At 74.1% G+C, this 112,269-nt stretch carries 100 protein-coding genes, 3 pseudogenes and 1 riboswitch (2 of these 104 only partly in view); of the genes and pseudogenes, 43 read left to right on the plus strand and 60 right to left on the minus strand.

The genetic code is table 11. The annotated features are described in order from the left end of the window. On the plus strand, nucleotides 1-177 hold the end of the coding sequence (locus CP968_RS34600; RefSeq protein WP_229885821.1) for a GNAT family N-acetyltransferase. It extends 1,689 nt beyond the left edge of the window; the window shows 177 of its 1,866 coding nt (coding positions 1,690-1,866); the start codon falls outside the window, past its left edge; its stop codon occupies nucleotides 175-177. A gap of 123 nt (nucleotides 178-300) precedes the next feature. On the opposite strand, the gene CP968_RS02940 is transcribed toward CP968_RS34600, so the two are convergent. The 5 genes from CP968_RS02940 to CP968_RS02960 form a co-directional block, all read right to left on the minus strand. After that, entirely contained in the window at nucleotides 301-900 is a 600-nt protein-coding gene (locus tag CP968_RS02940; protein WP_150516485.1) for an HAAS signaling domain-containing protein, read from the minus strand. After that, complete coding sequence (locus CP968_RS02945) at nucleotides 897-1,271, minus strand: PadR family transcriptional regulator (protein WP_150516486.1); 375 nt, start codon at nucleotides 1,269-1,271, stop codon at nucleotides 897-899. The genes CP968_RS02940 and CP968_RS02945 overlap by 4 nt, the downstream gene beginning before the upstream one ends. 92 nt (nucleotides 1,272-1,363) lie before the next feature. After that, nucleotides 1,364-1,786, minus strand: a complete 423-nt coding sequence (locus CP968_RS35530) for a type III PLP-dependent enzyme domain-containing protein (protein ID WP_150516487.1) — start codon at nucleotides 1,784-1,786, stop codon at nucleotides 1,364-1,366. After that, nucleotides 1,783-2,343, minus strand: coding sequence for a helix-turn-helix transcriptional regulator (locus CP968_RS02955; RefSeq protein WP_150516488.1), 561 nt, complete (start codon nucleotides 2,341-2,343; stop codon nucleotides 1,783-1,785). The genes CP968_RS35530 and CP968_RS02955 overlap by 4 nt, the downstream gene beginning before the upstream one ends. Before the next feature lie 103 nt (nucleotides 2,344-2,446). Beyond that, nucleotides 2,447-4,546 carry an AMP-binding protein gene (locus tag CP968_RS02960; protein ID WP_150516489.1) on the minus strand — a complete coding sequence of 700 codons (2,100 nt, stop codon included), beginning with the start codon at nucleotides 4,544-4,546 and terminating at the stop codon, nucleotides 2,447-2,449. Between the two features lie 159 nt (nucleotides 4,547-4,705). Here CP968_RS02960 and CP968_RS02965 point away from each other — a divergent pair, with 159 nt between their 5' ends. The 3 genes from CP968_RS02965 to CP968_RS02975 all read left to right on the plus strand — a co-directional run bounded on the left by CP968_RS02965 (nucleotide 4,706) and on the right by CP968_RS02975 (nucleotide 7,465). After that, the gene (locus CP968_RS02965) at nucleotides 4,706-6,646 is read left to right on the plus strand and encodes an ABC transporter ATP-binding protein (RefSeq protein ID WP_229885823.1); all 1,941 of its coding nucleotides are present in this window, start codon (nucleotides 4,706-4,708) and stop codon (nucleotides 6,644-6,646) included. 62 nt (nucleotides 6,647-6,708) lie between these two features. Next, nucleotides 6,709-7,086: a VOC family protein gene (locus tag CP968_RS02970; protein WP_150516490.1), complete on the plus strand. Its 378-nt coding sequence runs from the start codon at nucleotides 6,709-6,711 to the stop codon at nucleotides 7,084-7,086. A 64-nt stretch (nucleotides 7,087-7,150) separates the two neighbouring features. Further along, on the plus strand, nucleotides 7,151-7,465 hold the full coding sequence (locus CP968_RS02975; protein WP_150516491.1) for an ArsR/SmtB family transcription factor: 315 nt from the start codon (nucleotides 7,151-7,153) through the stop codon (nucleotides 7,463-7,465). Between the two features lie 74 nt (nucleotides 7,466-7,539). On the opposite strand, the gene CP968_RS02980 is transcribed toward CP968_RS02975, so the two are convergent. From CP968_RS02980 to CP968_RS02990, 3 genes are all read right to left on the minus strand, one after another. Then, the gene (locus CP968_RS02980) at nucleotides 7,540-7,893 is read right to left on the minus strand and encodes a hypothetical protein (protein ID WP_150516492.1); all 354 of its coding nucleotides are present in this window, start codon (nucleotides 7,891-7,893) and stop codon (nucleotides 7,540-7,542) included. 307 nt (nucleotides 7,894-8,200) lie between these two features. Further along, a complete protein-coding gene (locus tag CP968_RS02985) occupies nucleotides 8,201-10,288 on the minus strand; it encodes an ATP-binding protein (protein WP_150516493.1) in 2,088 nt (695 codons plus the stop codon). Nucleotides 10,289-10,365: 77 nt separating this feature from the next. Beyond that, on the minus strand, nucleotides 10,366-11,076 hold the full coding sequence (locus CP968_RS02990) for a FadR/GntR family transcriptional regulator (RefSeq protein WP_150516494.1): 711 nt from the start codon (nucleotides 11,074-11,076) through the stop codon (nucleotides 10,366-10,368). A 109-nt stretch (nucleotides 11,077-11,185) separates the two neighbouring features. Here CP968_RS02990 and CP968_RS02995 point away from each other — a divergent pair, with 109 nt between their 5' ends. Continuing rightward, nucleotides 11,186-11,749 carry a gluconokinase gene (locus CP968_RS02995; RefSeq protein WP_373303973.1) on the plus strand — a complete coding sequence of 188 codons (564 nt, stop codon included), beginning with the start codon at nucleotides 11,186-11,188 and terminating at the stop codon, nucleotides 11,747-11,749. An 11-nt stretch (nucleotides 11,750-11,760) separates the two neighbouring features. Further along, nucleotides 11,761-13,158 carry a GntT/GntP/DsdX family permease gene (locus CP968_RS03000; RefSeq protein WP_150516496.1) on the plus strand — a complete coding sequence of 466 codons (1,398 nt, stop codon included), beginning with the start codon at nucleotides 11,761-11,763 and terminating at the stop codon, nucleotides 13,156-13,158. A 196-nt stretch (nucleotides 13,159-13,354) separates the two neighbouring features. Here CP968_RS03000 and CP968_RS03005 read toward each other — a convergent pair whose 3' ends face one another. The 3 genes from CP968_RS03005 to CP968_RS03015 all read right to left on the minus strand — a co-directional run bounded on the left by CP968_RS03005 (nucleotide 13,355) and on the right by CP968_RS03015 (nucleotide 16,639). Beyond that, nucleotides 13,355-14,362, minus strand: a complete 1,008-nt coding sequence (locus tag CP968_RS03005) for a hypothetical protein (protein WP_150516497.1) — start codon at nucleotides 14,360-14,362, stop codon at nucleotides 13,355-13,357. Nucleotides 14,363-14,444: 82 nt separating this feature from the next. Beyond that, the gene (locus CP968_RS03010; protein WP_150516498.1) at nucleotides 14,445-15,728 is read right to left on the minus strand and encodes a cytochrome P450; all 1,284 of its coding nucleotides are present in this window, start codon (nucleotides 15,726-15,728) and stop codon (nucleotides 14,445-14,447) included. A gap of 101 nt (nucleotides 15,729-15,829) precedes the next feature. Continuing rightward, on the minus strand, nucleotides 15,830-16,639 hold the full coding sequence (locus CP968_RS03015) for a serine hydrolase domain-containing protein (RefSeq protein WP_150516499.1): 810 nt from the start codon (nucleotides 16,637-16,639) through the stop codon (nucleotides 15,830-15,832). Nucleotides 16,640-17,122: 483 nt separating this feature from the next. On the opposite strand from CP968_RS03015, the gene CP968_RS03020 reads away from it, so the two are divergent. Further along, nucleotides 17,123-18,583 carry an MFS transporter gene (locus CP968_RS03020; protein WP_229885825.1) on the plus strand — a complete coding sequence of 487 codons (1,461 nt, stop codon included), beginning with the start codon at nucleotides 17,123-17,125 and terminating at the stop codon, nucleotides 18,581-18,583. A 6-nt stretch (nucleotides 18,584-18,589) separates the two neighbouring features. On the opposite strand, the gene CP968_RS03025 is transcribed toward CP968_RS03020, so the two are convergent. Continuing rightward, entirely contained in the window at nucleotides 18,590-20,575 is a 1,986-nt protein-coding gene (locus CP968_RS03025; RefSeq protein WP_150516500.1) for a glycosyl hydrolase family 28-related protein, read from the minus strand. A gap of 159 nt (nucleotides 20,576-20,734) precedes the next feature. Here CP968_RS03025 and CP968_RS03030 point away from each other — a divergent pair, with 159 nt between their 5' ends. Together CP968_RS03030 and CP968_RS03035 are read left to right on the plus strand one after the other, a co-directional pair. Beyond that, complete coding sequence (locus tag CP968_RS03030; RefSeq protein ID WP_150516501.1) at nucleotides 20,735-21,370, plus strand: DUF6629 family protein; 636 nt, start codon at nucleotides 20,735-20,737, stop codon at nucleotides 21,368-21,370. Nucleotides 21,371-21,460: 90 nt separating this feature from the next. After that, nucleotides 21,461-23,107 carry a GMC oxidoreductase gene (locus tag CP968_RS03035; RefSeq protein WP_150516502.1) on the plus strand — a complete coding sequence of 549 codons (1,647 nt, stop codon included), beginning with the start codon at nucleotides 21,461-21,463 and terminating at the stop codon, nucleotides 23,105-23,107. Between the two features lie 61 nt (nucleotides 23,108-23,168). Here CP968_RS03035 and CP968_RS03040 read toward each other — a convergent pair whose 3' ends face one another. The 5 genes from CP968_RS03040 to CP968_RS03060 all read right to left on the minus strand — a co-directional run bounded on the left by CP968_RS03040 (nucleotide 23,169) and on the right by CP968_RS03060 (nucleotide 27,355). Further along, nucleotides 23,169-23,648 carry a carboxymuconolactone decarboxylase family protein gene (locus CP968_RS03040; protein ID WP_150516503.1) on the minus strand — a complete coding sequence of 160 codons (480 nt, stop codon included), beginning with the start codon at nucleotides 23,646-23,648 and terminating at the stop codon, nucleotides 23,169-23,171. After that, the gene (locus CP968_RS03045; RefSeq protein ID WP_150516504.1) at nucleotides 23,645-24,727 is read right to left on the minus strand and encodes an NAD(P)H-dependent amine dehydrogenase family protein; all 1,083 of its coding nucleotides are present in this window, start codon (nucleotides 24,725-24,727) and stop codon (nucleotides 23,645-23,647) included. The genes CP968_RS03040 and CP968_RS03045 overlap by 4 nt, the downstream gene beginning before the upstream one ends. Before the next feature lie 94 nt (nucleotides 24,728-24,821). After that, the gene (locus CP968_RS35660) at nucleotides 24,822-25,055 is read right to left on the minus strand and encodes a DUF6126 family protein (protein WP_373303976.1); all 234 of its coding nucleotides are present in this window, start codon (nucleotides 25,053-25,055) and stop codon (nucleotides 24,822-24,824) included. Between the two features lie 16 nt (nucleotides 25,056-25,071). Beyond that, nucleotides 25,072-25,716, minus strand: a complete 645-nt coding sequence (locus CP968_RS03055) for a helix-turn-helix domain-containing protein (RefSeq protein WP_150516505.1) — start codon at nucleotides 25,714-25,716, stop codon at nucleotides 25,072-25,074. A 103-nt stretch (nucleotides 25,717-25,819) separates the two neighbouring features. Next, nucleotides 25,820-27,355, minus strand: coding sequence for an ATP-dependent DNA ligase (locus tag CP968_RS03060; protein ID WP_150516506.1), 1,536 nt, complete (start codon nucleotides 27,353-27,355; stop codon nucleotides 25,820-25,822). A 162-nt stretch (nucleotides 27,356-27,517) separates the two neighbouring features. On the opposite strand from CP968_RS03060, the gene CP968_RS03065 reads away from it, so the two are divergent. Together CP968_RS03065 and CP968_RS03070 are read left to right on the plus strand one after the other, a co-directional pair. Further along, a complete protein-coding gene (locus tag CP968_RS03065) occupies nucleotides 27,518-30,217 on the plus strand; it encodes an alpha/beta fold hydrolase (RefSeq protein WP_150516507.1) in 2,700 nt (899 codons plus the stop codon). Beyond that, nucleotides 30,214-31,080 carry an ABC transporter permease gene (locus tag CP968_RS03070; RefSeq protein WP_150516508.1) on the plus strand — a complete coding sequence of 289 codons (867 nt, stop codon included), beginning with the start codon at nucleotides 30,214-30,216 and terminating at the stop codon, nucleotides 31,078-31,080. Before CP968_RS03065 ends, CP968_RS03070 begins: the two co-directional genes overlap by 4 nt. Nucleotides 31,081-31,216: 136 nt before the next feature. Here CP968_RS03070 and CP968_RS03075 read toward each other — a convergent pair whose 3' ends face one another. The 4 genes from CP968_RS03075 to CP968_RS03090 form a co-directional block, all read right to left on the minus strand. Further along, nucleotides 31,217-33,694, minus strand: a complete 2,478-nt coding sequence (locus tag CP968_RS03075) for a SpoIIE family protein phosphatase (RefSeq protein ID WP_150516509.1) — start codon at nucleotides 33,692-33,694, stop codon at nucleotides 31,217-31,219. Nucleotides 33,695-33,736: 42 nt separating this feature from the next. Beyond that, nucleotides 33,737-38,278: a HAMP domain-containing protein gene (locus CP968_RS03080; RefSeq protein WP_208835972.1), complete on the minus strand. Its 4,542-nt coding sequence runs from the start codon at nucleotides 38,276-38,278 to the stop codon at nucleotides 33,737-33,739. Nucleotides 38,279-38,571: 293 nt separating this feature from the next. Then, nucleotides 38,572-39,018 carry an ATP-binding protein gene (locus CP968_RS03085; protein WP_229885827.1) on the minus strand — a complete coding sequence of 149 codons (447 nt, stop codon included), beginning with the start codon at nucleotides 39,016-39,018 and terminating at the stop codon, nucleotides 38,572-38,574. A gap of 173 nt (nucleotides 39,019-39,191) precedes the next feature. Next, entirely contained in the window at nucleotides 39,192-39,500 is a 309-nt protein-coding gene (locus CP968_RS03090; protein WP_150516511.1) for an STAS domain-containing protein, read from the minus strand. 358 nt (nucleotides 39,501-39,858) lie between these two features. Here CP968_RS03090 and CP968_RS33995 point away from each other — a divergent pair, with 358 nt between their 5' ends. Continuing rightward, entirely contained in the window at nucleotides 39,859-40,014 is a 156-nt protein-coding gene (locus tag CP968_RS33995; protein ID WP_167536752.1) for a hypothetical protein, read from the plus strand. A gap of 121 nt (nucleotides 40,015-40,135) precedes the next feature. Here CP968_RS33995 and CP968_RS03095 read toward each other — a convergent pair whose 3' ends face one another. After that, nucleotides 40,136-40,378 carry a DUF6479 family protein gene (locus CP968_RS03095; RefSeq protein ID WP_150516512.1) on the minus strand — a complete coding sequence of 81 codons (243 nt, stop codon included), beginning with the start codon at nucleotides 40,376-40,378 and terminating at the stop codon, nucleotides 40,136-40,138. A gap of 180 nt (nucleotides 40,379-40,558) precedes the next feature. Between CP968_RS03095 and CP968_RS03100 the strand changes: the two genes are divergently transcribed. The 6 genes from CP968_RS03100 (at nucleotide 40,559) to CP968_RS03125 (ending at nucleotide 43,976) form a co-directional block, all read left to right on the plus strand. Then, on the plus strand, nucleotides 40,559-40,852 hold the full coding sequence (locus CP968_RS03100) for a WhiB family transcriptional regulator (RefSeq protein WP_150521682.1): 294 nt from the start codon (nucleotides 40,559-40,561) through the stop codon (nucleotides 40,850-40,852). Between the two features lie 112 nt (nucleotides 40,853-40,964). Beyond that, the gene (locus CP968_RS03105) at nucleotides 40,965-41,315 is read left to right on the plus strand and encodes an STAS domain-containing protein (protein WP_150516513.1); all 351 of its coding nucleotides are present in this window, start codon (nucleotides 40,965-40,967) and stop codon (nucleotides 41,313-41,315) included. Nucleotides 41,316-41,528: 213 nt separating this feature from the next. Further along, entirely contained in the window at nucleotides 41,529-42,578 is a 1,050-nt protein-coding gene (locus tag CP968_RS03110) for a YihY/virulence factor BrkB family protein (protein WP_150516514.1), read from the plus strand. Nucleotides 42,579-42,829: 251 nt separating this feature from the next. Beyond that, on the plus strand, nucleotides 42,830-43,255 hold the full coding sequence (locus CP968_RS03115) for a phage holin family protein (RefSeq protein WP_150516515.1): 426 nt from the start codon (nucleotides 42,830-42,832) through the stop codon (nucleotides 43,253-43,255). Then, complete coding sequence (locus tag CP968_RS03120) at nucleotides 43,252-43,713, plus strand: DUF3618 domain-containing protein (RefSeq protein WP_150516516.1); 462 nt, start codon at nucleotides 43,252-43,254, stop codon at nucleotides 43,711-43,713. Before CP968_RS03115 ends, CP968_RS03120 begins: the two co-directional genes overlap by 4 nt. Beyond that, nucleotides 43,710-43,976, plus strand: coding sequence for a DUF4235 domain-containing protein (locus CP968_RS03125; protein ID WP_150516517.1), 267 nt, complete (start codon nucleotides 43,710-43,712; stop codon nucleotides 43,974-43,976). The genes CP968_RS03120 and CP968_RS03125 overlap by 4 nt, the downstream gene beginning before the upstream one ends. A 34-nt stretch (nucleotides 43,977-44,010) precedes the next feature. Here CP968_RS03125 and CP968_RS03130 read toward each other — a convergent pair whose 3' ends face one another. After that, nucleotides 44,011-44,478 (minus strand): hypothetical protein, encoded by a 468-nt coding sequence (locus CP968_RS03130; RefSeq protein ID WP_150516518.1) that lies wholly within the window; start codon nucleotides 44,476-44,478, stop codon nucleotides 44,011-44,013. Nucleotides 44,479-44,745: 267 nt separating this feature from the next. On the opposite strand from CP968_RS03130, the gene CP968_RS03135 reads away from it, so the two are divergent. Further along, entirely contained in the window at nucleotides 44,746-45,021 is a 276-nt protein-coding gene (locus tag CP968_RS03135) for an isoamylase early set domain-containing protein (protein ID WP_150516519.1), read from the plus strand. Nucleotides 45,022-45,069: 48 nt separating this feature from the next. Here the strand turns inward: CP968_RS03135 and CP968_RS03140 are convergent, their stop codons facing one another. From CP968_RS03140 to CP968_RS03155, 4 genes are all read right to left on the minus strand, one after another. Then, a complete protein-coding gene (locus CP968_RS03140) occupies nucleotides 45,070-45,420 on the minus strand; it encodes an STAS domain-containing protein (protein WP_150516520.1) in 351 nt (116 codons plus the stop codon). A gap of 111 nt (nucleotides 45,421-45,531) precedes the next feature. Next, on the minus strand, nucleotides 45,532-46,626 hold the full coding sequence (locus CP968_RS03145) for a carboxylate-amine ligase (RefSeq protein WP_150516521.1): 1,095 nt from the start codon (nucleotides 46,624-46,626) through the stop codon (nucleotides 45,532-45,534). Nucleotides 46,627-46,667: 41 nt separating this feature from the next. Then, entirely contained in the window at nucleotides 46,668-49,643 is a 2,976-nt protein-coding gene (locus tag CP968_RS03150) for an FAD-binding and (Fe-S)-binding domain-containing protein (RefSeq protein WP_150516522.1), read from the minus strand. 106 nt (nucleotides 49,644-49,749) lie between these two features. Beyond that, nucleotides 49,750-50,916 (minus strand): pyridoxal-phosphate-dependent aminotransferase family protein, encoded by a 1,167-nt coding sequence (locus CP968_RS03155; protein WP_150516523.1) that lies wholly within the window; start codon nucleotides 50,914-50,916, stop codon nucleotides 49,750-49,752. 98 nt (nucleotides 50,917-51,014) lie between these two features. Between CP968_RS03155 and CP968_RS03160 the strand changes: the two genes are divergently transcribed. Next, nucleotides 51,015-51,767, plus strand: a complete 753-nt coding sequence (locus CP968_RS03160) for an IclR family transcriptional regulator (protein WP_150516524.1) — start codon at nucleotides 51,015-51,017, stop codon at nucleotides 51,765-51,767. 259 nt (nucleotides 51,768-52,026) lie between these two features. After that, nucleotides 52,027-53,457, plus strand: coding sequence for an SLC13 family permease (locus tag CP968_RS03165; RefSeq protein ID WP_150516525.1), 1,431 nt, complete (start codon nucleotides 52,027-52,029; stop codon nucleotides 53,455-53,457). A gap of 84 nt (nucleotides 53,458-53,541) precedes the next feature. Here the strand turns inward: CP968_RS03165 and CP968_RS03170 are convergent, their stop codons facing one another. From CP968_RS03170 to CP968_RS03185, 4 genes and pseudogenes are all read right to left on the minus strand, one after another. Next, entirely contained in the window at nucleotides 53,542-54,684 is a 1,143-nt protein-coding gene (locus tag CP968_RS03170; RefSeq protein WP_150516526.1) for an FAD-dependent oxidoreductase, read from the minus strand. 61 nt (nucleotides 54,685-54,745) lie between these two features. Continuing rightward, nucleotides 54,746-55,438, minus strand: coding sequence for a TetR/AcrR family transcriptional regulator (locus CP968_RS03175; RefSeq protein ID WP_150516527.1), 693 nt, complete (start codon nucleotides 55,436-55,438; stop codon nucleotides 54,746-54,748). Between the two features lie 25 nt (nucleotides 55,439-55,463). Then, a pseudogene (locus tag CP968_RS34370) lies at nucleotides 55,464-55,895 on the minus strand (DUF5954 family protein); the annotation flags it as partial. Nucleotides 55,896-56,135: 240 nt separating this feature from the next. After that, entirely contained in the window at nucleotides 56,136-56,549 is a 414-nt protein-coding gene (locus CP968_RS03185) for an SsgA family sporulation/cell division regulator (RefSeq protein ID WP_150516528.1), read from the minus strand. A 201-nt stretch (nucleotides 56,550-56,750) separates the two neighbouring features. Here CP968_RS03185 and CP968_RS03190 point away from each other — a divergent pair, with 201 nt between their 5' ends. Next, nucleotides 56,751-57,155, plus strand: coding sequence for a DUF3662 domain-containing protein (locus CP968_RS03190; protein WP_150516529.1), 405 nt, complete (start codon nucleotides 56,751-56,753; stop codon nucleotides 57,153-57,155). A 73-nt stretch (nucleotides 57,156-57,228) separates the two neighbouring features. On the opposite strand, the gene CP968_RS03195 is transcribed toward CP968_RS03190, so the two are convergent. The 5 genes from CP968_RS03195 to CP968_RS03215 form a co-directional block, all read right to left on the minus strand. Beyond that, nucleotides 57,229-58,200 carry a D-2-hydroxyacid dehydrogenase family protein gene (locus tag CP968_RS03195; RefSeq protein ID WP_229885829.1) on the minus strand — a complete coding sequence of 324 codons (972 nt, stop codon included), beginning with the start codon at nucleotides 58,198-58,200 and terminating at the stop codon, nucleotides 57,229-57,231. Continuing rightward, nucleotides 58,197-59,147 carry an aldo/keto reductase gene (locus CP968_RS03200; RefSeq protein WP_150516530.1) on the minus strand — a complete coding sequence of 317 codons (951 nt, stop codon included), beginning with the start codon at nucleotides 59,145-59,147 and terminating at the stop codon, nucleotides 58,197-58,199. Before CP968_RS03200 ends, CP968_RS03195 begins: the two co-directional genes overlap by 4 nt. Nucleotides 59,148-59,436: 289 nt before the next feature. Then, entirely contained in the window at nucleotides 59,437-60,600 is a 1,164-nt protein-coding gene (gene galK, locus CP968_RS03205) for a galactokinase (RefSeq protein ID WP_150516531.1), read from the minus strand. Beyond that, nucleotides 60,597-61,640 (minus strand): galactose-1-phosphate uridylyltransferase, encoded by a 1,044-nt coding sequence (gene galT / locus CP968_RS03210; protein WP_150516532.1) that lies wholly within the window; start codon nucleotides 61,638-61,640, stop codon nucleotides 60,597-60,599. The genes galK and galT overlap by 4 nt, the downstream gene beginning before the upstream one ends. 14 nt (nucleotides 61,641-61,654) lie before the next feature. Continuing rightward, nucleotides 61,655-63,520 (minus strand): glycoside hydrolase family 35 protein, encoded by a 1,866-nt coding sequence (locus tag CP968_RS03215; RefSeq protein WP_150516533.1) that lies wholly within the window; start codon nucleotides 63,518-63,520, stop codon nucleotides 61,655-61,657. A gap of 321 nt (nucleotides 63,521-63,841) precedes the next feature. On the opposite strand from CP968_RS03215, the gene CP968_RS03220 reads away from it, so the two are divergent. Both CP968_RS03220 and CP968_RS03225 read left to right on the plus strand, forming a co-directional pair. Beyond that, nucleotides 63,842-64,978 (plus strand): substrate-binding domain-containing protein, encoded by a 1,137-nt coding sequence (locus CP968_RS03220; RefSeq protein ID WP_150516534.1) that lies wholly within the window; start codon nucleotides 63,842-63,844, stop codon nucleotides 64,976-64,978. 116 nt (nucleotides 64,979-65,094) lie between these two features. Continuing rightward, a complete protein-coding gene (locus CP968_RS03225; protein WP_150516535.1) occupies nucleotides 65,095-65,478 on the plus strand; it encodes a VOC family protein in 384 nt (127 codons plus the stop codon). 504 nt (nucleotides 65,479-65,982) lie between these two features. Here CP968_RS03225 and CP968_RS03230 read toward each other — a convergent pair. Continuing rightward, nucleotides 65,983-66,801, minus strand: a complete 819-nt coding sequence (locus tag CP968_RS03230) for a sugar phosphate isomerase/epimerase family protein (RefSeq protein ID WP_150516536.1) — start codon at nucleotides 66,799-66,801, stop codon at nucleotides 65,983-65,985. Next, nucleotides 66,798-67,874, minus strand: coding sequence for a LacI family DNA-binding transcriptional regulator (locus CP968_RS03235; protein ID WP_150516537.1), 1,077 nt, complete (start codon nucleotides 67,872-67,874; stop codon nucleotides 66,798-66,800). Before CP968_RS03235 ends, CP968_RS03230 begins: the two co-directional genes overlap by 4 nt. 201 nt (nucleotides 67,875-68,075) lie before the next feature. Here CP968_RS03235 and CP968_RS03240 point away from each other — a divergent pair. The 3 genes and pseudogenes from CP968_RS03240 (at nucleotide 68,076) to CP968_RS03250 (ending at nucleotide 71,224) form a co-directional block, all read left to right on the plus strand. Further along, a pseudogene (locus CP968_RS03240) lies at nucleotides 68,076-69,227 on the plus strand (Gfo/Idh/MocA family protein). Continuing rightward, nucleotides 69,224-70,382 (plus strand): annotated as a pseudogene (locus CP968_RS03245) (dihydrodipicolinate synthase family protein). The pseudogenes CP968_RS03240 and CP968_RS03245 overlap by 4 nt, the downstream one beginning before the upstream one ends. Beyond that, the gene (locus CP968_RS03250) at nucleotides 70,379-71,224 is read left to right on the plus strand and encodes a sugar phosphate isomerase/epimerase family protein (protein WP_150516538.1); all 846 of its coding nucleotides are present in this window, start codon (nucleotides 70,379-70,381) and stop codon (nucleotides 71,222-71,224) included. The pseudogene CP968_RS03245 and the gene CP968_RS03250 overlap by 4 nt, the downstream one beginning before the upstream one ends. A gap of 53 nt (nucleotides 71,225-71,277) precedes the next feature. On the opposite strand, the gene CP968_RS03255 is transcribed toward CP968_RS03250, so the two are convergent. The 5 genes from CP968_RS03255 to CP968_RS03275 all read right to left on the minus strand — a co-directional run bounded on the left by CP968_RS03255 (nucleotide 71,278) and on the right by CP968_RS03275 (nucleotide 75,813). Next, complete coding sequence (locus tag CP968_RS03255; protein ID WP_150516539.1) at nucleotides 71,278-72,444, minus strand: cytochrome P450; 1,167 nt, start codon at nucleotides 72,442-72,444, stop codon at nucleotides 71,278-71,280. A gap of 125 nt (nucleotides 72,445-72,569) precedes the next feature. Then, nucleotides 72,570-73,685, minus strand: a complete 1,116-nt coding sequence (locus CP968_RS03260; protein ID WP_150516540.1) for an NAD(P)-dependent alcohol dehydrogenase — start codon at nucleotides 73,683-73,685, stop codon at nucleotides 72,570-72,572. Continuing rightward, nucleotides 73,682-74,290 carry an EF-hand domain-containing protein gene (locus tag CP968_RS03265; RefSeq protein WP_150516541.1) on the minus strand — a complete coding sequence of 203 codons (609 nt, stop codon included), beginning with the start codon at nucleotides 74,288-74,290 and terminating at the stop codon, nucleotides 73,682-73,684. The genes CP968_RS03260 and CP968_RS03265 overlap by 4 nt, the downstream gene beginning before the upstream one ends. Further along, a complete protein-coding gene (locus tag CP968_RS03270; RefSeq protein WP_150516542.1) occupies nucleotides 74,274-75,083 on the minus strand; it encodes an HAD family hydrolase in 810 nt (269 codons plus the stop codon). The genes CP968_RS03265 and CP968_RS03270 overlap by 17 nt, the downstream gene beginning before the upstream one ends. 160 nt (nucleotides 75,084-75,243) lie before the next feature. Beyond that, nucleotides 75,244-75,813 carry an EF-hand domain-containing protein gene (locus CP968_RS03275; RefSeq protein ID WP_150516543.1) on the minus strand — a complete coding sequence of 190 codons (570 nt, stop codon included), beginning with the start codon at nucleotides 75,811-75,813 and terminating at the stop codon, nucleotides 75,244-75,246. Between the two features lie 684 nt (nucleotides 75,814-76,497). Here CP968_RS03275 and CP968_RS03280 point away from each other — a divergent pair. Both CP968_RS03280 and CP968_RS03285 read left to right on the plus strand, forming a co-directional pair. Further along, nucleotides 76,498-76,896: a VOC family protein gene (locus CP968_RS03280; protein ID WP_150516544.1), complete on the plus strand. Its 399-nt coding sequence runs from the start codon at nucleotides 76,498-76,500 to the stop codon at nucleotides 76,894-76,896. 53 nt (nucleotides 76,897-76,949) lie between these two features. Beyond that, nucleotides 76,950-77,832, plus strand: a protein-coding gene (locus CP968_RS03285) for an IS5 family transposase (protein ID WP_150516545.1) whose coding sequence is annotated in 2 segments (ribosomal slippage) — nucleotides 76,950-77,548 and nucleotides 77,547-77,832 — 885 coding nt in all. Because the reading frame shifts where the segments join, the coding sequence is not laid out codon by codon here. 9 nt (nucleotides 77,833-77,841) lie between these two features. On the opposite strand, the gene CP968_RS03290 is transcribed toward CP968_RS03285, so the two are convergent. The 4 genes from CP968_RS03290 to CP968_RS03305 all read right to left on the minus strand — a co-directional run bounded on the left by CP968_RS03290 (nucleotide 77,842) and on the right by CP968_RS03305 (nucleotide 81,244). Further along, complete coding sequence (locus CP968_RS03290; RefSeq protein ID WP_229885831.1) at nucleotides 77,842-78,162, minus strand: hypothetical protein; 321 nt, start codon at nucleotides 78,160-78,162, stop codon at nucleotides 77,842-77,844. Between the two features lie 171 nt (nucleotides 78,163-78,333). Beyond that, nucleotides 78,334-79,230 (minus strand): ABC transporter ATP-binding protein, encoded by an 897-nt coding sequence (locus CP968_RS03295; RefSeq protein ID WP_150516547.1) that lies wholly within the window; start codon nucleotides 79,228-79,230, stop codon nucleotides 78,334-78,336. Then, nucleotides 79,227-80,255 (minus strand): FecCD family ABC transporter permease, encoded by a 1,029-nt coding sequence (locus CP968_RS03300; RefSeq protein ID WP_150516548.1) that lies wholly within the window; start codon nucleotides 80,253-80,255, stop codon nucleotides 79,227-79,229. Before CP968_RS03300 ends, CP968_RS03295 begins: the two co-directional genes overlap by 4 nt. Then, on the minus strand, nucleotides 80,252-81,244 hold the full coding sequence (locus CP968_RS03305; RefSeq protein WP_150516549.1) for an ABC transporter substrate-binding protein: 993 nt from the start codon (nucleotides 81,242-81,244) through the stop codon (nucleotides 80,252-80,254). Before CP968_RS03305 ends, CP968_RS03300 begins: the two co-directional genes overlap by 4 nt. Nucleotides 81,245-81,310: 66 nt before the next feature. Beyond that, a riboswitch (cobalamin riboswitch) is annotated at nucleotides 81,311-81,391 on the minus strand. Nucleotides 81,392-81,527: 136 nt separating this feature from the next. Here CP968_RS03305 and CP968_RS03310 point away from each other — a divergent pair. The 4 genes from CP968_RS03310 to CP968_RS03330 all read left to right on the plus strand — a co-directional run bounded on the left by CP968_RS03310 (nucleotide 81,528) and on the right by CP968_RS03330 (nucleotide 88,341). Beyond that, entirely contained in the window at nucleotides 81,528-81,818 is a 291-nt protein-coding gene (locus CP968_RS03310) for a hypothetical protein (RefSeq protein WP_150516550.1), read from the plus strand. A 424-nt stretch (nucleotides 81,819-82,242) separates the two neighbouring features. Next, a complete protein-coding gene (locus CP968_RS03320; RefSeq protein WP_229885832.1) occupies nucleotides 82,243-83,220 on the plus strand; it encodes a hypothetical protein in 978 nt (325 codons plus the stop codon). A 231-nt stretch (nucleotides 83,221-83,451) separates the two neighbouring features. Further along, nucleotides 83,452-85,314 carry an HSP90 family protein gene (locus CP968_RS03325; RefSeq protein WP_150516551.1) on the plus strand — a complete coding sequence of 621 codons (1,863 nt, stop codon included), beginning with the start codon at nucleotides 83,452-83,454 and terminating at the stop codon, nucleotides 85,312-85,314. Next, on the plus strand, nucleotides 85,315-88,341 hold the full coding sequence (locus tag CP968_RS03330) for a soluble NSF attachment family protein (protein ID WP_150516552.1): 3,027 nt from the start codon (nucleotides 85,315-85,317) through the stop codon (nucleotides 88,339-88,341). Between the two features lie 92 nt (nucleotides 88,342-88,433). Here the strand turns inward: CP968_RS03330 and CP968_RS03335 are convergent, their stop codons facing one another. Beyond that, on the minus strand, nucleotides 88,434-88,934 hold the full coding sequence (locus CP968_RS03335; protein WP_150516553.1) for a DUF4232 domain-containing protein: 501 nt from the start codon (nucleotides 88,932-88,934) through the stop codon (nucleotides 88,434-88,436). 154 nt (nucleotides 88,935-89,088) lie between these two features. Beyond that, nucleotides 89,089-90,099 carry a polysaccharide deacetylase family protein gene (locus CP968_RS03340; protein ID WP_150516554.1) on the minus strand — a complete coding sequence of 337 codons (1,011 nt, stop codon included), beginning with the start codon at nucleotides 90,097-90,099 and terminating at the stop codon, nucleotides 89,089-89,091. A 203-nt stretch (nucleotides 90,100-90,302) separates the two neighbouring features. Between CP968_RS03340 and CP968_RS03345 the strand changes: the two genes are divergently transcribed. Then, complete coding sequence (locus CP968_RS03345; RefSeq protein WP_150516555.1) at nucleotides 90,303-91,928, plus strand: putative glycoside hydrolase; 1,626 nt, start codon at nucleotides 90,303-90,305, stop codon at nucleotides 91,926-91,928. A gap of 118 nt (nucleotides 91,929-92,046) precedes the next feature. Here the strand turns inward: CP968_RS03345 and CP968_RS03350 are convergent, their stop codons facing one another. The 6 genes from CP968_RS03350 to CP968_RS03375 form a co-directional block, all read right to left on the minus strand. Continuing rightward, a complete protein-coding gene (locus CP968_RS03350) occupies nucleotides 92,047-93,204 on the minus strand; it encodes a histidine decarboxylase (protein WP_150516556.1) in 1,158 nt (385 codons plus the stop codon). 60 nt (nucleotides 93,205-93,264) lie between these two features. Continuing rightward, a complete protein-coding gene (locus CP968_RS03355) occupies nucleotides 93,265-94,473 on the minus strand; it encodes a metal-dependent hydrolase family protein (protein ID WP_150516557.1) in 1,209 nt (402 codons plus the stop codon). A 653-nt stretch (nucleotides 94,474-95,126) separates the two neighbouring features. Further along, the gene (locus CP968_RS03360; RefSeq protein WP_150516558.1) at nucleotides 95,127-95,459 is read right to left on the minus strand and encodes a hypothetical protein; all 333 of its coding nucleotides are present in this window, start codon (nucleotides 95,457-95,459) and stop codon (nucleotides 95,127-95,129) included. Beyond that, nucleotides 95,456-95,692, minus strand: a complete 237-nt coding sequence (locus tag CP968_RS03365) for a hypothetical protein (protein ID WP_150516559.1) — start codon at nucleotides 95,690-95,692, stop codon at nucleotides 95,456-95,458. Before CP968_RS03365 ends, CP968_RS03360 begins: the two co-directional genes overlap by 4 nt. 108 nt (nucleotides 95,693-95,800) lie before the next feature. Then, nucleotides 95,801-96,109, minus strand: coding sequence for a hypothetical protein (locus CP968_RS03370; protein WP_229885834.1), 309 nt, complete (start codon nucleotides 96,107-96,109; stop codon nucleotides 95,801-95,803). A 186-nt stretch (nucleotides 96,110-96,295) separates the two neighbouring features. Next, entirely contained in the window at nucleotides 96,296-96,928 is a 633-nt protein-coding gene (locus tag CP968_RS03375) for a TetR/AcrR family transcriptional regulator (RefSeq protein ID WP_150516560.1), read from the minus strand. A gap of 137 nt (nucleotides 96,929-97,065) precedes the next feature. Here CP968_RS03375 and CP968_RS03380 point away from each other — a divergent pair, with 137 nt between their 5' ends. From CP968_RS03380 to CP968_RS03400, 5 genes are all read left to right on the plus strand, one after another. Then, nucleotides 97,066-98,511 carry a purine-cytosine permease family protein gene (locus CP968_RS03380; protein ID WP_150516561.1) on the plus strand — a complete coding sequence of 482 codons (1,446 nt, stop codon included), beginning with the start codon at nucleotides 97,066-97,068 and terminating at the stop codon, nucleotides 98,509-98,511. A gap of 10 nt (nucleotides 98,512-98,521) precedes the next feature. Next, on the plus strand, nucleotides 98,522-100,180 hold the full coding sequence (locus CP968_RS03385; protein WP_150516562.1) for an amidohydrolase: 1,659 nt from the start codon (nucleotides 98,522-98,524) through the stop codon (nucleotides 100,178-100,180). Next, the gene (locus CP968_RS03390; protein ID WP_150516563.1) at nucleotides 100,177-101,277 is read left to right on the plus strand and encodes a C45 family autoproteolytic acyltransferase/hydrolase; all 1,101 of its coding nucleotides are present in this window, start codon (nucleotides 100,177-100,179) and stop codon (nucleotides 101,275-101,277) included. Before CP968_RS03385 ends, CP968_RS03390 begins: the two co-directional genes overlap by 4 nt. Before the next feature lie 86 nt (nucleotides 101,278-101,363). Next, nucleotides 101,364-102,032 carry a class I SAM-dependent methyltransferase gene (locus CP968_RS03395; protein ID WP_150516564.1) on the plus strand — a complete coding sequence of 223 codons (669 nt, stop codon included), beginning with the start codon at nucleotides 101,364-101,366 and terminating at the stop codon, nucleotides 102,030-102,032. Nucleotides 102,033-102,311: 279 nt separating this feature from the next. Then, nucleotides 102,312-103,238, plus strand: coding sequence for a CDP-diacylglycerol diphosphatase (locus CP968_RS03400; protein WP_229885837.1), 927 nt, complete (start codon nucleotides 102,312-102,314; stop codon nucleotides 103,236-103,238). On the opposite strand, the gene CP968_RS03405 is transcribed toward CP968_RS03400, so the two are convergent. From CP968_RS03405 to CP968_RS03415, 3 genes are all read right to left on the minus strand, one after another. Next, entirely contained in the window at nucleotides 103,207-104,106 is a 900-nt protein-coding gene (locus CP968_RS03405) for an MBL fold metallo-hydrolase (RefSeq protein ID WP_150516565.1), read from the minus strand. The genes CP968_RS03400 and CP968_RS03405 overlap by 32 nt on opposite strands. A gap of 100 nt (nucleotides 104,107-104,206) precedes the next feature. Continuing rightward, nucleotides 104,207-104,767, minus strand: coding sequence for an ester cyclase (locus tag CP968_RS03410; RefSeq protein WP_150516566.1), 561 nt, complete (start codon nucleotides 104,765-104,767; stop codon nucleotides 104,207-104,209). 11 nt (nucleotides 104,768-104,778) lie between these two features. Next, nucleotides 104,779-105,912 carry an MBL fold metallo-hydrolase gene (locus CP968_RS03415; protein ID WP_229885839.1) on the minus strand — a complete coding sequence of 378 codons (1,134 nt, stop codon included), beginning with the start codon at nucleotides 105,910-105,912 and terminating at the stop codon, nucleotides 104,779-104,781. Between the two features lie 92 nt (nucleotides 105,913-106,004). On the opposite strand from CP968_RS03415, the gene CP968_RS03420 reads away from it, so the two are divergent. From CP968_RS03420 to CP968_RS03435, 4 genes are all read left to right on the plus strand, one after another. Continuing rightward, nucleotides 106,005-106,685 (plus strand): TetR/AcrR family transcriptional regulator, encoded by a 681-nt coding sequence (locus CP968_RS03420; RefSeq protein ID WP_150516567.1) that lies wholly within the window; start codon nucleotides 106,005-106,007, stop codon nucleotides 106,683-106,685. Nucleotides 106,686-106,872: 187 nt separating this feature from the next. Beyond that, a complete protein-coding gene (locus CP968_RS03425) occupies nucleotides 106,873-108,084 on the plus strand; it encodes a lycopene cyclase family protein (RefSeq protein ID WP_150516568.1) in 1,212 nt (403 codons plus the stop codon). 10 nt (nucleotides 108,085-108,094) lie between these two features. Next, the gene (locus CP968_RS03430) at nucleotides 108,095-108,805 is read left to right on the plus strand and encodes a methyltransferase domain-containing protein (protein ID WP_150516569.1); all 711 of its coding nucleotides are present in this window, start codon (nucleotides 108,095-108,097) and stop codon (nucleotides 108,803-108,805) included. Next, complete coding sequence (locus tag CP968_RS03435; protein WP_189828803.1) at nucleotides 108,802-110,355, plus strand: FAD-dependent oxidoreductase; 1,554 nt, start codon at nucleotides 108,802-108,804, stop codon at nucleotides 110,353-110,355. Before CP968_RS03430 ends, CP968_RS03435 begins: the two co-directional genes overlap by 4 nt. 64 nt (nucleotides 110,356-110,419) lie before the next feature. Here the strand turns inward: CP968_RS03435 and CP968_RS03440 are convergent, their stop codons facing one another. Both CP968_RS03440 and CP968_RS03445 read right to left on the minus strand, forming a co-directional pair. Then, on the minus strand, nucleotides 110,420-111,409 hold the full coding sequence (locus CP968_RS03440) for a Rieske (2Fe-2S) protein (RefSeq protein ID WP_150516571.1): 990 nt from the start codon (nucleotides 111,407-111,409) through the stop codon (nucleotides 110,420-110,422). Beyond that, nucleotides 111,406-112,269, minus strand: the 3' portion of a protein-coding gene (locus tag CP968_RS03445) for a phytoene/squalene synthase family protein (RefSeq protein WP_150516572.1). The gene runs 105 nt beyond the window's last position; 864 of the gene's 969 nt are visible here — the last part of the coding sequence; its start codon lies beyond the right edge, outside the window; it ends in the stop codon at nucleotides 111,406-111,408. Before CP968_RS03445 ends, CP968_RS03440 begins: the two co-directional genes overlap by 4 nt.

Consider the following 112,269-nt stretch of genomic DNA (forward strand, 5'->3'; position numbering starts at 1 on the left):
ATCCCGACCGCGGCCTTCGAACCGGCGCCCTGGATGGGCGTCCTGGTCGCCGCGCACGCCCCGGCGGTGCTGGACGCGGCCGAGGCGCTGGTGCGCGACCGTGCGCGGGCGGCCGGCGCGGCGTTCGACCCACCGCCGCCGGACCGGCCGGAGCCGTCCGACCGGGGCGACCCCTGAGCCCGCCCCGATCGGCCCGGGGCCGTCGGCCCGCCCCGATCGGTCGGCGCGGATCGGTCGACACCGACCGGTCCGCGCCGCGGCGGCGCTCCCGCGCGTCACCCGCGGGCCCGGGACGACGCCTCAGGCGCGGCGGGTCCGCCAGAGCCATGCCGTCGTGGCGGTCAGCAGGAAGAGCATCGCGAGGTTGGCCAGGAGGGCCGGGACGTCACCGGAGGGGGCGGCGCCGGAGACGACCCAGATGCTGATGGCGACGGTCGGCAGGACGGCGGTGAGGAGGACGCCCGTGGTCTTCTGGACGGAGGTCCAGTGCACCGAGGTGCAGAGCAGCACCGCGCCGATGACGCGGAACAAGCTGCTGCAGAACCCCGCGGCGGGGACGTGGGGCAGGGCCGTCGAGACGAGGTACGGGACGGTGAGCATCAGGAGCGGGACCAGCGGGTGCACCTTGCCGCGCCGTGCGGGGGCACCTGCCGCGCCCCGGGCCGGGGCGCCGAGTGCGCCGCTGCCCGCTTCGGCCAGCGCCGTCGCCGCGATCGTACGGGGGTCCCCCAGCTCCGCCAGGACGTCGCCGATCGCGGCCCCGGGGCGCTCGGCGCGCGTCACCTCGATGTGTTCGGCGAGGTCGGCGAGGAGTTCCTGGCGACGGTCGGCGGGGACCGCGGAGGCCTCGCGCTCGACGGTGGAGAGGTAGTCGCGTACCAGGTCGGCAGAGGTCTTCATGCGAGGTCTCCGGTGGAGGGGTGCGGGGTGGTCAGGAAGCCGTCGACGGCGGTGCGGAAGCCGGGCCAGACGCGGGTGAACTCGTCGAGCGCGGCCCGGCCGCCGTCGGTGAGCGCGTAGTAGCGACGGGGCGGGCCGGAGGCGGACTCCTGCCAGGTGGTGGTGACCAGGTCGTCGCGGCGGAGCCGGGAGAGCAGCGGGTAGACCGTCCCCTGACTGGTGGCCAGCGCGCCGGAGTCCGCGAGGGCGTGCAGGAGTTCGACACCGTAGCGGGGGCGGTCGCGCATCAGGGCGAGCACGCAGTACTCCAGAACTCCCTTGCGCAGCTGGGCGGCTGCCCGGGCGTGCTTGATCGACTCACCAGGTTCCATGCGATGCAAGATACCTGGTGCGGCAAGCCGCCCGGAACGGGGGGCACCGGTCGTCGGGTGGAGCGGGTGAGGAGGTCCGCGCCGCCCCGCCGTCACCAGCCGCGGACACGCGGCCACCGGGAGCGGATGGTCCGGGACCGCGGGGCGGTCACGAGGTGGGCCTCGTGCTGCGCGGCGGTCGCACGCGCGTGGACGGGCAGGATGCGCAGGCGGGTGCCTACCGGGACGTCGGGCAGTGCGGCGGCGCTTCCCGGACGGACCGAGAGGATGCCGTGCTCCTGGCCGGCGCCGGTCATCACCAGGTCCTCGTGGGGGACGCCGTCGAGGTCGGCGACGAGATCGTACCCCTTGGCCGTCTTGACGTGCGGGCGCAGCTGCGCGCCCAGGCCGTCCAAGTGCCCGCGCAGCCGGGCGGTGTCGGCGTCGGCCTTCCCCCGGTCCAGTGCCGGGAAGGGGGTTCCGGGCTCGTCCAGCGTGCCCGCGGCCGGGGCGCCCCCGGTGGGATCAGGACTCATGGTTCCTCGCTCTCCGGTTCCTCGGTCACGGCCCCGCGGCACTGCGCGAGGTCGGTGTAGACGGCGGACCGGGACACGCCCAGCCGCGCGGCGACCCGCGGGACCGCGTTCCGCACGGCGAACACCGCGCGTTCGTCGAGGGTGAACGTCGTGGTCGGGAGGTGCGCGGGCGCGGCTCCGGCCGGCGCCGACAGGAGGTCGCCGGCCTGCCGCAGCGCGGTCACGTCGAGGTTGGCGCAGAGCGCACCGAACACACGGCCCTCGTCGTCGCGCAGCGGCATCGTGGACGACTTGACGACGCGGCCGCCCGGGGTGTGCGTGACGTAGTCGAGGTCGTTCACCGCGTCGTCGCCCGGGGCCGGCACGGAGAGGCCGATCTCGCTCGGCGCCCCGGCGACCTGCCTCCCGGTCACCTGCCCGGCCGCCGCGACGACGGACCGGTCGCCCCGGTGGTAGTCGTGCAGGACGACCTCGCACGCGGGACCGAACGTCGCCGCCAGCCCCTCGATGACGGGCGTCAGGGCGGCCAGGACCGCGTCCCCCGCGCGATCGGACATCAGCGCACCTCCACGTCTCCCGCGCGCGCCCTCCTCTCAGGATGGAGCAAAAGTCCAGGGCCTGGACGTTCCGTCCAGATCTTCGGCGGGGCCGGCGGCCGGCTCAGTCCTCGACGTCGAAGGCCGGGGCGGGCTTGCGGGTGACGTAGACGGCGAGGACGGCGGCCGCGATCATCAGGGGGACGTTGAAGGTGTAGACGAGGGCGGCCTGGCGCGGCCAGTCCTGCTTGGCCGCGAGCCGGTAGAGGTTGTCCTGCGGCCACCAGGAGGCCAGCAGGTAGACGATCGCGAGGTGGGCGGCCGTGGTGAGGGCCCGGCCGCGGCCGTGGGCGCGCATCCGGGGGCGGCCGCCGAACAGGAACACCACCCCGGCGCCGAAGGCCAGGCACTCGGCGAGGTACAGGACGCGGAAGAGGCCGGACCACGGGCCCGGTACGCCGGTCAGGTCCGTCGAGCCCGGCCACAGGGAGTCGGTGAGCGCCAGGGCCAGGAAGCCCAGCACCACCGGTACGCAGCCGACGACCGCGAGGGTGCCCCCGAGGTCGCTGCCGCCGGACGCCGCGGCGTACTTGGCGCCGCCCCGGGCCGCCCGGCCCCCGGTGGCCCCGCGGACCTGCTGCGCCGGCCGGGGCAGGGCCGCGCGGTCCTCGTGGCCGGCGCCGTCGCGGGGCAGGGCCCGCAGCCGCACCACCGCGCGCGGCCACTGCGCGCGGGGCAGCCGCCCGTTGAGGTGGTCGCGCAGTTCGTCCACGTCGGGCAGGCCGGCGCCGTCGGCGGGCGTCCCCGGCGCGGAGGGGGGCGGGGCGGTGTAGGCGACGAGCCGCCGCGCTCCCTGGAACCCGGGTACGGCGGCCACGATCACCGAGCCGATGCCCGCGTGGCCGCGGATCACCGATTCGAGCCGGAAGGGGTCGAAGACGGCCCCGTCGAGGGTGATGCGGTCCCGGATCCGGCCGCCGAACTCCAGCAGGCCGTCCGCGCGGCGCACGCCGAGGTCTCCGGTGGCGATCGGGTCGCCGCCGTCGGGCGGGGTGAGGTGGATCTCCCCGTCGCGCAGCTCCACCCGGCAGCCGGGAAAGGGGGTGCCCAGCAGGGAGGGGTGGTCGGTGTCGTCCACGGGGCCTGGGAGCTGGGGCAGTTCGAACCAGGTGCCGACCCCTGCGGTCTCGGTCGGGCCGTAGACGTTGAGCAGGCGCACGCCGGTCCGCAGCCGGCGCTGGAGGGCGACCTGCTCGTCGAGGTAGAGCCGGTCACCGGTGACCGCGACCAGCCGCAGGGCCGCGGGCCCCGCCGGCTCATCGGCCCGGGCGGCCGGGACGGAGGGCGCGTCGGCGCGGACCGGCAGCGCCGGAGCCGGGGCGGTGGACAGGAGCCCGTGCACGCCGCCGGGATCGGTGTGCACGACGGTGGCCCGCCCGGCCCCGACCGTACGGCGGACCGCCTCGGGCTGCCAGGGGCCCTGTTCGGGCAGGACGAGCGCGCCGCCCGAGCACAGGGCCCGCGTCCAGCCCGCCGCGAAGGCGGTGGCGGCGGACCCGGCGGTGATCAGGTGGTGGTCCCGCGGCCCCGGCCGGGCGACCTCGGCCCAGCCGCGGTGGGCGGCGAGCAGTCGGCGGTGGCCGATGCGTACCGCGCGCGGCGCCGGGCCGCCGGTGAAGAGGACGACTGCGGTCCGGTCGGGATCGGGGCGGGAGGCCGGAGGTCCGGCGGGCCGGTCCGCGATGCGGTCCGCCTCGGCGCCGAGGCGGATCACCCGCAGACCGCTGCCGTCGTCGAGGGCGGCCTGCTGCGCGGCGTGCGCGAGCAGGGCGAACGGCCGGACGGCGGCGAGCTGTCGGCGCCCGGTGCGCGGGGTGTCGGCGTCGATCACGGTGTAGCAGGCGCCCGCCTTGAGCACGGCGAGGACGGCGACGACGACCTCGGTCTGCCGGGCGGTGGCCACGGCCACCAGGGCGCCGGCCGGGAGTCCGGCGTCGAGGAGGTGGTGCGCCAGCCGGTTGGCGCGGGCGTCGAGCCGGCCGTAGTCGAGGCCGTCGGAGCCGGCGACCACGGCCGGGGCCCCGGGCGCCTCCCGCACCCGGGCCTCGAAGAGGCCGAGGACGGTGGCGGTGGCGGTGGTGTCGACCGTGGTGTCGGAGGCGGTGTCGGAGGCGGTGTCGGAGGCGGACCGGTCTGAGCGGCTGGACTCGGATCCCTGCGTCATCCCCCGATGATGCCATCGGCCACCGACAGCGGACACGGCCCGGAAGCAGCCGCAAGGATGCGCGAATCACCGTGCCCCGCAAGCCGGTTGGGCACCGGGCGCGCGGTCGCGGACCGATCCCTTGACCTCCAGCTCGGTCGAGGTCCTAGCGTGCCGGTCATGGACATGGAAGTCACCGCGTGGACCTCGCTCCACAGTGCGATCACCGCCCAGCAGGACCGGCGCCCGTTCTCCCGGGCGACCCTGCGCCGGATCGCCGTCTTCGCCCGCCCGCACCGGCGCGGGCTCACCCTCTTCCTGCTGCTCAGCGTGGTGGGCGCACTGCTCGCCGTGGCCACTCCGGTGCTCGCCAGCCGCGTGGTCGACGTCATCGCCGGAGGCGGGGGCGGGGGCGGAGGCGGAGGCACGGTCACCCGGCTCGCCCTGCTCATCGCGCTGATCGCGGTGGCCGAAGCGGGCCTGGGGCTGCTGACGCGCCGGCTCTCCGCCACCCTCGGCGAGGGCCTGATCCTCGACCTGCGCACGGCCGTCTTCGACCACGTGCAGCGCATGCCGGTGGCCTTCTTCACGCGGACCAGGACCGGAGCCCTGGTCAGCCGGCTGAACAACGATGTCATCGGCGCCCAACGGGCGTTCAGCAACACCCTGTCGGGGATGGTCGCCAACACCGTCACGCTGCTGCTGACGCTCGTGGTGATGCTGAGCATCTCGTGGCAGATCACCCTGCTGGCGCTGGTGCTGCTGCCGGTGTTCGTGCTGCCGGCCCGCCGGATGGGGGCGCGGATGGCGGCGCTGCAGCGCGAGGCATCGACGTTGAACGCGGCCATGGGCACGCAGATGACCGAGCGGTTTTCGGCTCCCGGCGCCACCCTGGTCAAACTGTTCGGCCGGCCGGCCGACGAGTCGGCCGAGTTCACGGCGCGGGCGCGGCGGGTGCGGGACATCGGCATCCGTACGGCGATGTCACAGTCGGCCTTCATCACGGCCCTCACCCTCGTCTCCGCCCTGGCCCTGGCCCTCGTCTACGGCGTCGGCGGCGCCTTCGCCCTGCGCGGGACCCTGGACGCCGGTTCGGTGGTCGCCCTCGCCCTCCTGCTGACACGGCTGTACGCCCCGCTCACCTCGCTCGCCGGGGCCCGGGTGGAGGTGATGAGCGCGATGGTGAGCTTCGAGCGGGTCTTCGAGATCCTCGACCTGAAGCCCCTCATCGCGGAGCGGCCGGACGCCCGACCCGTGCCGGAGGGGCCGGTGGCGGTCGAGTTCGACGGGGTCACCTTCGGCTACCCGTCCGCCGACAAGGTCTCGCTGGCCTCGCTGGAGGAGGTCGCCGCCCTGGATTCCCGGGGCGGCACCGAGGTGCTGCACGAGGTGTCCTTCCGGGCCGAGCCGGGCCGGATGGTGGCCCTCGTCGGCTCGTCCGGCGCGGGCAAGTCGACCATCGCGCAACTGCTCCCCCGCCTGTACGACGCCGACGCGGGCACCGTCCGCCTGGGCGGGGTGGACGTACGGGACCTGACGGCCGCGTCGATCCGCGACACCGTCGGCATGGTCACCCAGGACGGGCACCTCTTCCACGAGTCGGTACGGGCCAACCTGCTGCTGGCCCGGCCGGAGGCGACCGAGGCCGAGGTGTGGGACGCGCTGCGCCGCTCGCGGCTGGACGGGCTGGTCGTCTCGCTGCCGGACGGGCTGGACACGGTCGTCGGGGAGCGCGGGTACCGGCTGTCGGGCGGCGAGCGCCAGCGGCTGACGATCGCCCGGCTCCTGCTGGCCCGCCAGCGGGTGGTCATCCTGGACGAGGCCACCGCCCACCTGGACTCCACCTCGGAGGCCGCGGTGCAGGAGGCCCTCGCCGAGGCCCTGGCCGGCCGGACCGCGGTGGTGATCGCGCACCGGCTGTCGACGGTGAAGGCGGCGGACCTGATCCTGGTGGTCGAGGACGGCCGGATCGTGGAACGGGGCACGCACACCGGACTGCTGGCGGCGGGCGGCCGGTACGAGGAGCTGTACCGCACCCAGTTCGCGACGGGCGGCCCGGGCCGTGACGCGGCGGCGCAGCCGGCGGCTTCCGGCGGCACGGGGGCGACGTCGGGAGCATGATGACCGACGGGCCACCGCGGCCCCCGCGGCCCTTCCGGGCCCCTGTGATCTTGGAGCGTCCGATGGACATCAAACTGGAACTGGTCGCCGTCCCCGTCACCGACGTCGACCGGGCCAAGGCCTTCTACGAGCGGATCGGCTTCAACGCCGACCACGACATCACGGTGAGCGAGGACGTCCGCTTCGTGCAGCTCACCCCGCCCGGATCGGCCTGCTCGATCGCCGTGGGCAAGGGCCTCACCAGAATGACGCCCGGGTCGCTGGACAACATGCAGGTCGTGGTGAGCGACATCGAGGAGGCCTACGCGGACCTGCGGGACCGGGGCATCGAGGTCACGGAGATCCAGGACATGCCGTGGGGGTCGTTCGTCTACTTCTCCGACCCGGACGGGAACGGGTGGGCGGTCCAGCAGACCACTCCGCGCACGGCGGCGGAGTAGGGGGGAACGACAGCCGCGGCCGAGCGGACGGGGCGGGTACGGCATGCGACGTACCATCGACCCCATGGCCACGTACCACCCCGTCCGCGAACAGCTCCTCGTCGAGGACGTGCTCGCCGCCCTCGGCAACCCCGTCCGCCTCGGCATCGTCCGCGAGCTCGCCACCTCCCCCGACGGCCGCACCTGCGGCAGCCTTCCCCTGGAGGTCACCAAGGCCACCGCCACCCACCACTGGCGGGTGCTGCGCGAATCCGGGGTGACCCAGGAGCACCGGACCGGCCGCTACAAGGCGGTCTCGCTGCGCCGTGCCGATCTGGAACACCGCTTCCCCGGCCTCCTGGACGCCGTACTGGCCGCCAGCGCGCCGACCGCGAACTGACGGGGCCGTACCGCAGGGCGACGACGGCGATCACCTCGGGCGGCCCCGAGGCCCCGGTCCGGGCCCCGCCGGTGTCAGCCCTGGGCGGCGGCGGGCGCGGGAGCCGCGTCGAGCTCCCAGGCGTGGCGCTTGAACTCCCTCCGGAAGTCGGCGTGGTCCTCCCACTGGCGGGCGATCCCCCGCAGCACGTCCCAGTGGTGCTCGACGGACTGGTCGATGACCCTGCGCGTGGCCGCGTCCTGCGACTCCCGCTTCCCGATCAGGCCCTTGACCGCCGAAGCCTCCAGCACCGCGTTGCGCAGGGCCCGCAGCGCGCGGGAGGTGTCGTCCATGCCGAAGCCGTACTCGCTGCCGGTCTCCGCGTCGAACAGCGGGGTGAGCCGCGCTTCGATGAACGCGGTGATCCGCTCGAAGTGCTGCACGTCCATCAGGGCTCCGTCTCCTGCCGGTCCCCCTGGGGTCCCCGGCGTCTGCGTCATGGGTGGTACGGGCCCATTATCGGTCACGCCCGGAGCCGCGGCGGGAGGCCCGGGCGTCCCGGGTGCACCGCTCCTGTGCACCGCATGGACGAGCTCGACGGAGTGGAGATCATCGCCTTCCCGGACGCCGCGGCGTTCGAGGAGCGGCTGGCCGGGCACCCCACGCGCGGCCAGGGGGTGCGCCGGTCCCGGAGCCCGTGGTCGCAGGTCGACGTGGGCGGCAACGGGCCCGCGCCCGGCGGCCGGCCCCGCTCCGTCAGCCGGGACCGTGGTCGCCGCCCCGGGTGCGTTGGGCGTGGCCGTGCCGGACTCCCGCGCGGAAGGCCTCCTCGTACGCGAGGTCACCGAGCACGTCACGGGCGCCGCGCTCGAACCGCTCGCGGACCGGGGCCAGTTCCGGGGTGCCGCGCTGGGGGTGGCCGACGGACTGCCAGTAGGCGTGGGCGGTGCCGTACGCCCGGACCGCGGCCTCCTCCTCGCCGGCCGCGCCGCGGGCGGCCGCCAGCAGGTCGAGGCCGAGGGCCGTCCCGAAGCTGTCGCCCAGTTCGCGCTTGCTCTCCAGCATGGCGCCGGCGTGCCCGGCGGCCTCGGCGGCGCGGCCCTCCAGCAGGCTGATCAGGGCCAGTTGGTAGTCCGCGTAGGCGCGGGTCCAGTACTCCCCGCGCTCCGCGCACCCCTCCCGCAGCGCGGTGGCCTCGGCGCGGGCCTCGTCGAACAGGCCCATCCCGGTTTGGGCGAAGACCCGTACCAGGTGGCAGCGCAGGCGCGGTCCGGACGCGAACGGCGGGGCGGGGCGGGCCTCCAGGGCGTTGTCGGCCACGATCCGCGCGGCCAGCGGCCGCCCGGCCAGCAGGTGGCTCAGGCCGAGGAGGTAGGCGGCGTCCAGCGCGGGCCGCAGCTCGCGCTCACCGCCCCCGGCCGGTCCGCCCTCCCCGGCCAGGGCCTCGCAGCCGACGGCGATCTGGTGGCCGAGCTCCTTCTCGCCCTGGAGCAGCAGGGTCACGCCGAGGGCCCACAGGGCGCGGCCCCGGCCCGCCCGGTCCACCTCCTCGGGGCGGGTGCCGGCCAGGGCCCGCTCCAGGTAGTGGCGGGCGGCGTGCAGGTGGCCGCAGCAGGCCCAGAAGAAGCCGACCCGGCCGGCCAGGTCGAGGGCGCGGGCGGGCGCGGTGGCCTGGTAGTGGTCGAGGGCGGCGCACACGTCGCCGTGGGCGGTCTCCACGCGCCGGTACGCGTCCCGCTGCGCGGGTCCGAGCCATTCGTCCTCGGCGATCCGCACCAGGCCCCGGAAGTAGGCGGCGTGCCGGGAGCGCAGGGCGTCGCCCTCGCAGATCTCGGCGAGCCACATGGCCCCGTACTCGCGGATCGTGTCGAGCATCCGGTAGGTGCCGTCGGGCGCGCGGCGCACGACGGACTTGGCGGTGAGGGCCGCGAGCAGCCCCGGCACGTCGTTCGTGGTGAGGGGCGGCGCCGAGCAGACGGCGCGGGCGGCGTCCTCGTCGAAGGGGCCGCCGAAGACGGACAGCCGCAGCCACAGCAGCCGTTCGTGCGGTTCGCACCATTCGTGGCTCCAGCCGATCGCGGTGCGCAGGGCCCGGTGGCGGGGCGGCTGGAGGGGGTGGGGGGTGGACAGCGATCCGATCCGGCGGGCGAGCCGGTCGGCGAGTTCCTCGACGCTGTGGTCCGTGAGTTGCGCGGCGGCGAGTTCCAGCGCGAGGGGGACGCCTTCGAGCCGTTCGCAGACGGCGCGGGCGGCCGTGAGCTGCTCTCCCGACCACGGCGGCCGCCGTCCGGGCGCGGCGGCGGCGGCCCGGTCGGTGAACAGCGCCAGCGCCTCGCCTCCTCCGGCGGGGTGCGGCAACGGCCCGATCTCCAGGACCCGTTCGGTCTCGGTGCCGAGGGGCTGCCGGCTCGTCAGGAGGAGCACGAGGTGCGGGGCGGCGGCGAGGAGGTCGCGGACGAGGGTCCGCACGGCGGGCATCAGGTGCTCGCAGCAGTCCAGTACGAGGAGCAGCCGGCGCCGCCCGATCCATTCGCGGACGGCCTCGGCCAGGGTGCGGGAGGTGTGGTCGGCGAGGTCGAGCGCGTCGGCGACGGTGGCGACGAACAGCCGGTCGTCGGGTAGCGGGGAGAGCTCGGCCCAGTGGGTGCCTTCGGGGAACGGGCCGTCGGTTCCGGCGGCCCGTTCCAGGGCCCGCCGCACCAGGCTGGTCTTGCCGACGCCGCCCGGCCCGGTGACGGTGATCAGCCGATCCTCCGCCAGGGCCTTTTCCAGTAAGGCCAGTTCCGGGCCGCGCCCCACGAAGGAGCCGGTTCCGTCGTCGTCCACTCCGCCATGTCCCAGCACGTGTCCAGTGTGGCGTACGGGGAGCGGCGCGGGGGGTCGTACGGCCGGGTCGGGGGTGGGCGGGGGCGGTGCCGGGGCTACGGGGCCAGTACGTCCAGCTCGTCCAGGGCGCCGGCCGCGATCTGCCGCGTGAGTGCCTCGGCGCGCGCCGCGTCGCCCTCCCGGACGGCCTCGGCCACCTGGACGTGCAGGGTGACGGCGGCCGGGTCGGGGTCGTGGAACATGACGTCGTGGCGGGTGCGCCCGGTCAGTACGGCCGCGACGACGTCGCCGAGCCGGGCGAACATCTCGTTGCCGGAGGCGGTCAGGACGATGCGGTGGAAGGCGATGTCGTGGCGCAGGTAGCCGTCGAGCTGGTGGCCGCGCGAGGTGCGGACCATGCCGAGGGCGGCCTCGGTGAGCGCGGCGCACTGGTCGGGGGTGGCGAGGGTCGCGGCGAGTCCGGCGGCGACGGGTTCGATCGCGGAGCGCAGCACGGTGAGGGAGCGCAGTTGGCGGGGGCGGTCGGCGCCGGCCAGCCGCCAGCGGATGACGCGCGGATCGTAGACGTTCCACTCGTCGGTGGGGCGGACGGTGACGCCCACGCGGCGTCGGGACTCGACCAGGCGCATGGACTCCAGCACGCGCACCACCTCGCGGACCACGGTGCGTGAGGCGTCGAAGCGCTCGGCGATCTCGTCGGTGCGCAGCACGCTGCCCGGCCGGTACTCCCCCGCCGTGATCGCGCGGCCGAGGGTGCCCAGCACACGGGAGTGGAGACCCTGCCCGGGACCGTCTTCGCTGCTCATGAACGTAAGCGTACGGTGACGACTTCATGAACCAAAGATGTGATGTATCCCGCCTGACTCTTGAATAAGTACTACTTAATGCGCTTCAGTGGTGCCCACACGGGGACCGATGTCGACGAGGACAGCGAGGTACGGCGTGAGCTCCCAGCGCGTCATTGTGGTGATGGGCGTGGCCGGTACGGGCAAGACGACCGTGGGTCGGCTGCTCGCCGAGGCGCTCGGCCTTCCGTACGCGGAGGGCGACGCGTTCCACCCGGCGGCCAACGTCGCCAAGATGTCGGCCGGCACCCCGTTGCAGGACGCGGACCGGTGGCCGTGGCTGGACGCCATCGGCGACTGGATCCGGGGCCGGAACGGGCTCGGCGGGGTCGTCGCGGCGTCCTCGCTCAAGCGCGCCTACCGCGACCGGCTGCGCGCGGCGGGGCCCCGGACGGTGTTCGTGCACCTCGCCGGCGAACGCCCGCTGATCGAGGAGCGGATGGCGGCCCGCACGGGCCACTTCATGCCCCCCGCCCTGCTGGACTCGCAGTTCGCCACCCTGGAGCCGCTCCAGGAGGACGAACGGGGCGTCGTCGTCGACGTCTCAGGATCACCCGAAGACATCACGGCCCGGGCGCTGGACGCCCTGGGCCGGCTCGGCCCGGCCGAGCTCCCCCGTACTCCCGAGAACTAAGGAACACCACCGTGACCGGTCTCAGCGTCGAGACTCTGGCAGCGGCGGGCACCGCACCGATCACCTCGGCCGGGAACACCCAGCTCGGTATCGCCGTCCTCGCGGGCATCGCCGTCATCGTCCTGCTCATCACCCGCCTCAAACTGCACGCCTTCCTGGCCCTGACCCTGGGCTCGCTGGCCCTCGGGGTCTTCGCGGGCGCCCCGCTCGCCAAGACGATCGCCAGTTTCACCGCGGGCCTCGGCTCCACGGTCGCGGGAGTGGGCGTGCTGATCGCGCTCGGCGCGATCCTGGGCAAGCTGCTGGCCGACTCGGGAGGCGCCGACGAGATCGTCGACACCATCCTGGCCCGGGCCAAGGGCCGCGCCATGCCGTGGGCCATGGTCCTGATCGCCTCGGTCATCGGGCTGCCGCTCTTCTTCGAGGTCGGCATCGTCCTGCTGATCCCGGTGGTGCTGCTCGTCGCCAAGCGCGGCAACTACTCGCTCATGCGGATCGGCATCCCGGCCCTGGCCGGCCTCTCCGTCATGCACGGGCTGATCCCGCCCCACCCCGGGCCGCTCGTCGCGATCGACGCGCTCGACGCGAACCTCGGCGTCACCCTCGCGCTCGGCGTGGTCGTCGCCATCCCGACCGTGATCATCGCCGGGCCGCTGTTCTCCAAGTACGCCGCCCGCTGGGTGGACATACCGGCGCCCGAGCACATGGTCCCGCAGCGCCCGTCGCAGGACCTGGAGCACCGGCCCCGCTTCGGCGCGACCGTCTTCACCGTCATGCTGCCGGTGGTCCTGATGCTGGCCAAGGCACTGGTCGACATCGTCGTCAACGACCCCGACAACGCCGTGCAGCGCGTCACGGACGTCGCCGGCTCACCCCTGATCGCCCTCCTCGCGGCGGTACTGGTCGGCATGTTCACCCTCGGCCGCGCGGCCGGCTTCACCCGGGACAGGATCTCGACCACGGTCGAGAAGTCCCTGGCCCCCATCGCCGGCATCCTGCTCATCGTGGGTGCGGGCGGCGGTTTCAAGCAGACCCTGATCGACGCGGGCGTCGGCCAGATGATCCTGGACCTGTCGAAGAACTGGGCGATCCCGACGCTGCTGCTGGCCTGGCTGATCGCCGTGGTCATCCGGCTCGCGACGGGTTCGGCGACCGTGGCCACCATCTCGGCCGCCGGCCTGGTGACCCCCCTGGCCGCCGGGATGTCCACCACCGAGACCGCGCTGCTGGTCCTGGCCATCGGAGCCGGCTCGCTGTTCTTCAGCCACGTCAACGACGCGGGCTTCTGGCTGGTCAAGGAGTACTTCGGGATGACCGTCGGCCAGACCCTGAAGACCTGGTCGGTCATGGAGACCATCATCTCGGTCGTCGGGCTCGGCTTCGTCCTGCTCCTGTCACTCGTCCTGTGACGCGTCCGGCCGTCGTCACGGGACCGCCGCGGGCCCCGTGACGACGGCCGGCCACACCTCCGCACCGGCACGCCCGGGCACCGCAGGCACGCGACCGCGCGCCACGGGTGCCCGGGCGTCCGCGCGCGTACGGACGTGCGGCCGTACCCGTGCGGAGCGGCCCGGGTCGGACGCGGCCCGGCCCTGCGCCCGCCGCTCAGCGCTCCGTACGGGCCGCGTCCAGTTGGGCGGCCGCCAGGGCGAAGCCGTTCGCCGCGGTGTCGCAGCGGCCGGCGAGGGCGGTGACCTCCGCGCGCAGCACCTCGGCCCGCGGTCCCGGCCACACCGCGGCGGCCGGGACGACCGCCGCGTGCAGCCGCCGGGCGTGTGCGCGCAACGCTCCGGCGTGGCCGCGCAGCCCTGCGGAGACCTGCTCCGGCCCGCGGGCGCGCCGGATCCGCGCTCCGCTGTCCGCCGGGCGCGGCGCCGGGCGCTGGGGCCGGCCGGCGCCCCGGCTGCGTGCGGCGGCGCTCTGCGAGGCGGGTCGGTCCGCTGCACCCCCGGGGGCCGGGCCCCGGTCCCGGTCGCACAGGGCCAGGAAGGCGGCGCCGAGTCCGAGGATCGGCTCCGCGGGTGCGGCCCGGCAGGTGGCCACCTGCCAGCCGGCGTGGTCGTTGAACGGGTTCGTGTCGGTCAGGGCGTCCCAGGCGAGGATGTCGGCGAAGGACGGGGCCAGCAGGACGAAGGCCCGGCCGGCGCCCCGGTCGCGCACCAGGGCCCGGAAGAGCCGCGCGGCCTCGGCCGGCCGGCCCTCACCGGCGGCCGTGAGCACGGCCGCCGCACCCGGGTCCGCGGGCCCGCCGTGGACGCCCGCCTGCGCGGCCCCGATCCGCGCCCGCAGACCGCACACGGCCACGCTGACCGCGAGGCTCTCGCGGCGGGCCAGCAGACCGGCGAGCCGGCCGGCTCCGGCGGCCCCCCGGCCCCGCGGGGCCCAGCCCAGGCCCGCCGGGTCGGTGAGGGTGCGCAGCAGGGTGCGCCAGGCCAGCCGGCAGCGGCCGCCTCGGGCGAGCGCGGTGACGGGCAGCCGGGCGCCGAGGGCCAGTCCGGAGGCGTAGCGGGCGGCCTCGCCGACCGTGTCGGCGGCTTCGGCGAGGGCGCTGCTCAGGGCGTCGAGCAGGACGACGTCCGGGGCGCGGGACGCGGAGGTCGCGGCGTCGGGCATGGGGTCCTCCGGTGGTGCGGCAGGGGCGGATGGGCGGTGGGGGCGAGCACGCCGGCCTCCGGCGGCGGACGGCGGGCGGCCGTCAGCGGCGGGTGAGAGAGAGCCGGATCGCGCGCGGGTCGAGCAGCGCGGGCAGCGGTTCCACGGGGTCCAGGGCCGGTCGGACGGCCTCGATCCGGTGGCCGCGCAGCACCTCGGCGCAGAGCGCGGCGGTGAGCAGCAGGCCGAGCTGGTCGCCGGGGCAGCGGCCGGCCCCGTGGCCGAACGGCGCCATCCGGACGTCCCGGTCGGCGCCCGGGCCCTTCCAGCGGTCCGGCACGAACGCGTGCGCGGCCGGCACCTGCTCCGGGTCGCGCTGGTGGAAGCCGGCGGGCAGCAGCACGGTGGTGCCGGCGGGGTGGCTCACCCCCTGCCAGCGGGTCTCGGTGCGGGCGACGCGGACCAGTTCGGGGACGGCCGGGTACAGGCGCAGCGCCTCCCTGACGCAGGCCCGCAGCCGGGGCAGTTCTCCCGGGCCGGGGTCGCCGGCCGCCTCGGTGGCGGCGCGGCGCAGCTCGCACGGGTGGGCGCCGAGCAGCAGCAGGGTGCGCAGCAGCGTCCCGGGGATAGTGTCAAGCGCCGACAGCCACGGGTGGACCCGGCCGAGGGCGTCGCCGTGCGGCGCGGCCCGGCCGACCAGGGTGTCGCGGCCGGCCCGTGCGGCGTAGGCGCGGATGCGGGCGTCGGCCTTGCCGTGCGGTGAGCGGGCGGCGGTGCGGGTCGGGCTCGGCGGGCCGTTCGGTGGCGGCTGCGGAACGCGGGCGTCGTCGGCGTCGGCGCGCAGGTGCCGGAGCCAGCCGGTGAGCTGCTCGTCGTCGGCGGCCGCGTCGCCGAGCACGATCCGGCGCGCGGCCCGGTCCACGGCCCTGCGCACCCGGCCGAGTTCGAGGGTGCCGGCGGCGGTGAGGTGCCGGGCCTCCTCGGCCAGGACGGCGCGGAACCGCGGGTACGACGGGTGGACGGGCAGGCCCGGGGTCAGCGCCTCGGTGTCGACGCGGCGCCGCTCCGGCCGCGGCCCTCCGTACGCCGGGCCGGTCCCCAGGGGTTCGCCGGGGTCCGGTGCCCGGCACTTGCGCGGCGGGTCCGCCACCAGGACGGTCGGGGGTTCGGCGTAGAACCGGCGCAGGTCCCGCGGATCGAGGAGGACCAGTACGGTCTTGCCGGACCGGGTCCGCAGCAGGCGGGGTGCGCAGCCGTGGCGGGCGCGCAGGGAGTGCAGGGCCTCGGCGGAGGCGGTCACCGCGTCCGCGGGGCGGGGCCGGGTGCCGACCAGGCCGCGAACGAGGGCGCCGAAGCCGCCCAGGGCGGCCCCTTGGACCGTGCGCATGCCTGTACCTCCACGGCCGGGGAGTCGAGGGTCGGTGACATCGGGATCACCGTACGTCGCCACCCCGGGCTCCGCGCCCCGAGTGCCGCGGGGACGGCCGTTCAGGGGGCGGGCGGCGGGGCGAAGACGGCTTCGCGGAAGGCGGAGCGCAGCGGTCCGTGCCCGGCGGCCGGCAGCAGCAGGGCCCAGCGCATGCTGCGCGGGGCGAGCCAGAGGGCGGCGGCGCCGGGCAGCGCCGCGTGGTGGGCCCAGACGCCGTGGGGTGCGGGATGCCAGAGGAGGCCGCGGGCGGGGGTGAGTTCGCCGGTGCGGATGCGCAGGGACTCGGCGGTCCAGGCCGGGGTGATGCCGGTGCCGGGCGGGGCGGTGTGCGCGGCGGTCGGGGCGAGGAGGTGGCGCGCGAAGCGGGCGAGGTCGGCGAGCGGGGCCCGGAGGGTGCCGCCGTCGAAGCGGGTGCGGGTCATGCCCAGGGGGTGCCAGACGCGGGTGGCGGCGAGTTCCGCGAGGGAGAGCCCCGAGAGCCGCTCGGCGAGGTGGGCGAGCGCGCCGGTCCCGTCGGGGTGGGTGAGGAGGTGGTGCGCGGTGATGCCGGGGGCGGCGTCCTCTCCGTAGCCGGTCAGCGGGGTGTGCAGGTGGAGGGCGCCCTCGTCGACGAGGCTCCCGATGGCGGGCCACAGGGCCAGCACGGCGGCGAGTCCGCCGACGTCGAGCTCGGCGGACTCGCCGGGGCCCGAGGGGTGGGGGGCCGCGGGGCCCGAGGGGTGGGGTGCGTCGGGGGCCGCGGCGTCGGGGTGCGGTTCGTGGGAGGCGGCGTGGACGTCCTCGGGGCCGCCGACGGCCCAGACCGCCCCGGGGTCGGCGGCTTCCACGAGGGCGCGGATGTCTTCGGCCTGGTCGCGCGTGGGCGTCATGGTCGTCCACGCTAGCGAGCCGCGCCCGGCCGGTCGGCGCGTCGCGCGACGAGGCGCCGACCCGCCACCCGAATGCCCGTGCGGCGTACCGGCACCGTAAGGGGGCGGGGCGCCGCGTGGCGCGTACCGCCCCCCGGCAGCGGGTGGTCAGCCGCGGTCGGGGCGGTCCGTCACCCGCAGGATGTTCAGCAGCGGTTCGCCGGATCCGCCGTGCGTGACGAAGCGGACGTTCAGCGCCCCGTCGGTCACGGTGACCGTGTACAAGAGCGCCTCATGAGCCGTTCCGGGGCCGTGCCGACCGGACGGGGGCGGGCCCGGGTGCGCCGGGTGGCCTTCGGCCGCCGCGCGGGCCAGCCTGAGGGCATGACCCCGCCCGAACCACCCGCCGAACCACCCGTCGGACCGTCCGGAGACCCCTCCGCCGGAGTTCCCGGACGTCCCGGGCCTCCCGGGCCCCCCGCGCCCGCCGCGCCGCCCGGGGCCGTGCCCGACGTCCGGCTGGCCTCGGCCCGCGGCCGGTGGATCCTGCTGACGACCGTGCTCGGCTCGGCCATGGCGCTGCTGGACTCCACGGTGGTCAACGTGGCCCTGCCGCGCATCGGGCAGGACCTCGACGCCGACCTGGCCGTGCTCCAGTGGACGGTCAACGCCTACCTGCTGACCCTCGCGGGACTGATCCTGGTCGGGGGCGCGCTCGGCGACCGCTTCGGCCGCCGGCGGATCTTCGTCCTCGGGGTGGTCTGGTTCGCGGTGGGCTCGCTGCTGTGCGGGATCGCGCCGAACGCCGGGGTGCTGATCGGCGCCCGCGCCCTTCAGGGCATCGGCGGGGCCCTGCTCACACCGGGCTCCCTCGCGCTGATCCAGGCGTCGATCCGCGCCGCGGACCGGGGCCGGGCGGTGGGCCTGTGGTCGGGGCTGGGCGGTGTGGGCGCGGCCGTGGGCCCCTTCCTCGGCGGCTGGCTGGTGGACGGGCCCGGCTGGCGCTGGGTCTTCCTGATCAATGTGCCGGTGGCCGCGCTGTGCGTCCCGGTGGCGCTGCGGCACGTACCGGAATCGCGCGACCCGCACGCGCACGGCCGGTTCGACGTGGCGGGCGCGGTGCTCGCCGCGGCCTCCCTGGCGCTGCTCACGTACGCGCTGATCGAGGCCCGGACCGCGTCGGCGCCGGTGATCGCCGCCGCGGTCGGCGGCCTGCTGCTCGCGGGCGTCTTCGTCCAGGTGGAGCGCAAGCGCGCCGACCCGATGCTGCCGCCGGAGATCTTCGCCTCGCGACAGTTCACCGCGGTCAATCTGGTGACCCTGTGCGTGTACGCCGCCTTCGGCGGGTTCTTCTTCCTGGTCGTCCTCCAGTTGCAGGTCGTGGCCGGCTACTCGGCGCTGGCCGCCGGGGCCGCGCTGCTGCCGACCACCGTGCTGATGCTGCTGCTCTCGGCACGCTCCGGTGAGCTGGGCGACCGGATCGGCCCGCGCATCCCGCTCACCGTGGGGCCGCTGCTGTGCGCGGCCGGGATGCTGCTCATGCTGCGGGTGGGGCCCGGGGCCGACTACGTGCGGGACGTGCTGCCCGCGCTGGTGGTCATGGGCATGGGCATGGTGACGCTGGTGGCGCCGCTCACGTCGACCGTGCTGGCCTCCGTGGACCCGGGCCGTGCGGGCCTGGCCAGCGGCATCAACAACGCCGCGGCCCGGGCGGCCGGGCTGCTCGCGGTGGCCGGACTGCCGCTGCTGGCCGGGATGGGGCCGGAGGCGTACCGCTCGGCGGACCAGTTCGACGCCGCCTTCGGGCGGGCGATGCCGTGGTGCGCGGGCATCCTGGTGGTCGGGGCCGTACTGGCCTGGGCGACCGTGCGCACGCCCGCGGCCGGGGCGCCGCAGCCGCAGTGCCGTACGCAGTGCGCGGTCACCGCTCCGCCGCTCGAACCCCCGGCGGCGGCGGAGCGGTGAGCACCGCTACCAGCGGGCGGGCGGCGGCGGGGGGACGACCGGCGGCCGGTCGTCGCAGGTGAGGGTGTTCGGCAGTTCCCAGGCCGCGAGCCACGGCCCGGTGGTGCCGCCACCGTCGTTGCCGCCGTGGTCGACGAGGCCGAACTCCGATCCGGTGGCCGGGAAGTTGAAGGAGCCGCAGTTGTTGACGCCCACGGCGCCCACGTTGCGCGCGTCGACGTTCTCGAAGCTGGCCGAGCCGGCCGTGCGGGCGCTGACGACCGAGGTGCCGGTGCCGTCCACGCGGGTGTCCTCGAAGTGGACGTTCTCGATGCGGTGGGTGTCCTTCACCGGCCAGTCGGTGACGAGCATGATCGCGTTGTAGGTGCTGTCGAGGAAGGCGTTCCCGGTGGCCCGCACGTCGGCGGCGTCGATGCTGCGGTCCAGGGCGTAGAACCAGATCGCACCGAGCCCGATGTTCCAGTTCAGCTCGTACGTGCCGGCGCGGACGGTGGTGTTGTCCGCGATGCGCAGGCTCCCGGTGAAGGGCTCGGCGCCGAACCGGGCACCCACGTGCAGGGCGCTGCCCTCGCGGACCGGATCGGCGACCAGGTTGCCGGAGACGGTGGTGTCGGCGCCGCCGTAGACGGCGATGCCGTTGGCGAGGGTCGGGGTCTGGACGGTGTTGCGGTCGAAGGTGTTGCGGGCGTCGGCCGTCTTCTCCGACCACATCGCGAGGCCGTCGTCGCCGGTGCCGCGCACGAAATTGTCCCGGACCAGGGAGTCGGTGACCCCGGTGTGGAGGTTGAGGCCGTCGGCTATCTGGTCGGTGATGACGTTGTCGGTGACCCTGACGCCCCGCATCGGGCCGTCGAACCAGAGGCCGACCTTGGTGTGGTGCAGGTACATCCGGTCGATCGTGGAGTCGTTCATGGCGCCGCCGATGGCGTTGACCTGGTCGGTGTCGACCCGCTCGCGGACGTCGCCCTCCACGGCGAAGCGGGACAGGTGCACGCCGCGGCTGCCGCCGGCCGAGGCCTCCTTGCCGTAGAAGCCGACGCCCTTGCCCTTGACCGTCGTGTACCAGCTGCCGGCGCCGGTGACGGTGACCTGGTCCACGATGACGTGGCGGTTCACCTGGTAGGTCCCGGGCGGCAGGTAGACCGGGAGCCGGTGGCGCCGGGCGAAGGCGATCGCCCGGTCGAGGGCGTCGGCGGAGTCGCGGCGGCCCGTCGGGTCGGCGCCGAAGAGGAGCACGTTGGCGGCGGCCGTCTCGACGTGCGGGGCGCCGACGAGCTGGGAGTCCAGCAGGTCGATGACGGTCCAGTCCGCCCGGGACCCGGCCGGGACCGTCAGCCGCACCTTCGCGCCCGCCGGGTGGGTCCGGCCGAGCAGCAGCCGCTGCTCGTCGTACATGTGGTGGGGCCGGAAGGGCTTGGTGATGACGGGGGCCGGGGTGGTCGCGGCCGGGACGCAGCCGCATTCGGTGATCCACCAGTCCGGGTGCAGCAGCCCGGCCCGCGGGTCGTTGGTGAAGGGGTACTGGTTGTACAGCCAGGAGTACTGGGAGGTGAGCGTCATCGTGCGGCGGTTCTTGCCGCCGACGGTGAGGTCCAGCGGGGCCGTGATCCCGCCGCCGCCCGGTGCGTCGGGGAGGCTGTAGCGGACGGTCACGGCGTCGGCCGCGGCGGGCAGGGTGAACTCCACGTACTCGCCCGGGGCCAGTCTGACCGCCTTGCGGCCCGACGCCTCGGCGGGCAGGGAGTACGCGGTGCGGTCGGGACCGATGACGGTCCCGTCGGTGGCGGCGTTCTCCGCCTCCTGTTCGAGGAAGTCCACGCGGGCGCCGCGTCCTTCGACGAGCGCCGGATCGAGCGCGGCCCGGGTGACGACGGGGGCGGACGCGCGGTCGGGAGCGGTGCGGGCCGTGGCCGGGCCGCCGCCCAGCGCTGCGAGACCCAGCGCGGACACGGTGATCGCCGCCAGCACGGCGGCCGTTCTTTTGGGGGGCATGGCCGGGACAGTAGGGCGGCTCGCCGGAGCACAGCAAGATGCGTGCACGAAATATTCGACGGTCCGTTCATTTCTTGCGTCGAATTGTGGCGTGGCGGACCGTGTGGCGCGCCCGTACGGTGAGCAGGGGGCCGACCGACCCGGAGGGGTTGCGACGACATGTGCTGGAGCGCGACCGCCGACCTGACGGCGGGCACGGTGGTCACCGCGGTCGGAATCGTCTGCGTGGCCCGCGCCCGGCGGGCCCGCGACCTGCCCGTGGCGGCGCTTCCCCTGCTGCTCGGGATCCACCAGCTGGTGGAGGCGGCCGTCTGGCGATCGGGCGGCGGCTGCTCCCCGGCCGCCACGGCCTGGGCGGTGATCGCGCTGCCGCTGCTGCCGGTGTGGGTGCCGCTCGCCGTCGCCTTCGCGGCCGCGCCCGACGTCCCGCGCCGCCTGTGGGCGCCGGCGGCCGCGGGGCTCGCGGCGGGAGCGTTCCTCGCGTACGGGCTCGCGACCCGGTCGGTGACCGCGGAGATCCGCGGCCACACCGTCGGCTACGGGGTGGACGTCCCGTACGCGCCCCTGGTCGTGGGCTGCTACCTGTTCGCCACGCTCGGCTCGCTGCTGCTCTCCGGTGACCGCGGGCTGCGGGTCCTCGGCGCGGTGATGGCCGCAGGCGCCGTGGTCTGCACTGCCGTGTGGCGGCTCGAATTCGCCTCCACCTGGTGCGCCTTCGCCGCCGTGGCGTCCCTGCTGGTCCTGGGCTGGGTGCGCCGCCGGGAGCCCGGCACCCCTGTGACGCGATCAACCTGAAGTGACGAAGTTACCGAGAGGTATGTAGTGACTTCACGCGCCCACAGCAGTAGAACTCGTTCTCATTCAGCCGAGAGTGAGGAACGTCACATGACCGACCACGGCGTGCCCGGCAACGGTTCCAACGGGTTTTCCCGGCGCGGTTTTCTTGCGAGAACAGGTTCCATTCTGGGGGCCGTGGCCCTCTCCGCCCAGGTCGTCCCCGCCCACGCGGCACAGGCCTCCCCCGCGGCCGCCGCGATCGGTGACGGAGCCCGCGTGCCGGTCCTGGTGATCGGGACCGGGTACGGCGGCTCCGTCGCGGCCCTGCGCCTGGCCCAGGCCGGTGTCGACGTCCACATGATCGAGATGGGCATGGCCTGGGACACCCCCGGCAGCGACGGCAAGATCTTCGCCCACACCACCAACCCCGACTACCGCTCCTACTGGCTGCGCACGAAGACGAAGGCTCCGCTCAGCAACTTCCTCGGGTTCCCGATCGACAAGAACGTCCCCAGGTACACGGGGATCCTGGACGCCGAGGAGATGGGCGGCATCATCGTCTACCAGGGCCGCGGCGTCGGCGGCGGCTCCCTGGTCAACGGCGGCATGGCCGTGACGCCCAAACGGCAGAACTTCGGCGCCGTGCTGCCCTCCGTGGACGCGGCCGAGATGTACGACACCTACTACCCGCGCGCCAACGCCGGGCTCGGGGTCGGCCTGATCGACCCCGCCTGGTTCGACAGCGTCGACTGCTACCAGTACGCGCGGGTCGGCCGCAAGCACGCCCAGCGCTCCGGCTTCCCCTTCGTCTTCGTCCCGGACGTCTACGACTGGGACTACATGAAGCAGGAGGCGGCCGGCACCGTCCCGAAGTCCGCGGTGGGCGGCGAGATCCTGTACGGCAACAACTACGGCAAGAAGTCCCTCCAGCTGACGTACCTCGCGCAGGCCAAGGCCACCGGCCGGGTGAACATCTCGGCGCTGCACCAGGTCACCTCGGTCGCGCCCGCCGCCGGCGGCGGCTACACGGTCGCCATGAACCAGCTGAACACCGACGGCAGCGTGGCGGCCGTCAAGAGCGTCACCGCCGACCGGGTGTTCTTCGCGGCCGGCAGCGTCGGCACGAGCAAGCTGCTCGTCCGGCTGAAGGCCACCGGTGTCCTTCCCGCCCTGAACGACGAGGTCGGCAAGGGATGGGGCGACAACGGCAACGTCATGTGCGGCCGGGCCAACCACCTCTGGGACCCGACCGGCAAGGTGCAGGCGTCCATCCCCTGCGGCGGCATCGACAACTGGGAGGCGGGCGGCGCCTTCGCCGAGGTCGCGCCCCTGCCGACCGGGATCGAGACGTACGCGTCCTTCTACCTGTCGATCACCAGGAACCCGCACCGCGCCGAGTTCTCCTGGAACGCGGCGGCCGGCAAGGTCGACCTCAACTGGCAGACGGCGTGGAAGCAGCCGTCCATCGACATGGCCAAGTCCATCTTCGACAAGATCAACAAGAAGGAGGGGACGATCTACCGCAGCGACCTCTTCGGCCTGAACAAGATCTGGGGCGACCACCTCACCTACCACCCGCTCGGCGGCGCGGTCCTGAACAAGGCCACCGACAACTACGGGCGCCTGCACGGCTACAGCGGCCTGTACGTGATCGACGGCGCGCTCATCCCGGGCAACACCAGCGTCAACCCGTTCGTCACGATCACGGCGCTCGCCGAACGGAACATCGAGAAGATCATCGCCACCGACCTGTAGCCGGGTCCCTACGCGCACGAGCCGGGGCCGGTCGGATCCTCCGACCGGCCCCGCACCCGTGTCAGTGGCCCGGCAGCATGCAGACGCTGTCGAGGCCGAGCACGTGGTTGAGCCGCCCGAAGGCAAGCCAGGAGCCGATGCTCATGGTCAGCTCCACGATTTCGAGCTGGCTGTAGTGCGCGGTCATCCGGTCCCAGAACGCGTCGTCCAGGCCGTGGTGGTCGAGGGTGTAGCGCTCGGCGTACTCGGCCGCCAGCCGGGTCCGCTCGTCGAAGCGGTCGGTGGTGCGCCAGTCGGTGACCGCGTCGGAGAACTCCTCCTCGACCTTCTCCCCCTCGCGCTCGGTGCGCCAGTCCAGGCAGAACACGCACCCGTTGATCTGCGCCACGCGCAGCCGGGCGGCCTCGAACTCGCGCAGGCCCAGGGTGGTGTGGGCGTAGACGGAGAGGGAGAAGTTGGCGGCGGCCATGCCGATACCGGGGACCAGGTCGCCCCAGACGTACTCGATCGGGTGCTGGCCTTCGGGGATGTCGATCTTCACGGCTGTTTCCTTCCGAGTCTGCCGACGGCGGGGCGCAGCGGGACGTCGAGGGCGTCGTAGAGGCCCGGTTCGGCCTCGACGAGCCAGTCGATGGCGCCGACGAGGCGGCCGACGGCGGTGGCGTTGCCCCCGGCGCTGCGGTTGTCCCCCTCGTCGGTGGCCTCGACGGTCACCTCGATGCGGGGGCGGCCCTCGATGACGACGCGGTGGGCGCCGTCGCCCCCGTCCGGCGGCGACGGCCAGTCCGGGGCGCAGGAGGCGTGGATGCGGGTGACGTGCTCGATGACGAGGCGGGGCTCGCCCTCGACGATGCCCTGGACCTCGAAGCGGACCGCGCCCTGGGTGCCCGCCTCGAACGCGCCCATGGTGCGGGTGGTGACGGTGGTGTCGAGCGGCCTGCGGTCCACGGTCTCGCGGATCTCGTCGAGTTCGACGCCGAGGGCCCGGGCCATCATCCGTATCTGCCCGCCCCAGACCATCGTCGGGACGGACGGCAGCAGCATCACGGGCTGGTAGTCCATGGGGTGGCCCATGCCGACGAGGTCGCGGACCGAGCCGGGCTGGTCGTAGGTGGAGTAGTCGAAGATCTCCTGGCAGCGGATGGCGTCGACGGTGGTGCCCAGGCCGCTGAGCAGGAGCGGGAGGACGTCGTTGCCCCATCCGGGGTCGACGCCGGAGGCGAAGAGGGAGCCGCCGCCCTCGGCGACGGCGGCCAGGACCGGGTCGCGGAACTCGGGCGGGGCGCTGCGATGGTCGTAGAGCGGGTACAGCGCGGGGCTGACGACGACGGCGCCCGCGCGCACGGCCCGGGTCAGGTCGGCGAGGGCCTCGTCGGGACGGATGTCGCCCGAGGCCGCGTAGACGACGGCGCGGGGGCGGGCGGCCAGGACGGCTTCGACGTCGTCGGTGGCGGTGACGCCCACCCGTTGGTCGAGCCCGCCCAGTTCGCCCGCGTCGCGGCCGACCTTGGCCGGATCGTGGACGATGACGGCGGTGAGTCGCAGTGCTGGATGGGCCTCTACGGCACGGATGGCCAAACGGCCGACGTTGCCGGTACCCCAGACAACCGTGGGAATCATGCGCGGAGGGTAGCGACAGGACCTGCATGTTTCCAGAGCGGTGGCCCGTACGGTCGCGGGACCCGCGGACGGGGCGGCGAGCACGCCCCCGCGGTCACTGGTTCTCGGCGCCCAGGACGAACAGGAGGTAGACGAAGAAGGCGAAGAGGTGGCCGACGAACAGGTAGGCGATCAGCCGGATCACCAGGCCGCGCGGGAACTTCGACTCGATGCGCGCCCGCACGGTCACCGGCGCCGCCTCTCCCCCGTCCGGTGCGGGCGCCCCGGTGTCCTGCGCCGGCTGCGTCGCCTCTGCTGATACCTGCGGCATGTTCTCTCCTTGGGACACGGGTACGGCTCCTCGGCTATCGGTGGCGCGCGGGTGCGGTGCCGCCCAGGCAGAGGTCGGCGAGGCCGCTCTGCAGCAGGGTGTGGACGAACAGCAGGTCGGTGCCGTCGGCGCCGGCCGCCGCGATGCGGTGCGGGGTGAGCGAGTCGAAGTGCGCGCTGTCCCCCGGGTCCAGCAGGTGCTCGGCCTCTCCCAGGTGCAGCCGCAGCCGTCCCTTCAGGACGTACAGCCACTCCTCGCCGGGGTGGACGCGGACCAGTTCGCCCTGGCTGCGGCCGTGCGGGACGTGCACCCGCAGCGCCTGCATGCCGCGGCCGGAGCCGCCGGCCTGCCAGTACGTCCAGCCGTCGGCCTCGCGGGCGCCCGGGCCGCCGGCCCGTACGATGGGATCGGCGACGGCGGGGGTCTCGCCGAGCAGCTCGGAGACGGTCGTCCCGTAGGTACGGGCGAGGCCGAGGAGGAGCGGCAGCGACGGCTGGCGCCGGCCGGTCTCCAGCCGGGACAGGTGGGCGGGCGAGAGCCGGGCCCGCGCGGCGGCGGCCTCCAGGGTCAGTCCGGCACGGCGGCGCAGGTCGCGCAGTTGCGGGGCCACCGAGGGCAGCTCGTCGGGGGAGGCGGCGCCTTCGGTGTCGTCGGGGCCGGGTGCGGGACCGGTTGTCATGCCTCGATTGAGCCAGAATTTTACCTGCGTGGCAATCTCTCTTGCCTCTGAGGCAAAACGGCTCGCCGCGGCCCCTCACACGGCCGGTCCGCGTCTCCGGCCGTCATCCGGCCGCGCCCCCGCCCAGCACGGTTTCCACGGTATCGGCCTGCTCCGCCGTCTTGTCGGGGCGGTGCCTGAGCACCCGCGCGAACCGCAGCGCGACCCCGGCCGGGTAGCGCGGCGAGCGCTGGAGCCCGTCGTAGGCGATCTCCACCACCAGTTCGGGGCGCACCCGCACCGTGAAGCCGTCGTCGGAGGTGGCCAGGGCCCGCAGCGCGTCGGTCTGCCAGCGCAGCATCTCGTCGGTGAGGCCCTTGAAGGTCTTGCCGAGCATGGCGTACGTCCCGTCGGCGGCCCGCGCCCCCAGGTGAAGGTTCGACAGCAGTCCGGTGCGCCGTCCGTGTCCCCACTCGGCGGCGAGCACGACCAGGTCCAGGGTGTGCACCGGCTTCACCTTGAGCCAGTGCCGTCCGCGCCGGCCGGCCGCGTAGGCCGAACCGAGGGATTTGACCATCACGCCCTCGTGGCCGCGGGCCAGCGTCTCGGTCCCGAACTCCTCGGCGGCGGCCGCCTGCGCGGCCGGGTCCTCGACGACGAGCCGGCGGACCCGGGCGGACTCGGGGACGAGCGCGGTGAGGGCCGCGTGGCGCTCGCGCACCGGGAGGTCGAGCAGGACCTCGTCACCGATGGCGAGGACGTCGAAGAAGAAGGCGGCGAGGGGGAGCGTGCGGCGGGCGGCGGCCACGTCGGTGCGGGAGCCGACCCGGCTCGCCACCTGCTGGAAGGGGACGGGCCGGCCGGCCGCGTCCCGGCCGATGACCTCGCCGTCGAGGATGAAACGCTCCCCGGGCAGGGAGCGGGCCAGCTCGGTGACTTCCGGCAGCCGGTCGGTGATCTCGTCCAGGGAGCGGGTGTACACCCGTACGTCGTCCCCGTCCCGGTGCACCTGGATCCGCACCCCGTCGAGCTTCTCCTCCACCGCGCAGGGACCCAGGGCGGCCAGCGCCTCGGCGACCGAGCCGGCGGTGGCCGCCAGCATGGGCTGGACGGGCCGCCCGACCCGCAGGGTGAAGCCGCCGAGCGCCGGCGCCCCCTCGGCCAGGACGGCCGCCGCGACCCGGGGCAGCGAGCCGTCCAGCATGACGGCCCGGCGCAGTTCGGCGGCCGGCACTCCGGCCGCCGACGCGACGCCCTCCAGCGCCACCGCGTCGAGCGCGCCCTGCCGCACCTCCCCGGACAGCAGGCTGCGCAGGAACGCCTGCTCGTCCACGGTCGCCGCGCCCAGCAGGGCGTCGAGGATCCGGCGGCGTTCGCGCTGCGCCCCGGCGCCGGCCACCGCCGCGAGCTCCGTCACCGCCGCGTCCACGTCGCCCACGGTCAGCGCGGGCGCTTCGGCGGGCGCGACCTCGCGGCCCAGGGCCCGCCATCCGATGCCCGGACGGCCCTGCGGGAGCCGGCCCGCCAGGTACGAGATCACCAGGCCCGCCTCCCCCGGCGGCGCGGCGCCGAAGAGCTCCGCGAGCAGGGCGGTCTTGCGGGACCGGGCGGAGGTCCCGGCGACCTCGCGGGACACGCGTGCGACATCGGCCAGCAGCATGCGGCCATCCTGCCGCCCGGCGGCGTCCCGCGCAGGTCGGGGCCCGGACCCGGCGCGTACCGCAGGCGCGGTACAGGGGCCGCTCCGCGTACTCCTCGGGAAGGGCGGGACATCCCCCTGGGGGCCCTCCGGATCGGGCCGCCGTACGTTTAGGGTTCCCGTATGAAGCTCCGACTGCCCCGGCGCCGCCGCAGCCGCCTGATCGCGGGCGCCGCCGCGCTCGCCGTCGTCGCGGGAGCCGGTACGTGGACCGCGGCCGCCGCGGCCGGCGACCCGACCGCCGTGCACCGCGAGGACCACGTACTGGACATGCCCGGCGCCGGGATCGACACCTCGTACTTCACCGCGGGCGGCGGGGGGAAACGGCCCGCCGTGCTCCTCGGCCACGGCTTCGGCGGCAGCAAGGACGACGTCCGGGCCCAGGCCGAACAGCTGGCACGCGACGGCTACGCGGTGCTGACCTGGTCCGCGCGCGGTTTCGGCCGCTCCGGCGGCCGGATCGGGCTGAACGATCCGGAGTACGAGGTCAAGGACGTCTCGCGGCTCGTCGACTGGCTCGCCACCCGGCCGGAGGTGCGGCTCGACGCGGCCGGCGACCCGCGGGTCGGCGTGTCCGGTGCCTCCTACGGCGGCGCCGTGTCCCTGCTCGCCGCCGGACACGACGCGCGGGTCGACGCCATCGCCCCGCAGATCACCTACTGGAACCTGGCCGACTCCCTCTTCCCGAACGGCGTCTTCAAGAAGCTGTGGGCGGGGATCTTCTTCACCACCGGCTCCGCCTCCGGTCTGCAGTCGGCGCAGCAGCCGCCGCAGCAGGGGGCGCGGGCCGCCGACCCGGCGGCGCCGGGCTGCGGACGGTTCCAGCCCGAGCTGTGCGCGATGTACGAGCGGGTCGCGGTGGCCGGGAAGCCGGACGCCGAGGCCCGCGCGCTGCTGGAGGCGCGCAGTCCCTCCGCCGTCGGCGGCCGGATCAAGGTGCCGACCCTCATCGTCCAGGGACAGGACGACTCCCTGTTCCCCCTCGACCAGGCCGACGCCATGGCCAAGGCCATCGCTGCCAACGGCGCGCCCGTCGCGGTGGACTGGGCCGCCGGCGGCCACGACGGCGGCATGCGGGAGTCCGGGCGGACGGACGCGCGGGTGGCCGCGTGGTTCGACCGCTACCTGAAGGAGGACGCGGGCGCGGACACCGGGCCGGCGTTCCGCGTCTCGCGGTCCGGAGGCATCGACTCCACCGACGGGCAGGTGCAGCTGCGCGGTGCGGTCGGCGACCGCTACCCGGGGCTCACCTCGGGTCCGCGCGAGTTCGCCCTGTCCGGGCGCGAGCAGAGCTTCGCCAACCCCGCGGGCGGCGCGCCGCCCGCCCTGTCCTCGCTGCCGGGCATCGGCGGGCAGCTCGCCTCCCTCGGGGCCGGCCTGTCGCTCGACTTCCCCGGGCAGAACGCCCGGTTCGAGTCGGAGCCGCTGGCCGCCGAGACGCGGATCACCGGGACCCCGACCGTCACCCTGAAGGTGAGGTCGACGGCTGCGGACGGCTCGGCCGTGGTCTTCGGCAAGGTGTACGACGTCGGCCCGGACGGCCGCCAGCAGGTGCTGCCCAGCCAGCTCGTCGCCCCCGTACGGGTGGAGGACGCACGGGAGGGTGCGACCGTCCGGCTCCGGCTGCCCGCGATCGACCACGCGGTCGAGGCGGGGCACCGGCTGCGGCTGGTGGTCGCCGCGACCGACCTCGGCTACGCCACCCCGACCGCGCCGGCCGTCTACACGGTGGCGGCCGAGGGCCCCTTGACCGTGCCCGTCGCGGCGGGAGTGGGCACCGCCTCGTCGGGCCTGCCGGCCTGGACGTGGGGGCTGCCGCTGGCCGGCTTCGCGCTGGCGGCGGCGCTGCTCGGCATCCGGCGGACCGGCCGCGGCGCCGGGGCGCCGGCCCCGGAGCCCGCGCTGGCGGACGTACCGCTGGAGATCACGGGGCTGACGAAGCGGTACGCGAAGTCACAGGACCGGTACGCGGTGCGGGACCTGTCCTTCCGGGTGGAGAAGGGACAGGTGCTGGGGCTGCTCGGGCCCAACGGCGCCGGCAAGACCACCACCCTGCGGATGCTGATGGGGCTGATCTCGCCGGACGCCGGCGAGATCCGGGTGTTCGGGCACGCGGTGCGGGCCGGGGCTCCGGTGCTGTCGCGGGTCGGGGCGTTCGTCGAGGGCGCGGGCTTCCTGCCGCACCTGACGGGCCGCGCCAACCTGGAGCTGTACTGGCAGGCCACGGGCCGCCCGGCCGAGGACTCGCACATGGCGGAGGCCCTGGAGATCGCCGGGCTCGGCGACGCGCTGGAGCGGGCGGTCCGCACGTACTCGCAGGGCATGCGGCAGCGGCTGGCCATCGCGCAGGCCATGCTGGGCATGCCGGACCTGCTGATCCTGGACGAACCGACGAACGGTCTGGATCCGCCGCAGATCCGCGAGATGCGTGACGTGATGATCCGCTACGCGGCGGGCGGCCGGACGGTCATCGTCTCCAGCCACCTGCTGTCGGAGGTGGAGCAGTCGTGCACGCACCTGGTGGTCATGGACCGCGGCCGGCTGGTGCAGGCGGGCGAGGTCGCGGAGATCACCGGCGGCGGTGACACGCTGCTGGTGACCCTGGCCGGACCGCTGGACCCGGTGGGCGTCGAGAAGGTGGCGGCGCTGGAGGGGGTCGGTTCCGTGGTGGCCGCCGAGGACGGGCTGCTGGTGCGGCTGGAAGGTGCGACGGCCGCGGGGCTGATCGCCGAACTCGTACGGCTGGAGGTGCCGGTGACCGGAGTGGGGCCGCACCGCCGGCTGGAGGACGCGTTCCTCACGCTGATCGGAGGTTCGGCATGAGTGCCGTCCAGGAGACCGCGGCCGGCTACCGGGCCGGCCGCACCCTGCCGCTGCGGGTGGAGGCGCTGCGGCAGTGGCGCCGGCGGCGGACGCTGGTGATGGGCGGGGTGCTGGCCGCGCTGCCGTTCGTCATGGTCATCGCGTTCGCGGTGGGCGGTGGACCGGACGACGGTCCGGGCGGCGGCAACGGCCGGATCAGCCTGATCGACACGGCCACCGCCTCGGGCGCGAACTTCGCGGCCACCTGCCTGTTCGTCTCGGCCGGCTTCCTGCTGGTGGTGCCGGTGGCGCTGTTCTGCGGGGACACCGTGGCCTCGGAGGCCAGCTGGTCGTCGCTGCGCTACCTGCTGGCCTCGCCCGTGCCCCGGGCCCGGCTGCTGTGGAGCAAGCTCGTGGTGGCGCTGGGGTTCAGCCTGGCGGCGATGGTGCTGCTGCCACTGGTGGCACTGGCGGTGGGCACGGCCGCGTACGGCTGGGCACCGCTGAAGCTGCCGACGGGCGGGTCGCTGGCGGCCGCGGACACCGTGCCGAGGCTCGCGGTGGCGGTCGGCTTCATCTTCGTGTCGCAGCTGGTCACGGCGGGGCTGGCGTTCTGGCTGTCGACGCGGACGGACGCGCCGCTGGGCGCGGTCGGCGGCGCGGTCGGGCTGACGATCGTCGGCAACGTGCTGGACGCGGTGACGGCCCTGGGCTCGTGGCGGGAGTTCCTGCCGGCGCACTGGCAGTTCGCCTGGGCGGACGCGTTGCAGCCGCAGCTGGAGTGGGGCGGGATGATCAAGGGCACGGCGGTGTCGGTGACGTACGCGGTGGTGCTCTTCGCCCTGGCCTTCCGGGGGTTCTCCCGCAAGGACATCGTGTCCTGAGCGGAGGAGCGCGAGCGGGGCGCACGGCGGCCCGGCCGGGATGTCCCGGCCGGGCCGCCGTGCGTCCGGCCGAGCCCGGGACCGGGGCGCGGGCCCGGGCCCGCGCCCCGGTCTCGGGGAGCGGGGGCCCGCGCGGTCAGCGCACCTCGATGCCGATGAGGCAGGTGTCGTCGTCCGTGTCGGAGGCGCTGTAGGTCAGCAGGTTGTCGAGTCGCTTGTCCAGCGAGTCCGCGGTCCGCGAGGCCACGGTGAGCAGCTGCTTGAGGGAGTCCGTGACCGCGATGTCCCGGCGTTCGACGAGGCCGTCGGTGTACATGAGCAGGACGTCGTCGGCTTCGAGCTGTACCTCCTCCTCGGTGAACGCCGTCTCGGGCAGGGCGCCCAGGAGCAGGCCGGGCACGAGGGGGAACGCCCGGGCCTGCGCGCCCCGGATGAGGACGGGCGGCAGGTGGCCGGCGCGGGCCCAGCGCAGGGTGCGGGTCTGCGGGTCGAAGATCCCGCAGACGGCGGTGGCGGTCAGGTGGCTGGTGAGGTGGAACGCGACGGTGTTCAGCCAGGAGAGCAGCTGTGCGGGCCCGGCGCCGGTGACGGCGAGGCCGCGCAGGGCGTTGCGCAGGACGACCATGCCGGTGGCGGCCTGGATGCCGTGGCCGGCGACGTCGCCGACGCTGAGCAGGATCTTGTTGTCGGGCAGGACGACGGAGTCGTACCAGTCCCCGCCCACCAGCGACTCCGACTCGGCCGGGCGGTAGCGCACGGCGATGCGGATGCCGGGCACCTCCAGCGGGGCCGGGGCCGGGGGCATGATGGCGTGCTGGAGTTGCAGCGCGAGTTGGCTGCGGTCGGCGGATTCGGCCTCGCTGTCGGCGAGTTGGTCGCGGGTGGCCGCGAGGGCCACCTCGGTCCAGTGCTGCGCGGAGACGTCCTGGCAGGCGCCGCGTACCGCGTAGAGGCGGCCGTGGTCGTCCAGGACGGGTTCGGCCACCATGCGGATGTGGCGGGTGATGCCGTCGGGGCGCAGCAGCCGGAAGTCCACGGACGACTCGCGCCGGCGGTGCAGCAGCGTCCGCAGGAACCGGCCGATGGAGTTCACGTCGTGGGGGTGGGCGTGGGCCGCCAGGTCCTCCAGGGGAACGGGCGAGGCGGTCGGCGGGAGCCCGAAGAGGGTGAACAGCTGCCCGTTCCAGCTGATCTCCCCGGTGTGCGTGTTCTGTTCGAAGCCGCCGACCCGGCCGAGCCGCTGTGCGTGCTGGAGCAGGCTGGCGAGCCGGGCCGTCTCGTCCTCGATCTTCCAGATGAGCAGGAGCGCGGGACCGTGGCGGCTGATGCCCACGTCGGCGACGGTGGTGAGGGGGACGTCGTCGACGAAGGCAGTCAGGGCGGTGCGCACGGCCTGGCAGGGCTCTCCGGTGGCGTAGACGTGCTCCAGCGTGCCGAAGAGGCCGCTGTTCTCGGCGGCCGCCGGGTAGGCCTCCAGGAAGCGGGCTCCGGTGACGAGCGAGCGGGGCCGGCCCGCGGGGTCGATGAAGCGGCTGTTGGTGTGGTGGATGCGGAAGTCGGCCAGGCGCCCGTCGGCGTCGAGGCTGGGGGTGAGGACGAGCGCGGGGTCGTGGAGGTGGTCGGCGAGGTCGGCGAGTTCGGCGACGACGGCCGGTTGGGGGGCGCCGGGGGCGGTGGCCGCCGCGTGCGGTGTCCGCTCTTCCAGGGTGCGGGCGCACAGTTCGGCCAGCGCCTCCAGCTGGCGCAGGATCCGCGGGGGCTGCGGGGGCAGCGCTTCGGGCCACGCGATCTCCAGGACGCCGTGGATGCGTCCCCCGGTGCCCGCGGGGACCACGACGCGGCCGCTGTCGGGGTGCCGGCTCCGGCCGATGCTGGGGATGCCGGATTCCGCGAGGCTGGTGACGACGGCGAGGTCCCGGCGGGTCAGCGCGAGCCGGGCGCAGGTGGCGACCTCGGGCGGGACGTACCGCCAGCGGGCGGCGTCCTCCTGGGTGAAGCCGGCCTGGCCGACCAGGGTGAGGGAGGAGTCGGGACCGGCCACCCAGATCGCCACGGCGTGCGCGCCCAGGGGGCTGAGCGCGTTCTCCAGGAGGGCGGCGGCGACGGCCTGCGAGTCGGTGGCCGCGAGCACCCCGCTCTCGGCGGTCCGCAGCCGTACGGAGGCCGCGTCGTCCCCGGCGGGTCCGTCGACGGCGCTCTTCAGGAACTGCTGGGCCACCTCGCCGACCCGGTCGCGGGCGGCCCGGTTGATGACGTCGACGGCGAGGCCGAGCACGGTGCCGCCGGACTGCTCGGCCAGTGTGGCCAGCTGGCGGGCCGCCTCGGCCGGTCCGCAGCCCAATCGGCCCACGAGGATGCCCTTGGCCATCTCGACCAGGGCCCGGCCGTCGGCGGCCGACTGGGCCTCCTGGGCCTCCTTGCGCAGCCGCTCCACGGTGGCGGCGAGCCGGCCCGGCTCGGCGGGACCGGTGGCGCGGTCCGGCGCGGGTACGTCGGGCAGGGGCGCGCCACCGGGCCGGCGTGCGGCGGGCACCGCCGGCGCCCCGTCGGGGGCGTCGGGCCCGGCGGTGTCGTGGGGCCGGGGTGCTGGGGGTTCGTCGGGAAGGCTGTTCACCGTACGTCGGCTTCCTCCGTGGGGGCGGCTTGGGCTGCGGGGTCAGGCACGGGGCGCGTCCGCGGGCTCCTGCGGCAGCAGCCAGCGGCGCAGCCGGAGGATGAGGTCGTTCGCGTCGACGGGCTTGGTGACGTAGTCGCTGGACCCGGAGGCCAGGCTCTTCTCCCGGTCCCCGGGCATGGCCTTGGCGGTGACCGAGATGATCGGGAGGTCGGCGTAGGCGGGCATGCGCCTGATCTCGGCGGTCGCCGCGTAGCCGTCCAGTTCCGGCATCATCACGTCCATCAGGATCAGGTCGATGCCGGGGGTGCTGGTCAGGGTCTCGATGCCCTTGCGGCCGTTCTCGGCGTGCAGGACCCGCAGGCCGTGCAGTTCGAGGATGCCGCTGATCGCGTACAGGTTGCGGGGGTCGTCGTCGACCACGAGGACGGACCGGCCGACGAGGCTGGTGTCGACGACGGCGTGCTCCGGTGCGGGGACCTCGGCGTCGGGCCGCACCAGGGGCAGGACGTCGCCGGGGCGGTCCGCCGACAGGTGCAGGGCGATGCGTTCGCGCAGTTCGTCGAGGCTGGAGAGGACTTCGAGCGGTTGGACGGCGGCGCGCTGGGCGATCTCGTCCTGCTGGGCCCGGGTCATGCGGCGGTTGTCGTGCGCGAGGACCGGCAGGGACGCGAGCGCGGTGTCCCCGGCCAGGGCCTGGAGGAAGCGCAGGGCCTCTCCGTCGGCGCCCAGTTCGAGGACCACGCAGTGGAAGGGGGACTGCGCGAGGACGGCCGCCGCGTCCGCCGCGGTGACGGCGGTCACGACCTCGGCGCGACCGGCCGGTCCGCTGGTCTCCCGGCCGGCGGTCAGGTCGGCCGCGGCGCTCTCCGCGACGAGGCTGAGGAGGCCGTTGCTGCGCCGCTCGATCACCAGGAGGCGCCGGGCGCGCCGGTTCTCGTCCGGCGGTGCGGCGTCGCCGTCGCGCGGATCGGCGGTGGGCCTGTCGGCTCCCTCCAGGGCGGGGACGGGCGCGTCCCGGTCCGTGAAGTCGGGCCGGGAGACGGGCAGGTACAGGGTGAACGTGGAGCCTTCGCCGGGCACGCTGCGGGCGGTGACCACGCCGCCGAGGAGCCGGGCGATCTCGCGGGTGATGGAGAGGCCGAGGCCGGTTCCGCCGTACTTGCGGCTGGTGGTGCCGTCGGCCTGCTGGAACGCGGCGAAGATGACCTCCAGCTGCTGTTCGGCGATGCCGATGCCGGTGTCGATGACCCGGAAGGCCACCACGGAGCCGGACTGGGCGAGCTCGGCGGGGAGCTCCGCTGCGGTGGCCGGTTCGATCCGGACCTGGACGCGGCCGTGCTCGGTGAACTTGACCGCGTTGGAGAGCAGGTTGCGCAGGATCTGCTGGAGGCGGGCGTCGTCGGTGAGCAGGTCCGCGGGCACGCCGGTCGCGCTCGTGATGTCGAAGTCGAGCCCCTTCTGGCTGGTCAGCGGCCGGAACGAGGCCTCCACGTAGTTGAGGAGCCGCTTGAGGGAGACCCGCTCCAGGTTGATGTCCATCTTGCCGGCCTCGACCTTGGAGAGGTCGAGGATGTCGTTGATGAGCTGGAGGAGGTCGGAGCCCGCGGAGTGGATGATGCCCGCGTACTCGACCTGCTTGGGCGTGAGGTTGCGGGAGGGGTTCTGGGAGAGGAGCTGGGCGAGGATGAGCAGGCTGTTCAGCGGGGTGCGCAGTTCGTGGCTCATGTTGGCCAGGAACTCCGACTTGTACTTGGAGGCCAGGGAGAGCTGCTGGGCCCGGTCCTCCAGCTCCTGTCGCGCCTGTTCGATCTCCAGGTTCTTCGTCTCGATGTCGCGGTTCTGGCTGGCGAGGAGGGCGGCCTTCTCCTCCAGTTCGGCGTTGGAGCGCTGGAGTTCGTCCTGCTGGACCTGGAGCTGTTCGGACCGGGCCTGCAGCTCGCCCGTGAGGCGCTGGGACTCGCCGAGGAGTTCGTCGGTGCGGGCGTTGGCGACGATGGTGCTGACGTTGACGCCCACGGTCTCCATCAGCCGTCCGAGGAAGTCGCGGTGCACCGGGGTGAAGGGGTTGAAGGAGGCGAGCTCGATCACGCCGAGGACCTGGTCCTCGACGAGGATGGGCAGCACGATGAGGTGGGCGGGGGCGGCTCCGCCCAGCCCGGAGGAGATGAGGTAGCCGGGCGGCACGTTGGCGGTGGTCAGGATGCGGCGGCTGCGCGCGGCCTGCCCGACCAGGGTCTCGCCGTGCCGCAGCCGTGTGCTGGCGGGCCGGTCGGCGGGGCGCCCGAAGGAGCCGATCAGGGTGAGCCAGGACTGGCCTTCGGCCTCTTCGCCGAGGTAGAAGGCGCCGTAGCTGGCGTCCACGAGGGGGGCCAGTTCGTCCATGACGAGTTCGGCGACGACCGCGAGGTCGCGGTGGCCCTGCATCAGGCCGGAGATCTGGGCCAGGTTGGACTTGAGCCAGTCCTGTTCCTGGTTGGCCCGGGTGGTCTCGCGCAGCGAGCCGACCATCGAGTTGATGTTGTCCTTGAGTTCGGCGACCTCGCCCGAGGCGTCGACGGTGATGGAACGGGTCAGGTCGCCCTCGGCGACGGCGCTGGCGACCTCGGCGATGGCCCGGACCTGCCGGGTCAGGTTGCCGGCGAGTTCGTTGACGTTCTCGGTGAGCCGCTTCCAGGTGCCGGAGACGCCCTCCACCTCGGCCTGGCCGCCGAGCCGGCCCTCGCTGCCCACCTCGCGGGCGACGCGGGTGACTTCGGCGGCGAAGGAGGACAGCTGGTCGACCATCGTGTTGATGGTGGTCTTCAACTCCAGGATCTCGCCGCGGGCGTCGACGTCGATCTTCTTGGACAGGTCTCCGTTGGCGACGGCGGTGGTGACCAGGGCGATGTTGCGGACCTGCCCGGTCAGGTTGTTCGCCATGGAGTTGACGTTGTCGGTGAGGTCCTTCCACGTGCCCGCCACGTTCGGCACCCGGGCCTGGCCGCCGAGCCGGCCCTCCGTGCCGACCTCGCGGGCGACGCGGGTGACCTCGTCGGCGAACGCGGAGAGCGTGTCGACCATCGTGTTGATGACCCCGGCCAGCGCGGCGACCTCGCCCTTCGCCTCCACCGTGATCTTCTGCGACAGGTCGCCGCGGGCCACCGCCGTCGCGACCTGGGCGATGGAGCGCACCTGGCCCGTCAGGTTGGAGGCCATGACGTTGACGTTGTCGGTGAGGTCCTTCCAGGTGCCCGACACTCCGCGCACGGTGGCCTGGCCGCCCAGGTTGCCCTCGGTGCCGACCTCGCGGGCGACGCGGGTGACCTCGTCGGCGAAGGCCGAGAGCTGGTCGACCATCGTGTTGATGGTCTCCTTGAGTTCGAGGATCTCGCCGCGGGCGTCCACCCGGATCTTCTGCGTCAGGTCGCCCTGGGCCACGGCGGTGGTCACCTCGGCGATGGAGCGCACCTGGGCCGTCAGGTTGTCGGCCATGAAGTTGACCGAGTCGGTGAGGTCGCGCCAGGTGCCGGAGACGCCCTTCACGTCGGCCTGGCCGCCGAGCCGGCCGTCCGTGCCCACCTCGCGGGCCACCCTGGTCACCTCGTCGGCGAAGGCCGAGAGCTGGTCCACCATCGTGTTGATGGTGGTCTTGAGTTCGAGGATCTCGCCCCGGGCGTCCACCCGGACCTTCTGCGAGAGGTCGCCCTGGGCCACGGCGGTCGCCACCTGGGCGATGGAGCGCACCTGCGAGGTCAGGTTGCCGGCCATGAAGTTGACCGAGTCGGTGAGGTCGCGCCAGGTGCCGGAGACGCCCTTCACGTCGGCCTGGCCGCCGAGGATGCCCTCGGTGCCGACCTCGCGGGCCATGCGGGTGACCTCGCCGGCGAACGCGGACAGCTGGTCGACCATCGTGTTGATGGTGTTCTTCAGCTCCAGGATCTCGCCGCGCGCGTCCACGGCGATCTTCTGGGAGAGGTCGCCCTTGGCGACGGCCGTGGTCACCTGGGCGATGTTGCGGACCTGGTCGGTCAGGTTGCCGGCCATGAAGTTCACCGAGTCGGTGAGGTCGCGCCACACGCCCGCCACGCCCGGCACCTCGGCCTGGCCGCCGAGCCGGCCCTCGCTGCCCACCTCGCGGGCCACGCGGGTGACCTCGTCCGCGAAGGAGGACAGCTGGTCGACCATCGTGTTGACGGTGTCCTTCAGCTCCAGGATCTCGCCGCGGGCCGCGACGTCGATCTTCTGGGACAGGTCGCCCCTGGCCACCGCGGTGGCCACCTGGGCGATGTCGCGGACCTGGGTGGTCAGGTTGCCGGCCATCGCGTTCACGGAGTCCGTGAGATCGGCCCAGGTGCCGGAGACTCCGGGCACCTCGGCCTGGCCGCCCAGCGTCCCCTCGGTGCCGACCTCCCGGGCGACCCGGGTCACCTCCGAGGTGAAGAGGGAGAGCTGGTCCACCATCCCGTTGAAGACCGTCGCGATCTCCCCCAGGAGGCCGTCGGCCTCGTCCGGCAGCCGGGTGCCGAAGTCTCCGTCGCGCACCGCCGTCAGCCCGGCGAGCAGCTGACGCAGCTCCGGTTCCCCCACTGCCCCCGCAGCCATGACACCCGCGCGCGTATCCGCCGGCTTGACCATCCCAGCCCCATTCCCTGTGCCCAGGCCACACCCCCGATCTTCGGGCGTCCCGGGGCTAAGTCCACCACACCCGGGTCGGCCTCCGAAGCCGGGCGGTTCGAGCCGCTCTCCGGCTCCGCGCGGCGCGTCCGCGGGGCCGGTCCCCGCCCGGGGCGTCCGGCGGGGCGTGCGCGGACGGGGCGGGGCTCCACCCGTGTGGGTGGAGCCCCGCCCCGTCCGTTCGAACACCAGGTGCACTGCGCCCGGCCGGTACGGTCGGCTCAGGTGAGCGGCAGCGTCGCGGTGATGACCTTGCCCGCCCCGTGGGGCGTGACGGTGACGCGGTCGGCCAGGCTGTGGACCAGGGGCCAGCCGTATCCGCCGATCCGGAAGCCGGCGGCGGGGCTGGTCTGGGTGACGGGCGGGGCGGGGTTGCGGTCGGCCACCGAGACGGACAGGCCGCCGTCGTGGACATCGGCGTGGAAGCCGGTCAGGCCGCCGCCGTGCCGGATCGCGTTGGTGACCAGCTCGGACGTGACCATCAGCGCGTCCGTCACGGTCCGGTCGTCCAACGGCAGGCCGGACTTCTCCAGCAGCGCCGCCACCGTCTCCCGGGCCTCGGCCACGGTCGAGGGCAGCTCGGACCCGGCGAGCCCCATGGCCGCGGGGACGTCCACCGGCGTCTGCGCACGGCCCCGTGGAGCGCCGTCCCCTGGTGCCTGCGTCATGTCTCCCTCGCCTGTCTGCGGACGCGCCGAACCTGGTGATACTCGCACAGCGCCGGCAGGCGCGGTCCTCGGGGCGTCGTCACGCGACGTCCCGCCCCGCGGCCGCGGCCCGTGACGCGGGGTCCTGCCGGTGGGGCCGTACCGGGTCGGCCCGGTGTCGGCCGCCGCCCCGATCAGGACCGGACGGCCTCGGCCAGGGTGGGGCGGACGTCGAAGAGCTGGTCCGCTCCGGTCATCTCGAAGAGCCGCGACAGCTGGTGCGGAGGGGCGGCGATCCTCAGCAGGGTGGCGCGGTGGAGCTGGATCAGCAGGTTCAAGAACGACGAGTCGGCGAAGTTCAGGGCCGCGGCGTCGAGGACGACGACCCGGTGGGTTTCGGCGGCGGCGAACAGCTCCGCACGGATCGGCCCCAGCGTCTCCGCGTCGAACTCTCCCACCGCGGTGACGACCGCGACGTCCTTCCGGTCATGCGTCTCATCCATGGCCACAGCATGCCAGGCCGAGTACGGCCACGGACACCCGGTCAGCCCCCGGTCCGCGACCGGATCCGCTGGAGTCCGCGCGCGGAAAGGTCCTACCGCGGGTACAGCGGCAGCTGGAGCGGCCATCTCGCCGGCTCGACCCGTGGCAGCGGTCGCCGGCCTTCCGTCCTCGGGTTCCTGACGCCGGTGCCGCTGCTGATCGTCGTCTCCGCGGCGGACGCGGCCGACGGGCAGGGGTTCGCGCAATGGCCCCGGGACGGGCTGGGGGGCCCGCCCGCCGCCCGGATGGAGATCGGGCACCTGTTCGCCCTGCCCGGTCAGGCGTGGCGGAGCACGACCGCGGGGCCGGTGGCGGCACGTGCTGTGGCCGGCCGCACTGATCGGCGTCCTCTACCTGTCGGCCGTCTCGCCACCGTGGCACGACGCCCCGGCCCCGGGGTTGGTCGCGGTGGCGGTCGGCGTGCTGCCCTTCTGGTGGTACCCGTGGCTGCTGCTCGGCGGCCGGGTCCCGTGAACCGCGCTCCTGCCGGGGGCGGCGGCGCGCTCGTCGGCCGGATGGTCCACGACGAGCTGCGGCGCCGCGCGCACCCGCCCGCCCGGCGCCGCTTTCGCGCCGCCCCTGACCGGCCCCTCGGTCAGACGCGGGGGTCGGTGTGGGGGCCCCGGCCGCTCTCGTCGCCCTCCGGCGTCTCCCAGGAGTCCTGGCGGCTCTGCGCCACGGGGTTCTGTTCGGCCGGGCGGGCGGGGGCCCCGCGCCGGGCGTTGCGCCGGCTGCCGTACCAGAAGGCGCCGATCAGGAGGGCCACCAGGACCACTCCGGCGATGATGAGGAACAGCGATCCCTGGCCTTCGGCCGCGAGCATTTCATTGGCAGTCATGGCGGGCGCCTACCCACGATCGACGTGCTTACGACGCCGCGGGCCCGGGACATGCGGGCAGCCGGGGTGCGCGCCGGCGCCGGGAGCGATCCGGAGAGTCGGGTTTCGAACAGCGCTTCGCGGCCAGACGACCGGGGGAAGGCGTGAGTTCGACGACCCGGCCGTAGGAGAGCAATGGGGATCGCAAAGGTGTCGCATCTGCCCGGACGGGCGGAGCACCACTGGACATGGCAGACGGAGGCCGCGTGCCGGGGTCTCGGCGCGGAGGTGTTCTTCCACCCCGAGGGCGAGCGGGGCCGGGAACGGGCGGAGCGCGAGGAGGCGGCCAAGTCCGTGTGCGGGACGTGTCCCGTGCGCGCCCGCTGCCTGGAGCACGCCCTGCGCGTGGCGGAACCGTACGGCGTCTGGGGCGGGCTGGGCGAGAAGGAACGCCAGCTGGCCGCCGACCCCGGTTCCCGACCGGCAGCGGCGTAGCGTTGGCCGGCGCGGCGGCAACCGGGGCGTTCGGGCCGCCGGTTCGCGAGCCCTCTGTGGTCTCCGCTCGCCCGAGGGGCCGCGGGGCGCGCCCGGCTGCGCGGCCGACGAGATGAGCGGCGGCACCGGATCCGGTACGGGCGCCGGCCCGCTGGGCTACCAGCACGCGTCGGGGGCGGCTTGGGTGGTGCAGGCGCGCGGTGACCTCGACGTCGACACGCTCCCGCCGCTGGAGGCGGCGCTCGGCCAGGCCGCGGCCTCCCACCACATCGTGATCCTGGACGCGGAGCAGGTCACCTTCGCGGATTCGACCTGTCTGAGCGTGCTGTTGCGCGTCCGGCAACTCACCGATCTGCGCGTCGCCGGCCCCTCCCCCGTACTGGCCCGGCTGTTGGCCCTGACCGGAACGGACCGGGCGCTCTGCGTCCACCCCGACGTGGCCGCGGCCGCCCTCCAGACCTGAGCGGGGCCCGGACCCGTGGGGTCCGGGCCGGACGCCACACACCCTGCTCGCCCCTTTCACACCCCGCTCGGCCTTCGGCACCCTGGCCGCCCCTTCGGCACCCCCGTGCCGGAGCCGGGCCCCCGTCCGGCCCGTCGGACGCCGTCGAGGCGCCGGCCGCGATTGCCGCCCGATCGGTGACATGAGTCCCGCGGCGGTGGAAAGCCGCAGGGTATGACACGCATTTCGCAGGCAGGCCGCGGTGCCGGGGACGACGACCGTCCGGACACCGCCGGGAACGACAGTGGCGCGGGACCGGACCCGGAAGTGGAGGAGCGGGCACCCGACCAGCCCACCGAACTCCCCAAGAAGTCCTGGAAGGCCGTGCTGCGCGGGACGGTCAAGGAGTTCACGGCCGACGAACTGGCCGACCGGGCGGCGGCCCTGACCTACTACGGCGTGCTGGCCCTCTTCCCCGCCCTCCTGGTCCTGGTGTCCCTGCTGGGCCTGGCCGGCGAGTCCACGACCCAGCGGGTCCTGGACAACCTGCAGAAACTGGCGCCCGGATCGGCCCGGGACGTCATCAGCGACGCGGTCCTGCAGTTGCAGGGGCGCAGCGGCGTCGGCTCCCTGCTGGCCGTCGTCGGCCTGCTCGTGGCGCTCTGGTCGGCCTCCGGTTACATCGCCGCGTTCATCCGCGCCTCCAACGCCGTCTACGACGTGCCCGAGGGGCGGCCGGTGTGGAAGATCCTGCCGCTGCGCTTCGCCCTGACCGTGACCCTGATGGTCCTCGCCTGCGCCAGCGCCCTGATCGTGGTCTTCACCGGAGGGCTGGCCCGGCAGGCCGGCGCCGCCCTGGGGATCGGCGACAGCGCGCTGACCGTGTGGTCGATCGCGAAGTGGCCGGTCCTGGTGCTGCTCGTCACGGTCATGATCGCGCTGCTGTACTGGGCCGCCCCGAACGCCAAGGGCCGCGGGTTCAAGTGGATCACCCCGGGCAGCCTGCTGGCCCTGTTGATCTGGATGGCCGCCTCGGCGGGCTTCGCCTTCTACGTCGCGAACTTCGCCTCGTACAACAAGACGTACGGCACCGTCGCCGGCGTGATCATCTTCCTGGTGTGGCTGTGGATCACCAACCTCGCCATCCTCCTCGGCCTGGAGTTCGACGCGGAGATGACCCGCCAGCGCGCCATCGCCGGCGGCATGCCGAAGGACGAGGAGCCGTACGTCCGGCCGCGCGACACCCGCGCGTGGAGCGACGAGGACCGGCGCCGGATGGAGTGACCGCGCGGCGGCCATCGGGCCGCCGGTCCGTCCGGCCGCCCGTATGCCTGGCCGTCCGTACGCCCGTACGCGGCCGGACGGGATCACTCCGGGCGGGCCGAAGGCGGGTGACCCAGCGGTTCCTGGGTAGCCGCGCTGTGAGGCCGACGGCACCCCGGCGCACCTGTACCCGGTACGCGGTGTGCCGGCCGGTGCGAACGGGACGGGGCCGGGTCCAGGACGCGGCCACAACGCGGTGAGGTGGACGGATCGTGAGTACGACGACGAGTACGACCGGGCAGCGGGCCGGCGTCACCGACGACTCGGTGGGCGTCTTGGTCTCGCGTGCTTCGCAGCAGATTTCGGAGCTGGTGCGCGAGGAGATGCAGCTCGCGCGGGCGGAGATGACGCAGAAGGGCAAGCGCTTCGGGGTGGGCGGCGGCCTGTTCGGCGGAGCCGGGCTGGTCGGGATCCTGACGGCGCAGGCCCTGGTGGTGGCGGTGATCGCCGCGCTGGCCCTGGTGCTGCCCGTGTGGGCCTCGGCCCTGATCGTCACCGCGCTGCTGGCCGCCACGGCGGCCGTGCTGGCCCTGGCCGGGAAGAAGCAGATCGCACGGGCCGGTGCCCCCGCGCCCGAGCAGACCATCGACAGCATCAAGGCCGACGTGGCCGAGATCAAGGAGAAGGCACACCGATGAGCGACCAGCCCCGCAACGAGTCCACCCCCACGCCCGGGGAACTGCGCGAGCAGATCGCGCACACCCGCGACGAGCTCGGCCAGACCGTCGAGGCGCTGGCGGGCAAGGCCGACGTGAAGGCGCAGGCGAAGGAGAAGACGGCCGCGGTGAAGCAGGACGCCGCGGAGAAGGCCGAACTGGTGACCGGGCAGATCCGCGAGAAGGCCGGACAGGCCGCGCAGCTGGTGCGGGACAAGACGCCCGATCCACTGCTGGAGAAGGCCTCCCAGGCCGCCGCCCAGGTGCGCGAGACCACGGCCAGGGCCGGTCAGCTGGCGGCCGAGAAGACGCCCGACCCGGTGCTGGAGCGGGCCGGGCAGGCGGCGTCCGCCGCACGGGCCAATCGGACCCCGCTGCTCGTGGCGGGCGCGGCCGTGGCCGTGTTCCTGCTGATCCGACGCAACCGGGGCCGCAAGTGAACCGCGCCAAGATCGCCTACAAGCCGGTCGGCCTCGCGCTCGGCGCCGCGAGCGGCATGCTCGCCGGGGCCGCGTTCAAGCAGGCGTGGAAGCTGATCGAGGGCGAGGGCGACGCCCCCAACGCCACCGACGAGGACCGCACCTGGAAGCAGATCCTCATCGCGGCCGCGCTGCAAGGAGCGATCTTCGCCGTCGTCAAGGCCGCCGTGGACCGCTCCGGCGCCGTCGCCACCCGCCGCGTGACGGGCACCTGGCCCGGCTGACCCCGCCCGGCCGCGGAGCGCCGGAGCCGGGGCCTCAGCCGGCTCCGGCGCTCTGCGGCGGTCCCGCGGTGTGGTCCGGATGGCCCGGTGTGCGGCGCCGTTCCTTCAGCTCGGCTTCGTAGAGGTGGTCCCGGCCGCCCGCGAGGTCGCGGACGAGCCGCTGTTCGAGCTCGGTGAACGGCCGGTGGTACGTCGCGTCGTAGGCCTCGACGATCTGGAACGTCCAGTGCCCGGGGATGACGTTGCGGCCGAGGATCTCCCGTTCGACGGTGTCCGCCTCGCGGTGGTGGCCCGCCCGGCGCAGGAGCCGGACCGCGTCGTCGAGTTCGAGGTCGGCCGTCCCGGTCAGCTGGTGGAAGCCGTAGAGGTGGCCGCGGGCCCGTTCCGTGGTCTCCAGCGCCTTCGACAGGGCGCCGAGCGCCTCGACCGTCGCGTCGCTCACGCCGCTCGGGCGCTCGTGGCCGGGTACGGGCGCCGTCCCCTCGTCGTCCCCTCCGCTCATCCGTGGCGGCCCCTTCGTGTGTCGGCGGGCGTGGCAGGGCCCGCCCGGGGGTGCAACGCCGGGCGGGCCCACTGCGTGGCGGTCCGGGGCTACACCGGTGCCTCGCAGCGCTCCTCCACCTTCGCAGCCCCGGTGACGCTCCGCATCATTTCGGGGCCGAAAGTGACGGCGGGTGTACGGGGCGCCGTCCGGCGGGCCGGGGCCGGCGGCGCCATCATGAAGCCGGAGCGTCCGCTCACCCCGATACGACCCGTCTGGAGTTGTGCCGTGCTCGAACACACGCACCGGGAAGACCGCACCGAGGTCACCTTCGTCCTGCCCGCCGAGACTCCGCCCGGCCCGGTCAGTGTCGTCGGCGACTTCAACGCCTGGACGCCCGGCGCCCACGAACTGCGGCCGCGCCCCGACGGCACCCGGGCCGTCACCGTGGCCCTGCCGGCCAAGGCCAGCCACTCGTTCCGCTACCTCGCCGCCGGCGACTACTGGTTCAACGACGAAGCGGCGGACGGCCACCACGACGGGAACAGCCGCCTCACCACGTGACGGGCGCTTCCGGGCCGCCCCCTCGGCGGCCCCTCCCGCCGCCCGCCGCTACGGCACGGGTACGACGGGGAACAGGGGCCGCACGCCGGTGAGCTCCAAGAGGCGTTCGAGCTGCGGGTTCGCACCGGCCAGGCACAACCGGCGGCCGGCTTCCCCGGCCGCCATGCGGGCCCGCAGCAGCGCGTTCAGGCCGCTGGAGTCGCAGAACGTGACGGCGCTGACGTCGGCCACGACGTCGCCGCTCCCGGTGGCCACGGCCCGGATCAGCTCCGTGAGCACGGCGCCCGCCCGGTCCGCGTCCAGCTCTCCCGCGACGCGCACCACCGGCGGCCCCGGCACGGACCCGGCCGGCGTCGGTCCGGTACCGCGGGAGCCTGGCTGTTCGTCCGGTTCGTCCACGGGCCCGCCCTTCGGTCACGATCTTCGCTCCCGGAAGCGTACGAGCAACCCGTGTGCCGGGGCCACCTCCGTCAGCCCCGCGCCGGTCGCGCCGGACGGCTCGGCGGGCTCTCACGCGGCCGCGGCGGCGTCCGTGACCAGGCCGATGACCCCCGGCATGCCTTCTTCGGCCAGGGCCCGGCGCTGGCGGTCGGCGGGGGTGCCCTCGCGCAGCAGCCGGTGGACGAGGGCGCTCACCTGTCGGAGGTCCCCGGCGTCCTCCAGGGCCGCCGTGATGTGGCCGAGCAGGGAGCAGAGCACGTCGCCGCTGCTGCGGGAGCGGCCGTGGGGGTCGACGAGGGTGCCGTTGAGGCCGTACCGCGCGGCGTGCCAGTTCGCCGCCTGGAGCAGCTCCGGGGCGCACCGGGGCAGGGGGAGGCCGGCCTTCTCGTCGGCGATCGCGGTGGCGACGAGGGCGCGGACGATGCCGGCGAACATGACAGCGTCATCGGCCCTGAGCTGGACGTCGAGGCACCGCACCTCGACGGTGGGGTACCGGTCGGAGAGCCGTGCCTGCCAGTAGACCTGGCCCCGGTCGGCGATCACCCCGGACGCCACCAGGGCCTCCAGCCGCTGTTCGTAGTCGTCGATCCCCTCGAAGCGGGGCGGCGGCCCGCTGACCGGCCAGCGGCCGAAGACGATGGTCCGCCAGCTGGCGAAGCCGGTGTCCTGCGCGTCCCAGAGCGGCGAATTGGCCGACATGGCCAGCAGGGTCGGCAGCCAGCCCCGGATCCGGTTCAGCACGGCCACGCCCGTTTCGGGGTCCGGGACGGCCGCGTGCACGTGCATGCCGCTGATCAGGTGTTCGTCGACCAGTTGCCGGGCCTCCCCCACCATCCGCAGGTAGCGCGGGTTCGGCGTCACGGGCACCGGGCCGGTTCCGCGTACGGGCGCCGCGCCGGTGGCGGCGATCCGGCAGCCGTTGGCCTCGGCGGCCGAGGCCACCGCGTGGCGCAGCCGCAGGAGGTGGCCCCCCACCTCCTCCAGGCTCGAACAGACGGGCGTGGCCACCTCGACCTGGGCCTGCAGCAGCTCGTCCTGGACCTCGGCCCGCTCCGCGAGCGGGCCGAGGCCGGCCGTGCGCCGCACGTCCTCCACGAGGGGCACGGGCAGCCCGCTGTACGGGTCCACCAGCAAGTACTCTTCTTCGACACCGACCGTGATCACGCCCTGCGGCTACCCGGTCGCCCCATGATCACCCCCTCCGGTCAGCCCCGGTCGGCGGGCGGCGCGGGAGCGGCCAGGGCCTCGTGGACCAGCTGGACCGGGTGCCAGGCGTCGCGCCGGGTGCCGTGGAAGATCTGCTGGCGGCAGGAGACCCCGGTGGCGACGATCACGGTCTCGTCAGGTTCCGCCTCGATCGCCGGGAACAGCCGGTCGGCGCCGACCTGCATGGAGAGGTCGTAGTGCTCCGCCTCGAAGCCGAAGGAGCCGGCCATCCCGCAGCACCCGGCGTCGACCTCGACCACGTCCGCGCCGGGGATGCGGCGCAGCAGCTCGACGGTGGCCGCCGTCCCGACCTCGGCCTTCTGGTGGCAGTGTCCGTGGTAGAGGAGCCGCTTGCCGGCGGGCCAGGCGTCCTCGCTCAGGCGCAGCCGTCCGTCGTCGAGCGCTTCGATCAGGAGTTCCTCGACCTGGCGGACGCGTCCGGCGACGTCCTGGACGGCCGTGTCGTTCGGCAGCATCGCCAGGTGCTCGTCGCGCAGGGTCATGAGGCAGGAGGGCTCGCAGCCGACCACGGGCGATCCGGCGGGGGTGGTCTCGGCGAGGAGGTGGGCGAGTTTGAACGCCTTCTCGTTGGCGTCGTCGATCAGCCCCTTGGACAGGCTGGACCGGCCGCAGCAGCCGCGGTTCTCCAACCTCACCTCCCAGCCCGCGTGTTCGAGGAGTTCGATGGCCGCGCTGCCGATGGTGGGTTCGGTGTAGGTGGTGAAGGAGTCGGCGAGGTACGTGACGACGCCCTGTGTCGCGGGCCGGTGCGGCGCGGCCCCGGCGCGGTGCCGGCGGAACCAGCGCACCAGGTTGCGCCGGGCGAAGCGGGGCAGGGGCCTGGCCGGGGTGATGCCGAGCAGGCGGCCCATGAGCAGGCGCAGCGGGCGCAGGGTGCCCGGGAGGTTGGACAGGGGCGCGGTGGCGGAGCCGAGGCGGTTGAGGAAGCGGATCGAGCCGAAGATCCGGGACCGCAGGGGGACGCCGTGCAGATCGTGGTGGTGGGAGAGCGCCTCGGCCTTCAGCGAGGCCATGTCCACTCCGAGCGGGCACTCGCTCTTGCACGCCTTGCACATCAGGCACAGGTCGAGGACCTCGTGCAGCCGTTCGTCGCCGAGGGCCTTGCGGGGGTCGGGTTCGGACAGGGCCTTGACCAGCGCGCCCGCGCGGCCCCGCGTGGAGTCCTCCTCGTTGCGGGTGGCCATGTAGGAGGGGCACATGACGCCGCTGCCGCTCTTGCGGCACAGTCCGATGTTCATGCACCGGTCGGCCGCGCCGCGCATGCCGCCGACGACGTCGAAGGCGAGGCGGGTGCGCAGTTCGGGCGCGGGGGGCAGGGCGGCGTCGCGGAGGTGGTCGGTCATCGCGGGCGCGTCCACGATCTTGCCCGGGTTCATCAGGTCGTGCGGGTCGAAGATGCGCTTGACCTGGCGCATCGCCTCGTAGAGCGTGTCACCGAAGATCTCCCGGTTGAACTCGCTGCGGGCGAGGCCGTCTCCGTGTTCGCTGGAGTTGACGCCGCCGTACTCGGTGACGAGGTCCTTGATCAGCTCGGCCACCGTCCGCATGGTGGCGACCTGGGCGGGGTCGGCGAGGTCGATGAACGGCCGGATGTGGAGGCAGCCGACGGAGCAGTGCCCGTAGAAGCCCGCGGTGAGGCCGTGCCCGTCCAGGATCTCCTTGAAGCGGCGCGTGTAGGCGGCGAGGTGGGCGGGGTCGACGGCGGTGTCCTCGACGAAGGCGAGCGGCCTGCGGGTGCCCTCGCCCGCGGCCATCAGCAGCCCGAGGCCCGCCTTGCGGACCTTGAGCAGTGCGCCCTGCTGGGCGGGGGTGACGGCCTGGAGGGTGTGGTAGCCGTGCCCGTGCCGCTTCCACAGGGTCGTCAACTGGCGCATCTGGTCGTGCAGTTCGGTCTCGTCCTCGCCGGTGAAGCTGACGAAGAGCAGGGCTTCGGGGTCGCCTTCGAGCAGGGCGCCCAGGGAGGCGTACTCGATCTTCTGCCGGGAGAGGTCGAGGATCGTGCGGTCCATGAGCTCCACGGCGGCCGGGTCGCAGGACAGCGCGGATTCGGTGGCCTCGATGGCTCCGGCGACGGAGGTGAAGTGGCCGACGGCGATCACCGTGCGGCGGGGCCTGGGCACCAGGTCGACCAGGGCGCGGGAGGCGATGGCGAGGGTGCCTTCCGAGCCGACGACGAACTTCGCGAGGTCGAACGGGACGTCGTCGCGGGCCAGCCGGTCCAGCCGGTAGCCGCAGGCCCGGCGCCAGAACCGCGGGAACCCCTCGGCGATGGCGGCCGCGTTGGTCCGGACGAGCTCGGGCAGTTCCCGGTAGAGCCGTCCCTCCAGGGTGGGCAGGTCGGCGCGGCGCTTGCGTTCCGTCTCGTCGACGGGCTCCAGGCGGGCCGTGCTGGCGTCGGAGAGCACGACGTCGAGGGCGCGGACGTGGTCGATGGTCATGCCGTAGCGCAGCGACCCGCTGCCGGCCGAGTTGTTGCCGATCATGCCGCCGATGGTGGCGCGGCTGCTGGTGGAGGTGTCGGGGCCGAACATCAGCCCGTGGGGGGCGGCGGCGCGGTTGAGCTGGTCCTGCACGACGCCGCTCTCCACCAGCGCCGTGCGGCCTTCGGGGTCCACCTCCAGGACCCGGTTCATGTGGCGCGACAGGTCCAGGACGAGTCCGGGGCCGACCGTCTGCCCGGCGAGGCTGGTGCCCGCACCGCGCGCCAGCAGCGGGACGCCGTACGCGGCCGCCGCGGCGACGGCGGCCTCGATGTCACCGGAGTGGCGGGGGAAGACGACGCCGCGCGGGGTGATGGCGTACATGCTGGCGTCGCGGGAGAAGAGGTGGCGGGTGTAGTCGTCGAAGGCGACGTCACCGTCGAGGTCGCGGCGCAACCGCTGTTCCAGGTCGCGGTCGGCGGGTGCCGCGGCGGGCTGCCGGGCGGAGGGGGTGTCTGCGGTGGGCGGTGTCATGGGCGCGGCTCCAGCTCCTGCGGTGGACGGACGGCGGTGGTCGGGCGGGGCGGCGGGCAGGGGGTGGGGGGCGGGCGGAGGAGCGGGGCCGGTACGGCGCCGGGCGTCATCCGGTGCGCAGGACCTCCAGGGCGGCGCCGAGCCCGGTCGGGTCGACCGGGAAGCCGGCGAGGTCCAGGCCCATCTGCACTCCGGCGAGCGTGCCGGCGAGGGTCAGGTCGTTGAAGTGGCCCAGGTGCCCGATCCGGAAGACGCGGCCGCCGAGCCGGCCGAGCCCGGCGCCGAGCGACATGTCGAACCGCTCCAGGATGATCTTGCGCACCTTGTCGGCGTCGTGTCCGTCGGGCATCAGCACGGCGGTGAGCGAGCCGGAGTGCTCGCGTTCGTCGGCGCACAGCACTTCCAGCCCCCAGCCGCGGACGGCGGCCCGGGTGGCCGCGGCGTGCCGGGCGTGCCGGGCGTAGACCTGGGACAGCCCTTCGGCGGCGAGCATGTCCAGCGCTTCGGCCAGCCCGTAGAGCAGGTTGGTGGCCGGGGTGTAGGGGAAGAAGCCCCGCCGGTTCGCTTCGAGGACGGGGGCCCAGTCCCAGAAGGACTTCTTCAGCCGGGAGGTCTTCGAGGCGGCCAGCGCCTTGTCGCTGACGGCGTTGAAGCTCAGGCCGGGCGGCAGCATCAGTCCCTTCTGCGATCCGGCGACCGTGACGTCGACGCCCCACTCGTCGTGCCGGTAGTCGATGGAGCCGAGCGAGGAGATGGTGTCGACGAGCAGCAGCGCGGGGTGTCGGGCGGCGTCGAGGGCGCGGCGCAGGTCGGCGATCCGGCTGGTGACGCCGGTGGAGGTCTCGTTGTGCACGACGCAGACCGCCTTGACGCGGTGGGCGGTGTCCGCGGCGAGCCGCCGGGCGAGCTCCTCCGGGTCGGCCCCGCGGCGCCAGTCCCCCGGGACGAGGGTGACGTGGAGGCCGAGGGCGGCGGCCATCTCCTGCCAGAGCGTGGCGAAGTGCCCGGTCTCGAAGCACAGCACGCGGTCACCGGGGCTGAGGGTGTTGACGAGGGCGGCCTCCCACGCGCCGGTGCCGGAGGCGGGGTAGATCACGACGGGTCCCGAGGTGCCGAAGACGGGCTTGACCACGTCGAGCAGACGGGCCGTCATCGCGGCGAACTCGGGTCCGCGGTGGTCGATGGTGGGCGCGGCCATGGCGCGCAGCACCTGGTCCGGCACGTTCGTGGGGCCGGGGATCTGGAGGAAGTGGCGACCGGTGCGCGTGGGCATGTGCGGAGCTCCTCGCTGAGCTTGTGCCATGATGTGGCACGGTGTACCGTCAAGTGGCACGGCGGAGCTTAGACACGGCCGACTGAAGGAGTCAATGGATGCAGAGCGTCCTCAACGCACTGCGGGTCCTCGAAGAGGTCGCGGCGCGGCAGCCGATCGGCGTGGCCGACCTGGCGCGGGCCATGGAACTGCCCAAGAGCACGGTGCAGCGCGCCCTGCTCACCCTGCACACGGCGGGCTGGATCCGTCCGGCGTCCGGCGCCCCCACCCGGTGGCTGGTCAGCACCAAGGCCCTGCACGTGGGACGGCAGGCCACCGGCGAACTGGGGCTGCGCGACATCGCGGTACCGGTGATGGAGGAGCTGCGGCGGCGGACCGACGAGACCGTGCACCTCGCGGTGCCGGAGGGCGGCAACATCGTCCTGATCGAGCGCCTGGAGACGAGCAAACCGGTGCGCATCATCCTGCCGCTCGGCCAGAACCTGCCCGCGCACGCCTCGGCCAACGGGAAGGCCCTGCTCGCGGCCGGCCCCGCCGAGACCGTGGAGCGCTACATCGCCGACGGACTGGCCCGGTTCACCGACACCTCGATCGTCGACCCGGCCGGACTGCGGGCCGAGCTGGCCGAGATCAGGCTGCGGGGCTACGCGACCAACGCGGGCGAGTGGCGCGACGACGTCTCCGCGGTCGCCGCGGCCGTCGTCCCGGAGACCGGAGTACCGGTGGCGAGCATCAGCATCAACGTCCCGACCAGCAGGATGACGGCCCAGTCCCAGGTCGCCTTCGGAGCGGCACTGCGCGAGGCCGCGGCGACGGTGGGCGCGGCCCTGGGGCGCGCGCAGGGCGGCTGACGGCGGGACGGGACGCGCGGGGCGGGCCGCCGCCGGCCGTGGGGGAACTTCCGTGACACCTCTTGACGAACCCGGTCGGGCGGGTCTTCGATACCCCTCATCACGGAATTCCAATTCCGCATAACGGAATTGACGGGGTGTCGGCGGTGTGCCGCGCCTCCACCCGTCCTGTCCCCGCGCCCCTGCCTCCCGGGCCCGCCCCGGCGAGCGGCCCCGGCGCGCCCGGACAGCGACCGTCGACCGAAGGCGAGGAAGCCTCGTGTCCGATCACGTCATAGCCCTCATCGCGCTGGTACTGGTGTTCACCGTCGCGACGTTCACCTCAGTGCACATGGGAGCACTCGCCATCGGTGCCGCGTTCATCACCGGCACCCTCTTCTTCGACCAGTCCGCGGACGACATCTTCGGGGGCTTCCCCGGCGATCTGTTCGTCGTCCTCGTCGGCGTCACGTTCCTGTTCGCCATAGCCAAGAACAACGGGACGGTGGACTGGCTCGTCCACGCCTCGACCCGGGCCGTGCGCGGCAGGATCGCGCTCATCCCCTGGGTGATGTTCCTGATCACGGCCGCACTGACCGCGGTCGGCGCGGTCGTCCCGGCCGCCGTCGCCATCGTGGCCCCGATCGGCATGGGGTTCGCCGCCCGCTACAAGATCCATCCCGTCCTGCTGGGCCTGTTCGTCATCAACGGCGCGAGCGCCGGCGGTTTCTCACCGATCGGCATCTTCGGCAGCATCACCAACGGCGTGGTCGAACGCAACGGCCTGGCGGGCAACCCCGCACTGCTCTTCGCCGCTTCCTTCGCCTTCAACGTCGTCCTCAGCGGTGTGGTGTTCCTGCTCTTCGGCGGGCGGCGGCTCATCGGCCGACGGGCCCAGGACCCGACGCCCGCGCCCGGCACCACGGGCACCCGCGCCGCAACGCACCACGGACCGCGCACCGGGCCGGGCGACGAACCGAGCACCGGCGGCGGATCCGCCGCCGGGGGTTCGGCCGGCGCGGCCGCCGCGGCCGAGCCCGGCACGCTCACGCTCACCCGGCCGGGCCCCCAACCCGGCGCCGGACCGGGCACCGACCCCGCCGCCGACCCGCGTCTCGACACGGCCCGGCTGCTCACCCTGCTCGGCCTGCTGAGCCTGGTCGTCGGGGCCCTGTTCTTCGACTTGAACGTCGGACTGCTCGCCATGACGGTGACGGTCGTGCTGTCGCTCGTCTCCCCCGCCTCCTCCAAGGGGGCCGTCGACCGCTGCGCCTGGTCCACCGTCCTGCTGGTCTGCGGCATCGTCACGTTCGTCGGCATGATGGAGCGGATCGGCACCATCGACTACCTCGGCAAGGAGGTCGCCGGCATCGGAGCGCCGCTCCTCGGCGCCCTGCTGATCTGCCTCATCGGCTCCGTGGTCTCGGCTTTCGCCTCCACCACCGGGATACTCGGCGCGCTCATCCCGATCGCCGTCCCGTTCCTCCTCAGCGGCGAGATCGGCGCGGTGGGGCTGATCACGGCGCTCGCCATCTCCTCTTCCGTCGTGGACTCCTCGCCCATCTCCACCAGCGGCGCGCTGGTCACGGCCAGCGCACCGGCCGAGCAACGCGGCGCGGTCTTCCGGCGGTTGATGCAGTGGGGGCTGTGCATGGCCGCCGTCGCACCACCCGTCACGTGGCTGCTCTTCGTCCTGCCGGGCTGGCTCTGAGGCACTGCGGCGCTGCGGCGGCCGGTCACGGCCCCTTCGACTGCGGCGCCCCGGCCCGTGGCGTCCGGCGGCTCCGTCCGCCGGTCACCTCGGGGCGGCGTCGAACCGGGCGAACATGTCGGCCAGGGGCTGCGGGGCATCGGGGGCGAAGATCGTCTCCAGCCCCTCGGCCGACTGCCGCGCCGTCTCCTCGGAGCGCGGGAAGAGGATCTGCTCGTAGGCCGTCAGGGCCGCTTCCGTGTCGCCGGGATGCCCGGCCAGGCAACGGCCCAGGTCGGCCCCGTCCGCGAGGGCGAGGTTGGCGCCCTCCCCGGCGAAGGGCGACATCAGGTGCGCCGCGTCTCCCAGGAGCGTGACCCCCGGGGTCCTGGGCCAGCGGTGCTGTACGGGCAGGGCGTGGATGCGGCGGGGCACGAGCGGGCCGTCGGCGTCGGCTACGAGCCGGCGCAGGGCGGGGTCCCAGCCGTCGAAGTGCCGCAGCAGCGCGGCCTTGGCCGCGCCGGCGTCGGTGAAGTCGACGGTCCCCAGCCACGCCTCCGGCGTGCGCAGGGCGACGTACACGTGGAGGCTGCCGTCGGTCTCCCGGTGGGCGAGGAAGCCCTTCTCCTCACCGAGCGCGAAGAACATGCCGCCGCCGATCAACCGGGCGCTGTCCGGGTGGCGGGCGTCCGCGTCGTGCAGGTCGAGTTCGACGAACGAGACGCCGGTGTAGTCGGGGGTCCGCGCCGAGAGCAGCGGGCGCACGCGCGACCAGGCGCCGTCGGCGCCGATCAGCAGACCGGTGGTGAAGGCCGTGCCGTCGGCGAGCACCACCTCGTGCCTCCCGTCCCCGAGCGCCCGGCACGAGACGGCCTTGGCGTTCCACCGGACGGCGCCCTCGGGGAGCGAGGAGAGCAGGAGGTCGCGCAGGTCGCCCCGGTCGATCTCGGGACGCCCGCCGTCCCCGTCGTCCGGTTCCTCCCGCACGACGTGCGCGTACCGGTCGAGGACGCGCAGCGCCTGGCCGCCGGGATGGACCTTGGCCCGGAAGCCCTCGTACAGCCGGGCCTCGCGGAGGGCGGCCTGACCGGTCTCCTCGTGGATGTCGAGCATGCCGCCCTGGGTGCGGGCGGAGGCGGAGGGCTCCAGGTCGAAGACGCGGGCGTCGATGCCGTGCACGTGCAGCACGCGGGCGAGGGCCAGGCCCCCGAGGCCGCCGCCGATGACGGCGATCGGACGGTGTTCCATGAACGTCACGCATTCTTTCGTCGGGGTGTGCGAAGGGGTGGGAGGGCCCTGCCCGAGGGGGTCAGGCCGGGTCCCGGGGCGTGGTCAGCGCGCCGTTGACCACCGCGCGGAAGGTCCATCGCAGGCGCTGCTCCGCGGTGCCGGACATCAGGTCCTCGCCGATCGCCGCGATCCGCGGATGGGTGGCGGCGGGCGCCTCGCGCAGGGTCCGGGCCAGTGCGGAGTGGTCGTCCGCCGCGGCGGCGTCCTCGCCGCGGGTGGACTGCTCGGCGGCGGTGGCGGTGGCCACCTGGAGCAGCACGTCCACACCCCAGGCGGCCTGCGCCGCGGGGACGCCGCCCTCGTCCAGCAGGGCCAGGATCCCCTCCAGCAGGGCGAGGTAGTGCGCACCGCGGGGGCGGGCCACCAGGGCGGAGCGCGCGAGGCCCGGGTGGTCGAACAGGACGCCGACGTAGGAGATCAGCACCGAGGCGAGCCGGTCGCGCCAGTCCCCCGGGGCCGTCACCGGGCGCAGGTCGACCGCGCCGAGGAACTCCTCCAGGACCGCGGCGTGCAGTTCGGCGGTGTTGGCCAGGTAGACGTAGAGCGACGCGGGTCCGGTGTCCAGCTCCGTGGCCAGCCTGCGCATGGTGACGCGCTGCAGCCCTTCGGAACGCATGATCCTGACGGCAGCGGCGACGATGACCTCGTGGCCGAGGGCCGGCTTGGCCGGACGCTCGCGGCGGCTCTTGGGTGCGGGTGGGTGCGGTGCCATGGCATCAACGTAACGAACATGTTCGTCACGAACAAGTTCGCTCCCGGACAGCGGATGGGACGGCCGTGCTGTCATCGTTCGCATGAACGGTCGGCAAGCAGCTCTCCTGATGCCCGAGCCAACGGTCCTGCTCGACCGGTGCCGGGCCCTGGCGGCCGTCGACGCGATCGTCGAACCCGACTTCCCGCGCTACGCCTTCGCGCCCTCGGCCGACGGCGGCGGCGGCGCGGGTCCGCTCCCGGGCCGCTCGGGATCCGGTGACAACGTTGCCGTCCTCGTCGAGCGTCAGGTGGATGCGGGTGGGGTCCTGACCGTTGACGTCGGACGGGCGCGTGCTCTCGGGCCCTCCGGGACCCCAGCGCAGCAGACGGCGGGTCCGGGCGATCCGGTACACCTCGCCCCGGCACTCCAGCCGGTTGACCCGGCCCGCCCGCAGCGTGCCGGCCGCCTCGACGTACGCCGCCGGCTCCGCGCACCATCACCGTGCCCGCGCGCCGGCGCGTCGACCGCGTCGGCCTCCACGGCTGCCTCCACCGGCTCCACGGGCACCCTCACGACCACCGGCCACGACCCGCCCGGCCCCACGTCTCCACGGTCCATGGCCCCATACTGCCGACCCCGGCGCACCCCCGTCCCGCATTCGCCGATCCCTCACCGTGCGGGATCCGGCCGACGGGCCGGACCCGCCGGCCGCGGCTCAACGGGCCAGGAGCTCTTCCAGGAACCCGTCGGCGTCGAAGGTCTCCGCCCCCGGCGCGATGACGGCGTACGTCTCGTCGAGGAATGCGGTGACCGCCCGCGCGTCGAGGAGCAGCACGGCCCCCTGCCCGCCGGCGGAGTCGCGCAGTGCGATGCGCACCGCCTCGCCGCCGGCCGTCCACTGGGGCCGGAACGTGACGTCCCCTTCGCCGACCGGCCGCTGCAGGCCCTCGGCCAGCATCTGGCGGTCGAAGCACCAGGACGGCAGGGCCGTGTCCCGGGTGAAGAACTGCGCCCGCACCGCGTACGGGTCGGCGCGGTCGTACGACAAACGTCCGAGGAGCGGGACATCGTCCTCTCCGTCCGCTTGGAGGCGGACGGCGATCAGGGCGGACACACGGGACAGCAACACGGGCCTCCGGGGGTGGGGGTCTCAGCCGCAGCCCGTGTGCCCCCTCTCCGGCGAGCCATACTGCTCCATCCGAAGGAACTCCGGCCGGAGCCCCTCCCGCCGCCCGGCCGGTCCGCCCCTTCCCCGGCCGCCGGCCGGCGCGGGCCGCCGAACCGGTGCCCGCGCCGACTGGAGTGACCGTCCGCCGGGCAGACGCGGGTGATGAGCCCCTTCAGTGCGTTGAGCCGCTGGGAAGAAGCCGTCGAACGCTGGCAGGACTCTCTCCTGGCCAGAGCCCGCCCCCGAGATCCGGTCGAACTGGTGGAGGCCCTGCTGCGCGAGTGCGATGCCCGGGCGGTGGTGTGCAGCCAGAGCCGGGTGGTGGTGCCGAACGCGTACGAGGTCGAGCTGTCCCGCGAGGTGCACCGGCAGCTCGGCCGGTACGCGGACCGCATCGGACCGCTGCTCACCGACGCGTTGCTGCGGCACGGCGAGGCACGCGGCTACGAGTGGGCCGGCCCCCTGACGGTGCGCCTCTGCCGCTCCGCCCTGCCGGACGGCGCCCGCTACCGCGTGACCAGCACCCCCATGCGCCACATCAGCGCCGACGCCTTCCCCGCGCCGTGATCCCGGTCCCGGCCGGCGCGCGGTGCGCGCACGCCCCGCGCGCACCCCGCACGGCGGCCGGCCGCTCCCGGGATCAGGGCAGGACCCGGACCGGCGTGCCGTCGAGGTAGGCGCGGATGTCCTCCACCGCGTCGCCGTAGTACGTGGCGTAGTTGGCGCGCGTGACGTAGCCGAGGTGCGGCGTGGCCAGCAGCCGGGGCGCCGTGCGCAGGGGGTGGCCGGCGGGCAGCGGCTCGGTGTCGAACACGTCGATGCCGGCCCCCGCGATCCGGCCGGCGTACAGGGCCGCGAGCAGCGCCTCCTGGTCGACGATGGCCGACCGGGAGGTGTTGACGAGGTACGCGGTCGGCCGCATCAGCGCCAGCTCCGCGGCTCCGATCAGGCCGCGGCTGCGCTCGCCCAGGGCCAGGTGGACGGAGACGAAGTCGCTGCCCGCGAGCAGTTCCTCCTTGGACGGGGCGCGCACGACCCCCTCGGCCGCGGCCCGCTCCTCGGTGAGGCGGGGGCTCCAGGCCGCCACCTCCATCCCGAAGGCCTGCCCGATCCGGGCGACCCGGGTGCCGATCTTCCCGAGGCCCAGCAGGCCGAGCCGTCGGCCGTGCAGGTCGGCGCCCACGGTCTGCTGCCACGGGCCGCCCTCCCGCAGCGCGGTGTTCTCGGCGACGAGGCCGCGCGCGAGTCCCAGCAGCAGTGCCCAGGTCAGCTCCACGGGCGGCGCGGAGGAGCTGCCGGTGCCGCAGACGGTGACCCCGTGCCGTGCGGCGGCGGCGTAGTCGATCACCGTGTTGCGCATGCCGGAGGCCACGAGGAGGCGCAGGCGGGGCAGCCGCGCGAAGAGCGCGGCGGGGAACGGCACGCGCTCGCGGAGGGTGACGACGATGTCGAAGTCCGCCAGGGCGGAGACGAGTTCGTCCTCGTCGTCCGTGTGGCCGGGAAGGCTGACGACCTCGACGCGGCCCGCGAGCGGCGACCAGTCCGCGGCGGTGGTCCCCGCGTCCTGGTGGTCGTCCAGCAGCGCACAGCGCAGCGGCTGCCCGTCCGTCACGCCGTCACGTCCGGCGCGACGGCGTCGATCTCGGCGAGCAGCTCGGGCTCCAGCGGGCGGTCGGCGACGGCGGCGTTGGCCCGTACCTGCTCGGCGGAGGTGGCCCCGGCGATGACGGAGGCGCAGCCGGGCTGCGCGGACAGCCAGCCGATGGCTAGTTCGAGGATGCTGCGGCCGTACTTCTCGGCGAGTCCGGCCAGGGCCTCGACCACGTCGAGGCGCTCCTCGGTGACGTAGCCGTCGCGGCCTTCGAGGCGCGAGCCGGCCGGGACGGGGGCGCCGCGGCGGATCTTGCCCGTCAGGAGGCCGTTGGCGAGGGGGAAGTACGGCAGGACGCCCACGCCGTAGTGCAGGGCCGCAGGTACGAGCTCGCGCTCGGCGGACCGTTCGAGCAGCGACCAGTGGTTCTGGGCCGACACGAAGGGGACCGCTCCGATCTCGCGGGCGACGTGGGCGGCTTCGGCGAGCTGCCAGCCGCTGAAGTTGGAGTGGCCGATGTAGCGGACCTTGCCCTCGGTGACGAGCTCGCCGAGCGCGGCGAGGGTCTCGGCCACGGGGGTGGTCGGGTCGGGGCTGTGCAGCTGGTAGAGGTCGATGTGGTCGGTGCCCAGGCGGCGCAGGGACTCCTCGACGGCCCGGCGGACGTAGGCGCGACCGCCGAGGGAGCCGGCGGCGGGACCGTACTCCATGTCCATGCCGGAGAAGCCGAACTTGGTGGCCAGGACGACCTGGTCGCGGCGGCCCTTGAGGACCTGCCCGAGGTGGCTCTCCGAGCCGCCCCGGCCGCCGTAGATGTCGGCGGTGTCCAGGAGGGTGATGCCCGCGTCGAGCGCGGCGTCGACGACGGCGCGGGTGGCCGCGGCGTCGAGGCGGCCACCGAAGTTGTTGCAGCCGAGCCCGACTGCCGATACCTGCAGACCTGAACTGCCCAGGGGGAGATGACGCATGTGTTCGGTGCCTCCGCACTCGTCCGGTACGTGATCGACAAGCGGCCAGTCTAGGGTTCCCGGCCGCGGCCGCCGGGCCGGGGCGCGTGAGCGCGGCGGCCCGGCGCGCTCCGAAAGGGACGGCCTAGGTCGTCCCTTGCGGATCTTGTCGGCCGAGCCCGCGGCGTCTGGTGCCGTGCCTGGGCGTGCTGCCGGGGCGCTCGCGTACCGGACGTACGTGGTCGCCCCGGCAGTGCGGCCAGGCACGGTGCCAGGCGTCGCGGGCCCGGCAAGATCCGAAAGAGACGGCCTAGAGGAGCCGGGCCGCTCCCGCGGCCGGGGCCGCCGCCGTGATGCGGGGCGGTGCGTGGTCGGCGGCGGCGAAGGCCCGGTGCACCGCCCTGGCCACCTCGTCCTGTGCGTCCGCCTCGATCAGGGCCAGGGCCGAGCCGCCGAAGCCGCCGCCCGTCATCCGGGCGCCGTGGGCGCCCGCCGCATTGGCCGCGGCCACCGCCAGGTCGAGTTCCGGGCAGGACACCTCGTAGTCGTCGCGCAGGGAGGCGTGCCCCTGCGTGAGCAGCGGTCCCGTCTCGCGCAGCCGCCCCGCCCGCAGCAGTTCCCCCACGCGCGCCACCCGTTCGTTCTCGGTGACCACGTGCCGGACCCGGCGGGCCTGCTCCGGTGTCCCGGCGAGGCGGGCCAGGGCCGCCTCCAGCTCGTCGTACGGCAGGTCGCGCAGTGCGGGGACGCCGAGCGTCCGGGCCGCTTCGTGGCAGGAGGCGCGGCGCTGCGCGTAGGCCCCGTCGGCCAGGGCGTGCCGGACGCGCGTGTCGATGACGAGGAGGCGCAGTCCGGCGCCCGCGCAGTCGAAGGGCACGTGCCGCTGGTGGAGGCTGCGGGTGTCCAGGTGGAGGAGGTGCCCGTCGCGCGCGCAGGCCGCGGCCATCTGGTCCATGGCTCCACAGGGGACTCCGACGTACGCGTTTTCGGCGCGGCGGGCCAGCGCTGCCAGCTCGGGACGGCTCAGCGGCAGCCCGTACAGGTCGGAGACGGCCAGCGCGGTGGCCACTTCCAGGGCTGCGGAGGAGGAGAGTCCGGCGCCGGTCGGGACCTCGGACCGGATGTGCAGGTCGACGCCGCCGCCGACCGGAAGCGCGGCGTCCAGCATGGCCCAGAGCACGCCCGCCGGGTAGGCGGCCCAGCTCTCGGCGGCCTGCGGCGGCCGTGCCGGGTCGAGTGCGGCGAGGTCGAGGGTGACCACCCCGGACGGGACGTCGGCGGAGTGCACCCGGAGCGTGCCGTCGGTGCGCCGGGCCGCGGCCACCCGGGTGCGCTGCGGCAGGGCGAAGGGGAGGACGAAGCCGTCGTTGTAGTCGGTGTGTTCGCCGATGAGGTTGACCCGGCCGGGGGCGGCCCAGACCCCCCCGGGCGCGTACCCGTAGAGCTCCTCGAACCGCTGCGCCACCTCGCTCACCGGCTCGCCACCGCGCGCAGCCGCGCGGCCGCGTCCTCGGGACGGACGTCGTTCATGTAGGCCTCCATGCCGGATTCCGTCCCGGCCAGGTACTTGAGCTTGTCGGCGGTGCGGCGGACCGTGAACAGCTCCAGGTGCAGCGCGAAGTCGCCCCGGCCCTCGCCGCTCGGGGCCTGGTGCCAGGCGGAGATGTACGGGGTCGGGGCGGGCCGGTCGAAGAGCCGGTCGAAGCGGCGCAGCAGGTCCAGGTAGACCCGGGGGAACTCGGCGCGCGCCGCGTCGCCCAGGGCCGGCAGGTCGGGTACGCGCCGGTGCGGGTAGAGGTGCACTTCGTACGGCCAGCGGGCCGCGTACGGCACGAACGCGGTCCAGTGCTCCCCCTCGACGACGATCCGGGAGCCGTCGGCGCGTTCGTCGGCGAGCACCTCGTCGAAGAGGTTGCGACCGGTGCGCTCGCGGTGGGCTGCGACGGTGGCGAGCATGCGGGTCGTGCGGGGGGTGACGAAGGGGAAGGCGTAGATCTGGCCGTGCGGGTGGGCGAGGGTGACGCCGATCTCGGCGCCCCGGTTCTCGAAGCAGTACACCTGCCGGACCCCGTCGTGGGCGGACAGTTCGGCGCTGCGGTCGGTCCAGGCGGCCAGGACCAGGGCGGCGCGCTCCTCGTCGAGTTCGGCGAAGGAGGTCAGGTGGTCGGGGGTGAAGCAGATGACCTCGCAGCGGCCGGTGTCGCCGGCGAGCGAGGGGAAGCGGTTCTCGAACACGGCCACTTCGTAGTCCGGCGCCGGGATCTCGCTCGCCCGCCCTTCGGTGGAGGGGCACAGCGGGCACTGGTCGGCGGGCGGGTGGTACGTGCGCGCCTGGCGGTGGGAGGCGATGACGACCGCGTCGCCGAGCAGCGGGTCGCGTCGCACCTCGGAGGTGCTCGCGGTGGCGGACGCGCCGAGGGGGCGCGTGTCGGGGTGGGCGCGGGCCGCGCCCCCGTCGGTGTCGTAGTAGAGGATCTCGCGGCCGTCGGCGAGGCGGGCACTGGTGCGCTTCACGTGAGGGGCTCCTCTCACTGGAGGGTGACGACCGTGGTGCGGCCGAGGTCGGGCTGGTCGCGCAGCGGCAGGTCGGGGCCGGGGCGCTGGAGTTCGAGGACGATGATCTCGTTCTCGCCGGCCTGCCAGAGCGGTCCGGGGGCGTAGAGCGTGCGCTGCGGGCCGCGCGGGGTGTCGTAGTGGCCGAGGAGGAAGCCGTTGACCCAGACCAGGCCGGTGCCCCAGGCGGAGAGGTCGACGAAGGCGTCGGCGGGGGCGTCGGGGGTGTGGGTGAAGCGGTGGAAGACCGGGCGACCCTCTCCGGGCGCGCCGGAGGCGCCGGACCCGCCGGACGCGCCCGCGGCGCGCGCATCGTCGTCTGCGCGCGGAACGGCGTCTGCGCGCGGAGCGGCGGCCGACCAGTCGAGCGCCGAGAGGTCGGTGAGCGGGAGCGGGCGGATCTCCCACTCGAACAGCTGCTGGTGGCCGTGGCGGACACCGCGCCAGATGCCCTTGCGGTCGTCGAGGAGCGGCCCGTAGTTGACCCGGCCCTGGGCCCGTACGAGGACGTCGAGCACCACGCCCGCCGCGCCGACCGGCAGGTCGAGCCCCTCGTCGGGGGCGTTGCGGTCGAGCACGCCGAGCGGGACGCCGTCGGCGAAGACGTACGCGCGGTCCCCGAGCCCGTCGATCCGGACGGGCATGGCGGGGCGCGGGCCGGTGACGGTGGTGCGGTAGTGGATCAGGCCGTGGTTCTGGCCGAGGCGTTCCATGGACTCGGGCGCGGGCCGCAGGACCGGCGGACCCGCGAGCCGGTCGAGGCCGTCGAGCAGCTCCGCCGTGCCCGCGGGGACGGCGACGGCGGGGGCCATGCGGGGCGGCGGCTCGGGCAGCGGCTCGTCGGGCAGGGGCACGTACGCGCCGATGACCTCGCGGAACGCGAAGAACTTCGGGGTGAGCTCGCCGGCCTCGCCGATGGGCGCGTCGTAGTCGTAGCTGGTCACGGTCGGTTCGTAGCCGGCGTCGCCGGGCCGCGACCCGGTGTGGTTGGCCCCGGCCCAGAAGCCGAAGTTGGTGCCGCCGTGGGCCATGTAGAGGTTGACGGAGGCGCCGGTGGCGAGGAGTTCGTCGAGGGACTCGGCCGCGTCGTCCACCGCTCGGACGTGGTGGTCCTCCCCCCAGTGGTCGAACCAGCCGATCCAGAACTCCATGGCCGCGAGCGGGCCCGTCCGCTGGTAGCGCCGCAGGGCAGCGAGCCGTTCGGCGGGCCGCGCGCCGAAGGTGGCGGTGGCGAGGCGGCCGGGGACCATGCCGCCCTGGAGCATCGCGTCCTCGGGACCGTCGGCGGTGAAGAGCAGGCAGTCCACGCCGCGTTCGACCAGCGCGCGTTCGACGTGGGCGCGGTAGCGGGTGTCGTTGCCGTACGAACCGTACTCGTTCTCTATCTGCACGGCGACGACGGGTCCGCCCCGGCTCGCGAGCAGGGGCAGCACCTCGGGGACGACCAGGTCGAACCAGCCGTCCACCTCGGCCTCGAAGCGCGGGTCGGAACAGCGCAGGTGGAGGCCTTCCACCGCGAGGAGCCGGGCGGGCAGGCCGCCGAAGTCCCATTCGGCGCAGATGTACGGGCCGGGCCGGACGATGGCGTCGAGGCCGAGCTCTCGGGCGAGGCGCAGGAAGCGGCCCAGATCGCGCGGGCCGGTGAAGTCGGCCTTCCCGCGGGCGGTCTCGTGGAAGTTCCACGGGACGTAGGTGTCGACGGTGTTCACACCGAGGGCCCGCAGCCGCCTCAGCCGGTCCTCCCACAGGTCGGGGTGGACCCGGAAGTAGTGCAGGGCACCCGAGACGATGCGGTGGGGGCGGCCTGCGCGCCGGAATCCGTCCTGGTCGTGCGTGAGCATGCGCTGACTCCCGGAAGAGGTCGAGATGCCGTGGGGTGCGGGATGCCACCGAATATATGAACGCACCGACCACAGCGTCAACGACCGGTTGAACGGATCCGATCGAATCGATCACATCCGATGTCTATGATGTCCTCCGCCGGAGCGGGCACCCGTCGCCCGTCCCTCGCACCCGCCTACCTCACATCCGCACGCCTCACACCTCACACCTCACACCGCGTGCCCCGTGCCCCGTGCCCCGTGCCGGAGGCGGGCGCCCGGGAACACGGGCAGAGGGCAGAGGGCAGGGGACAGAGGACGACACCGCAGCAGGAGGACACGTTGAGACCTCACGTAGACCGGCGGCAGGCGCGCGTGCTCGCGCTCGTGCGGGCACGCGGCAGCGTGCGCGTGGTGGACCTCGCCCAAGAGCTGGGCGTCTCCCCCGTCACCCTGCGGCGCGACATCGAGGGGATGGCGGCGCGGGGCGAGATCCAGCGCATGCACGGGGTGATCAGCCGGGTGGAGGCGGAACGGAACGCGGGCGGCCCACCCGGGGGCGCGGCGGAGGCCGCGCGGGTCCCGGCGACCGGCGGGGCCCCCCGGGCCGTACGCGGCTCCGGTGGCGGGGAGGGGCTCGTGGTCGGGATGGTGGTGCCCACCACCGAGTACTACTACGCCGACGTCGTCCGCGGCGCCCGCGAGACGGTCGAGGCGCGCGGCGCACGGCTGACCGTGGGACTGACCCGGTACCTGCCCGGCGAGGACCGGACCCAGGCGGACCGCCTGCTGTCGACGGGGGCGCACGGACTGCTGCTGACGCCGAACTGGGAGGCCGGCTCGCCCGCCCCCGAGGAGGGCAGTTGGACAGCGCGACTCCCGGTGCCGACCGTCCTGGTCGAACGCTGGGCTCCACCCGGGCATCCGGCGGCGGCCCTGGACCGGGTGACGTCCGACCACGCCCACGGCGCGGCGTGCGCCGTGCGACACCTGGCGGAACTGGGGCACCGGCGGATCGCCCTCGCCAGTCGGACCACCCCGACCACGGCGCGGTTGCGGGCGGGCTACGAGGCGGCGGTGACCGCGCTCGGCCTGGAGCCCGCCGCACTCTGGCCGACGACCGGACCGGAACCGCTGTCGGAGGCGGACCTGTTCGCCCGGACCCTCGACTATCTGCACGAGGCCGTGACCGAGGGCGGCGTGACGGCCGCGCTGATCCACAGCGACACCGACGCCATCATGCTGATCCCGCGCCTCACCTCGCTGGGCATACGGGTGCCGGAGGACCTGACCGTGATCACCTACGACGACGAGGTCGCCGGACTGGCCGACGTGCCCCTCTCGGCGGTGGCCCCGGCCAAACGCGAGGTGGGCGCGCGAGCGGCGACCCTGCTGCTGGACCGCCTGACGGCCGCGAACCCGGAGGACGGCCCGAGGGAACACCTGGAACTGCTACCGAGGCTGACCGTCAGACGATGACACCACCCGGCCCACAACCCGACCCCCACCCCCACCCACAAGACGGCCGGCACCAGAGCGCGCCGACGAACGCAACTCGGTGGCGCCCGGAGTGGAAGTGAGGAAGGCTCAAGCACATGGTTTCGGTAGTGCAGAACGTGGCGATCGACTGTGCGGATGCCTACGAGCTGGCCCGGTTCTGGAGCAGAGTGACCGGCCGCCCCCTGCATCCGGACGACAAGCCGGGTGACCAGGAGACTCAGGTACTGCTGGCGGAGGGCCCGATGCTCTACTTCAACCAGGTGTCCGAGTCCAAGAAGATCAAGAACCGGATCCACCTGTGTTTGCGCCCCGAGACATCGCGTGAGCAGGAGGTGGAACGCCTGCTCGGCGTCGGTGCCGCCCTTGTCAGCGATCACCGGAATCCCGACGGCTCTGGCTGGGCAGTCCTTGCCGACCCCGAAGGCAACGAATTCTGCGTTCTTCGGAGCGAGTCCGACCGAGCCGTGGTGCGTTCCTGACACCCACACGCCATCCTGGCCGGTTGCGTATGACCGCTGGTCACGACACTCGGTGATGGCCGCCAAGAAGCCGGCCGCCTCGTAGCACCCCGTGAGCTTGTCGCACGTGTGGCCACGGCGCAGTGCCTTGTGGCGCGGTTGATACCGCATTCGACCGCGTGCGTGGCGGCCCTTGTGATCCTCCGGCTCGAACGTCGGCGGACGGCGAACCGCGGACGGCGGACGGCGGACGCGATGACCAAGCTACGTGCGGCTGCGGGCCTGCTCGGCCCTGTCCGGGAGGGTGCAGCGGATTCCGCGACGGCCAGCACAAAACAACGCCCCCGAAGGCGAGCGACGACAGCCGGTCCGGCGGCGGGCCGGGACGGCTGGGCCGAAGGCCGGCAAGAACACCGGCCCCTGAGGACAGCGGGAACGACCGCCCCGACGCCCTCCGAGACGGGTGGGAGGAGCATGCCCCCGGGCCTGGAGGTCCGACACCCGGTCGCTCCCCGACGGCCCGCCCTACTCGGCCGGCTCCGACCGGGTGCGGTCGACCACACCCGCCGCCACCAGCCGTTCGAGGTGTTCCCGGCCCCTCGCCAGCTGCCCCGCCAGCTCCGTCGCCTCGGGGTACCAGCGTTTCTCGTACTCCCAGCAGAGCCAACCGTCCAGCGGCGCGACGCCCACCGCGCCGGCCAAGGGCAGGACCCCGTCGCCGAGTCCGATCGGTATGAGATCGCTTGCCGACGCCACGTCCTTGACCTGCAAGTAGCCCAGGTGTGCGCCGAGCGCCCGTCGGGTCGCGGCCGGTGTCTCCCCGCCGAGCCAGGTGTGCAGTACGTCCCACAGCACGCCGGCGCCGGTCCGTGCGACCCCGTCCAGCACGCGGGCGGCCGCGGCGCCGGTCCGGTGCGAGTCGTGGGTCTCCAGCAGGACGCGCACCCCGTGCCGCTCGGCGAACGGCGCCACGGCCCTGAGCCTGCGCACCGCACGGGCGTCGGCGGCCTCGGCCGGCACTTCACCGCCCCCGGGGAAGACCCGTACGTACGGTGCCTCCAGATCGGCGGCGAGTCGAACGAGCCCGCGCATCTCGGCAAGGACCTGCTCGTCCGCAGCCTCGGCGGCCACCCGGACGTATCCCGCGAGCCCGAGGGCGGAGACCCCCGATCGGGTGAGGGTCCGCAGCGCTGCGGTGCGGTCCGTGGCGGAGCTGGCGGGGTGCAACGACTCTTCGGGGTGCGCCCGCAGTTCGAGGCCGTCGTAGCCGTGTTCGGCCGCCAGCCCCGCGCAGTGCTCCACGGACCTGCCGGGCACGCCGAGGGTGGAGAAGGCGTACTTCACGGGCTGCTCCGCTCGTCCGGGGGCGGTGCCGTGGAGCCGCGGACCATGAGCTCGGTCGGCAGGGTGGTGATGCCCCCCGGCGGCAGCGGTCTGCGGCCGGTGACCAGGTGGGCGGCGAGCGTCCCCGCCTCGCGCAGGGGCACCCGGACGGTCGTGAGGGCGGGAGCGGTGTCCCCGCAGAAGGGCAGGTCGTCGAAACCGGCGACGGACACGTCCTCGGGGATCCGTATGCCCGCGTCGCGCAGGGCGGCGACAACCCCCGTGGCCACCGTGTCGTTCGCCGCGGCCACCGCGGTGAAGGGCGCTCCGCGGCGCAGCAGTTCCCGGGTGGCGTCGTAGCCGGCGGCGCGCTCGAATCCAGCGTGCACGGTGAGAGCGGCACAGGAGTCGGCCACGCCGTGGCCGTGCTGCCGCAGGGCGGTCCGGTGCCCGTCCAGTCGCTCCCGGGTGGTGCTCAGCCCCGGGGGGCCCGCGATGGAGGCGATGCGGCGGTGCCCGAGCGCCAGCAGGTGTTGCGCGAGACGGAAGGCACCGCCGTGGTCGTCGAACATGACGGTGGCGACGGGCAGGTGGGCGGGGAGGGGCAGGGGCGGTCTTCCGCACAGGACGACCGGTGCTCCGCTCGCGGCCGTCCGCGCGATGCGGGCAGTGAGGGCCGAGGTGTGTTCCGGCTCCTCGACGGCGCCGCCGGTGAGGACGATCCCTCCGGCGCGCTGTCCTTCCAGGAGGGCCAGGTAGGCCAGTTCGGTCTCCGGCGCGCCCTCCGTGTTGCAGACGACGGCGAGTTTGCGGGCGGCTCCGGGGCCGGAGGGAGCCAGGGCGCGCTGCAACGAGCCGGCCAGGATCCCGAAGAAGCTGTCCGCCACGTCGTGGACGAGGACTCCGACGAGGTCGGAGGTGGCCGCCGCGAGGGCGCGAGCAGGGCCGTTGGCGATGTAGCCGAGCGATTCGATCGCCTGCTCCACTCGGGTCCGGGTGCCGCCGGCCACCGGATATCCGCCGTTCAGTACGCGCGAGACGGTGGCGGGCGATACTCCCGCGTGCGCCGCGACCTCGGCGAGGGTCACCGCCATGTCGCACCCCTTCCTCTCCCGTTCCCGGGTCATCGTCTCATTCGGTGTGTGGAGCTCCATACTGCACGGGAGTGAAAGCGCTTTCTATCACCCGTAAGAGTGTTGCGCGGTGACTTTGCACAGTCCTAGCCTGGATAGCGGGAAAGCGCTTTCTATCGAGCTTTCACCGACACAGCCGAGGGCACGAAGGAGGGGACCACCGTGCAGCGCAGAACCATCAGAATCGCCATGAACGGCGTGACCGGCCGCATGGGATACCGGCAGCACCTGGTCCGGTCGCTGCTCGCCTTGCGCGAGCAGGGCGGTATGGACCTGGGCGACGGCACCGTGCTCTGGCCGGAGCCGGTGCTCGTGGGGCGGCGTGAGCCGGCGCTGCGTGCGATCGCCGAGCGGCACGGGCTGGAGCACTTCAGCACGGATCTGACGGCCGTGCTGGCCGATCCCGACATCGAGGTCTACTTCGACGCGCAGGTCACCCGCACCCGCGAGTCGGCGATCCGGCAGGCCGTTGCGGCGGGCAAGCACGTGTACTGCGAGAAGCCGACCGCGCTGACCTTCGAGTCGTCGATGGAGTTGGCACGGCTCGCGACGCGTGTTGGCGTCAAGCACGGCGTGGTCCAGGACAAGTTGTTCCTGCCGGGCCTGCTCAAGCTGAAGCGGCTGATCGACGGGGGTTTCTTCGGCGAGATCCTCTCGGTGCGCGGCGAATTCGGGTACTGGGTCTTCGAGGGTGACTGGCAGTCCGCGCAGCGGCCCTCGTGGAACTACCGCTCCCAGGACGGCGGGGGCATCGTCGCCGACATGTTCCCGCACTGGGAGTACCTGCTGCACGAGCTCTTCGGCCGGGTCCGCACAGTGCAGGCCCTGACGCGGACCCACATCGGCCGGCGCTGGGACGAGGACGGCGAGCCGTACGAGGCGACGGCCGATGACGCCGCGTACGGCATCTTCGAGCTGGAGGGCGGGGCGGTCGCCCAGATCAACTCCTCCTGGGCCGTGCGGGTCCACCGGGACGAGCTGGTGGAGTTCCAGGTGGACGGGACCCACGGCTCGGCGGTGGCCGGCTTGCGCGGCTGCCGCATCCAGCACCGTGGGGCCACGCCCAAGCCCGTGTGGAACCCGGATCTTCCGCTGACCGAGTCCTTCCGCTAGCAGTGGCAGGACGTGCCCGACAACTCGCCTCCGGACAACGGCTTCAAAGCACAGTGGGAGCTGTTCCTCCGCCATGTCGTGCTCGACGAACCGTGGCGGTGGGATCTGCTGGCCGGAGCGCGCGGGGTGCAGCTCGCCGTTCTCGGCTTGCGGTCCTCGGCCGAGGGACGGCGCCTGCCCGTACCGGAGGTGGCCCTGTGAGCATCCGGCTTCCGTCCGCCGACGGCGAGCTCCGCCCGCACCGGCCGAACTCCGTCCCACTGGCGCCGCTCGCCTGCGCCCCCGCGCACAGCAGACGCTTCTACGCTGCGGCGCACGTGGTCGCCGATCCGCTGGCGGCTTCGACCGAGGCCGGGCCCGTGGTCGACTGGGAGGCCACCTTGGCCTTCCGGCACCGTCTGTGGTCCCAGGGGCTCGGCGTCGCCGAGGCCATGGACACGGCGCAGCGCGGCATGGGCTTGGACTGGACGACCGCGGCGGAGCTGATCCGGCGCTCGGCGGCCGAGGCCGGCGCGGTGGGCGGCCGGATCGTCTGCGGGGCGGGCACGGACCAGCTCGCGCCGGACCGGGTCCACCCGCTGAAGTCGGTCTGCGCCGCATACGAGGAACAGCTCGGGCACGTCGAGGCCTGCGGGGCCGCTCCCGTCCTGATGGCCTCGCGGGCCCCTCGCGCGGACGGCCGCCGGTCCGGAGGACTATCTGGAGGTGTACGGCACTCTGCTGAGACACAGTGCCCGGCCGGTGGTGCTCCACTGGCTGGGCCCGGTGTTCGACCAGGAGCTGGCCGGCTACTGGGGCCGGGAGGACCTCGACGAGGCGACGGAGGTCTTCCTCAACGTCATCGCCGAGTTCCCGGAGAAGATCGACGGGATCAAGGTCTCACTGTTGGACGCCGATCGCGAAGCGGACATCCGGCGGCGGCTCCCGGCCGGAGTGCGCTGCTACACCGGCGACGACTACCACTACCCGGATCTGATCGCCGGAGACGGAGAGCGGGCGAGCGACGCGTTGTTGGGCATCTTCGATCCGATCGCTCCGCTCGCCGCCCGGGCCGCGCTCGCCCTCGACCGGGATGATGCGGCGGCCTTCCGTGAGTTCCTCGACCCCACGCTGGGCCTCTCGAGACACCTCTTCGCCCCACCGACCCGCTTCTACAAGACGGGCGTGGTCCTGCTCGCCTGGCTCGCCGGATACCAGGACCACTTCACCATGGTGGGCGGATGGCAGTCCGCTCGCTCGCTCCCCCATCTGGCCACGGCGTACGCACTGGCGGACGAGCTGGGCCTGTTCCCCGACCCCGGGCTGGCCGAGGACCGGATGCGGCGCCTGCTCTCCCTCAACGGGGTGGGGGCGTGAGCGCCGACGGGGCTGCGGCCCCGGCACGGTTCAGCCTGAACCAGGAGACGATCCGGCAGTGGTCGCTGCCCGAGCTGGTGGACGGGTGCGTGGCGGCGCACGTGGGCGCGGTCGGGCTGTGGCGTGAGCCGGTCCGGCGCTTCGGGGTCCGGGAGACGGCCAAGCTACTCGCGGGGGCCGGGCTGCGCGTCAGCTCGCTCTGCCGGGGTGGGTTCTTCACCGCGGCCGACCGGGACGGCCGGGCGTCCGCTCTCGACGACAACCGTCGGGCCGTGGCCGAGGCGGCCGAACTCGGCGCCGAGGTCCTGGTCCTGGTCTCCGGCGGACTGCCCGAGGGCGACCGGGACCTGCCGGGCGCGCGCGGGCGCATCGCGGACGTCCTGGGTGAGCTGGCGCCTTGGGCGGGGGCCCACGGGGTGCGGCTGGGCATCGAGCCGCTGCATCCGATGTTCGCCTCGGACCGCTGCGTGGTCTCCACGCTCGGCCAGGCCCTCGACCTCGCCGAAGGGTTCCCGCCCGAACAGGTCGGGGTGGTGGCCGACTCGTATCACCTCTGGTGGGACGACCGGCTGGCGAGCGATCTGCACCGGGCGGGGCGGGGTGGCCGCCTGGTGTCCGTGCAGGTCGCCGACTGGGTGACGCCGCTCCCCGCGGGCGTGCTGCTGGGGCGCGGCCAATTGGGTGACGGCTCGATCGACCTCCGCCGTTTCCGGGAGCTGACCGACGCGGCCGGGTACCGCGGGTCCGTGGAGGTGGAGATCTTCTCCCCCACCCTCTGGGCCCGGGACGGCTCGGAGGTCCTGCGGGAGGTGATCGACCGCTACCGGCAGCACGTCGACTGAGCGCGACGCACCCCGCGGCCGCCGGTCCGCACCAGCCGGTCTACGGCCGCCGGTCAGGCGCGGACCAGGAGCGAGGTGACCGTGTTGATCGTCAGTGACGGAGTGGGGGTGCCCGGTGCGGCCGCCAGGCGGAGGGTGGGGAAGCGGGCGAAGAGCGCCTCCAGGGCCGTGCGGAGCTGGAGGCGGGCGAGGGGGGCGCCCAGGCAGAAGTGCGGGCCACGGCCGAAGGCCAGGTGCGGGGCGCTCCGTCCGGTCAGGCGGAAGGAGTCACCCCCTTTCAGGGAGGGGTCGCGGTTGGCCGCCGAGTAGCAGAGCAGCAGCGCGTCGCCCGCGCTGATCCGTCGTCCGCCCAGGGCCACGTCCTGGCGGGGGAAGGCGAAGGGCAGCGCGAAGACGCTCGCGTCGTAGCGGAGGGCTTCTTCGACCACCTCGTCCCAGGTGAGGGCGTCCGCTCCGGCGAGGACGCGGTCCAGCTCGCCAGGATGCTCCAGCAGGGCCCGTACCGCGTTGACGAGGGCGGCCACCGTGGTGTCGAAGCCGGCCGCGAGGAAGAGCCACAGGGTGTCCCGGGCCTCCTGCCTGCTGAGGCCGTCGTCCGAGTCCGCGGACTCCCTGAGCGCCGCGACCAGTCCGTCCTCTTCGCCGGGTGCGGCCGGGCGTTCCAGCAGGTGGTCGAGGTACGCCCGGATCTCGGCGCTGAGCAGACGCGACTCGTCCGGGGTGAGCGCCGCCCGGGAGAGGGCGCGGAAGACCAGGGACGTGGCCCGGGGCCGTTCGTCGTCGGGGACGGCCAGCAGCGAGCACAGCACGTCGAGGGCGAGCGGCAGGGCGAACTGCGTGCGCAGGTCGACGGGCCGTTCGTCGGGCGCGATGCCGTCGAGCAGCCGGCCGACGGCATCGGTGACCGCCGGGGCGAGCGTCCTCACCCGGCGCGGTGCGAAGGCACCGGCCGCCACCCGGCGCAGCCGGGTGTGGTCCGCTCCGTCCGCCGTCAGCATCCACTGCCGGCTCAGGTGGTCGGTCATCGGCCAGTCGGCCGGGATCTCTCCGTCGCGCAGCGCGCGCCAGTGCGCGGGCGAGCGGGCGAAGAGCGGGTCGGTGAGGGCCGTCTCCAGTTCGGTGTATCCGACGACGGCCCAGCAGTCCACGCCGCCCGGCCAGCGGGCCGGGACGACGCTGCCGTGCGCGCGCAGGAGGTTCGCCTGTTCCTGGAGGTCCATGTGGGGGTCGAGGGTGACGCGGTCCAGCCCGATGGGGTGCCTCCGGAGGAATGAGAGCAGGAGCGGTGGGTTGGGGTGACGGGACAGGATGGGACGGGTGGGACGGGGTGGGGGACGGGGTGGGATCAGGAGGGGATCAGCACGGCTTTGACCACTTCGCCGCTCGCCACGTCCCGTTCGGCCCGGTCGATCTCGTCGAGCGGGTAGCGACGGACCAGCCGGTCGAAGGGGAAGCGGCCCTGTTGCCAGAGGGTGATGAGGTGCGGCACGAACAGCCGGGGCACGGCGTCGCCCTCGATGATGCCCTTCACCGTGCGGCCCGCCGCGATCAGCAGGGGGTCCACGGTGAGGTCGCCGTGCTGGACCCCGACCAGGCCGCACGAGCCGTGGCTGTGCAGGGAGCGGACGAGAGCGGTGATGACCGGCGGCAGGCCGGTGGTGTCCACCGCGTGGTCGGCGCCGCCGGTGATCTCGAGGATCTCCTCGGTGAGCCCGTCGGCGTGTCCGTCGAGGGTGTGGGTCGCGCCCAGCTCCTCGGCGAGTTTACGGCGGGCCGGCCGTACGTCGACGGCGACGATGACGGTGGCTCCCACGGCTCGCGCGGCCATCACCGCCGCGAGACCTACCGCGCCCGTGCCGGCCACCACCACGCTGGAACCGGCGCGCACTGCGAGGGAGTTGACGATGGCGCCCGCTCCGGTCTGGAACCCGCAGCCGAGCGGTCCGAGCAGGTCCAACGGCAGTTCCCCGGACACCGGGACGAGGGCGCGTGCGGGCACCACGGCGTGCGTGGCGAACGAGGACTGCCCGAACCAGTGCGCCGACACCTCCCCTCCGCCCGCGTCCCTGGCCGTGCCGGTCCCGTCGGGGCGACGACCGGTCAGGTTCCGGGGGAAGAAGGTGGAGCAGTTGGCCGGACGGGCGGCCAGGCAGGCGCGGCAGGTACCGCAGGAGTCGAAGGACATGACCACGTGGTCGCCCGCGGCCACCCCGGTCACCCCGGTTCCGGTCGCGAGCACCGTACCGGCCCCTTCGTGGCCCGCGATCAGCGGCAGGGCGATGGCCAGACGGTCGGTGCGCGGCAGCAGGTCGGTGTGGCACAGGCCCGTGCCGGCCACCCTGACCAGGACCTCGCCGGTGCCGGGCCCGTCCAGTACCACGTCCTCGACGCGGAACGGGAGCGTGCGGGAGCGCAGGACCGCGGCTCTGGCCGCGACCGTCGCGCTGGGTGCGGCCGTCACAGCCGGGCCCTCGTGCCGTCCCAGAACGCGTCCGCCCAGACGTCTCCGTACAGCCAGTTCCCGTGTGCTTCGGGATCGGGGCTGGTGTAGAACTCGCGGTGTGCGCGCAGGACGTCGGCCATCGGGAGTCCGTCGGTCTCACCGCGCAGCCCCATGCGGTCGGCCGCGAGCCGGATGTTCGCGTCGGGCGTGCCCATGCCGCGTTGGAACGCGGCGAAATCGGACAGACGGACGATGCCGTCGTCGTCCCGGTCGACGGCGGCCCAGACGGACTCGCCGACGGGCCGGAAGTACGCGTCGTAGTCGGCCGCTCCCCCGGCCAGGGCCTTCGCCATGGCCTCGCGCCACTCCTCCGGTGTGGTCCCGCGGTCGGGGGCCCAGCCCGTGACGGAGGCCATGTGGTCGCAGAAGCGCTGCGCGGCGGTGTGCACGGCGAGGGCCTTGGGGCTGCCGAGGGGTTCGCCGAGGTAGATCAGGATGCGGGTGAAGAGGATCGACACGTCGGCGAGTTCGATGAGGGAGTCCTGGTCACGGTCGGCGTGCGCGAAGCACACGTCGACCTTCCGCTCGATCAGCCGGGAGCCGATGTCATGAGGAGTGCGCATGAAGGTTTCTCTCCAAGCGGGAGACGGCCTGCGCCGGTACGGGGACCGGGCGGCGGGTGGAGGGTGCGGGAGTGCGGGGTGAAGAGGCGCCGGGTGAGGAGGCGCCGAGCGCGTTCACCAGCGGGACGAGCGTGTGCCGGTCCGCGATGGTCCAGCCCGCGCCGTGGGCCAGTGCCCGCAGGGTGTCGTCGGGTTCGAAGGCGACCGGATGCCCGACGGCCCCGAGCAGTACGCGGTCGGAGGCGCTGTTGCCGACGGCCAGGGCGGTGCCCAGGCCGGCACCGAGCCGGGCGGCCAGCGTGCACAGCAGCTCGGCCTTGACCTCGGGGACGGCCGGCAGGGTCAGGAAGCGGTGCGTGTACGTGCCGTCCGGGCCGGTGGCCAGCCGCATGCCGAAGCGGTGGGCGATGCCGAGTTCGCCGGCCATCCGGTCGATCATCTCCTGCGGGCTGCCGGACAGCAGGACCGGCGTGAAGCGGCGCCGCCGCAGGCTCTCCACCAGTGGAACGGTGCTCGCGAGCAGCCGATGGCGCACCTTGCGCCAGGCCGCGTGGGAGGCCCGTACGGCGTCCTCGTGCCGCACCCCCTCCATGGCGCGGGCGTACGCGGCGCTCGCGCGGCCGGTGGTGTCGCGGAACCGGGCGCCCGCGGCGCGGTGTGCGCCCATCGTGTCGCGTACGTGCCGTACGGCGACCGGGTCGACCAGGCCGGACGAGCGGAGTTCGTCGAGGAGGGAGAAGCCGAGGGTGCCCTCGTAGAGGGTCCCGTCGACGTCCAGTGCGGCTATGTTCATGCGGCTTTCCCGGGCCCGTCCCGTGCGGTGTGGAGGTGGAGTGTGCTGCGGGTGACGGCGGGGCCGGCGGGTGGGCGGGCGCTGCCGGCCCGGCCGCCCGCCGGCCCGCGCGTCAGTGCGTCAGTGCGTCAGTGCGTCAGTGCGTCAGTGCGTCAGTGCGTCAGGCGGTCTGGAACTCGGCGCCGAAGAGCCAGTTGCCGTTCGTGTCGGCGTCGGTGCTGGTGTAGAAGTCGTGGAAGGCGACCGTCAGCTCGTCGACCGAGAGCGAGCCGTCGCCGTCCAGGTCGAGCTTCTCGAACCCGATGCGGGCGTTCTCCGGGGTGGTGCCGAAGGCGAGCTGGACGGCGCTGAACTCCCTCGCCGAGACCTCGCCGTCGTCGTCGCGGTCGCAGAGCTTCCAGATGGCCGTGGCCACGGGGCGGCTGGCGGCGTCGAAGGAGGACTTGGAACCGACGAGCCGGCGCATGCCGACCCGGTACTCCAGCGGGTCGATCTTCCCGTCCTTGTCGGTGTCGAGCTCCGAGGCCATCCCCTCCCACCAGTTCTGACAGACGCGCAGCATCTCGGTGGCCTTCGGGGAGTCGAAGGGCTCGTTCACGGCCGCGATCACGCGGGCGGCGAAGGTGAGGATGTCGGCGGCGTCGACGACGCCGTCCTTGTTCTGGTCGGCGTGCCCGAAGCACATGTCGAACTTGTGGTCGAGGAGCTCGCTCTGCGGGGCGAGGGTCATGTGAAAGTCCTTCGAATCGTGAACTGTACCGCTGACGCCGTCGACGGCAGCCGGATCTGGATCAAGGTCCGGCGAGGTGAGCGTAGGGACGGGCTCGAACTCGACATCCCTCCCGCGGGGGGCGTTCACCCGAAGGGGTGGGACGGATACGATCCGATGACTACTCTGCGAGAAGAGCCTTTTCTGACCGGATTTGCTGCCGTCTCGCCCGGCATCACGCCGCGCGAGGCAGTTCTCCCGGGCGTTGCCGGCGCGTCCCGTCGTCACGGGCATCCTCCCGGCCCGAGGGACCCTGGCTGGTTCACGACGGGCGCACGCCCGGCCGTACGCACCGCGCTCGCAACCGCGTTCGCGCCCAGCGGGCAGGCGCCCGAGCCCCGGCGCACGCCACCCGCACCCGATCCCGGCGCACGCCCCGTCGACCGGGTCTGGGTCCGGACCGCCGCGAAGGCGTTCCACGCCGCGTGCGGTCCCGGGAACCTTGCCGAGGCCCCCTCGCCGTTCCGTGCGGGGGCGGCCACGACCGCCGCGTGAGTTCTTGTGGCCGGAACCCGGGCGGGAACGGGCGCAGGCCCGGTGGACTTTTCCGGTCGCGACACTAGGATCGCGGGGACGGCATCGCGTGTCGGTCACCGACCGGGTGAGGCATGGAGGTTCCGTGAGTGCCTTTCGGAGGCATTTTCCGTGGCAGTACAGCTGAATCACACGATCGTCCACTCCCGTGACAACCGGGAGTCCGCCGCTTTCCTGGCGCACGTGCTGGACCTCCAGGTCGGCACCGAATGGGGCCCCTTCGTCCCGCTGGAGCTCGCCAACGGGGTCACCCTGGACTTCGCGACCGTTCCGACCGGGTCCATCACCCCGCAGCACTACGCCTTCCTCCTCTCCGAGGAGGAGTTCGACGTGGCGTTCGAGAGGATCCGCGCGTCCGGGGCGCCGTACTTCGCCGACCCGCACGGCAAGCACCCCGGCGAGATCAACCACAACGACGGGGGCCGCGGGGTCTACTTCACCGACCCCGCGGGACACGGCATGGAAATCATCACCCGGCCCTACGGGTACCAGGAGGAGCCGGCCTCCTAGGGGCTGTCCGATGGGTCGTGTGACGCTCCTGCTGGGAACTCGTTCCGTGGGACATGGGGCGGGGAGATCTTTCGGATGAAGAGTGGGCTCGGCTGGAGCCGCACTTGCCGGCGAATCACGGGCGTGGTGGACGCTGGCAATGCCACCGTCGGGTAATCAACGGGATTCCGTTCCGGCAGCGGACCGGTCTTCCCTGGCGGGACCGTCCTCCCTGCTTCGGTAGTTGGAAGACGGTCCACGACCGTCATCGCAGGTGGTCGGCGGACGGCACGTGGGAGAGAATCCTGCGGGCCGTCCAGGCCGACGCCGATGCCGAGGGCCGGATCGACTGGAACATGGTCAGCGTCGATTCCACGACCTGCCGCGCTCATCAGCACGCAGCTGGCGCCTCCACCCGCGCCCCGAAGATCCCGGGTCGGCGCAGGAGTCCGGCACGTCACCGTCCCGATGAGGCCCTGGGGCGCTCGCGAGGCGGGCTCACAAGCAAGATCCACCTTGCCGGGGAAGGCGGGTGTCGCCCGCTCGGGTTTGTCATCACGCCCGGCCAGTGGGGGGACGCACCGCAGATGATTCCCGTCCTGGAAGAGATCCGCGTGCCCCGGCAGGCTGGTGGACGACCGCGCACCCGGCCCGACCATGTCGGTGGCGATGGCGTACTCGTCACGCCGCAACCTGCGTCACCTGCGCAGACGCCAGATAAAGCACACGATCCCCGAGCCAAGAGACCAGCGGGCCAACCGCCAGCGCCGCGGAAACCAAGGCGGTCGGCCCACAGGGTTCGACAAGGCGATCTACCGCCGCCGCAACGAAGTCGAGCGGACCATCAACCGGCTCAAGAACATCCGCGCCGTCGCCACGCGCTTCGACAAACGGGCGTACGTCTTCCACGGAACGGTCACCGTGGCGGCGATCCGCCTATGGCTGCGTCCGGAGTGAAGCGCCCGTTCAGAGGTCCTTGGCGCCCGGGTAGTGGTGGCGCAGTTCGCTGAGTACGCGCTCGTCGACAGCCCTGACGTCCCACAGAGAACTGTCGAACTCGGTCAGGACGAGCACCGGCTTGTCCTCGGCGAACCCACGTGCTTCGACGTCGATCAACTGGAGGAAGGGGGTCGTCAGCGACAACAAGGTCAACGTGTCCATGCCGGCGTCGGCGGACCGTCTCTCCATCTCGACACAGCGAGGATCGACGATCTCATCGAACTCGACGCGCCGCGTCAGGTCCAGGCCGAAGCCGCCGAGGCGAACCAGTAGCTCAGCCAGCGTCACGTAGTGCTTTCCGTGCCAGGCAGGAAACGTGATTCCTTCATCCCCGCCTCTGCTTCAGCTGTATCGCGTGCCATGCGGCCCCCTTCGTTCAGCGAACAGTAGGCCACGTCCCTGATCAGCTCATACGACCCATCGGACAGGCCCTGGCCGGTGCCCGCGGCCCCGCGTCGGCTACCTCCGCGATCCCCCGGGTCCGGGGAGGTAGACGATGTGGGCCGCGCCGGTGGCCGGGTGGACCTGCACCGTCGCCCGCACTCCGTAGACCTCGGCCAGCAGGTCTTCCGTCAGGACCTCGGCGGGCGGGCCCGAGGCGGCCACCCGGCCGTCGGCCAGTACGTACAGCCGGTCGCAGAAGAGGGCGGCCAGGTTGAGGTCGTGGAGGACGAGCAGGGCCGTCGCGGGCAGCGCGCGGACCAGGCCGAGGACCTCCAGCTGGTAGCGGATGTCGAGGTGGTTCGTCGGCTCGTCGAGGGCGAGCAGGCCCGGGTCCTGGACCAGGGCGCGGGCCACCAGGGCGCGCTGCCGTTCGCCGCCCGAGAGTTCGTCGAAGCGGCGTGCGGCGAAGGCGCCGGCCCCGACCGTGTCCAGCGCGGTGGCCACCCGCCGCACGTCGTCCGGGCCGTCCTGTTCCCAGAAGCGCTTGTGCGGGCTGCGGCCCATGGCGACGACCTCGCGGACGGTCAGCCCGAAGGTGCCGCTCGCGTCCTGCGGTACGACGGCCACCTTCCGGGCGCGGTCCTTGACCCCGAGCGCGCCCGCGTCGGCGCCGTCGAGCAGGATCCGGCCGGCGGTGGGCCGCAGGGTGCCGTAGACGCAGCGCAGCAGGGTCGTCTTGCCGCTGCCGTTGGGGCCGACCACGCCGACCGTCTCGCCGGGGCGGGCGGTGAGGTCGACTCCGTGCAGCAGCGTGTGCCCGTCGACCTCGTAACGCAGGCCCTCGACGACGAGTTCCGCCGGCGCCACCGCGTCCCCCTTTCGCGTGAGCGCCCCCCTCACGGCCCCGCCCGCGGCCCCGGCCACGGCCCCGCCCGCGGTCTCGGTCGCGGCCCCGGTCTCGATGCCCGTCATCCTGCGATCCCTTCGGTCCGGCTCGAACGACGCAGCATCCACAGGAAGAACGGTCCGCCGATGAGCGCGGTGACCACACCGACCGGGATCTCCTCGGGTGCGGCTGCCGTACGGGCGACCAGGTCCGCCAGGACCAGGAACACCGCCCCGCCGAGCGCCGCCACCGGCAGCAGCGCCCGGTGCCCCGCGCCGACGACCATCCGGGCGGCGTGCGGGACCATCAGCCCGACGAATCCGATCGCACCGCTGTAGGCGACGAGCACGCCGATCACCAGGGAGGTGAGGACGAACACGGCGGCGCGGAAGCGGGCGGTGTCCAGGCCGAGGGTGTGCGCGCCCTCCTCCCCGGCGAGCAGCAGGTCGAGCGGCCGGGCGAGGGCCAGGAGCAGTCCGGTGCCGACGAGCAGCGCGGCGGAGGGCAGGGCGAGTTCGTCCCAGCGGGCCCCGCCCAGGCCGCCCAGGGTCCAGAACAGCACGGTGCGGATCTGGTCGGGGTGGGCGGCGAGGACCAGCACCAGGCTGGTGAGTGCGGACAGGATGTACTGGACGGCGACTCCGGCGAGGATCAGCCGCCCGGTGGTCATCGTGCCGCCCCGCCGTGCCATCGCGTAGACGGCGACGAGCGCCCCCATGGAGCCGGCGAACGCCGCGAGCGGCACGGTGAGCGCGGCCAGGCCCGCCCCCGCGCCGTAGACGATCACGAGGACGGCTCCGGCCGATGCCCCCGAGGAGGCACCGAGCAGGAAGGGGTCGGCGAGCTGGTTGCGCACCAGGGCCTGGAGCACGGTGCCCGCCACCGCGAGGCCCGCTCCGACGACGGCCCCGAGCAGCACGCGCGGCATCCGCACGTCCCACACGATGGTGGCGAACGCGCCGTGGGGCCGCTGCCCGGACAGGGCGCCGAGCACGATGTCGAGGACCCGGCCGGGGGCGATGCGTACCGGTCCCAGGGCCAGGCCCGCGACACCGGCCGCCAGGAGCGCCGCGGTGAGCAGGACCAGTACGACGGGCAGGCGCAGCCTCACGGGGTGTCGGGGTGGAGCTGGCGGCCCAGGGACTCGACGGCGTCGGCGACGCGTACGCCGAGGACGGCGGAGGAGAGCGGCAGGACGACGAACCGCTGGTTCTTGACGGCGGGAACCGCGGCGAGGGCCGGATCGTTCAACAGGCGCTGCTTCTTGGCTTCGACGGTGGTGCCGCCGTAGTCGTAGATGAGGATGGTTTCGGGGGCCCGCTCGATGACCTTCTCCCACGACACGTCGCCGAAGGTGTCGTCGAGGTCGGCGAAGGAGTTCGTCCCGCCCGCCAGCGAGACGATCTCGTTGCCGATCCCCTTGCCGCCGGAGGTGAAGGCGGACGTCTCGCCGGAGTCGTAGACGAAGACGGACGGCCGCGGCAGGTCCTTGACCCGGGCGGTCACCGCGTCGATGCGGCGCTGCTCGTCCCGGATGAGCTCGGCCCCGCGTTCGGGGACGCCGAAGGTCCGCGCCACCTCGGTGATCTCGGTCTTGAGCTGGTCGAGGCCGACGCGTCCGTCGGTGCAGTACTCCACGCTGAGCCGGGAGTCGATGCCGGACTTGGCGAGCCCCTCGCGGTCGCGTCCCTGCGCCTTGTCGAAGGCGCTGGAGTACCCGCCGTAGACGAAGTCGGGATCGGCGCCGAGCAGCACCTCCTTGGAGGGGTACTCCGCCGCCAGCACCTTGATCTTGTCGTAGGCGGGCCGGTAGGCGGGGAGCACGGCGTCGTCCAGGTAGGCGGAGCCGACGACGCGGTCCTCCAGGCCGAGCGCGAGCAGGATCTCGGTGGCGTGCTGGTTCATGGTGACGGCCCGCTTCGGCGGGGCCTGGTAGGTGCTGCTGACACCGCAGTTGGTGACCGTGTACGGGAATCCGGCCGCGGCGGTCGCCGCCGTGCCCTTGCCGTCGCCGGCGGTGGGCGAACCGGCGCAGGCGGCCAGGGGTATGAGGAGCAGGGCGGGTGCGAGTGCGCGCAGGGCGGCGCGGTGACGCGACATGGCGGGGCCTCTCCGGGGGATCCGCGTCCCCTGGTCGACGTGCGGACGTACGGTGAGGCGGTGTGTCAGGGTCTGACTCCCGGTCGGCCCGCGCGGGGACGACCGGTCACAGTGGCGGGACCGCACCGGATTCGCACCGGTTTCCTGTCCTGCACCGCCCGGGATCTGCGCGTAAGTCTGCCAGACGGCCACCGGGCGTCCGCCGGGCCCCCGCGGTGGTCGGGGAACACCCGCGCGCGCCGAATCGGACCCCGCGAGCCCGGAAGCAGGAATGATGTCCGTCATGAGCAAGCAGCGGTTCAACCTCGACGACAGCGGCGCCACGTTCCCCCCGAGCGAGCCGCGCACACCCGCCTACCGGCACAAGCTCCGCCTGGAGAACCACACGGCGGGCCCGGAGTGGCAGGACGGTGCGGCGCAGCAGTGGACCGAACGGACCCCCACGGGCCGGACCACGGTGACCTGCCGGTGCGGCCTGGACACGGGTGCGGTCCCGACCAACGAGGCGCGCCTGGTGTACGAGGAGCACCGCAACCTGATCCGCGACGAGATCACGGCCGACCTGAGGTTCTGACCCCGGCCCCGCCCGCCGGGGCCGGGGCCGGACCGGGCGTCGGCGAACGACGGCGCCCGGACGCCTCGTCCGCGCGCCGCAGCCGTTCGGTCACCATCCGGGCCCGGGCGGACGGTTCCGCGGGAGCGTTCCCGGTGTCGCGTCCGGCCCGTTCGCAGAACCGCGCCACTCCTCGTCGGACATCCCCGGTCCACCGGCGTCGTTCGTCCCCACGTGCCCACCCCTGAGTTGCTCTGCCACGGCCATACGTGCAGGCCATGCGCAGCGGAGCTTCTCACGGGCGGGCCGGGGGGCGGACACCGGGGGCGCGGGTCGGGGCCGTCGGGAAACGGGTGTGCGAATGTCGGTCGCGCGTGATAGTCACTACCTTCACGCGGGGGTTGCTCGATGACCCCCGCGTTCGAACAGAACAAGGGGTGGGGACATGGCGTTGCTCCGTCAATGGGGGCTCACGCTGGGCAAATGGGCTGGTCGGTCCGGGGTGCAGGTGCAGAAGGACTCCGGTGACCCCGCGCTGGCACAGGTGCGGGCCGCCGCCGCGTCGGGTGACTGGAGCGCGGTACGGGAGGTCCTCGAAGCGCGTCCCGAGAGCGAGGACCGGACGGAGTTGCTGTGGGCGGTCGGTGACACCGCGGGGGTGGAGCGCTGGATCACCGGGGTCCTCGAAGCCGAACCCGAGGCCGCGCTGCCCCGGCTCGTCGCCGGCATCCGGCACATCAGCTGGGCGTGGGAGGCCCGGACCTCGGCTCGGGCGGAGCACGTCTCGCGCGAGCAGTTCGAGGTGTTCCACGCCCGGCTGCGCACGGCCGAGGAGTGGCTGTACGAAGTGGCGGAGCGCGAGCCGCGGTGGATCTCGCCCTGGTACGGCCTCCAGATCACCGGCCGCGGCCTCCAGGTCGGGCAGGCCACCGCGCGCAGCCGTTTCGAGGCGGCCGTGCGGCGCGATCCGCGGCATCTGGGCGCGCACCAGCAGCAGTTGCAGCAGGTCTGCAAGAAATGGGGCGGTTCGCACGAGGAGATGCACGCGTTCGCGCGTGCCGCCGCGCTCGGCGCTCCCGGCGGCGCCCTCCTGGGCCAACTCGTCGCCGTCGCGCACATCGAGCAGTGGCTCTCCCTGGACGGGGGCGCGGACTACGCGTACATGATGCGCAGCGAGGTGAAGGACTCCCTGCACGAGGCCGCGGAGCATTCCTACCGGCATCCCGACTTCGTCCGCCACGGAGCGTGGAACCAGGTCCTCAACAGTTTCGCCATGGCCTTCTCGCTGGCCGGGGAACGGGGCGCCGCCCGCGCGTGCTTCGAAGCGACCGAGGGCCGGGCCACGGAGTTCCCCTGGTCCTACATGAACGGCTCCCACCCGGCGGCGGCCTACCGGACGCAGCGCTCGGCCACCGGGCTCTGACCGGCCCAGGACCCCGCCCGGCGCATCGCGCCCGTCACCGCGCTCCGCGGTGACCGCGACCGGCGGCGCCGTCCGGCTCCCGGGCGGCGGTGACCGCGCTCCGCACGGCGCTCGCCCGCGGCCTTCGCCGCCCGCACCGCCTGCTCCATCCGCTTCAGTCCGTTTCGCGTGCCCCGTGCCGCCGATCTCGCCGCCGGCACGGGCCGCGCGCCCGTCGAAGGACTCCACCAGGTGCCCCACTCCGAATCCGCCCACACCTTCCAGGTCGACCTGCGCGGTCTCGTCGACCTGCTCTCCCACCACCTCTACTCCAGCCCCCGCGTCTACCTGCGCGAGCTGCTGCAGAACGCCGTCGACGCCATCACCGCGCACCAGGCCCACTCCCCCGGCTCACCCGCCCGCATCACGGTGCGCACCGGCAGCACCGTCACCGTCACGGACACCGGCATCGGCCTGACCGAGGCCGACGTCCACCGCTTCCTCGCCACCATCGGACGCAGCTCCAAGCGCACCGCCGACGGCGCCCTGGACGGGGCCGGACTGGACGCCGCCCGCGGGGAGTTCATCGGGCAGTTCGGCATCGGGCTGCTCGCCTGCTTCGTGGTGGCGGACGAGATCACGGTGCTCAGCCGGTCCGCGGCCGACCCGAAGGCGCCCGCCGTCGAATGGCGCGGACACTCCGACGGCCGCTACACCCTGCGCACCCTGCCCGCCTCGGCGGTACCCGTGCCGGGCACCACCGTCACGCTCATCCCGCGCGCGGACAACGCCGAGTGGACGCGGCCCGAGCAGGTGGTCTCGCTGGCCCGGCACTACGGCGCCCTCCTGCGGCACGAGGTCACCGTCGTCGGACCGGACGGCGCAGAGCACCGGGTCAACGAGACGCCCCCGTGGGAGCAGTCCCACCGCTCGCCCCTGGCCCGCCGCGAGGCGCTCGGCGCCCACTGCCGCACGCTCTTCGGCTTCACCCCGCTCGACACCATCGAGCTCGACCTCCCCGCGGCGGGGCTGCGCGGCGTCGCGTACGTGCTGCCCACCGCGATGAGCCCGGCGCAGCGCGCGGGACACCGGGTGCACCTCAAGGGCATGCTGCTCTCGGACCAGGCGCCCGAACTGCTGCCGGACTGGGCGTTCTTCGTGCGCTGCGTGGTCGACACCACCAGCCTGCGCCCCACCGCCTCCCGGGAGGCCCTGTACGAGGACGGCACCCTGTCCGCCGTGCGGGACGCCCTCGGCGACCGGATCCGGGACTGGCTCACGGGCCTCGCCGCCAGCGACCCGTCGTTGCTGCACCGCTTCATCGACACGCACCACCTCGCGGTCAAGGCGCTGGCCCGGTACGACGACGAGCTGCTGCGCATCGTGCTGCCGTGGCTGCCCTTCGAGACCACCGACGGCAACGTCACGCTGGAGGAGTTCGCCCGGACGCACCCGACCCTCCTGGTCGCGCGCAGCGTCGAGGAGTTCCGCCAGGTCGCGCCCATCGCGGCGGCGGCCGGGCTCGGCGTCGTCAACGGCGGCTACACCTACGACCGCGACCTCGTGCTGCGGCTCCCGGAGATCCGGCCGGGCACGAGCGTCACCGACCTCGACCCGGCGACCGTCACCGCCCACCTCGACGCCGTCGACCCCGGGGCGGAACTGCGGGCCGCGGCCTTCCTCGCCGTCGCCCGGGAGACGGTCGGCGTCCACGACTGCGACGTGGTCCTGCGCGACTTCCAGCCGGTCACCGCCTCCGCGCTGCTCCTCGACAACCGGGACGCGCGCCACGAGCGGACCCGGTCGAGCCTGGCCTCCGACAGCGACGGTCTGTGGGCCGACATCCTCGGCTCCCTGCGCCACGAGACCCCGCGCGCCCAGCTCGTCCTCAACCACCTCAACCCGCTGGTCCGCCAAGCGATCACGATCTCCGAGCGCGGACTGGCCGTGACGGCCTCCGAGGCCCTCTACGGCCAGGCCCTGCTGCTCAGCCGCCGCCCGCTGCGGGCGAGCGAGAGCGCCCTGCTCAACCGGGCCTTCATCGGCCTGCTCACCCACGCCATGCACCACCCCGGCACGGCGGCACCCGGCTCCGAGCCCCGGAAGGAACTGTAGATGCTGGACACCCCCGAGGCCGTGGTCGAAGCGCTCCGCGAGAACGACGACCGCCCCCACGGCCTGCAGCGCACCATCACCGCCGAGGAGCTCGTCGAGGCGGCCGAGCCCTTCGAGGAGCCCGACGTCCTCGTCACGGCCCTGCTGGAGCTGATGTCCGCGTACGAGTTCACCGGCGAGCACCGCAAGTCGCCCGTGGTCTTCGCCCGCCTGCTCAAGGTGTGGGACACCGCTCCCGGCGCGTTCAGCGAGTGGGAGGCCCGCCAGGTCTTCTGGCGCTTCAAGTGGGTGACGACCTCGCTCCTCCAGGTGCCCGAGGTGCCCCTGGCCACCGTCCACGGCTGGATCGACCGGATGCGCACCCGGTACGCGGCCGCCGACCACGGCATGCAGCCCGTCGCGGCGATGCGCTACCACACCGCCTTCCACACGGGGTCCGGTGTCGCCGACGCCTACGACCTCTGGGTCACCCGCCCCCGTACCGGTCTGAGCGACTGCGAGGCCTGCGAGACGCGGCACCTCGCCTGGCACCGGGTGGCGTCGGGCGACGACGCCACGGCCCTCGACGTCTGGCAGCCGGTCCTCGACGGGGGCATGTCCTGTTCCGAGGAACCGCAGATGAGCCAGGCGCGCGCCCTGCTGCCGCTGCTGCGCGCGGGCCGGGCGGACGAGGCCCGCTCCCACCACCTCACGGGCTACCGGCGGGTGCGGGGCAACACGGGGATGCAGGACGAGGTCGGTCTGCACCTGGAGTTCAGCGCCCTGTCGCGCAACGAGGGCCGCGGGCTGGAGATCCTGGCGGAGAACCGCACCCTGTTCGACGCGGTCGGCGCACCGCTGGCCCGACTGGGCTTCCTCACCGGCGTGGAGGTGCTGCTCGCGCGTCTGGCGGAGGACGGGCACGGGGACACCGCCGTCGCCGGACCGCCCGGGCGCAACTGGAGCGCCGGCGAGCTGCTCGCCCACGTGCGGTCCGAGGCGGACCGGCTCGCCGCCGCCTTCGACGCGCGCAACGCCACCACGGCCGTCGGGGACGCACGCCGTGCGCGCCTCGCCCGGCGCCCGCTGCTGGAGGAGCCGCTGCCGCTCGGACTGCGGGCCCCCGTCACCCGCCCCGTCGCGACGGCGGCGACCGCGGCGGACGGTGCCGCGCCGGCCGCGGGGACGGACGTTCCCGAGGAGTTCACGGCCCTGGTGGGCGAGGCCCGCCGGCTGGCGGCCGTGGGACACCCCGGGGAAAGCGGGCTCTGGGCGCACGTCGCGCGCCGCCTGGCCGACGGCACCGCCGCGCACGACGACCGGCTGGGTCCGCAGGACCTGTTGGACGCCGAGCTCGCCGAGCACCGCGGCTACGAGCACGCCAAGAAGGACCGCGACGCGGCCAGCGCAGCCGAGCTGGAGACGGCCGCCGGGCTGTACGAGCGGCTGTCGATGCCCTGGCAGGCACTGTCCGCCCGGGCCCGCGCGCTGGCCTGGCTGAGCGCCTCCGACGGCGCGGCCGGGGACGGCTCCGACGCCGCGGCGCCCACGGGGGGCCCGGGAACCGGCCGCGAGCACCCGGGCGAGGACGCCGTCCGGGCCGGTCTCGACGAGATCCTGCGGGAGGCGCAGCTGCTGACGTCGCGGGCCCCGCTCACGGGCGAGGACCCCTCCGCCGCGGAAGCGGCGTCCGGGACCGAGGTGCGGGAGCAGCGGGTCCTGGCGTACCTCACGGTGCTCTACTGCGGCGCCTACGCGGCCTATCACGAGGTCGTGCGGCGGTTGCCGGAGCCCGCGGACGCGGCCGCGGAGCGGTTCGAGGAGCGGGCCGGGGCGCTGCGGGCCGAGGCGGAGCGCCTGTCCGTACCGCACCACGCGGCCAACGCCCGGCAGTTCGTCGCGGACCTGGCCGGGCGCCGGGGCGACACCAAGGGCGCCGAGGAGGAGCTCCGCGCGGCCCTGCTGGACGTGGACGCTTCCGGCCGGCCCTGGCGGGGTTCGCGCATCCGCGCCGTGCTCGCCCAGGTCATGCTGGCCCGGGACGAGCCGGCCGAGGCGGCCGAGCTGCTGCACCGGGCGCTCGCCGACGCGGCCCGGTACGGCGACACCGACTTCGCGCTGGCTCCGGCCTACGCGCTGCTCGGCCACGCGTCCTCGCACCTGGAGGACTTCGGCGGCGCCGTGCGCCACCTCTCCGAGGCCGCCGCCCGCTTCGACCGTGACGAGGCGCACGCCGAGGCGGCCGACGTACGGCTGCAGCTCGCCGATGTCCTGGCGCGCGGCGGGCAGCAGGCGGACGCCGTCGCCGTGCTGGAGTCCGTCGTCGCCGACGAGGCGGCCGTCGCGCTCGACGAACGGTTCCTCGCCCAGGCGCGGCTGTCCCTGGCCCGCGGGCTGCGGGAGCTCGACGAACACCTGGCCGCGGCCGAGGAGTTCCTGCGGCTGGCGGACACCGTCGCCGGGTGGGACGACGACCGGCCGGTGCAGACGCTGGTGGCCGCGGAGACGGCCGTCACGCTGGCCCTGGCGGACCTCTGGGAGGCGGCGGACACGGCGTACGGGCGGGCCGTCGCGGCGCACGAGGCGGCGCCCCAGCCACGCCTGATCATGCACATGATGTGCGAGTTCGCCCGCCTGACCGTGCACTCCCGCGGGGCGGACGGGCTGGACACGGCGCTGGCCCATCTCGCGCGGGCGGACGCGGTCCGTACCTCCGTGCCGGACGACACGGAGGACTTCGCCGTCTGGTACGAGCAGGGCGCCGTGCACTACCGCCGGGCCAGGGTCCTCGCGGAGGCCGAGCGCTTCCCGGAGGCGCTGTCGGAGGCGGAGGCAGCCGTGGCCGCCCACGAGCGGGGCGGCGAGCACGGAGAGGTGCCGCGGGCCGAAGCGGTCCGCGTCGCCGCCCTGATCGAGGGCAACGGCCTGGGCCGGTTCCCCGACGCCGTGGCCCGCCTCCGGACGGCGGCGGACCGCTGCCGCACGGCGGGCCTGCCGGAGGCCGCCCGCATCCTGGACGCGCTGCGCCAGGAGTACGCGAACCGCTGACGGCCGCCGCCGGCCCGGGGCGCTCCCCACGCCCCGGGCCCCGGCGCCGCGGCGGCGGGGCAGGCGTTGCGTGCACGCGAAGAGCGGGAAGGTCAGGCTCCGGGTCGGATCGGGCCGATGACGGTGCCGGCGGTCACCGTGAAGGGGCCTTCGGCGACGGAGGTGCCCGGGATCACTCCGTCCGGGGCCCTGAGCGTGAACGACACCTCGTCGGCCGGGATGCCGCGGTCGTGGGAGGGGACCTGGATGTCGAAGTGCACGGGCCGGCCCGGCCCGAAGGTCACCGCGGCGCTCTGGTCGCCGTACCGCCCGGCCGTGACGTCGACCGGCGTGCCGTGGTGGGCGAAGGCCACGTCGGTCGGGGAGCCGGCGAGGGTGCACGCCGCGTAGCCCTTCGGCGCGGTCAGGGTGACCCGGAAGTGGGTGTGGCCGGAACTGGCCTGGTCGCGGGCGATCTTCGCGAGGTGGTTGGCGGGCCGACAGGCCGACGGGGCGGCGCTGTCGGCCGGTGTCGCGGCCCGCGCGGTGCCCGCGCCCGCGAGGGCCGCCAGGACGGCGGCGACGACGGCGACGGACGTGCGGTTCGTGCGCATGCTGGACTCTCCTCGGCTGGCCGACCGGTTCCGCGGGGCGCGCCCGCGGAACCGTGGATCGGCGGGATACCTGCCCGGCACTCCGCTGTGACAATGTCCCAAAAAGCCGGAGGGACACCTTTCCGAACAGTCCGCACGCATCGTCCGGTACGGCTCAGTACGTCCGGGCCCGCTTCGCGAAGGCCGGCGCCAGCTCCGCCTGTGCGGCGCTCGGGAAGGCGACGGTGTTCGGGTCCCCGTCCGAGACGTACAGGTTCTTGCCGGCGGCGAGCTTGTCCAGCCAGCGCGACGAGCCGAACTCGGCGTCCTCGTCCTTGGGCCCCGCCGAGCGGATCCGGGGGATCGCGCCGGGCGTGAACGCCTTCGCGAACGGCGAGACCGAGGGGTTGGCCCCCACGAGGTACACCCCGTCGTAGCGGTAGCCCGTTCCCCGCGCGGCGACCCCGGCCGGTTCGGGCATGGCGCCGAAGGGCAGGGCCAGCGAGGTCACCTGCGTGCCGGGCGCCGCCTTCTCGATCGCCTGCTGTCCGGCGGAGATGGCCCGCGCGGCGCCCGCCTGGTCCAGGGAGCGCAGGTTCTCGTGGCGGCCGGTGTGGTTGGCGACCTCGTACCCGTGGGTCTTCAGCCAGGTCAGGGCCTTGGCGGAACCCGTCGCCGAGAAGGCGTCCGCGTTGACGAAGAAGGTGGCGACCGGCTTGAACTGCGGGTGCTTCTTCGCCGTCTCCGCCATGATGGCGACCGCGGTGCCCGGCGCGGGGGTGCCGTCCGGGTTGAGGCGCACCTGGCTGTTGGTGGAGTCGTCGAAGGTGAGGACCACCGGGTGGGTGCCGGCCGGGATGTCGATGCGGCCCGTCTGGAAGTCGCGGGCGGTCACCGGCACGTAGTTCTCCCGCGCGAGGCGCTCCAGCTCGGCCCGGAAATCGGCCGGGGTGCGGTCGTAGACCCCGGCCGGCTTCGCGCTGAGCTGGTGGTACATCAGCACCGGCACCTGTCCGAGTTCGTTGGCGCCGACTTCGGCCGGCGCTTTCGCGCCCGCGGGTCGGACGGCCGCGGCCGAGGCGGCGGCCTGGTGTGCTCCGGTGGCCGGGGACGACCCGGTGGAGCAGCCGGTGGCGAGCAGTGCGGCGCCGGCCAGGGCGCCGAGCGGGATGAGGGGGTGGCGCATGGGAGGCCCTTTCGAGGCGGTGGTGTCGCGCCATCCCTACCTCCGGCGAGAGTCCGCGTACCGCACTGCCCCTGCATGGCGTAGCCGCCACGCCGGGGCAGAACGCGGCGTTCGTGTGAAATACGAGCAAAACATGGCGACCGGGACATCGATGCGGCAATGAATGGAGGCAGCATCCGGCACACGGCACGAAGGACGTCAAGATGTCCCCCACACGCATATCGCACTCGTCCCCCTCCTACCGTCCCCGGCGCCCGGCCCGCCGGGGCGCCCTGATAGCCACGGCCACGGCGCTCGCACTGACCGGAGCGGGCATCGGAGCCTGGACGTTCCTCGCGCCGGGTCCGGGCATCCAGGGTCTGAGCGACGGAACCGTCCTCGACGGGCGCAAGGCCGCGCAGGTCAGCGCCTACGTCTCGACCGAGGCGGCCGGCGCCAAGAACAAGCTGCACGCCACCTTGGACGGCACGGCGGTCCCGGTCACGGCCGAGGGGGCCCGCCTGAAGCTCGCCCTGCCGCGCCTCACCGAGGGCCGGCACACCCTGGTGGTGGCGGGTGACAGCAGCATCCCCTTCGCCTCGTACCGCAAGGTCGTCGGCTTCAGCGTGGACGCCACCGCCCCCAAGCTGGAGGTGGCCGCCCCCGTGGTCAAGGACGGCGCCGCCCCGGTGACCATCACCGGCCGCGCCTCCACCGACGCCGAGGTGACCGTCAACGGCAAGAAGGTCCCCGTCGACAAGGCCGGCGCCTTCAAGGTCACGGTTCCCAAGGGCACGCCGGTCGCGACGATCGCCGCCGTGGACCGCGCCGGGAACACCACCACCCAGGACGTGTCCGCCCGCGGCCGGCGCCCCATGATCCGCGCCGCGCACATCACCGCCATCGGGTGGGGTGACGACACCCTGCGGGGCAACATCCTCTCCCTCGTCCGCAGCGGCAAGCTCAACGCCATCGAGCTGGACGTCAAGGACGAGGACGGCGAGGTCGGGTACGCGTCCCAGGTGCCGCTGGCCCGCCAGATCGGCGCGGCCAAGGGCTACTACGACGCCCGCAAGGCGGTCGCCGAGATCCACAAGGCCGGCGCGCAGGTCATCGGCCGCATCGTGGCGTTCCGCGACCCCAAGCTCGGCGCGGCGTCCTGGAAGGCCGGCAAGCGCGACCAGCTCGTCCTGACCCCGGCCGGGCAGCCCTACGACGGCGGCCACTACGGAGCCCTCTCCTTCACCAACTTCGCCAACCCGGTGGTCCGCAAGTACAACCAGGACCTGGCCGTCGAAGCGGCCCGGCTCGGCTTCGACGACGTCCTCTACGACTACGTGCGCCGCCCGGACGGCCCGCTGTCGCACATGCGCTTCCCGGGCATCGGCGGCGCCACCCCCGAGCAGTCGATCACCTCGTTCGTCGCGGACACCCGGACCGCGCTGCGGCCGCACGGCAAGTACCTCGGCGTCTCGGTCTTCGGCATCGCCGCGACCCGGCCCACGGAGATCGCGCAGGACATCGGGGCCCTGGTCAAGGTCACCGACTACATCGCGCCGATGGTCTACCCGTCCCACTGGGGGCCGGGTGAGTACGGGGTCGCCCAGCCCGACACCGCCCCGTACGCGATCGTGCAGCGTTCGCTCGCCGACTTCGCCCGCCAGGCGAAGGGCACCCAGACCGAAATCGTCCCGTGGCTCCAGGACTTCTCGATGGGCAGCACCTACGGCCCGACCCAGGTGGCCGAACAGATCAAGGCCGCGGCCGCCAACAAGATGAACTCCTTCATCCTGTGGAACGCCGGCGCCCGCTACCAGGGCGCGGCGCTCCAGCAGATCGCCAAACACTGAGGCTCCGGCCGCACGCACCCGAGCGACGGCCCCCGTGTGGGAGGCAGGGCACGCGCCCTGCCTCCCACACCCCGTTGCGCGGCGGCCGGGCCCGTGCGGGATCGGAGCGCGGGCGGTTTCAGGAGCGGAGGTCTGCGCAGAGTCGGTCGATGTGTTCGACGGTGACGTGGGGCATGGCGATGAGGTGGGCGCGGTCGCCGACGGTCAGCAGGTTCCAGCGTGCGCAGACGGCGGCCGGCGGCGCGTCGAAGAGCACGGTGTTGCTGCCGGGGGCGCGCTCGGGGTGCAGTCCCTCCTCACGGAGCCGGCGTTCGGCGTATTGCGCCGTGGCGAGGCAGTGGCCGACCCTGCGCTTCAGGCCGGTGCGGCCCAGGCGGCGCAGTTCGTACCAGAGCAGCAGGGGGGTGAAGGCGTCGCGGGAGCCGGTGATGGTGTCGTCGTCGCTGCCCACGGCGATGCCCGGCCGGCGGATCGTCTCGACCTGGTCGGTCCGGGCCAGGACGATCCCGCAGGGGAAGGGGGCGCCGAGCATCTTGTGGCCGCTGACGGCGAGGCTGTCGGCGCCGGACTCGAAGGCCCACGGCCGCGGTTCGGGGGCGAGGGCGGCGATCAGGCCGCCGAAGGCCGCGTCGGAGTGCAGGTGGACCTCGTCCGTGCCCGCGTCGGCGAGCGCGCCGCGGATGCCCGCGAGGTCGTCCTCGGCGCCTCCGGTGGTCGTCCCGATCGTCGCGACCACCACGGCGGGACGGCCCGGGTGGGCGCGGTGGCGCCCGCGCAGTGCTCCGAGGTCCATCGCCCCGTCGGCTCCCACCTCGACGGCCTCGTAGTCCATGCGCAGCAGCCGGGCGATCTTCGGCAGGGAGTAGTGGGTGGTCCGCGACGCGTACAGGACCGCGTCGGGGAACCGCTCGCGGCCCAGGTAGCAGCCGAACAGGTTGCCTTCGGTACCGCCCGTGGTGACGTAGCCGAAGGCGTCCGGGTCCCCCGCGAGTCGGGCGAAGAAGGAGACGACCGCCCGCTCGAACGTCTTGGTGTGCAGGTGGTATTCGCTCTCCGCGTCCGGGGTGCCCACGTTGTTGCCGTGCACGTGCAGGAAGTCCGCGAGGGGCCGGTAGTCGAAGTCCAGGTTCACGGGGAAGCCGAGCATGTGGTCGCGCTCGCCCAGCATCTGCGCCGCCACGTCCTTCAGCAGCGCGAGGTCCTGGTCCGGGCCGCCGGCGCTGCCGGTCGGGTCGTCGGGGATCCGTACGTCGTCGGCTGCGGGCAGGTGCACCATGGGAGTACCTCTCGGTCCTGGAGCCGGGCGCGCGGCGTTCCCCGGCGGGGAGGGTGTCGTTCACGGGGGTGCGTGGCGGACCGCTCCGCCCTGCATGACGAAGTCCACGGCGCTCATCGCGTCGATGTCGCGCAGGGGGTCGCCCGGTACGGCGACGAGGTCGGCTTCGGCTCCGACGGCGAGGGTGCCGAGACCCGGGCGCCGCAGGAGCGCGCCGGCCGTGGCGGTGGCCGAGCGGAGGGCCTGCTCGGGGGTGAGGCCGGCGGTGGTCATGGCGGGGAACTCGCGCCAGTTCTGCGCGTGCGGGAACATGCCGGCGTCGGTGCCGTACGCGAGCTCGGCCCGGCAGGCGGCGACCCGGGCGCCGTGGCCGCGCAGGGTGTCCGCGTGGCGGGCGAGCTTGGCGCGTTCCTCGCCGCGGCCCGCCCAGTAGCCGTCGTCGTCGAGCCGGTCGAGGAAGAAGCCGACGGCGTGGAGCGTGGGGACGAGGAAGACGCCGCGGTCGGCGATGAGGTCGAGTACGGGGGGCGTGGCCAGGCAGGCGTGTTCGATGGAGCGGACGCCGGCGCGGACCGCGCGGGTGATGCCCTCGTCGGAGAAGGCGTGGGCGGCGCACGGCAGGCCGAGGTCCGCGGCGGCGGCGACGAGGGTGTCGAGTTCGTCCTGGGTGTAGGTGGGGCGTCCGGGTCCGTCGGTGCTGCTGGTGAGGCCGCCGGTGGCGGCGCACTTGATCCAGTCGGCCTGCAGCCGCGCCTCCAGCCGTACGCGGCGCAGCACTTCCCCGGCGCCGTCGGCCACCGCGCCGCTCTCCGCGTCGCCGGGGGCGGCCGCGTGCGGGGAGTGGTCGCCGTGTCCGGCCCGCGCCGAGATGATGTGCGGTGCGACGAGGAGGCGGGGGCCGGGGACGGTGCCGGCGCGCAGGGCGTGCCGCAGGTGGACGGTGGGCGGGTCGCGGAGCGTACTGCCGAGGTCGCGAACGGTGGTGAAACCGTTCGCGAGCAGGGCGCGGAGCACCGGCAGGGCGGCGAGGGCCTGCCCCGCGGTGGTGGGGGGCGCCGGGGCCTCCGGGGTCTGGGCGAGGTGGACGTGGCAGTCGATGAGTCCGGGCAGCAGGGTGTGGCCGGGGAGGTCGAGACGGGTGGCGCCGGGCGGGGGCAGACGGCAGTCGGTGTCGGCGATCCTGCCGTCGGCGACCAGGACGCGCGCGCCGGTGCGGGCGCGGTGACCGTCCCACCATCGGGGGGCGGTGAGCAGCACGGTGTCGCTCAAGGGGTTCCCACCTGTTGGAAGCGGCCCGGGACGAGACGCTCTCCCCGCGCCGCACGTCGTCCGCCGGAGCCCTCGGGGCCGCCGGGCCCGCCGTGGTGCGTCCTGCGGCGGTGTGATCGGGACCCGGGCCGTGAAAGCCGCGTTTCCGCCCTGGTTGTGCCCGCGCGGAGAGGGCGGGAAACCGCACCCGCACCGGTCTCTCCGTCCCGAACGCCCGTTCCCCGGGCGCCCGGAGCCGTCCGGCGCTCCCGGGAACGGTGCGCGTCCGCCGTCCGTTTCCGTATTCCCCGCCGGGGAACCCCTGGGCCGTCGGGTTCCGTCCCGGGAGTGACGCTCGACGGTTCATGATTCGGCACGAGCGCGGGTACGGGACGACTGCGGTAGGACGGACACCCGGCTCGTTCGATGTCGGCGCGGATGCCTCGGCAGGCGCTCGGAACCGGCACGGGAGGAAACGTGACGCGGCAAGAGGTTCCTCTTCTGGTCTTTGCCAACATCAACAACGACACCATGATGGACACGGCGCGTCAGCGCAGCCGGAGCGCCGTGCGGACCCCGCCGGCGAGTTCCTCGACCCGCTCGCGTCCGGCGCCCATCACCAGGTAGTTCCACCGGCGCGGCGGCCGGTGCCGGTGCCGCCGCGTACCACGGCCTCAGGACGGCCCGGCGCGGACCAGGGCGGCCGCCAGCTTCGGCAGGTCTTCGGCGTCGACGAGGCGGGCCAGTCCCCCGGGCGTCTTCGGGAGCCCGAGCTCGGCGGCCGCGTGCAGGGCCCGCTCGTCGAACGCGGGGCGCAGCCCGGCCGCGAACAGCTCGCGGGCCGCGGCGACCGCGATGTCGGCCCTGATGCGGACGGAGAACAGCACGCACAGGACGAGGAGTTGGTACAGCGGGGCGGGGGTGCCGCGCATCCGGATCCCCGCTTCCCCGGCATGGGTCCGCCCGTGCTCCTCCCGCAGCTCCCGCACGGCCGCGCGGCGCGTCACGGCGTGTGCCAGTGGTACCGGCCTCCGCCCACCCAGCGGACCTCGGCGGGGTCGTCCAGGTCGTGGATCGTGATGCCGAGCGCGGCTGCGGTCAGGATCACGTCGACCATCGACCGGGCGGTGCTCACCACCTCGCCGTCGACCTCCACGATACGAAAGGGCGGGTTGCCCGGCTGCACGCCGAGCACCGTGACCCGCGCCGTCGAGATGTACGGAATCGTGCCTTCGGTCATGCGCACCTCACCTCCTCCACTCCTCCACGTCACGGCCGTGCGCGGTCCCGGCTGCCGGTGCGCGGCAGTGGGGGTCGTCCGGCTTCCGCCGCCGCACCGGTCCCCGGGTCAGGCGTCGCTCTCCGATCGGCCGCACCGGAGCGTGGCCGCGGTGGCCGGGTGGCCCGTGCTGTGGCGCACCGCCTCGACCAGGCGCTGGTGCACCTCCCGGCTCTCCTCCTCCGACGCGCAGGGCAGGCGGCCTCCTGCCAGCGTGAACCACTCCGAGGCGCCCGTGTACTGCACGGACAACAGCACGTGGTCGCCCGTCCACGTGGTGTGCAGGGTGAGGTCGCCGGACATCAGGCCCTGCTCCTCGGTGAGGACGCCTCCGGCGGCGGAGTAGATCCCTGTCGTCGTCCACGATGCCCAGCCCATCAGCACCATCCTCCTCCGGGCCCCGGTGTCCCTGCCGCGGCCACCATTCGAGTACAGCACGCCTGCCGCGCGGGGGCCCGGCAGGCGGACGGAGCGGCCCCGGGCGCCGGGGTGCGACGGGCCGGGCGGGGAGGGCCGGGGTGCGACGGGCCGGGGCGGGCGGGCCGCGGCGACCCGACCGCAGGGTCAGGCCAGGTGGCGCAAGGTGCCGACGGGGAGGCCGAGTTCGCGCTCGGCCGTGGTGAACACCAGGGCGTCGAGTGCGGGGTGGGTGAAGGGGGGTTCGTCGTTCGCGTAGGAACCGAGTCCGTCGATCGCCACGAGGATGACCACGCACGCTCCGAGCGGGTCGGGGGTGGTGAAGTCGCCGCCGCGCACGCCGTCCTCGATCACCGCGGTCAGGGTGGCGCGCATGATCGCCTCCTGTCCGGCGACGGCGCGCCGGAGGTTCGGGCGGTAGCGGGCGAGGTGGCGGGCGTTGAGCCAGAGCCGGCCGAGGTCGGTGAATTCCTCGCCGCCGAGGCGGTGCAGGAGGCGGGCCAGCCGCCGCGCGGGGGGCAGGGCGGCGTCCTCTTCGGGCAGCAGGGCCGAGCGCTCGCGGGCGACGGCCCGGACGAACGCCTCGCACAGCAGGTCGTCGACGGTCGCGAAGTAGTGGCTGATCAGCCCGGGCCGCACCCCCAGCTCGTCGGCGACGAGCTGCATCGTCACCCGCTCCAGCCCCCGCTCCAGGGCGAGGCGGGCCGCGGTCCGGAGGATTTCCGTCCGCCGCTCCTCGGCGGTTTTGCGGGTCCGCGGGGGCCGGGGGGTTGACGTCATGCGGAGCAGCCTATTGGATGGCGCACCAACAGCTTATTGGTGTCGACACCAATACTGCTGGACCGTCTTCGCCCGTACCCTCCCGGCTCCCCGGTGGCGAGGGCAGGGCCGCCTTCCCGCCTCTTCGAAGGACCACCATGCAGCGTTCTCCAGCAGGCCCCGACACGGCCGCGGCCGCCCCCGGCCGGGACCGGGCCGGCTCCGTCGAGAGCCGGGGCATCGACGTCGTGCCCGACGAGGAGCGCCACGGCACGGCACGCGAGCTCTTCTTCCTCTGGGCGGCGCCGAACGTGAGCTACCTCAGCTTCGTGGTCGGCGGAACCCTGGTCCTGACGGGGCTGTCGCTGGCCGAGGTGATGGGGGTCATCGTCGGCGGCAACCTCTTCTGGCTGCTGACCGGCTTCATCGCCGTCAGCGGCCCCGCCGCGGGCACCTCCGGTTCCGTGATCTCCCGGGCCATGTACGGCGTGGTCGGCAACAAGTTCGTGGTCGCGGTCACCGGCTGGCTGATCGCCTCGCTCTACCTCGCGCTGAACTGGTCGGCGGCCTCCACGGCGGGCCTCGGCCTGGCGGCGCGGCTCGGCGTGCCGCCGTCCGCGGCCCTCGACGCCACCGTGGTCTGCCTGATCGCCGGCGCCACCGTCCTCGTCGCCGTCTTCGGGCACGCGACGATCGTCCGCCTGTACGGCGTGCTCACCGTCTTCCTCACGGTGGTGTTCGTCGCCCTGAGCGTGCTGGTCGTCGCGCACACGGACTGGTCGTACGCGCCGGCCGAACCGCTCACCGGCTCCGCGCACCTCGTCGTCCTGGCCTCCGGACTCACCCTCGTCGCGTCCGCGCCGCTGTCGTACGCCAACAGTCCCGACCTCGCCCGCTACCTGCCGCGGCACACCAGTGGCCGGGCCGTCATGCTGTGGACCGCGGCCGGCGGCTTCCTGCCGAGCGTCGTCTTCACCGCGGTCGGGGCCCTCGCGGCCACCACGCTCGACATGAGCGATCCGCAGACCGCGCTGGAGGGCGTCATGCCCGCGTGGTTCGTCCCCGCCTTCGTCGCCGCCGTGGTGGTGAACACCGTGGCCAACAACGGCATCACCGCCTACAGCTCCGGACTCTCGATGCAGTCCATCGGCGTACGGCTGCCCAGGACGACGGCCGTGCTGGTCATCGGCGTCATCGGCACGGCCATGACCCTGTTCGCGCTCCTCGTCTTCGACTTCCTGACCGCCGTCAACGCCACGATGGAACTGGTCGTGGTGGTCACCGGACCGTGCATGGCGGTCTACGCCACCGACATCGTCCTGCGGCGCAACCGCTACGACGGACGGCAGCTCCACGACGCGAGCCGCACCGGCCCCTTCCGGTACCGCGGCGGCGTCAACTGGGCCGGCGTCCTCGCCACCCTGTCCGGCGTCGGCGCGGCGACGCTGTGCGCCGCTTCCGCCTCCTGGGCCGGGCCCGTCTCCTCGGCGATGGGCGGCCTGAACCTCGCCGTGCCCGTCGGCGTCCTCGGATCGGCGGTCCTGTACTGGTCCCTGATGCGCGCCTTCGACGCCGCCCTCCCGTCCACGACCGTCCGGCACTGAAGGACCGACCATGCACACCGACCTCATCGTGCGCGCCGCACACATCGAGAACTTCGACCCCGCACCCGCCCGGACCGCCGCCACCGCGGTGGCCGTCCACGGCGGCCGGATCGTCGCCGTCGGCGACGACCGCCTCCTGCGCGAGCGGGCGGGCTCCGCCACCCGGGTGCTGGAGTTCCCCGGCGCGACCCTCGCCCCGGGCCTGACCGACTCCCACGCCCACCCGGTGTGGGGGGCGATCGAGGTGGGCACCGGCCTGGACCTCGGCGGGGCGAGCACCCTCGACGAGGTGTGCGCGCGGATCGCCGGGCGTCTCGCCGAGCGGGGCACCGCGGAACGAGGGACCGGATCAGGGCCTGCCGGCCCGTGGGTGACCGGATTCGACCTCGACGTCAACGTCTTCGACGGGCAGCCCACCGGAGACCTCCTGGAGCGGCGCTTCCCCGGGGTGCCGGTCTCCCTCATGACCCGCGACGCGCACTCCCTCGTGGTCAGCCCGGCCGTGGTCGACCGCATCGGCCTGACCGGTACGGAGGTCTTCGACGACGCCTCCGCGATCGTCGTCGGGCCCGACGGGCGGCCCACCGGCTTCGTCCTCGAACTCCAGGCCATGGAGCTGGTCTTCGCCCACTACCCCGCCGTACCGCTCACCACGGCCGCCCGGCTCGTCGCCGACCGGCTGCACGCGTTCGCCGCGACCGGCCTGACGGGGCTGCACGCGCTGGACTTCACCGCGCCCTCCGAGGACGTCTACCGCGAGATCGAGAGGACGGGGGAGCTGCCGGTGCGCGTGCGCTGTTCGCCGCTCGTACCGGCCGACTCCGCCCGCGACACCTGGGAGGCCGTCGCCGCCCAGCAGCGTCTGGCCGGCCGCCGCTGGCACGTCGCGGGCGCCAAGTTCATGCTGGACGGCACCGCCGACAACGGCTCCGCCTGGTTCGAGCACCCCGACGTGCTCGGACAGAACCGGCGACCGCTGTGGAAGGACGTGGCGGCCTACCGCGAGGCGGTCCGCTTCTTCACCGAGCGCGGCATCCCCACCGCCACGCACGCCATCGGGGACCGCGCGGTGCGCACCGCCCTCGACGTGATCGGGGAGACCGGCCACCCGCCCTCCGCACCCCATCGGATCGAGCACGTCGAGTCCGTCCCCGACGACCTGCTCCCCCGCTTCGCCGCCCTCGGCGTCGTCGCGGGTCTCCAGCCCGTCCACGCGACCCGGATGACGCGGGCCGACCGGACCGACAACTGGTCCCGCCGGATCGGCCCGCACCGGGCCGCCCACGGATGGCGCACCCGCGACCTGCTCGACCACGGTGTCGTCGTCGCCCTCGGATCCGACTGGCCCATCGGCATCGGCGACCCGCGGACCGCACTCGCCGACGCCCAACTGCGCCGACCCGTCGACGAGCCGGAGACCGCCCCCGTCCAACCCGGCCAGCGCATCAGCGCCCGGGAGGCGTACGCGGGGATGACCCGCGCCCCCGCCGTCGCCGCGGGCGCCGCGGACCGGCTCGGCCGGATCGCGCCCGGCTACCTGGCCGACCTCACCGTGTTCGCCCACGACCCGCTCGACCTGACCCCCGAACAACAGGCCGCCAACCCCGTCCTCGCCACCGTCGTCGGCGGCTCGGTCCTCCACCACGCACCCCGGGAACGCACCTCGTGACCACTGACCCGTACCCCCGCCCCGCCCATCGCCCGCACGTGACCACGGACGCCGCCGACCCGCGGCAGCGCGGCCGCTCGCGGGGGCTTCAGCTGGCCGAGGGCCTGCACGGGGCGCTCGACGCCTACGACCGCCTCTTCGCCCTCGCGGGCATCGGCCCGCACACGGTCCGCGACGACGCCGAGCGCGCGCTCGACGCCGTCGGTGCCTTCCGTCCGGCCCTGCGCGCCCAGATCGAAGGCATTGCCGACGGAGCCCGGGTCGACGCCTGGCAGGTCGCCGCGCTCAACGCCCGCACCGAGATCCTCGCCCGCAGCCGCACCGTCCCGCCCGGCGAGTGCTCGACCCTCGTACGGCGGCTGCCGACCTCCGACGGCGGCGCCACCCGCGTCGGCGTGCAGACCTGGGACTGGCACGTCGAGCTCAGCTCCTCCTGGCACACCCTCGACAGTGCGGGCGGCGCCCACCGGTACGTCGGCATCACCGAGCACGGCATCCTCGCCAAGATCGGCGTCAACAGCGCCGGACTCGCCCTGCACTTCAACATCCTCGGCCACCGGGACGACCGCGTCGGCGGCATACCGGTGCACGTGCTCGCGGCGCTCGTCCTCGAAGAGGCCGGCAGCACCGAGCACGCACGGGAGATCCTCCGCGACGCCCCGCTCACCTCGTCCGGGTCGTTCACCCTGTTCGACACCGACAGCGCCCTGCTCCTCGACCTCAGCCCCGCGGGGATCTTCGAGGTGCCCGAAGCGGCCGCGGGAACACATCTGCGCACCAACCACTTCCTCACCCCCGTCCCCTCCGCGCACGAGAAGTCCTGGCTGTACCAGCCCGACTCGGGCGAGCGCTACGCCTTCCTCCGCGACCGGATCGAACGGGACCCCGTCGAGCGGCCCGGGCAACTGGTCGAGCGCCTGGTCACCGGCCCGGGAGAACCGCCGCTGACCTGCGTACCCGACATGGACGCGCCGACCGGGCGCCGTTGGGCCAGCCTGGCCACGGTCGTCCTCGACCCCGCCTGCCGCACGGCGCGCGTACTCGACGGCACGCCCGCCGAGCACACGACCCGCCCGTGGCGCACCCTGCGGGCCTGACCGGGACGGGACCGGTAGGAACCGGAATCGAGGACCGGAACCGGGAACCGGGACCGGAACCGGGGCCGCCGCCCTAGGGTGGGCTGATGCGCGCACACCCGGTCGACCGCCCGGCCGACCTCGACGTGGTCCGCGAGTCCTACGACCGGGTCGCCGACAACTACGCCCACATGGTGCTGACGACGGGAATCGGCGACATCCGTCGCCACCCGTGGCTCAAGGCGTCCATCGACGCCTTCGCCGACACCGTGGGCGCCCTCGGGCCCGTCCTCGACGTCGGCTGCGGACCCGGCACGGTCACCGCCTACCTCGCCGAGCGCGGGCTCGACGTGTCCGGAGTCGACCTCTCGCCGCGCATGGTCGACCACGCGCGGCGCCTGCATCCGCAGTGCCGCTTCGACGTCGCCTCCGCCACCGAACTCGACCTCGGGCAGGCGTCGCTCGGGGGCGTACTGGGGTGGTGGTCGCTGTTCAACCTCCCCCGGGACGTCCTCCCCCAGGTCCTCGCCCTGTTCGCGCGCGCCCTCAAGCCGGGCGGACACCTCATCACCGCGACGCACGTCGGCGACGAGGACGTGGTGCGCACCGAGGCCTACGGGGGCGTGCCGGTCCGCTGGACGACGCACCAATGGCGGCCGGAGCAACTGGTGGCCCTGATCGAGCGGGCGGGGCTGCGCCCGGTCGCCGAACTCAGGCTCCCGGCCGACGAGCACACCGGGCCGGGGCTGGTCGTCATGGCCGAGCGTCCCGCCTGAGGGCCCGCTGTTCGGCCTCGGGCCCGGACAGCGGGGCGCGGGGGTCCAGGTCGACGTCCTCCTGCCCCCGTCCCGCGCACCCGCCCGACCGGGCTGCGCCGCTTGTCGGCGGTCGGCCTTCTGGCGTAATGCCCGGCACGCCCTCATGTGTCTGCCGGGAAACGGGTGGGGCCTCGCCTAATTTGTGAGCGACCCGCGAGGGGTCGAACGGGCAGGGTCGTTGCCCCTCGCGCGGATCAGCGCATCGAAGCAGCGGTCGTCGACCATCGGAGCTCACCTGTGAATGCCATCGGCCGGACGAACGGCATGCCTCGGCGGCACTTCGTGGCCCTGTCCGGCGCCCTGGGTGCGGGAGCGCTGCTGGCCGGCGCGGAGGGCAGTGCGTCGGCGGCGACGGGGCCGGTCTCCGTTCCCGTGGATCCGTCGTGCTGCCCCTGTCCCGCGGATCCCCCACCGCCCGGCGCCGGACAGAGCCCGTGCCCCCCGGCCCAGCTTCAGCCCCTCTGCGGCCGGCCCACCGACAACGACCCGCTGTGGCAGGACGTGCAGTACTGCACGCGGGGGATCGTGCCGCCGAGCGGGCTGAAGCCGAACTGCCTCAAGACGACGTCCAACTACGTGGTCCTGCACGGAAAGCCCGAAACCCAGCACAACTACCTCCTCGTGCCGAGCTGCCGGATCACCGGCATCGAGTGCCCGTTCCTCGTGACCTCCGGTGTCGCGAACTACTGGCACGAGGCGTGGGAGAACGCCCGCAGCGGCGGGGACGTCCCCGTGCAGTACCCGAACATCGGCCTGGGGATCAACTCGGTGAGCGCCCGGCAGCTGAACCAGTTGCACATCCACATGGCCGGCGTGCGGGAGAGCACGCAGCGGCGGTTGCAGGACCTGGAGGCCTCGGGACGCGTGGCGCCGCAGCCGTCGCAATGGGGTGACCCCCAATACCAGGCCGCCGTGACGGGAACGCAGGGCTCGGGCGACCGCACGTACCGGGTCCTCCGGCTCAACGGCCTCACGCAGAACCTCTTCGCGCTGCTGGACCGGTACGTGGTGCGGCGGTTCGGGTTGGACATGGCGGGCCAGACCCTGATCGTCGTGCCGAAGGTGACCTCTGCGGGGTTCACCGGGGTCTTCTACGTCCTCAACAGCGACGCCTCCCTCCACGACGGGACGGTCACCTGCGACCGCCTGCTCGTCTACAGCTGATGCGGCTCGCCCTCTCGGGGCCCGGTTCGTGCCGCGACCGCTGGATGGGGCCCGCGCTCCTCGTCCGGGTGTCCGCGCGGGCCCGGGCGGCGGCCAGGAGGACGGGATCGTGGGCGTTGACGAGGACCAGGTCGGGGTCGGCGGCCCGCCACAGTGCGGCGAGGCGCTCGTGGTGGGCCAGGACCTTGCGCCAGTCGTGGGCGACGACGCGTTCCATCGCGCGCAGTGACACCGGTGTGCGGCCGGCCCCGGCGACCTGGCCGCGGTGGTAGAACGCGTCGCCGGCGTGGAGCACCCAGTGGCTTCCGGCGTCGACGGCGACCGCGGCGTGGCCCCGGGTGTGTCCGGGCAGGCCTATCAGCACGATTCCGGGCGCGATGCCGGTGAGTTCGGTGGCGGACTCGAAGCCTCGCCAGCTCTCGCCCGTCGGGGGCGGGTGGCGGACGAGTGTGGGGCCGTGGGAGCGCAGGACGGCCTTGTAACGCTCCTTCTCCCTCCTGGTGGCCGGGTGGATCGCGGCCGTGGCCTCGGCGTCGGTGAGGTGCACGCGTGCCCGGGGGAAGTCGGCCAGTCCTCCGACGTGGTCGGCGTCGAAGTGGGTCAGCACGACGTCGCGCACGTCCGCCGGGTCGAGGCCGAGCCGCTCGATCTGCCGGACGGCGGTCTGCGCCTCGTCGAACGAGGGGCGCAGCAGGTGGCGGGCCGGGCCGAACCGCCGGGCGGGCGAGGGCCGGCCGAGGAGGCCGCCGACGCCGGTGTCGACGAGGGCGAGTCCGGTGGGGGTCTCGATGAGCAGGACGTGGCAGACCAGACCTGCGGGGGCGCCCAAGGGCCGCATGGTGCCGCAGTCGAGGTGGTGCACCTTCATCCGGACGCCTCCCTGCTCTCGGCCCGGGCGACGGGGCCGCTGCCCGGCTCCGGGCGGTCGGTCGCGCACGTCGCCGCGGCGCGTCCCGGCGCGGGAGGGGTCATCGGACGAAGGGGGGCGGCGTGGTCGTGAGCAGTCGCGGGTCGGGTTCGCCGCCGGACATCGCGAGGACGCCCCTCAGTACGCGCACCAGCTTCAGCAGTCCCCGGGGGCCGCGCTTGTCCACGCCCGCGACGAGCTGCCGCAGGACGGTCAGCCGGTCGAAGTAGATCCGTTCGGTGACGAGGTCCTCGTGCTCGTCGAAGACGAAGTACGCCGTCATGCGGGTGCGGTGCCTCGACCCGGTCGGCGGGATCTTGCCGAGGGGCCCGTGGTGGGTGCCCAGCAGCCAGAACTCCACGATCACGGCGTCGGGGCTGTGGCGGAACGCGATGATCTCGTGGTCCTGGTCGGGGAAGGCGACGCGCGTGTCGTGGTAGTACTCGCGCACCGGCGCTTCTCCGTCGTGGACGGCCATCTGGCCGATCAGTTCGTAGCGGGGGTGCGGGAACGTCGCCAGCGTGGCGTCCCAGTCCTGGCGCACCTCGTCGTGGAAGTGATCGAGCACGAGGGTTTCGCGGGCGCGCAGAACGCTCTCCGGGGGCAGGGTGAAGCGCGACACGGTGTGCCTCCTCAGGCCGGCTTGACGCCGTGGGTGGTGGGGCCGTGGGTGATGTGGCCGTGGGTGAACGTGGGCGTGGTTCCGGGGTTCGTCCGGGCAGGTGTCAGTTCGCTGGAGGGGAAGAACTGCAGGAAGCGCGGGTCCCTCTGGCTGCGGTCGGCCAACGTCTTCTCCAGGACCAGCGAGTTGTACTGGTCGGCGGTCGTCTCGACGGTGTTCGCGTTGAGCACGGCCTCCTGCTGCCACTGCCGCGCCCACCCGGCGACGCCGGGCAGCCGGGAGTGCTCGGGGGTGAGGGCCTCCGCGGCGATGGCGTTCTCGCTGCTGACCCAGATGCCGGTCGAGGTGTTGACGACGAGGCTCTGGTTGCCGAAGACGTGCCCCGGCGTCTTGACCACGGCGACGCCCGGGCCGAGCACGACCGAACCGTCGATCGGAGCGAATGCCTCCGGCAGGACGTCGCGGTAGGCGGCCGGCTGGTACCAGGGCCGCTGCAGCGGGTGCAAATCCGCCATGGCGGCCAGCTCGTCGCGCTGGACGATGACCTTGGCGTGGGGGAAGGCGGCTCGCGGGCGGGCGCCGAGGTCGTCCTGGTGGGCGCGGGTGCCGACCCAGCGGCGCAGGTCCTGGGTGTGCAGGTGGTCGAACATCAGGTAGTCGACGTCGGCGGGCCGGATGCCGAGGCGGGCGAGGTGCCCGAGCACCGTGCCGTGCTCGGTGACCACCAGCCGTTCGAGGCCGCGCGGGGTCTTTCGCCGGAGGTCGTGGAAGTAGGGCGTGGAGCGGCCGAGCTCGACGTCGCTCGGCTCGAAGAGCAGGACCCGCGGGCGGCCGTCGCTCTCGCGCCAGCGGATCACCAGCATGCGGTTGGTGATCGACAGGAAGGGCGCGATCGCGCGCGAGGCCCGGAACAGGCCGAACCGCGTCGGGTACGGCAACGTGACGAGGTCGCAGGTGGTGATGGTGTCCGGCGCGCCGGTCAGGGCGAACTCCTCGCGGAACGCACGGGCCCGGGCCCGCGCCGTCCGCAGGCGGACGCCCGGCGGGTCGTCCGACCGCGACGGGTCGGGCAGCGTGTCGACGGCCGTGCCGACCGTCGGCAGGTCCTCCACCTCGCCGGTGCCCCACGGGAAGTGCATCGGCATCGCCGCCCCCTTTCTTTTACCCACAGCGTGGGTATCGGTGGAGGCAATATACCCACGTTGTGGATTAATGCAATGCCGGGCATCATGGGGCCATGACCGCGCCCACCAGCCCCCGACGCGGGCGTCCGCCCAAAGGGTCGCCGCACCTGACCCGCGAGGCGATCGTCGACGCGGCCCTCCAGGCGGTCGACGCGGAAGGCGTCGACGCGGTCTCCATGCGCTCGGTCGCCCGCATCCTGGGCGTCGACGCGAAGAGCCTCTACAACCACGTGGCCGACAAGGAGGGCCTGCTCGACGCGGTGGCCGAACGGATCCTCGGGTCGATGCGCCTGCCCGAACCCACCGGAGACGTACGCGAGGACCTGCGCGCCATCGGCCACGCGTTCCGCGACCGGGCCCTGGCCCATCCCCGGGCCGCGCCGCTCGTCCTCACCCGCCAGCTCTCCTCGCTCGACGCGCTCGCCCCGGTCGAGGCCGTCCTGCGCGTCCTGCGGGCCGCGGGCTGCCCGCCCCGCGACGCCGTACCGATCCTGCGCAGCCTGGTCGCCACGCTGATCGGCTCGCTGCTCCGCGAGGCACACGCGGGCCCCACCTTCGGCACGGCCGACGCCCACGGCATCGCTCGCCGGCAGGACGCACTGGAACGGTCGGGCCTGTCCCACGTCATCGAGGCCGCCGTCCACCTCTCGCGCTTCGACGGCGACGCCGAATACCGCTTCACCCTGGAGTTCGCCCTCGACGCCGTCACCGCTCGCCTCGCCTCCCGACGCTGACGGCCGGCCGTGAGGACGGCCCACCCCGGCGGCAGCGCGGAGGCGGAGCGGGCGGGGCCGCCGGGATGATCCGCGGCGCCGGCCGCCGCGTCTCGTGGGGCCGGGCGGCCGCGCGAGCGGTTTACTGCATCCACCGCGGTGTCCGGCGGGGAAGAGTGACGGTTGGCGACAGGCGGGAGGCCGACGGGTGAGCTGGGACGCCGATGTGGCCGTGGTCGGGGCGGGCGCGGCCGGGTTGTCGCTGGCCGTCGCTCTCGCGCGGCCCTCTCCGGCAGGGGGTGGGGCGCCGCGCGTGGTCGTGGTCGAAGCCCCGCCGGGTCCCCTGCGCTCCCCCGAGCGGACCTGGTGCTTCTGGGAGGCCGGGGCGGGACCGTACGACGGCCAGCTCGCCGGGGGTTGGGACCGGCTGCGGCTCTACGCCCCGGACGGCGCGGTGATCGACCGGCCGCTGGGGCCGATGCGGTACAAGATGCTGCGCTCGGACCGGTTCGAGGCGGTGATGGCCGAACGGCTCGGCGCGTACGGGGTCGAGGTGCGGCGGATGGCCGTGGAGTCGGTGCACGACGCGGACGGCGGGGCCGTGGTCCGCGGCCGCGACGCCTCGGGCGCGCCGTCGGTGCTCCGGTCGGGGCTGGTCTTCGACTCGCGGCCGCCCGGGCGGCCGCCCGCCGCCCGTACCGCGCTGCTCCAGCACTTCCGGGGCTGGTTCGTGCGGAGCGCCCGGCCCGCTTTCGACACCGCAGCGGCCACCCTGATGGACTTCCGCCTCCCCCAGCCCGCCCGCGGGCTCGCCTTCGGCTACGTGCTGCCGCTGACCTCCCGCGAGGCGCTGGTCGAGTACACGCAGTTCTCCCGCCGCGCCCTGTCCCGGGCGGCGTACGACGGCGCCCTGCGCCACTACTGCACGACCGTCCTCGGGCTCCGCGACTACACCGTGACCGGGAGCGAGCAGGGGGTGATCCCGATGAGCGACGGAGTCCACCCCCGACGCGGCGGGCGCCGGGTCTACTTCATCGGGGCCGCCGGCGGGGCGACCCGGCCGTCCACGGGCTACACCTTCGCCGCGATCCAACGCCAGAGCCGCCACCTCGCCGACGCCGTCCGGGCGGGCCGCTCCCCCGACCGGGTCCCGCCGGTGCACGGCCGCAGGGCGCGGGCCATGGACGCCGTGCTGCTGCGCGCCCTGGACACCGGGCGGGTCGACGGCGGGGTCCTCTTCACGCACCTCTTCGCGTCCCTGCCGGCCGAGCGGGTCCTGCGCTTCCTGGACGGCGCGACCTCGGCGCGGGAGGACTTCGGCATCGGACTGCGCACGCCCGTACGGCCCATGCTGCGCTCGCTGCTGGAACTGCCCCTGCTCCGCCGATCCGTTCCGGCCCCGGGGCCGGGGCCCCGCTGAAAGGCCGTTCATGTCACTGCTGCGCGACGACGCCCTGTCGGTCGCCTTCGACCGCGCCGCGCCGCGTTACGACCTGCTGGTCGCGGCCAGCCCCGGCTACCACGGCCACCTGCGCCGCTCGGCCCGCCGCCTGGGCCTGCCGGATGCGGGCCGCGGCGCCCGCGTCCTGGACCTGGGCTGCGGTACGGGCGCCTCGACGGCCGCGCTGCTGTCGGCCGCCGGACGGGCCCGCGTCACCGGGGTGGACGCCTCGCCCGGCATGCTGGAGCGGGCCGCGGCCAAGAGCTGGCCCCCCGGCGTCGCCTTCGTGCGGGGCTCGGCGGACCGGCTCGGCGAGGCGGGCGTCGAGGGGCCGTTCGACGCCGTCTTCGCCGCCTACCTCATGCGCAACGTGCCCGACCCCGACCGGACGCTGGCCGGCGTGCGCGAGGTGATGGCGCCCGGCGCACGGATCGCCGTGCACGAGTACGCGCTCGGCGGGAAGCCGCTGCACCGGGCGGTGTGGACGGCCGTGTGCCGGGCGGTGATCATGCCGTTGGGCCGGGCGGGCGGCGACGCCGGGCTGTACGAGCACCTGTGGCGGAGCGTGCTCGGTTTCGACACCGCGCCGGAGTTCGCCGCGCGGATGCGCGCCGCCGGGTTCCGTGACGTGCGGGTGCTGCCGCTGCCGGGGTGGCAGACGGGGATCACCCACACCTTCGTCGGCCGGGTCGCCCCGTGAGCGGGCCCCACCCGGGCCGCGACCGACGGGCCCGGCGCCTCGACGCCCGCGGCGGACGGCCGCGGGTCTCGGGGGACGGACCGCGGGTGGCCGTGGTCGGCGGCGGCATCGCCGGGCTGTCGGCGGCCACGGTCCTCGCCGAGCGCGGCGTGCGCGTGGTCCTCTTCGAGCGGGACGCACAGCTGGGCGGCCGGCTGGCGGGCTGGGGAACGCGACTGGCGGACGGCTCGGAGGCGACGATGAGCCGCGGCTTCCACGCGTTCTTCCGGCAGTACTACAACCTGCGGGCCCTGCTGCGCCGTACCGATCCGGGGCTGCACGGCCTGATCGGCCTGCCGGACTATCCGCTGCGCCACCGCGACGGCGGTCAGGACGGGTTCGCGCGGGTGCCGCGCACCCCGCCGCTGAGCGCGATCGGTTTCGTCGCGCAGAGCCCGTCCTTCGGCTGGCGGGACCTGGGGCGGATGAATCCGCGGGCCGCGCTGCCCCTGCTCGACGTCGCAGTGCCCGGGGTGTACGAGGCGCTGGACGGGGTGAGCGCCACCGACTTCCTGGCCTCGATCCGCTTCCCCGAGGCGGCGCACCACCTGGCGTTCGAGGTGTTCTCGCGGAGCTTCTTCGCGGATCCGGCGACGTTGTCGGCGGCCGAGCTGGTTCTGATGTTCCACATCTACTTCCTCGGCTCCAGCGAGGGACTGCTGTTCGACGTGCCGCGCGAACCGTTCCCGCAGGCCCTGTGGGACCCGCTGGCCCGGTACCTGGGCGGGCTCGGCGTGGAGATCCGCACCGGTACGGCGGTGCGCGACGTGCGCCCGGTCGGCGAGGACCGGGTGGAGCTGGGGGTCGCGGGAGCGGCGGAGGGGTTCGACGGGGTGGTGCTGGCCCTGGACACCGGCGGGCTGCGGACCCTGGTGGGCGCCTCCCCGCAGCTCGTGGGGGCGGCGTGGCGGGCCTCGGTGGGCCGGCTGCGGACGGCGCCCCCGTTCCTGGTGTCGCGGCTGTGGCTGTCGGCGCCGGTGGCGGCCGACCGGCACGGCTTCCTCGGGACCAGCGGCTTCGGCGGCCTGGACAACGTGAGCGTCCTGGACCGGTGGGAGGGCGAGGCGCACCGCTGGGCGTTGCGGACCGGCGGATCGGTGGTGGAGCTGCACGCCTACGCGGTCGGTCCGGGCCGGCGGCGCGCGGAGGTGGAGGAGGGCCTGGTGCGCCGGCTGCGCGAGGTGTACCCGGAGACGGCGCGCGCCGGCCTCGTCGACGCCCGGCACGAGTGGCGCGAGGACTGCCCCCTGTTCACGGTCGGCGGCCACCGCGACCGGCCCGGTGTGCGGACGGGTGACGTCCGGGTGGTGGTGGCCGGGGACCTGGTGCGCACGGGTCTGCCGGTGGCGTTGATGGAGCGGGCGGCGACCAGTGGGTTCCTCGCGGCCAACGCCCTGTTGGAGCGGTGGGACGTGCGGGGCGAGACGGTGTGGACGGTGCCGGCCCGGGGCCGCTCGGCTGTGGGCCGGGCGCTCGCCGAGCTCGGGCGGCGGACGTCCCGGGTGCCGTAGCGCGCGTCCGGTCCGGAGCGGCCCGTTGCGGCCCGGGTTCGGGCCGGGGTCGGGCCGCCTCGGGTCAGCCGGGGAAGCGGCCGGTGCTGCGCAGCTCCCGGCGGCGCTCGGCGTAGGCCAGGTCGTCGCGCCACAGGCGGCCCGCGGTGCGGCGCATCAGCGGCCGCAGGAGGGGTGCTGCGGCCCGGGCGAGGGTGAAGCCCGGGCGGTGGGAGGTGGCGATGACGGCTTCGGTGACCCGGGTGCGCGGGCGGCCGTCGCGGCCGGTGCCCAGGGGGGTGGCGTGGGTCTCGACGACGGAGCCGAGGGCTTCGCCCTCGGTGATGCGCATGACGACGGTACGGGGGCCGGGGGCGGTGAACTCGGCGGTCACGGGCACGACGACGCGGCGGGAGACCTTGAAGGAGACGCGCACGGTCATGACGTCGGTCTCGGCGCCGTCGTCCAGGACGGTGAGGTCGACGAAGGAGTACGGGTGGAACCAGGCCCCGTGCCAGGGGTCGAGGCGGTTGGCGACGACGTCCTCGGGGTCGCAGGCGCCCGTGCCGCTGTAGACGGCGGTGAGGGCGCGGCCGGCGGGCGGGCGGGGTGGCACGGCGGGGGTGTCGAGGGGCTCCTCGCCCCCGTGGTCGTCGAGGCGTACCCAGGCGAGGACGCCGTCGTCGTGGGCGGGATAGGGGCTCCAGCCGGCGAAGGGGGCGCCGCCCAGGGCGAGTCCGTGCCAGGGGCAGAGCAGGGTGCCGCCGCGGACGGGGGCCCGGGCCAGGGCGGCGCCCAGGTGCGGGCAGGCGCCAGGGCCGGCGAGGAGGGTGCCGTCGGCGGCCCGCCAGGCCACGATCTCGGTGCCGTCGACCGTGGTGCCGTGACCGCTGTCGGTGCGGACGGCGGCGCTGGGACCGAGGACGTACCAGTTGCCGGCGGGCCGGGCCCGGGCCCGTTCGAGGGCGGCGGCGATGATCCGGGGGGAGGCGTCCCGCCAGGTCGGCCGCTGCCGCTCCCAGGACACCGGGTCGCGGCGCAGGCGGATCGGTACGCGAGGGCGGCGCGGGCTCACCGGGACGGCTCCTCGACGGTGCGGGGCGGGGAGGCGGCGCCCAGGCGGCCCGCCGCGATGCCGGCGAGTCCGGCGGCGGCGACGGCCGCCCTGCGGGTGAGGGGGACCGCGGAGCGGCGGTGGACGCTGGCGTACCCGTCGCGGGCGACGGCGTCGAGGATGTCGCCGTAGAGGACGAAGGCGGTGCGCACGCAGGGCCGGGAGGCGGGGTCGAGCATGTCCAGGCCCGGCCGGGCCCGGGCGTAGAAGCGCCGGGTCAGGGCGGTGGCGGAGCGCAGGGCGCGGGTGATGCGCGGGTCGCGGCGGCCGGTGCGTCTGCTCCAGAGCAGCAGCTCCCGGTCGACGCCTTCGGCGGCGAGGAGGTCGGCGGGGAGGTAGACGCGGTCGCGGTCGAGGTCTTCGCCCACGTCGCGGATGAAGTTGGTGAGCTGGAACGCCTCGCCGAGGGCGGCGGCGTGCGGGGCGGCCTCGTCCCGGTGGGTGGCGTGGCCGAGTACGGGGAGCATCTGGAGGCCGATGACGGCGGCGGAGCCGTGCATGTAGCCGCGCAGCGCCTCCAGCGTGCCGTAGTCGGTGACGGTGAGGTCGCTGCGCATGGAGGTGAGGAAGTCGTCGAAGTGGCTGTGGGGGATGCGGTAGCGGTGCGCGGTGTGGGCGACGGCGGTGACGACGGGGTGGTGGCCGGGGCGGCCGTCGATCGCCGTGCGGAGGTCGTGGGACAGGGTGTGGAGCTGCCGGGCGCGATCGCCGGGCCCGGCGGCGGCGGCCAGGTCGTCGACGATGTCGTCGGCGAGCCTGGCGAAGGCGTAGAGCGCGTGCACGGCGGGGCGCCGGGAGGCGGGCAGCAGTCGTGTGGCGAG

This window comes from Streptomyces subrutilus, assembly GCF_008704535.1.
GTDB lineage: Bacteria > Actinomycetota > Actinomycetes > Streptomycetales > Streptomycetaceae > Streptomyces > Streptomyces subrutilus.

What these genes read in the sequence shown, in the direction of transcription:
- CP968_RS02940 (WP_150516485.1), bottom strand. Translation starts at nt 900, where the DNA reads ATGAAGACCTCTGCCGACCTGGTACGCGACTACCTCTCCACCGTCGAG.
- CP968_RS02945 (WP_150516486.1), bottom strand. Translation starts at nt 1,271, where the DNA reads ATGGAACCTGGTGAGTCGATCAAGCACGCCCGGGCAGCCGCCCAGCTG.
- CP968_RS35530 (WP_150516487.1), bottom strand. Translation starts at nt 1,786, where the DNA reads ATGAGTCCTGATCCCACCGGGGGCGCCCCGGCCGCGGGCACGCTGGAC.
- CP968_RS02955 (WP_150516488.1), bottom strand. Translation starts at nt 2,343, where the DNA reads ATGTCCGATCGCGCGGGGGACGCGGTCCTGGCCGCCCTGACGCCCGTC.
- CP968_RS02960 (WP_150516489.1), bottom strand. Translation starts at nt 4,546, where the DNA reads ATGACGCAGGGATCCGAGTCCAGCCGCTCAGACCGGTCCGCCTCCGAC.
- CP968_RS02965 (WP_229885823.1), top strand. Translation starts at nt 4,706, where the DNA reads ATGGACATGGAAGTCACCGCGTGGACCTCGCTCCACAGTGCGATCACC.
- CP968_RS02970 (WP_150516490.1), top strand. Translation starts at nt 6,709, where the DNA reads ATGGACATCAAACTGGAACTGGTCGCCGTCCCCGTCACCGACGTCGAC.
- CP968_RS02975 (WP_150516491.1), top strand. Translation starts at nt 7,151, where the DNA reads ATGGCCACGTACCACCCCGTCCGCGAACAGCTCCTCGTCGAGGACGTG.
- CP968_RS02980 (WP_150516492.1), bottom strand. Translation starts at nt 7,893, where the DNA reads ATGGACGTGCAGCACTTCGAGCGGATCACCGCGTTCATCGAAGCGCGG.
- CP968_RS02990 (WP_150516494.1), bottom strand. Translation starts at nt 11,076, where the DNA reads ATGAGCAGCGAAGACGGTCCCGGGCAGGGTCTCCACTCCCGTGTGCTG.
- CP968_RS02995 (WP_373303973.1), top strand. Translation starts at nt 11,186, where the DNA reads ATGTCGACGAGGACAGCGAGGTACGGCGTGAGCTCCCAGCGCGTCATT.
- CP968_RS03005 (WP_150516497.1), bottom strand. Translation starts at nt 14,362, where the DNA reads ATGCCCGACGCCGCGACCTCCGCGTCCCGCGCCCCGGACGTCGTCCTG.
- CP968_RS03010 (WP_150516498.1), bottom strand. Translation starts at nt 15,728, where the DNA reads ATGCGCACGGTCCAAGGGGCCGCCCTGGGCGGCTTCGGCGCCCTCGTT.
- CP968_RS03015 (WP_150516499.1), bottom strand. Translation starts at nt 16,639, where the DNA reads ATGACGCCCACGCGCGACCAGGCCGAAGACATCCGCGCCCTCGTGGAA.
- CP968_RS03025 (WP_150516500.1), bottom strand. Translation starts at nt 20,575, where the DNA reads ATGCCCCCCAAAAGAACGGCCGCCGTGCTGGCGGCGATCACCGTGTCC.
- CP968_RS03030 (WP_150516501.1), top strand. Translation starts at nt 20,735, where the DNA reads ATGTGCTGGAGCGCGACCGCCGACCTGACGGCGGGCACGGTGGTCACC.
- CP968_RS03035 (WP_150516502.1), top strand. Translation starts at nt 21,461, where the DNA reads ATGACCGACCACGGCGTGCCCGGCAACGGTTCCAACGGGTTTTCCCGG.
- CP968_RS03045 (WP_150516504.1), bottom strand. Translation starts at nt 24,727, where the DNA reads ATGATTCCCACGGTTGTCTGGGGTACCGGCAACGTCGGCCGTTTGGCC.
- CP968_RS03055 (WP_150516505.1), bottom strand. Translation starts at nt 25,716, where the DNA reads ATGACAACCGGTCCCGCACCCGGCCCCGACGACACCGAAGGCGCCGCC.
- CP968_RS03060 (WP_150516506.1), bottom strand. Translation starts at nt 27,355, where the DNA reads ATGCTGCTGGCCGATGTCGCACGCGTGTCCCGCGAGGTCGCCGGGACC.
- CP968_RS03065 (WP_150516507.1), top strand. Translation starts at nt 27,518, where the DNA reads ATGAAGCTCCGACTGCCCCGGCGCCGCCGCAGCCGCCTGATCGCGGGC.
- CP968_RS03070 (WP_150516508.1), top strand. Translation starts at nt 30,214, where the DNA reads ATGAGTGCCGTCCAGGAGACCGCGGCCGGCTACCGGGCCGGCCGCACC.
- CP968_RS03080 (WP_208835972.1), bottom strand. Translation starts at nt 38,278, where the DNA reads ATGGCTGCGGGGGCAGTGGGGGAACCGGAGCTGCGTCAGCTGCTCGCC.
- CP968_RS03085 (WP_229885827.1), bottom strand. Translation starts at nt 39,018, where the DNA reads ATGACGCAGGCACCAGGGGACGGCGCTCCACGGGGCCGTGCGCAGACG.
- CP968_RS03090 (WP_150516511.1), bottom strand. Translation starts at nt 39,500, where the DNA reads ATGGATGAGACGCATGACCGGAAGGACGTCGCGGTCGTCACCGCGGTG.
- CP968_RS03095 (WP_150516512.1), bottom strand. Translation starts at nt 40,378, where the DNA reads ATGACTGCCAATGAAATGCTCGCGGCCGAAGGCCAGGGATCGCTGTTC.
- CP968_RS03105 (WP_150516513.1), top strand. Translation starts at nt 40,965, where the DNA reads ATGAGCGGCGGCACCGGATCCGGTACGGGCGCCGGCCCGCTGGGCTAC.
- CP968_RS03110 (WP_150516514.1), top strand. Translation starts at nt 41,529, where the DNA reads ATGACACGCATTTCGCAGGCAGGCCGCGGTGCCGGGGACGACGACCGT.
- CP968_RS03120 (WP_150516516.1), top strand. Translation starts at nt 43,252, where the DNA reads ATGAGCGACCAGCCCCGCAACGAGTCCACCCCCACGCCCGGGGAACTG.
- CP968_RS03130 (WP_150516518.1), bottom strand. Translation starts at nt 44,478, where the DNA reads ATGAGCGGAGGGGACGACGAGGGGACGGCGCCCGTACCCGGCCACGAG.
- CP968_RS03150 (WP_150516522.1), bottom strand. Translation starts at nt 49,643, where the DNA reads ATGACACCGCCCACCGCAGACACCCCCTCCGCCCGGCAGCCCGCCGCG.
- CP968_RS03155 (WP_150516523.1), bottom strand. Translation starts at nt 50,916, where the DNA reads ATGCCCACGCGCACCGGTCGCCACTTCCTCCAGATCCCCGGCCCCACG.
- CP968_RS03160 (WP_150516524.1), top strand. Translation starts at nt 51,015, where the DNA reads ATGCAGAGCGTCCTCAACGCACTGCGGGTCCTCGAAGAGGTCGCGGCG.
- CP968_RS03170 (WP_150516526.1), bottom strand. Translation starts at nt 54,684, where the DNA reads ATGGAACACCGTCCGATCGCCGTCATCGGCGGCGGCCTCGGGGGCCTG.
- CP968_RS03175 (WP_150516527.1), bottom strand. Translation starts at nt 55,438, where the DNA reads ATGGCACCGCACCCACCCGCACCCAAGAGCCGCCGCGAGCGTCCGGCC.
- CP968_RS03190 (WP_150516529.1), top strand. Translation starts at nt 56,751, where the DNA reads ATGAGCCCCTTCAGTGCGTTGAGCCGCTGGGAAGAAGCCGTCGAACGC.
- CP968_RS03200 (WP_150516530.1), bottom strand. Translation starts at nt 59,147, where the DNA reads ATGCGTCATCTCCCCCTGGGCAGTTCAGGTCTGCAGGTATCGGCAGTC.
- CP968_RS03215 (WP_150516533.1), bottom strand. Translation starts at nt 63,520, where the DNA reads ATGCTCACGCACGACCAGGACGGATTCCGGCGCGCAGGCCGCCCCCAC.
- CP968_RS03225 (WP_150516535.1), top strand. Translation starts at nt 65,095, where the DNA reads ATGGTTTCGGTAGTGCAGAACGTGGCGATCGACTGTGCGGATGCCTAC.
- CP968_RS03235 (WP_150516537.1), bottom strand. Translation starts at nt 67,874, where the DNA reads ATGGCGGTGACCCTCGCCGAGGTCGCGGCGCACGCGGGAGTATCGCCC.
- CP968_RS03255 (WP_150516539.1), bottom strand. Translation starts at nt 72,444, where the DNA reads ATGGACCTCCAGGAACAGGCGAACCTCCTGCGCGCGCACGGCAGCGTC.
- CP968_RS03265 (WP_150516541.1), bottom strand. Translation starts at nt 74,290, where the DNA reads ATGCGCACTCCTCATGACATCGGCTCCCGGCTGATCGAGCGGAAGGTC.
- CP968_RS03270 (WP_150516542.1), bottom strand. Translation starts at nt 75,083, where the DNA reads ATGAACATAGCCGCACTGGACGTCGACGGGACCCTCTACGAGGGCACC.
- CP968_RS03275 (WP_150516543.1), bottom strand. Translation starts at nt 75,813, where the DNA reads ATGACCCTCGCCCCGCAGAGCGAGCTCCTCGACCACAAGTTCGACATG.
- CP968_RS03295 (WP_150516547.1), bottom strand. Translation starts at nt 79,230, where the DNA reads ATGACGGGCATCGAGACCGGGGCCGCGACCGAGACCGCGGGCGGGGCC.
- CP968_RS03305 (WP_150516549.1), bottom strand. Translation starts at nt 81,244, where the DNA reads ATGTCGCGTCACCGCGCCGCCCTGCGCGCACTCGCACCCGCCCTGCTC.
- CP968_RS03310 (WP_150516550.1), top strand. Translation starts at nt 81,528, where the DNA reads ATGAGCAAGCAGCGGTTCAACCTCGACGACAGCGGCGCCACGTTCCCC.
- CP968_RS03320 (WP_229885832.1), top strand. Translation starts at nt 82,243, where the DNA reads ATGGCGTTGCTCCGTCAATGGGGGCTCACGCTGGGCAAATGGGCTGGT.
- CP968_RS03330 (WP_150516552.1), top strand. Translation starts at nt 85,315, where the DNA reads ATGCTGGACACCCCCGAGGCCGTGGTCGAAGCGCTCCGCGAGAACGAC.
- CP968_RS03335 (WP_150516553.1), bottom strand. Translation starts at nt 88,934, where the DNA reads ATGCGCACGAACCGCACGTCCGTCGCCGTCGTCGCCGCCGTCCTGGCG.
- CP968_RS03340 (WP_150516554.1), bottom strand. Translation starts at nt 90,099, where the DNA reads ATGCGCCACCCCCTCATCCCGCTCGGCGCCCTGGCCGGCGCCGCACTG.
- CP968_RS03345 (WP_150516555.1), top strand. Translation starts at nt 90,303, where the DNA reads ATGTCCCCCACACGCATATCGCACTCGTCCCCCTCCTACCGTCCCCGG.
- CP968_RS03350 (WP_150516556.1), bottom strand. Translation starts at nt 93,204, where the DNA reads ATGGTGCACCTGCCCGCAGCCGACGACGTACGGATCCCCGACGACCCG.
- CP968_RS03365 (WP_150516559.1), bottom strand. Translation starts at nt 95,692, where the DNA reads ATGACCGAAGGCACGATTCCGTACATCTCGACGGCGCGGGTCACGGTG.
- CP968_RS03370 (WP_229885834.1), bottom strand. Translation starts at nt 96,109, where the DNA reads ATGGGCTGGGCATCGTGGACGACGACAGGGATCTACTCCGCCGCCGGA.
- CP968_RS03375 (WP_150516560.1), bottom strand. Translation starts at nt 96,928, where the DNA reads ATGACGTCAACCCCCCGGCCCCCGCGGACCCGCAAAACCGCCGAGGAG.
- CP968_RS03380 (WP_150516561.1), top strand. Translation starts at nt 97,066, where the DNA reads ATGCAGCGTTCTCCAGCAGGCCCCGACACGGCCGCGGCCGCCCCCGGC.
- CP968_RS03385 (WP_150516562.1), top strand. Translation starts at nt 98,522, where the DNA reads ATGCACACCGACCTCATCGTGCGCGCCGCACACATCGAGAACTTCGAC.
- CP968_RS03395 (WP_150516564.1), top strand. Translation starts at nt 101,364, where the DNA reads ATGCGCGCACACCCGGTCGACCGCCCGGCCGACCTCGACGTGGTCCGC.
- CP968_RS03405 (WP_150516565.1), bottom strand. Translation starts at nt 104,106, where the DNA reads ATGAAGGTGCACCACCTCGACTGCGGCACCATGCGGCCCTTGGGCGCC.
- CP968_RS03415 (WP_229885839.1), bottom strand. Translation starts at nt 105,912, where the DNA reads ATGCCGATGCACTTCCCGTGGGGCACCGGCGAGGTGGAGGACCTGCCG.
- CP968_RS03420 (WP_150516567.1), top strand. Translation starts at nt 106,005, where the DNA reads ATGACCGCGCCCACCAGCCCCCGACGCGGGCGTCCGCCCAAAGGGTCG.
- CP968_RS03430 (WP_150516569.1), top strand. Translation starts at nt 108,095, where the DNA reads ATGTCACTGCTGCGCGACGACGCCCTGTCGGTCGCCTTCGACCGCGCC.